At 63.9% G+C, this 112,692-nt stretch carries 114 protein-coding genes, 2 tRNA genes and 1 pseudogene (2 of these 117 cut by a window edge); 63 read left to right on the top strand and 54 right to left on the bottom strand.

Features of this window, described 5'->3' with window-relative positions; translation table 11 throughout:
* A protein-coding gene (locus tag AYK61_RS18810) for an ABC transporter ATP-binding protein (RefSeq protein WP_121871936.1) crosses the window boundary here: on the bottom strand, positions 1-1,369 show its 5' portion. 425 nt of this gene lie to the left of the window's left edge; the window shows 1,369 of its 1,794 coding nt (coding positions 1-1,369); its start codon is at positions 1,367-1,369; its stop codon lies beyond the left edge, outside the window.
* 188 nt (positions 1,370-1,557) lie between these two features.
* Here AYK61_RS18810 and AYK61_RS18805 point away from each other — a divergent pair, with 188 nt between their 5' ends.
* The 5 genes from AYK61_RS18805 to AYK61_RS18785 all read left to right on the top strand — a co-directional run bounded on the left by AYK61_RS18805 (position 1,558) and on the right by AYK61_RS18785 (position 5,385).
* Positions 1,558-2,706, top strand: a complete 1,149-nt coding sequence (locus AYK61_RS18805) for a DNA cytosine methyltransferase (protein ID WP_121872895.1) — start codon at positions 1,558-1,560, stop codon at positions 2,704-2,706.
* On the top strand, positions 2,703-3,119 hold the full coding sequence (locus AYK61_RS18800; protein ID WP_121871935.1) for a very short patch repair endonuclease: 417 nt from the start codon (positions 2,703-2,705) through the stop codon (positions 3,117-3,119). The genes AYK61_RS18805 and AYK61_RS18800 overlap by 4 nt, the downstream gene beginning before the upstream one ends.
* A gap of 62 nt (positions 3,120-3,181) precedes the next feature.
* Positions 3,182-4,225 (top strand): hypothetical protein, encoded by a 1,044-nt coding sequence (locus tag AYK61_RS18795; protein ID WP_147458358.1) that lies wholly within the window; start codon positions 3,182-3,184, stop codon positions 4,223-4,225.
* 9 nt (positions 4,226-4,234) lie between these two features.
* Positions 4,235-4,939: a DUF998 domain-containing protein gene (locus tag AYK61_RS18790; RefSeq protein ID WP_259468120.1), complete on the top strand. Its 705-nt coding sequence runs from the start codon at positions 4,235-4,237 to the stop codon at positions 4,937-4,939.
* Positions 4,900-5,385 carry a GAF domain-containing protein gene (locus tag AYK61_RS18785; protein WP_121871932.1) on the top strand — a complete coding sequence of 162 codons (486 nt, stop codon included), beginning with the start codon at positions 4,900-4,902 and terminating at the stop codon, positions 5,383-5,385. Before AYK61_RS18790 ends, AYK61_RS18785 begins: the two co-directional genes overlap by 40 nt.
* Here the strand turns inward: AYK61_RS18785 and AYK61_RS18780 are convergent.
* Positions 5,378-7,024, bottom strand: a complete 1,647-nt coding sequence (locus tag AYK61_RS18780) for a dihydroxyacetone kinase family protein (protein WP_121871931.1) — start codon at positions 7,022-7,024, stop codon at positions 5,378-5,380. The genes AYK61_RS18785 and AYK61_RS18780 overlap by 8 nt on opposite strands.
* Before the next feature lie 65 nt (positions 7,025-7,089).
* On the opposite strand from AYK61_RS18780, the gene AYK61_RS18775 reads away from it, so the two are divergent.
* Together AYK61_RS18775 and AYK61_RS18770 are read left to right on the top strand one after the other, a co-directional pair.
* A complete protein-coding gene (locus AYK61_RS18775) occupies positions 7,090-7,641 on the top strand; it encodes a YceI family protein (RefSeq protein ID WP_121871930.1) in 552 nt (183 codons plus the stop codon).
* A 38-nt stretch (positions 7,642-7,679) separates the two neighbouring features.
* Positions 7,680-8,408 carry an SIMPL domain-containing protein gene (locus AYK61_RS18770; RefSeq protein ID WP_259468119.1) on the top strand — a complete coding sequence of 243 codons (729 nt, stop codon included), beginning with the start codon at positions 7,680-7,682 and terminating at the stop codon, positions 8,406-8,408.
* A gap of 100 nt (positions 8,409-8,508) precedes the next feature.
* Here AYK61_RS18770 and AYK61_RS18765 read toward each other — a convergent pair whose 3' ends face one another.
* Positions 8,509-9,156: a CaiB/BaiF CoA-transferase family protein gene (locus tag AYK61_RS18765; RefSeq protein ID WP_259468118.1), complete on the bottom strand. Its 648-nt coding sequence runs from the start codon at positions 9,154-9,156 to the stop codon at positions 8,509-8,511.
* Here AYK61_RS18765 and AYK61_RS18760 point away from each other — a divergent pair.
* Together AYK61_RS18760 and AYK61_RS18755 are read left to right on the top strand one after the other, a co-directional pair.
* Positions 9,155-9,460: a transposase gene (locus AYK61_RS18760; protein WP_065181100.1), complete on the top strand. Its 306-nt coding sequence runs from the start codon at positions 9,155-9,157 to the stop codon at positions 9,458-9,460. The two genes, AYK61_RS18765 and AYK61_RS18760, sit on opposite strands and share 2 nt — an antisense overlap.
* A gap of 14 nt (positions 9,461-9,474) precedes the next feature.
* Complete coding sequence (locus tag AYK61_RS18755; RefSeq protein WP_259468117.1) at positions 9,475-10,350, top strand: IS3 family transposase; 876 nt, start codon at positions 9,475-9,477, stop codon at positions 10,348-10,350.
* 29 nt (positions 10,351-10,379) lie between these two features.
* On the opposite strand, the pseudogene AYK61_RS18750 reads toward AYK61_RS18755, so the two are convergent.
* The 4 genes and pseudogenes from AYK61_RS18750 to AYK61_RS18735 all read right to left on the bottom strand — a co-directional run.
* A pseudogene (locus tag AYK61_RS18750) lies at positions 10,380-10,913 on the bottom strand (CaiB/BaiF CoA transferase family protein); the annotation flags it as partial.
* A gap of 31 nt (positions 10,914-10,944) precedes the next feature.
* Positions 10,945-11,586 (bottom strand): TetR/AcrR family transcriptional regulator, encoded by a 642-nt coding sequence (locus tag AYK61_RS18745; RefSeq protein WP_057477075.1) that lies wholly within the window; start codon positions 11,584-11,586, stop codon positions 10,945-10,947.
* A gap of 54 nt (positions 11,587-11,640) precedes the next feature.
* Positions 11,641-13,008, bottom strand: coding sequence for a lipase family protein (locus AYK61_RS18740; protein WP_121871928.1), 1,368 nt, complete (start codon positions 13,006-13,008; stop codon positions 11,641-11,643).
* Between the two features lie 247 nt (positions 13,009-13,255).
* Positions 13,256-14,137: a dioxygenase gene (locus AYK61_RS18735; RefSeq protein ID WP_121871927.1), complete on the bottom strand. Its 882-nt coding sequence runs from the start codon at positions 14,135-14,137 to the stop codon at positions 13,256-13,258.
* A gap of 389 nt (positions 14,138-14,526) precedes the next feature.
* Here AYK61_RS18735 and AYK61_RS18730 point away from each other — a divergent pair, with 389 nt between their 5' ends.
* The gene (locus AYK61_RS18730) at positions 14,527-14,928 is read left to right on the top strand and encodes a GAF domain-containing protein (protein ID WP_121872893.1); all 402 of its coding nucleotides are present in this window, start codon (positions 14,527-14,529) and stop codon (positions 14,926-14,928) included.
* On the opposite strand, the gene AYK61_RS18725 is transcribed toward AYK61_RS18730, so the two are convergent.
* The gene (locus AYK61_RS18725; RefSeq protein WP_121871926.1) at positions 14,900-15,109 is read right to left on the bottom strand and encodes a hypothetical protein; all 210 of its coding nucleotides are present in this window, start codon (positions 15,107-15,109) and stop codon (positions 14,900-14,902) included. The genes AYK61_RS18730 and AYK61_RS18725 overlap by 29 nt on opposite strands.
* Positions 15,110-15,259: 150 nt before the next feature.
* On the opposite strand from AYK61_RS18725, the gene AYK61_RS18720 reads away from it, so the two are divergent.
* Positions 15,260-16,048 carry a hypothetical protein gene (locus AYK61_RS18720; RefSeq protein ID WP_259468116.1) on the top strand — a complete coding sequence of 263 codons (789 nt, stop codon included), beginning with the start codon at positions 15,260-15,262 and terminating at the stop codon, positions 16,046-16,048.
* 40 nt (positions 16,049-16,088) lie between these two features.
* Here the strand turns inward: AYK61_RS18720 and AYK61_RS18715 are convergent, their stop codons facing one another.
* A complete protein-coding gene (locus AYK61_RS18715; RefSeq protein ID WP_121872891.1) occupies positions 16,089-17,066 on the bottom strand; it encodes an alpha/beta hydrolase family protein in 978 nt (325 codons plus the stop codon).
* Positions 17,067-17,311: 245 nt separating this feature from the next.
* Here AYK61_RS18715 and AYK61_RS18710 point away from each other — a divergent pair, with 245 nt between their 5' ends.
* Both AYK61_RS18710 and AYK61_RS18705 read left to right on the top strand, forming a co-directional pair.
* Complete coding sequence (locus AYK61_RS18710; protein WP_121871925.1) at positions 17,312-17,764, top strand: MarR family winged helix-turn-helix transcriptional regulator; 453 nt, start codon at positions 17,312-17,314, stop codon at positions 17,762-17,764.
* Complete coding sequence (locus tag AYK61_RS18705) at positions 17,761-18,141, top strand: DUF5313 family protein (protein ID WP_057477013.1); 381 nt, start codon at positions 17,761-17,763, stop codon at positions 18,139-18,141. The genes AYK61_RS18710 and AYK61_RS18705 overlap by 4 nt, the downstream gene beginning before the upstream one ends.
* Here the strand turns inward: AYK61_RS18705 and AYK61_RS18700 are convergent.
* The gene (locus tag AYK61_RS18700; protein ID WP_121871924.1) at positions 18,135-20,516 is read right to left on the bottom strand and encodes an ATP-binding protein; all 2,382 of its coding nucleotides are present in this window, start codon (positions 20,514-20,516) and stop codon (positions 18,135-18,137) included. The genes AYK61_RS18705 and AYK61_RS18700 overlap by 7 nt on opposite strands.
* Positions 20,517-20,639: 123 nt before the next feature.
* On the opposite strand from AYK61_RS18700, the gene glgX reads away from it, so the two are divergent.
* Complete coding sequence (glgX, locus tag AYK61_RS18695) at positions 20,640-22,682, top strand: glycogen debranching protein GlgX (protein ID WP_121871923.1); 2,043 nt, start codon at positions 20,640-20,642, stop codon at positions 22,680-22,682.
* 62 nt (positions 22,683-22,744) lie between these two features.
* On the opposite strand, the gene AYK61_RS18690 is transcribed toward glgX, so the two are convergent.
* Genes AYK61_RS18690 through AYK61_RS18680 form a run of 3 tightly spaced genes read right to left on the bottom strand, consistent with a single transcriptional unit; the run spans position 22,745 to position 26,816 of the window.
* Entirely contained in the window at positions 22,745-24,451 is a 1,707-nt protein-coding gene (locus AYK61_RS18690; protein WP_121871922.1) for a glycerol-3-phosphate dehydrogenase/oxidase, read from the bottom strand.
* Positions 24,448-25,965: a glycerol kinase GlpK gene (gene glpK / locus AYK61_RS18685; RefSeq protein WP_121871921.1), complete on the bottom strand. Its 1,518-nt coding sequence runs from the start codon at positions 25,963-25,965 to the stop codon at positions 24,448-24,450. The genes AYK61_RS18690 and glpK overlap by 4 nt, the downstream gene beginning before the upstream one ends.
* Positions 25,962-26,816 carry an MIP/aquaporin family protein gene (locus AYK61_RS18680; protein ID WP_057477005.1) on the bottom strand — a complete coding sequence of 285 codons (855 nt, stop codon included), beginning with the start codon at positions 26,814-26,816 and terminating at the stop codon, positions 25,962-25,964. The genes glpK and AYK61_RS18680 overlap by 4 nt, the downstream gene beginning before the upstream one ends.
* A gap of 122 nt (positions 26,817-26,938) precedes the next feature.
* Between AYK61_RS18680 and AYK61_RS18675 the strand changes: the two genes are divergently transcribed.
* From AYK61_RS18675 to AYK61_RS18655, 5 genes are all read left to right on the top strand, one after another.
* Positions 26,939-27,922 carry a sugar-binding transcriptional regulator gene (locus AYK61_RS18675; RefSeq protein ID WP_121872890.1) on the top strand — a complete coding sequence of 328 codons (984 nt, stop codon included), beginning with the start codon at positions 26,939-26,941 and terminating at the stop codon, positions 27,920-27,922.
* Between the two features lie 123 nt (positions 27,923-28,045).
* On the top strand, positions 28,046-29,287 hold the full coding sequence (locus tag AYK61_RS18670) for a DUF6745 domain-containing protein (protein WP_394855334.1): 1,242 nt from the start codon (positions 28,046-28,048) through the stop codon (positions 29,285-29,287).
* A gap of 61 nt (positions 29,288-29,348) precedes the next feature.
* On the top strand, positions 29,349-29,804 hold the full coding sequence (locus AYK61_RS18665; RefSeq protein WP_121872888.1) for a hypothetical protein: 456 nt from the start codon (positions 29,349-29,351) through the stop codon (positions 29,802-29,804).
* A gap of 130 nt (positions 29,805-29,934) precedes the next feature.
* Positions 29,935-31,266 carry an MCE family protein gene (locus AYK61_RS18660; protein ID WP_121871920.1) on the top strand — a complete coding sequence of 444 codons (1,332 nt, stop codon included), beginning with the start codon at positions 29,935-29,937 and terminating at the stop codon, positions 31,264-31,266.
* 67 nt (positions 31,267-31,333) lie between these two features.
* Positions 31,334-31,693, top strand: a complete 360-nt coding sequence (locus AYK61_RS18655; protein WP_121872887.1) for an STAS domain-containing protein — start codon at positions 31,334-31,336, stop codon at positions 31,691-31,693.
* Here AYK61_RS18655 and AYK61_RS18650 read toward each other — a convergent pair.
* A complete protein-coding gene (locus tag AYK61_RS18650; RefSeq protein WP_397485494.1) occupies positions 31,670-32,815 on the bottom strand; it encodes a PP2C family protein-serine/threonine phosphatase in 1,146 nt (381 codons plus the stop codon). The two genes, AYK61_RS18655 and AYK61_RS18650, sit on opposite strands and share 24 nt — an antisense overlap.
* Entirely contained in the window at positions 32,815-33,615 is an 801-nt protein-coding gene (locus AYK61_RS18645) for an alpha/beta fold hydrolase (protein WP_121871919.1), read from the bottom strand. The genes AYK61_RS18650 and AYK61_RS18645 overlap by 1 nt, the downstream gene beginning before the upstream one ends.
* 87 nt (positions 33,616-33,702) lie before the next feature.
* On the opposite strand from AYK61_RS18645, the gene AYK61_RS18640 reads away from it, so the two are divergent.
* Complete coding sequence (locus AYK61_RS18640) at positions 33,703-34,755, top strand: NAD(P)H-binding protein (protein ID WP_121871918.1); 1,053 nt, start codon at positions 33,703-33,705, stop codon at positions 34,753-34,755.
* Here the strand turns inward: AYK61_RS18640 and AYK61_RS18635 are convergent.
* Positions 34,752-36,236, bottom strand: coding sequence for an amidase (locus tag AYK61_RS18635; RefSeq protein WP_121871917.1), 1,485 nt, complete (start codon positions 36,234-36,236; stop codon positions 34,752-34,754). The genes AYK61_RS18640 and AYK61_RS18635 overlap by 4 nt on opposite strands.
* 154 nt (positions 36,237-36,390) lie before the next feature.
* Here AYK61_RS18635 and AYK61_RS18630 point away from each other — a divergent pair, with 154 nt between their 5' ends.
* On the top strand, positions 36,391-37,548 hold the full coding sequence (locus AYK61_RS18630) for an SGNH/GDSL hydrolase family protein (protein ID WP_121871916.1): 1,158 nt from the start codon (positions 36,391-36,393) through the stop codon (positions 37,546-37,548).
* 7 nt (positions 37,549-37,555) lie between these two features.
* Here the strand turns inward: AYK61_RS18630 and AYK61_RS18625 are convergent, their stop codons facing one another.
* Positions 37,556-38,731 (bottom strand): 4-hydroxybenzoate 3-monooxygenase, encoded by a 1,176-nt coding sequence (locus AYK61_RS18625; protein ID WP_121871915.1) that lies wholly within the window; start codon positions 38,729-38,731, stop codon positions 37,556-37,558.
* A 64-nt stretch (positions 38,732-38,795) separates the two neighbouring features.
* On the bottom strand, positions 38,796-39,551 hold the full coding sequence (locus tag AYK61_RS18620) for an IclR family transcriptional regulator (protein ID WP_220709158.1): 756 nt from the start codon (positions 39,549-39,551) through the stop codon (positions 38,796-38,798).
* 190 nt (positions 39,552-39,741) lie between these two features.
* Here AYK61_RS18620 and AYK61_RS18615 point away from each other — a divergent pair, with 190 nt between their 5' ends.
* The 6 genes from AYK61_RS18615 to AYK61_RS18590 all read left to right on the top strand — a co-directional run bounded on the left by AYK61_RS18615 (position 39,742) and on the right by AYK61_RS18590 (position 48,181).
* Positions 39,742-40,902 carry an acyl-CoA dehydrogenase family protein gene (locus tag AYK61_RS18615; protein WP_121871913.1) on the top strand — a complete coding sequence of 387 codons (1,161 nt, stop codon included), beginning with the start codon at positions 39,742-39,744 and terminating at the stop codon, positions 40,900-40,902.
* Positions 40,903-40,937: 35 nt separating this feature from the next.
* Positions 40,938-42,146 carry an acetyl-CoA C-acetyltransferase gene (locus AYK61_RS18610; RefSeq protein ID WP_121871912.1) on the top strand — a complete coding sequence of 403 codons (1,209 nt, stop codon included), beginning with the start codon at positions 40,938-40,940 and terminating at the stop codon, positions 42,144-42,146.
* Between the two features lie 34 nt (positions 42,147-42,180).
* Positions 42,181-44,355 carry a 3-hydroxyacyl-CoA dehydrogenase NAD-binding domain-containing protein gene (locus AYK61_RS18605; protein ID WP_121871911.1) on the top strand — a complete coding sequence of 725 codons (2,175 nt, stop codon included), beginning with the start codon at positions 42,181-42,183 and terminating at the stop codon, positions 44,353-44,355.
* A gap of 28 nt (positions 44,356-44,383) precedes the next feature.
* Positions 44,384-45,013 carry a helix-turn-helix domain-containing protein gene (locus AYK61_RS18600; RefSeq protein WP_310886837.1) on the top strand — a complete coding sequence of 210 codons (630 nt, stop codon included), beginning with the start codon at positions 44,384-44,386 and terminating at the stop codon, positions 45,011-45,013.
* Positions 45,014-45,146: 133 nt separating this feature from the next.
* Positions 45,147-46,694, top strand: a complete 1,548-nt coding sequence (locus AYK61_RS18595; protein WP_121871910.1) for a long-chain fatty acid--CoA ligase — start codon at positions 45,147-45,149, stop codon at positions 46,692-46,694.
* A complete protein-coding gene (locus tag AYK61_RS18590) occupies positions 46,691-48,181 on the top strand; it encodes an aldehyde dehydrogenase family protein (RefSeq protein WP_121871909.1) in 1,491 nt (496 codons plus the stop codon). Before AYK61_RS18595 ends, AYK61_RS18590 begins: the two co-directional genes overlap by 4 nt.
* A gap of 68 nt (positions 48,182-48,249) precedes the next feature.
* On the opposite strand, the gene AYK61_RS18585 is transcribed toward AYK61_RS18590, so the two are convergent.
* Both AYK61_RS18585 and AYK61_RS18580 read right to left on the bottom strand, forming a co-directional pair.
* A complete protein-coding gene (locus AYK61_RS18585) occupies positions 48,250-48,729 on the bottom strand; it encodes an SRPBCC family protein (RefSeq protein ID WP_121871908.1) in 480 nt (159 codons plus the stop codon).
* Positions 48,711-50,138, bottom strand: coding sequence for a flavin monoamine oxidase family protein (locus AYK61_RS18580; protein WP_121871907.1), 1,428 nt, complete (start codon positions 50,136-50,138; stop codon positions 48,711-48,713). Before AYK61_RS18580 ends, AYK61_RS18585 begins: the two co-directional genes overlap by 19 nt.
* Positions 50,139-50,275: 137 nt before the next feature.
* Here AYK61_RS18580 and AYK61_RS18575 point away from each other — a divergent pair, with 137 nt between their 5' ends.
* Positions 50,276-50,887, top strand: a complete 612-nt coding sequence (locus AYK61_RS18575) for a TetR/AcrR family transcriptional regulator (RefSeq protein WP_121871906.1) — start codon at positions 50,276-50,278, stop codon at positions 50,885-50,887.
* A 12-nt stretch (positions 50,888-50,899) separates the two neighbouring features.
* Here AYK61_RS18575 and AYK61_RS18570 read toward each other — a convergent pair whose 3' ends face one another.
* The gene (locus AYK61_RS18570; protein WP_121871905.1) at positions 50,900-51,472 is read right to left on the bottom strand and encodes a TetR/AcrR family transcriptional regulator; all 573 of its coding nucleotides are present in this window, start codon (positions 51,470-51,472) and stop codon (positions 50,900-50,902) included.
* A gap of 112 nt (positions 51,473-51,584) precedes the next feature.
* Between AYK61_RS18570 and AYK61_RS18565 the strand changes: the two genes are divergently transcribed.
* Genes AYK61_RS18565 through AYK61_RS18550 form a run of 4 tightly spaced genes read left to right on the top strand, consistent with a single transcriptional unit; the run spans position 51,585 to position 55,991 of the window.
* Positions 51,585-52,499 (top strand): metal-dependent hydrolase, encoded by a 915-nt coding sequence (locus AYK61_RS18565; protein ID WP_121872884.1) that lies wholly within the window; start codon positions 51,585-51,587, stop codon positions 52,497-52,499.
* On the top strand, positions 52,496-53,614 hold the full coding sequence (locus tag AYK61_RS18560) for a PDR/VanB family oxidoreductase (protein ID WP_121871904.1): 1,119 nt from the start codon (positions 52,496-52,498) through the stop codon (positions 53,612-53,614). Before AYK61_RS18565 ends, AYK61_RS18560 begins: the two co-directional genes overlap by 4 nt.
* A gap of 17 nt (positions 53,615-53,631) precedes the next feature.
* On the top strand, positions 53,632-55,161 hold the full coding sequence (locus AYK61_RS18555) for an NAD(P)/FAD-dependent oxidoreductase (protein ID WP_121871903.1): 1,530 nt from the start codon (positions 53,632-53,634) through the stop codon (positions 55,159-55,161).
* Positions 55,158-55,991, top strand: a complete 834-nt coding sequence (locus AYK61_RS18550; protein ID WP_121871902.1) for an SDR family NAD(P)-dependent oxidoreductase — start codon at positions 55,158-55,160, stop codon at positions 55,989-55,991. The genes AYK61_RS18555 and AYK61_RS18550 overlap by 4 nt, the downstream gene beginning before the upstream one ends.
* Before the next feature lie 22 nt (positions 55,992-56,013).
* On the opposite strand, the gene AYK61_RS18545 is transcribed toward AYK61_RS18550, so the two are convergent.
* Entirely contained in the window at positions 56,014-56,667 is a 654-nt protein-coding gene (locus tag AYK61_RS18545) for a TetR/AcrR family transcriptional regulator (protein WP_121871901.1), read from the bottom strand.
* A 124-nt stretch (positions 56,668-56,791) separates the two neighbouring features.
* Here AYK61_RS18545 and AYK61_RS18540 point away from each other — a divergent pair, with 124 nt between their 5' ends.
* From AYK61_RS18540 to AYK61_RS18525, 4 genes are read left to right on the top strand one after another with little or no spacing between them, the layout of a single operon-like run.
* Positions 56,792-57,925 (top strand): VOC family protein, encoded by a 1,134-nt coding sequence (locus AYK61_RS18540; RefSeq protein WP_121871900.1) that lies wholly within the window; start codon positions 56,792-56,794, stop codon positions 57,923-57,925.
* Positions 57,922-58,857, top strand: coding sequence for a fumarylacetoacetate hydrolase family protein (locus AYK61_RS18535; RefSeq protein ID WP_121871899.1), 936 nt, complete (start codon positions 57,922-57,924; stop codon positions 58,855-58,857). The genes AYK61_RS18540 and AYK61_RS18535 overlap by 4 nt, the downstream gene beginning before the upstream one ends.
* Positions 58,854-60,503, top strand: coding sequence for a bifunctional 3-(3-hydroxy-phenyl)propionate/3-hydroxycinnamic acid hydroxylase (locus tag AYK61_RS18530; protein WP_121871898.1), 1,650 nt, complete (start codon positions 58,854-58,856; stop codon positions 60,501-60,503). The genes AYK61_RS18535 and AYK61_RS18530 overlap by 4 nt, the downstream gene beginning before the upstream one ends.
* Positions 60,500-61,315: an SDR family oxidoreductase gene (locus AYK61_RS18525; RefSeq protein ID WP_121871897.1), complete on the top strand. Its 816-nt coding sequence runs from the start codon at positions 60,500-60,502 to the stop codon at positions 61,313-61,315. The genes AYK61_RS18530 and AYK61_RS18525 overlap by 4 nt, the downstream gene beginning before the upstream one ends.
* Positions 61,316-61,330: 15 nt before the next feature.
* Here the strand turns inward: AYK61_RS18525 and AYK61_RS18520 are convergent, their stop codons facing one another.
* From AYK61_RS18520 to AYK61_RS18510, 3 genes are read right to left on the bottom strand one after another with little or no spacing between them, the layout of a single operon-like run.
* Positions 61,331-62,491 (bottom strand): lipase family protein, encoded by a 1,161-nt coding sequence (locus AYK61_RS18520; protein ID WP_121871896.1) that lies wholly within the window; start codon positions 62,489-62,491, stop codon positions 61,331-61,333.
* Positions 62,488-63,615, bottom strand: a complete 1,128-nt coding sequence (locus AYK61_RS18515; RefSeq protein ID WP_121871895.1) for a HoxN/HupN/NixA family nickel/cobalt transporter — start codon at positions 63,613-63,615, stop codon at positions 62,488-62,490. Before AYK61_RS18515 ends, AYK61_RS18520 begins: the two co-directional genes overlap by 4 nt.
* A 27-nt stretch (positions 63,616-63,642) precedes the next feature.
* Positions 63,643-65,004 carry an MFS transporter gene (locus AYK61_RS18510; RefSeq protein WP_121871894.1) on the bottom strand — a complete coding sequence of 454 codons (1,362 nt, stop codon included), beginning with the start codon at positions 65,002-65,004 and terminating at the stop codon, positions 63,643-63,645.
* A gap of 185 nt (positions 65,005-65,189) precedes the next feature.
* On the opposite strand from AYK61_RS18510, the gene AYK61_RS18505 reads away from it, so the two are divergent.
* The 7 genes from AYK61_RS18505 (at position 65,190) to AYK61_RS18475 (ending at position 71,525) form a co-directional block, all read left to right on the top strand.
* Positions 65,190-66,242 (top strand): DUF3068 domain-containing protein, encoded by a 1,053-nt coding sequence (locus AYK61_RS18505; RefSeq protein WP_121871893.1) that lies wholly within the window; start codon positions 65,190-65,192, stop codon positions 66,240-66,242.
* 240 nt (positions 66,243-66,482) lie between these two features.
* Positions 66,483-67,688, top strand: coding sequence for an MFS transporter (locus AYK61_RS18500; RefSeq protein ID WP_183130352.1), 1,206 nt, complete (start codon positions 66,483-66,485; stop codon positions 67,686-67,688).
* 176 nt (positions 67,689-67,864) lie between these two features.
* Positions 67,865-68,854 (top strand): AvrD family protein, encoded by a 990-nt coding sequence (locus AYK61_RS18495; RefSeq protein ID WP_121871891.1) that lies wholly within the window; start codon positions 67,865-67,867, stop codon positions 68,852-68,854.
* Positions 68,775-69,893 (top strand): beta-ketoacyl-ACP synthase 3, encoded by a 1,119-nt coding sequence (locus AYK61_RS18490; RefSeq protein WP_121871890.1) that lies wholly within the window; start codon positions 68,775-68,777, stop codon positions 69,891-69,893. Before AYK61_RS18495 ends, AYK61_RS18490 begins: the two co-directional genes overlap by 80 nt.
* Positions 69,890-70,132, top strand: a complete 243-nt coding sequence (locus AYK61_RS18485; RefSeq protein ID WP_121871889.1) for an acyl carrier protein — start codon at positions 69,890-69,892, stop codon at positions 70,130-70,132. The genes AYK61_RS18490 and AYK61_RS18485 overlap by 4 nt, the downstream gene beginning before the upstream one ends.
* Positions 70,133-70,136: 4 nt before the next feature.
* Positions 70,137-71,084, top strand: a complete 948-nt coding sequence (locus AYK61_RS18480) for a TIGR03560 family F420-dependent LLM class oxidoreductase (protein ID WP_183130351.1) — start codon at positions 70,137-70,139, stop codon at positions 71,082-71,084.
* Between the two features lie 27 nt (positions 71,085-71,111).
* Positions 71,112-71,525, top strand: coding sequence for a helix-turn-helix domain-containing protein (locus AYK61_RS18475; protein WP_121871887.1), 414 nt, complete (start codon positions 71,112-71,114; stop codon positions 71,523-71,525).
* Positions 71,526-71,551: 26 nt separating this feature from the next.
* On the opposite strand, the gene AYK61_RS18470 is transcribed toward AYK61_RS18475, so the two are convergent.
* From AYK61_RS18470 to AYK61_RS18450, 5 genes are all read right to left on the bottom strand, one after another.
* Entirely contained in the window at positions 71,552-72,418 is an 867-nt protein-coding gene (locus AYK61_RS18470) for a helix-turn-helix transcriptional regulator (protein ID WP_121871886.1), read from the bottom strand.
* 13 nt (positions 72,419-72,431) lie between these two features.
* Positions 72,432-73,427 carry an NADPH:quinone reductase gene (locus tag AYK61_RS18465; protein WP_128644798.1) on the bottom strand — a complete coding sequence of 332 codons (996 nt, stop codon included), beginning with the start codon at positions 73,425-73,427 and terminating at the stop codon, positions 72,432-72,434.
* Positions 73,428-73,457: 30 nt separating this feature from the next.
* Positions 73,458-74,159, bottom strand: coding sequence for an AAA family ATPase (locus AYK61_RS18460; RefSeq protein WP_121871884.1), 702 nt, complete (start codon positions 74,157-74,159; stop codon positions 73,458-73,460).
* A complete protein-coding gene (locus AYK61_RS18455; RefSeq protein WP_121871883.1) occupies positions 74,156-74,791 on the bottom strand; it encodes an FMN-dependent NADH-azoreductase in 636 nt (211 codons plus the stop codon). The genes AYK61_RS18460 and AYK61_RS18455 overlap by 4 nt, the downstream gene beginning before the upstream one ends.
* Before the next feature lie 196 nt (positions 74,792-74,987).
* Positions 74,988-75,593 carry a TetR/AcrR family transcriptional regulator gene (locus AYK61_RS18450; protein WP_121871882.1) on the bottom strand — a complete coding sequence of 202 codons (606 nt, stop codon included), beginning with the start codon at positions 75,591-75,593 and terminating at the stop codon, positions 74,988-74,990.
* Positions 75,594-75,707: 114 nt separating this feature from the next.
* Here AYK61_RS18450 and AYK61_RS18445 point away from each other — a divergent pair, with 114 nt between their 5' ends.
* From AYK61_RS18445 to AYK61_RS18420, 6 genes are all read left to right on the top strand, one after another.
* Entirely contained in the window at positions 75,708-77,285 is a 1,578-nt protein-coding gene (locus AYK61_RS18445) for a carboxyl transferase domain-containing protein (protein ID WP_121871881.1), read from the top strand.
* Positions 77,286-77,290: 5 nt separating this feature from the next.
* A complete protein-coding gene (locus AYK61_RS18440; RefSeq protein ID WP_121872883.1) occupies positions 77,291-79,282 on the top strand; it encodes an acetyl/propionyl/methylcrotonyl-CoA carboxylase subunit alpha in 1,992 nt (663 codons plus the stop codon).
* Positions 79,279-80,445, top strand: coding sequence for an acyl-CoA dehydrogenase family protein (locus AYK61_RS18435; protein WP_121871880.1), 1,167 nt, complete (start codon positions 79,279-79,281; stop codon positions 80,443-80,445). The genes AYK61_RS18440 and AYK61_RS18435 overlap by 4 nt, the downstream gene beginning before the upstream one ends.
* Positions 80,442-80,927 (top strand): MaoC family dehydratase, encoded by a 486-nt coding sequence (locus tag AYK61_RS18430; RefSeq protein WP_374700527.1) that lies wholly within the window; start codon positions 80,442-80,444, stop codon positions 80,925-80,927. The genes AYK61_RS18435 and AYK61_RS18430 overlap by 4 nt, the downstream gene beginning before the upstream one ends.
* On the top strand, positions 80,924-81,736 hold the full coding sequence (locus AYK61_RS18425) for a CoA ester lyase (protein ID WP_121871879.1): 813 nt from the start codon (positions 80,924-80,926) through the stop codon (positions 81,734-81,736). The genes AYK61_RS18430 and AYK61_RS18425 overlap by 4 nt, the downstream gene beginning before the upstream one ends.
* Positions 81,737-81,814: 78 nt before the next feature.
* The gene (locus AYK61_RS18420) at positions 81,815-82,267 is read left to right on the top strand and encodes a MarR family winged helix-turn-helix transcriptional regulator (RefSeq protein WP_121871878.1); all 453 of its coding nucleotides are present in this window, start codon (positions 81,815-81,817) and stop codon (positions 82,265-82,267) included.
* 18 nt (positions 82,268-82,285) lie between these two features.
* On the opposite strand, the gene bla is transcribed toward AYK61_RS18420, so the two are convergent.
* Complete coding sequence (gene bla, locus AYK61_RS18415) at positions 82,286-83,215, bottom strand: class A beta-lactamase (protein ID WP_237668963.1); 930 nt, start codon at positions 83,213-83,215, stop codon at positions 82,286-82,288.
* 672 nt (positions 83,216-83,887) lie between these two features.
* Between bla and AYK61_RS18405 the strand changes: the two genes are divergently transcribed.
* Positions 83,888-84,106, top strand: a complete 219-nt coding sequence (locus AYK61_RS18405; RefSeq protein ID WP_121871876.1) for a hypothetical protein — start codon at positions 83,888-83,890, stop codon at positions 84,104-84,106.
* Between the two features lie 465 nt (positions 84,107-84,571).
* Here the strand turns inward: AYK61_RS18405 and AYK61_RS18400 are convergent, their stop codons facing one another.
* The gene (locus AYK61_RS18400; RefSeq protein WP_121872880.1) at positions 84,572-86,224 is read right to left on the bottom strand and encodes a BCCT family transporter; all 1,653 of its coding nucleotides are present in this window, start codon (positions 86,222-86,224) and stop codon (positions 84,572-84,574) included.
* Between AYK61_RS18400 and AYK61_RS27390 the strand changes: the two genes are divergently transcribed.
* Positions 86,223-86,372, top strand: coding sequence for a hypothetical protein (locus AYK61_RS27390; protein ID WP_183130349.1), 150 nt, complete (start codon positions 86,223-86,225; stop codon positions 86,370-86,372). The two genes, AYK61_RS18400 and AYK61_RS27390, sit on opposite strands and share 2 nt — an antisense overlap.
* Positions 86,373-86,425: 53 nt before the next feature.
* Here AYK61_RS27390 and AYK61_RS18395 read toward each other — a convergent pair whose 3' ends face one another.
* Positions 86,426-87,220: an endonuclease/exonuclease/phosphatase family protein gene (locus AYK61_RS18395; RefSeq protein ID WP_121872879.1), complete on the bottom strand. Its 795-nt coding sequence runs from the start codon at positions 87,218-87,220 to the stop codon at positions 86,426-86,428.
* 109 nt (positions 87,221-87,329) lie between these two features.
* Between AYK61_RS18395 and AYK61_RS18390 the strand changes: the two genes are divergently transcribed.
* Positions 87,330-87,551: a hypothetical protein gene (locus AYK61_RS18390; RefSeq protein WP_121871875.1), complete on the top strand. Its 222-nt coding sequence runs from the start codon at positions 87,330-87,332 to the stop codon at positions 87,549-87,551.
* 248 nt (positions 87,552-87,799) lie between these two features.
* Here AYK61_RS18390 and AYK61_RS18385 read toward each other — a convergent pair whose 3' ends face one another.
* The 11 genes from AYK61_RS18385 to AYK61_RS18335 form a co-directional block, all read right to left on the bottom strand.
* Positions 87,800-88,039: a hypothetical protein gene (locus tag AYK61_RS18385; protein WP_121871874.1), complete on the bottom strand. Its 240-nt coding sequence runs from the start codon at positions 88,037-88,039 to the stop codon at positions 87,800-87,802.
* 404 nt (positions 88,040-88,443) lie between these two features.
* Complete coding sequence (locus tag AYK61_RS18380) at positions 88,444-88,884, bottom strand: hypothetical protein (protein ID WP_121871873.1); 441 nt, start codon at positions 88,882-88,884, stop codon at positions 88,444-88,446.
* A 4-nt stretch (positions 88,885-88,888) separates the two neighbouring features.
* Positions 88,889-89,320, bottom strand: a complete 432-nt coding sequence (locus tag AYK61_RS18375; protein WP_128644803.1) for a hypothetical protein — start codon at positions 89,318-89,320, stop codon at positions 88,889-88,891.
* A 17-nt stretch (positions 89,321-89,337) separates the two neighbouring features.
* Positions 89,338-91,644, bottom strand: a complete 2,307-nt coding sequence (locus AYK61_RS18370; RefSeq protein WP_147458356.1) for a polymorphic toxin type 24 domain-containing protein — start codon at positions 91,642-91,644, stop codon at positions 89,338-89,340.
* Entirely contained in the window at positions 91,641-91,925 is a 285-nt protein-coding gene (locus AYK61_RS18365) for a hypothetical protein (RefSeq protein WP_237669891.1), read from the bottom strand. Before AYK61_RS18365 ends, AYK61_RS18370 begins: the two co-directional genes overlap by 4 nt.
* Positions 91,926-92,034: 109 nt before the next feature.
* Positions 92,035-92,439 (bottom strand): hypothetical protein, encoded by a 405-nt coding sequence (locus tag AYK61_RS18360; RefSeq protein ID WP_147458355.1) that lies wholly within the window; start codon positions 92,437-92,439, stop codon positions 92,035-92,037.
* Positions 92,440-92,539: 100 nt separating this feature from the next.
* On the bottom strand, positions 92,540-93,145 hold the full coding sequence (locus AYK61_RS18355; RefSeq protein ID WP_259468202.1) for an MspA family porin: 606 nt from the start codon (positions 93,143-93,145) through the stop codon (positions 92,540-92,542).
* 293 nt (positions 93,146-93,438) lie between these two features.
* Positions 93,439-93,960, bottom strand: coding sequence for a hypothetical protein (locus AYK61_RS18350; RefSeq protein WP_121871869.1), 522 nt, complete (start codon positions 93,958-93,960; stop codon positions 93,439-93,441).
* A 269-nt stretch (positions 93,961-94,229) separates the two neighbouring features.
* Positions 94,230-94,302 (bottom strand) — tRNA-Arg (locus AYK61_RS18345).
* Between the two features lie 50 nt (positions 94,303-94,352).
* Positions 94,353-94,442 (bottom strand) — tRNA-Ser (locus AYK61_RS18340).
* A gap of 123 nt (positions 94,443-94,565) precedes the next feature.
* Complete coding sequence (locus AYK61_RS18335) at positions 94,566-95,330, bottom strand: dienelactone hydrolase family protein (RefSeq protein WP_121871868.1); 765 nt, start codon at positions 95,328-95,330, stop codon at positions 94,566-94,568.
* Between the two features lie 93 nt (positions 95,331-95,423).
* On the opposite strand from AYK61_RS18335, the gene hisC reads away from it, so the two are divergent.
* On the top strand, positions 95,424-96,476 hold the full coding sequence (hisC, locus tag AYK61_RS18330) for a histidinol-phosphate transaminase (protein WP_121872876.1): 1,053 nt from the start codon (positions 95,424-95,426) through the stop codon (positions 96,474-96,476).
* Here the strand turns inward: hisC and AYK61_RS18325 are convergent.
* Both AYK61_RS18325 and AYK61_RS18320 read right to left on the bottom strand, forming a co-directional pair.
* Positions 96,465-97,511 carry an alpha/beta hydrolase family protein gene (locus AYK61_RS18325; RefSeq protein WP_121872877.1) on the bottom strand — a complete coding sequence of 349 codons (1,047 nt, stop codon included), beginning with the start codon at positions 97,509-97,511 and terminating at the stop codon, positions 96,465-96,467. The genes hisC and AYK61_RS18325 overlap by 12 nt on opposite strands.
* Before the next feature lie 290 nt (positions 97,512-97,801).
* Positions 97,802-98,005, bottom strand: coding sequence for a DUF3072 domain-containing protein (locus AYK61_RS18320; RefSeq protein WP_121871867.1), 204 nt, complete (start codon positions 98,003-98,005; stop codon positions 97,802-97,804).
* A gap of 145 nt (positions 98,006-98,150) precedes the next feature.
* Here AYK61_RS18320 and AYK61_RS18315 point away from each other — a divergent pair, with 145 nt between their 5' ends.
* Both AYK61_RS18315 and AYK61_RS18310 read left to right on the top strand, forming a co-directional pair.
* Positions 98,151-98,489, top strand: coding sequence for an excalibur calcium-binding domain-containing protein (locus AYK61_RS18315; protein ID WP_121871866.1), 339 nt, complete (start codon positions 98,151-98,153; stop codon positions 98,487-98,489).
* A gap of 78 nt (positions 98,490-98,567) precedes the next feature.
* Positions 98,568-99,491 (top strand): RluA family pseudouridine synthase, encoded by a 924-nt coding sequence (locus AYK61_RS18310; RefSeq protein WP_183130348.1) that lies wholly within the window; start codon positions 98,568-98,570, stop codon positions 99,489-99,491.
* A 16-nt stretch (positions 99,492-99,507) separates the two neighbouring features.
* Here AYK61_RS18310 and AYK61_RS18305 read toward each other — a convergent pair whose 3' ends face one another.
* Both AYK61_RS18305 and AYK61_RS18300 read right to left on the bottom strand, forming a co-directional pair.
* On the bottom strand, positions 99,508-100,320 hold the full coding sequence (locus AYK61_RS18305; RefSeq protein WP_121871864.1) for a formate/nitrite transporter family protein: 813 nt from the start codon (positions 100,318-100,320) through the stop codon (positions 99,508-99,510).
* Between the two features lie 199 nt (positions 100,321-100,519).
* On the bottom strand, positions 100,520-100,699 hold the full coding sequence (locus AYK61_RS18300; protein WP_147458354.1) for a hypothetical protein: 180 nt from the start codon (positions 100,697-100,699) through the stop codon (positions 100,520-100,522).
* Between the two features lie 174 nt (positions 100,700-100,873).
* On the opposite strand from AYK61_RS18300, the gene AYK61_RS18295 reads away from it, so the two are divergent.
* On the top strand, positions 100,874-101,179 hold the full coding sequence (locus AYK61_RS18295; RefSeq protein WP_121869381.1) for a transposase: 306 nt from the start codon (positions 100,874-100,876) through the stop codon (positions 101,177-101,179).
* 14 nt (positions 101,180-101,193) lie between these two features.
* Entirely contained in the window at positions 101,194-102,069 is an 876-nt protein-coding gene (locus tag AYK61_RS18290; protein WP_259468148.1) for an IS3 family transposase, read from the top strand.
* A 447-nt stretch (positions 102,070-102,516) separates the two neighbouring features.
* Here the strand turns inward: AYK61_RS18290 and AYK61_RS18285 are convergent, their stop codons facing one another.
* The 3 genes from AYK61_RS18285 to AYK61_RS18275 are packed head-to-tail and all read right to left on the bottom strand — an operon-like array spanning position 102,517 to position 104,910.
* Positions 102,517-103,374 (bottom strand): hypothetical protein, encoded by an 858-nt coding sequence (locus tag AYK61_RS18285; protein ID WP_147458353.1) that lies wholly within the window; start codon positions 103,372-103,374, stop codon positions 102,517-102,519.
* Complete coding sequence (locus AYK61_RS18280; RefSeq protein ID WP_147458352.1) at positions 103,334-104,017, bottom strand: DUF5642 family protein; 684 nt, start codon at positions 104,015-104,017, stop codon at positions 103,334-103,336. Before AYK61_RS18280 ends, AYK61_RS18285 begins: the two co-directional genes overlap by 41 nt.
* Before the next feature lie 35 nt (positions 104,018-104,052).
* On the bottom strand, positions 104,053-104,910 hold the full coding sequence (locus AYK61_RS18275; RefSeq protein WP_121871860.1) for a hypothetical protein: 858 nt from the start codon (positions 104,908-104,910) through the stop codon (positions 104,053-104,055).
* A 227-nt stretch (positions 104,911-105,137) separates the two neighbouring features.
* Between AYK61_RS18275 and AYK61_RS27385 the strand changes: the two genes are divergently transcribed.
* Positions 105,138-105,299 (top strand): hypothetical protein, encoded by a 162-nt coding sequence (locus AYK61_RS27385; RefSeq protein WP_183130347.1) that lies wholly within the window; start codon positions 105,138-105,140, stop codon positions 105,297-105,299.
* 277 nt (positions 105,300-105,576) lie between these two features.
* Here AYK61_RS27385 and AYK61_RS18265 read toward each other — a convergent pair whose 3' ends face one another.
* Complete coding sequence (locus tag AYK61_RS18265) at positions 105,577-106,257, bottom strand: MspA family porin (RefSeq protein ID WP_121871858.1); 681 nt, start codon at positions 106,255-106,257, stop codon at positions 105,577-105,579.
* Positions 106,258-106,547: 290 nt separating this feature from the next.
* On the opposite strand from AYK61_RS18265, the gene AYK61_RS18260 reads away from it, so the two are divergent.
* The 5 genes from AYK61_RS18260 to AYK61_RS18235 all read left to right on the top strand — a co-directional run bounded on the left by AYK61_RS18260 (position 106,548) and on the right by AYK61_RS18235 (position 109,849).
* Positions 106,548-106,811 (top strand): hypothetical protein, encoded by a 264-nt coding sequence (locus tag AYK61_RS18260; RefSeq protein ID WP_121871857.1) that lies wholly within the window; start codon positions 106,548-106,550, stop codon positions 106,809-106,811.
* Positions 106,812-106,856: 45 nt separating this feature from the next.
* Positions 106,857-107,006: an excalibur calcium-binding domain-containing protein gene (locus AYK61_RS28195; RefSeq protein WP_310886836.1), complete on the top strand. Its 150-nt coding sequence runs from the start codon at positions 106,857-106,859 to the stop codon at positions 107,004-107,006.
* A gap of 52 nt (positions 107,007-107,058) precedes the next feature.
* Positions 107,059-107,460: a DUF2510 domain-containing protein gene (locus AYK61_RS18250; protein WP_183130346.1), complete on the top strand. Its 402-nt coding sequence runs from the start codon at positions 107,059-107,061 to the stop codon at positions 107,458-107,460.
* Between the two features lie 1,009 nt (positions 107,461-108,469).
* On the top strand, positions 108,470-108,793 hold the full coding sequence (locus tag AYK61_RS18240) for a hypothetical protein (protein ID WP_147458351.1): 324 nt from the start codon (positions 108,470-108,472) through the stop codon (positions 108,791-108,793).
* 18 nt (positions 108,794-108,811) lie between these two features.
* The gene (locus AYK61_RS18235) at positions 108,812-109,849 is read left to right on the top strand and encodes a DUF6615 family protein (RefSeq protein WP_147458350.1); all 1,038 of its coding nucleotides are present in this window, start codon (positions 108,812-108,814) and stop codon (positions 109,847-109,849) included.
* A 47-nt stretch (positions 109,850-109,896) separates the two neighbouring features.
* Here AYK61_RS18235 and AYK61_RS18230 read toward each other — a convergent pair whose 3' ends face one another.
* Both AYK61_RS18230 and AYK61_RS18225 read right to left on the bottom strand, forming a co-directional pair.
* Positions 109,897-111,834 (bottom strand): hypothetical protein, encoded by a 1,938-nt coding sequence (locus AYK61_RS18230; RefSeq protein ID WP_121871852.1) that lies wholly within the window; start codon positions 111,832-111,834, stop codon positions 109,897-109,899.
* Positions 111,835-112,526: 692 nt separating this feature from the next.
* Positions 112,527-112,692, bottom strand: the end of a protein-coding gene (locus AYK61_RS18225; RefSeq protein WP_121871851.1) for a site-specific integrase. 1,055 nt of this gene lie beyond the right edge of the window; the window shows 166 of its 1,221 coding nt (coding positions 1,056-1,221); the start codon falls outside the window, past its right edge — the gene reads right to left on this strand; it ends in the stop codon at positions 112,527-112,529.

The following is a 112,692-nucleotide window of genomic DNA, read 5'->3' as shown; positions in this document are numbered from 1 at the left end:
CGAGCGCGATGTTCTCGCGCGCACTGGCCGAGAACAGCACCGGATCCTCGAACGCCACCGTGACGATCGAGCGCAGATCGGCCAACCGCATCGAGGCCACGTCGATACCGTCGATGGTGATGGAGCCCTCTGTGGCGTCGAACAGCCGAGGGACGAGGTTCGTCAGCGCAGTCTTTCCACTACCGGTGTTGCCGACCAGCGCGACGGTCTCCCCCGGCTCGATGACGAAGCTGACGTCGGTGAGCAGCGGCGACGACGCGTCGGGAAAGGTGAATCCGACGCGATCGAATTGCACTCGGCCACGGATTCTTTCGGGCAATTCGACGGGATTGTCCGGATCGGTCACGGTTTCGGGAGTATCCATGATTTCCCAGTACCGATCTGCCGCCGTGCGTGCGTTGTTCAGCTCGGCCAGGAGATACCCGAAGGATTCGATCGGCCACAGCAGGAAGGCGACGATGGCAATGGCCGCGACGAGCGTGCCGACCGTCATGGTGCCCTGCACGATCGAATACGTACCCACAGCCAGGATCGCGCCGATGGTGATCGGCTGCAGCCCGACGATCACCGCCCAGATGATCGCCAGGTAGCGCACCTTCTTCAGCTCGGTGCCCCGCAGTGTTCGGGCCTGACGCAGAAACTGCTTGCCCAAGTGCGCACTTCGGCCGAACGCCTTGAGGACGCGAATGCCCTGGATGGATTCCTCGACCGTCGTCGTGACGTCGCCTGCCTGATCCTGAGCGTCACGGGCCACAACGCGATAGAGCGTCTCGAACTTGGTGCAGGCGATCACCAGCGGTACCGACGTCACCAGCATGATCAGCCCCAATTGCCAGGACTGCACCAGCAATACGCCGATGCCCACGACCAGTGTCACGGCGTTGATGATGATGAACGGGCCGATGAAGGCCATGAACCGCCGCAGCGAACCGAGGTCTGCGATGGCACGCGAGAGCAGCTGACCCGATTCCCAGCTCTCGTGAGCCGAGACCGACAGTCGCTGCAATTTGTCGAATACCGTTGCACGCGCTGAAATCTCGAACTGACTCGACGGGCGGGAGACCAGGTAGCGGCGAACCCAGATGCCGAGTGCATCGATGGTGCCGAGCAACAGGACGAATGCCGCAGGCCACCAGACAGCAGAGAAATTGCCATCGGTGATGGGGCCGTCGATGACGCGTTGCATCACCAGCGGAATCACCAGCCCGGTCATGGTGGCGATCAGCGAGACCACGATCGAGGCGATGTAGAACCACTTGTACGGCAGCAGAAACGGCGCGAAACGGCGCAGTGAGCTGGGCGGCTTCGCGGTGTCCGGGTATGGCTGATCGAGGGTTCGGGTTTCGGGATCGAGCACACCCGTAGACACAGTTCTTCTCCTTATTGCTGTGCTCGAATGATTTCATTGCACAGGCTCAGTTTCCAACCGATTTTTCGGCCCTCGCATTCCAGTGTGAAACCTCGAGCGTGGTCGAGGTCAAGTGCACGAGCCGTCACCGACTCTCGAGTAACGTAGGGCCGTCGGGCGAGAGAAGGGCACACGTGAGCACACGGTCGATGGTCGGGTTGTTCGCGGGGATCGGCGGGCTCGAGCTGGGGTTGGCCGATGCAGGGTGGACGACGCAGTTGCTGTGCGAGATCGATCCGGGAGCTGGGGCCGTCCTGCGCGCGCGGATGCCCGAGATACCCCTGCACACCGATGTCACCACTCTCCGGAGCCTGCCCGCCGACACCGAACTGGTCGCAGCCGGCTTCCCGTGTCAGGACCTGTCTCAGGCCGGACGCACCGCGGGCATCACCGGTGCCCGTTCCGGTTTGGTGGACGAGGTGTTTCGGCTGGTCTCGCGTCGACGCGGTCCGCGCTGGCTGCTGATGGAGAACGTGCCGTTCATGCTGCAGCTCGGACGCGGGGCCGCCATGCGCCACATCACCGACGCGCTCGAGGACCTCGGGTACATGTGGGCCTACCGCGTCGTCGACGCCCGGGCGTTCGGTCTGCCGCAGCGTCGCCAGCGCGTGGTGATGCTGGCCTCGCGCACCGACGATCCGCGGGAGGTGCTGTTCTCGCAGGATGCAGGCCCGCTGCCCGACGGCGATCCCGCCACGCAGCCGTGCGGCTTCTACTGGACCGAGGGCATCCGCGGCCTGGGCTGGGCGGTCAACGCGGTCCCGACACTCAAGGGCGGATCTTCCCTCGGCATCGCCAGTCCCCCGGCGGTTCGGTTGCCGTCCGGAGAGATCGTCACTCCCGGCATCATCGGTGCCGAGCGTCTGCAGGGCTTCGATCCGGAGTGGACGCTGCCTGCCGTCCAGCAGCCCGGCGTCCGCAGCGGACATCGGTGGAAGCTCGTCGGCAATGCCGTCAGTGTGCGGATGGCGTCATGGGCGGCGAGGGCGCTCGACGACCCGAAGCCGTACGACGCATCGAAGGATCTGGCTCTGCTACCTGGTCAGGCCTGGCCGACTGCAGCGTGGGGACGCGATCGGACGACATTCAAGGTGACGGTATCGACCATGCCGGTGCACGAGCCCTACGAGGACCTGATCGATTTCCTGGACGACGCGAAGCTGCTCTCCGCGAGAGCCACCGCCGGGTTCCTCAAGCGGGCACGAACCGGCAATCTTCGCTTCGCACCAGGCTTTCTCGACGACCTCGACGCCCATCTCGAGCGTATGGGCGGGTACGCCGAGCGGGTTCCGGTGTGAGCGCAGACCGGCCCGCCACCGACGCCAAGACCAGTGCGCGGCTGAGCAAGCAGAAGCGCCGCGACACCAAACCCGAGGTGGCGCTGCGGCAGGCGCTGCACCGTCGAGGTCTTCGCTATTTCGTCGATCGTGCTCCGTTGAAGGGCATGAGGCGTCGAGCAGATCTGGTCTTTCCCAAACGCAAGGTTGCGGTCTACGTCGACGGCTGCTTCTGGCACAGCTGCCCGGTGCACGCGACCAAGCCCCGCAACAACGCGCAGTGGTGGGCCGACAAGCTGGCCGCGAACGTCGCCCGCGATCGAGACACCGACGCCAAGCTCCTCGCGGAGGGCTGGCGCGTGGTGCGCATCTGGGAACACGAGGACCCCGCCGTAGCAGCCGACCGCGTGGTCGACGAACTCTCTGGAGCCTGAAACCATCTCAAGCCCCCGCGCGTCCAACCCCATGATCGGTTGATTCGAGGTCGGGGGAAACGGTGCGTAGAAATTGGTTGCTCGCGGCGGTGGCGCTGGCGATGTCGGTATCGACGAGCGGATGCGCGGTGGTCCTGCTGGGCAATGCGTTCCCCGCAGGCAGTTCGTCGCCACAGAACAGGTACGGGTTCGAGATGTCCGACGCAGACCGGTACCTCGCGGACTCGGCGGCGTTCGTACGCGGCCTCGACCCCTGCGGTTTTCTCACCGAGGACGACCTCGCGCCCTTGGGCGCAGTGGTGCAGCTGCGGCCCGACGGCGAATTGAGCACGTGCTCGGCCAGCCTGAAGCCCGCGAAATCGAGCGCCACCGACTCCGTCTCGATCGATCTGAACGGATATCAGCCGACGCCGGACGATCCTCGCTTCGAGCAGATCACGATCGGTGGCGAGCAGGTGTTCCTCGAAGACTCCTCGCGAGGGTCGTGCCGCATCAGCTTTCCGCTTCGCGACGAGTTCGACGGTGCCACCCCGGGGGCCATGGACGGCTTCCTCACCGAATCCGGTCGTAGTTTTGCCACGATCGACGTCTACCGCGCCGACGCGGACGCGTGTGCTGCGGCGACAACCGTCGCCGAAACCGCACTCGGCCTGCTGAAAGACCCACCCTTGCGGGCCGATTCCAAGTACAACCTCCCGCTGGCCATGAAAGATCCGTGTGCCGTCCTCGAACACCTGCCCGCGACGTGGACGGTGGGCCGGTGGAACCCCCCCGCCGCTCCGTACCGATGCCACTTCACTGCATCCTCGTCGACGTTCGAGGACAACCTGGTGATGCTCGACGTCACGCTCACCTACGTCGATGCCGATCTGCGTTCGACGGACAGCGAGACCGTCCGGCAGGGCGGCTACACCGTCGACACACGCGCCCTGGATTCGTCGTGCTTCGCTGACATCGTGTTGGGCAACCCCGTGCTCGGCATGCCCGAGAACGACGACACTGCCGCGCGCTTTGCCCGCACGGTTCCCACACTGTCCGTCCTTGCCGACGATTGCGAGTCCGCGACAGCACTGGCGGTGGCAGCCGCCGGTGTACTGACTGGATAGCCTTGGTCGGTGCGTTCGAGAACTGAAGGCGTGGATATCCGACGCGTCGTAGCGGCGATCTGCTTGATCCTCGCCGGACTGCTGTACTCCGCGTGGGTGGCCGAATTCTTCCTCGACACCGGTCTCGACCCGACCACATCGTTCCTCAGCGAACTGGACGCCCGCGATCAGCCGTACCGCGAATTCTTCTCCACCGCAGACGTCGTCACGGGTTCACTGATGATTCTCGCCGCGATTCTCGGCTTCCTCGCAACCCCGCGTCGACGGCTTGTCGTCACCGGTTGGGTGGCGTCGGGCATCTTCGGTATCGCGACCATCGCCGACGCGAAACTCCCCCTCGAGTGTGTGGCGGCCGACGATCCGAGTTGCCCGATCGAGCCGAGCGGATTGTTTCCCCAACTCCACCATCTCCACGCCCTGACCAGCACCGTCGCGGTGTTCGCGATCTTCACCGTCATGATCGCGTTCACGGTGGCCGCGTTCCGCTACCGGCTCTACCCGCTGCTTCGCACGCTCGGCCTGGCTGTCCTGATCGTCACGACACTGGCCACCGCGTGGCTGCTGATCGCCGACAATCTTCCCGGCGACCACGGCCTCGGTGTTGCCCAACGCGTTCAGGTGGGCGGCATGTCGGCGTATCTGGTGGTGCTGGGGTGTGCGCTTAGACTCGGCGTATGTCCTTCACCGCAACCGAACTCGACGGTTCCAAGGTAGAGCAGTACCAGCAGCTCACCGAGCAGGCACGTGGCCTGGTGTTCGAGGAATCGAACCTCGTCGCCAACGCCGCCAACCTGTCTGCGCTGGTGTATCACGCTCTGCCCGAGGTCAATTGGGTCGGATTCTACCTGTACGACGGCACCGAACTGGTGGTCGGGCCGTTTCAGGGTCAGCCCGCCTGCGTGCGCATCGCTCTGAGCAAGGGTGTCTGCGGCGCCGCAGCGACCACCCGAGAGACGCAACGCGTCGCCGACGTCCATGCCTTCCCGGGCCACATCGCGTGCGATGCCAACACTCGCTCCGAGGTCGTCGTACCGCTGTACCAGGGCGAGACCCTGATCGGTGTGTTCGATCTGGACAGCCCGGTACCGGACCGCTTCGACGCCGACGATCAGGCCGGCCTCGAAGCGATCGCGCAGGTCTTTCTCGGTTCGATCAGCTAGAAGCTGCCGCCTCGAAGAACCAGGCCATGACCAGTGCGCCAGGATCGACGACGCCTCGCGCGGCCTCACCGACGTAGCTGGCGCGGCCGCGGTTGGCGGTGATGTCCTTCGTCGATTCGGCTCCGGTTTTCGCGGCGTCGGCGGCCTGCTGCAGGGTGCCGCCGCCTTTCTCGAGTGCATCGACGGCAGGGGCGATGGCGTCGACCATCGTCTTGTCGCCCACCCGTGCGCCACCGAGTTCGGTGATGCTGTCGAGGCCTGCCCGCGCGGCCCGTCCGATAGCCGCGAGATCCGGCTCGGATTCCAGCATCGTCCGGTAGAACTGGCGGAACCAGATGCCGAACAGCGCGCCGGAGGTACCGCCCGCGTGGCCGAGGTAGGCCTCGGACACTGCCTCGAATACCGTTGCTGCCGAATAGGTTTCCTTGACGGCATCCAGATCGAGCTGTTCGAGTGCGGCCACCATGTTGGTTCCGAAGTCGCCGTCGCCTGCCTTGCGGTCCAGGTCGGTCAGGGCCGGTTCTTCGTCGAGTACCCGCTGCGCCCATGTCCCGATCCACTTCGATGCGAACGCCGACACCTCTCCGGTGTCGGAGGGCTCGAACGAGGGCCCGAAGCCGCCGCGTTCGGCCACCGGCTTCACGCCACGGCTGTGGGCGTTGGGCCAGCCGGGAGCGTCGGTGGGTGCGTCCCAGAGTTCGAGCAATTCGTCGTCTGCGCGAACGAGGGTGATGGAGGCTCCGCCCATGTTGAGCGCGGTGACGAAGCTGCCGACGAGCGAGCGGGAGATCTCGATCCCTTTGCCGTGCAGGTATTCCGAGAGTTCACCGAACAACAGATGCAGCTCGAGCGGGTGCGTTGCCCCGAGCCCGTTGACCACCGCGATCACCGATTCGCCCGAGCTCAAGCCGAGCGAGTCCACGATGGGATCGGTCAGTTTCGCGACGATCTCCTGTGCGGGAAGCCCTGGCACTCGGTCGGTGCCACGTTCTCCGTGGATGCCGATGCCGAGTTCGATTTCCTCCGAGGGGAGGTCGAACGAGGGAGCATCGGCGCCCGGAAGCGTCGGCGGATTCATCGCGACGGCCATGCTGCGTGCGTTCTCCGCGGTTCGACGCCCCAGCGCAACCACCGCCTGCAGGCTGTCGCCACGTTCTGCCGCTGCGCCGCAAACCTTTTCGACGACGATGGTCGCTGCGGTGCCGCGGCGACCCGGGCCGTCCTCGCTCTCGCTGGCCACGTCGTCGTCGACGAGAACGACGTCGGCGACAATGCCGTCCTCCTGCAACAACTCTCGGGCGATCTTGAAGTTCATCACGTCACCGGTGTAGTTCTTCACGATGTGCACCACGCCGCCGCCGGAGTCCACCGCCTTGGATGCCTCGTGCACCTGGAGGGCGTTGGGTGAGGTGAACACCAGGCCCGGGCACGCGCCGGTGAGCATGCCGCGGCCGATGAAGCCGGCGTGCAGCGGCTCGTGACCGGATCCCCCACCGGAGAGCAAGGCGACCTGGCCGTCGGAGATGCGATAGCGACGCGTCAGGTAGCCGGGGTCGGCATGCCAGGCGATGTCGTCGGTGGCGGCGACGAAGCCGCGGAGGGCGTCGGCGACGAATGTTCGAGGGGAATTGGAGAACATGCCTCCACCCTAACCACCTGCGGTGCGTCCCTTCGTCGGTTCTGCGGGACGGATACAGTCGGGGCATGACTACCGCGACCTGGACGCTCGACGCATCGGACGGCGGGCAGTTGGCTGTTCGGACGGATGTCGCAGGAAAGGCATCCAAGATGGGGCATCGCCTCACGATTGCGGTGACCTCCTGGACTGCGACGGTCGAGTGGGCTGGGGACGCACCTACCGCGGTCACCTTGACCGCCGAGGTGAGTTCCCTCGATGTCGTCCACGGCGAGGGTGGACTGACGCCGTTGATCGGACCGGAGAAGATCGTGGCGAAAGCCAACGCGCTCAAGAGCTTCGACGCCGGCACATATCCATCGATTCGATTCCGTTCGACGGAGATCACCGCCGTCGACGCCGGATTTCGGCTGGCAGGCACGGCCGAGATACACGGCGTGACGAGGGAGATCACCGTCGATGTCGACGTCACCGACCTCGGCGATCGATGGAAGATCGGGTCCGAAACCACTGTGCGTCAGTCGGATTACAAGATCACCCCGTATTCGCAGATGTTCGGAGCCATGAAGGTGGTGGACGAAGTCACCGTGACGTTCGACGCCGAGTATCGCAAACCCTGAGCCTTTCCAATTCACCTGCAATGGTGGACACTACGGCGGTGAGTCGAAACAGATGGATGGTCGGATCCTGCGCATCGGCACTGGTGCTGGCCGTAGCCCTGACTGCGGGCTGCAGCAGTCCCGCGACCACGTCCGCCGAGGGACCTCCCGGAGTGAACGTCAACGGCGTCGGAGAAGTCCAGGGTGCACCGGACACGTTGACGACCCAGATCGGCGTTCAGGCCACGGCCGAGGACGTCACCGCCGCCATCGAAGAGGCGAATGCTGCGGTCACCGAGGTGACGGACGCGGTCATCGCAGCCGGTGTCGCTCGCGAGGACATCCAGACTCAACAGGTGTCGATCGATCCGCAGTACTCGGGTGCACTGCCGGGCGGCACCTCGGCCATCTCCGGATATCAGGCCACCAACACCTTGCAGGTTACGGTTCGCGACCTGTCGAAGGCGTCCGCAGTTCTGGGTGATGCCACATCGGCCGGCGGCAACGCGACTCGGATCTCCGGGGTCTCCTTCAAGATCGACGATGATTCCGAGCTGATCTCCGATGCCCGGTCTAGGGCGTTCGCCGACGCCCGCGCGCGCGCCGAGCAGTATGCGTCGCTCGCAGGCGGAGAACTCGGCGATGTTCTGTCGATCACGGAGTCGATCACCGGCCAGGAGCAACCGATGGCCTCACGCGAGTCCGCTTCGTTCGACACAGCAGTACCTATCGAACCGGGACAGCAGACCGTCAGCGTGTCCGTGTCGGTGAAGTGGGCGTTGAACTAGGACAGAGTGAGTTGCTGCTGCAACGGTTGCTCCACTCCGGTGCTGCAGACCGGGGAATCGCCGAGTTACGGCCCGGAGTGGAGCGGGAGTTGCAGGCCCACTACCCGAGCACAGGGGGCGGCAGCCGATAGTTCACCGGGGTGGCCGAAAAATCCACCGGATTTCGGACGCCCTCGGCCACCGCTCCCGGCACCTGGACTCGCGGTTCGAGACCGAGCGATTCCGCGAAGGCAAACGCCTCGTCCATGGAATTGACCGGCCCCGCGGGAACGTTGCGGGCCATCAGTTCTCGGTACCATTCGTCGGCGGACCGCGTTTGTAGCGTCGAGTTCAGGATGTCGACCAACTGATCTCGGTGTTCGACGCGCGCCGAGTTGGACGAGAAGCGTTCGTCCGTAGCCAATTCCGGGATTTTCAGCACGTCCGTCAGCTCCGAGAATTGTCGGTCGTTGCCCACGGCCAATGCCAACGGTCGGTCGGCAGTCTCGAACACCTCGTACGGCACGAGCGAGGGATGCTTGTTCCCCATCGGGACGGGCACGACGCCGGCCCCGAGATAGGCCGCCGACTGGTTGCTCAGTGCGGACAGCACCGACGCCATGAGCGAGGTGTGCACCTGCTGACCCTCACCGGTCTTCGATCGATGATGCAGTGCGGCAAGGATTCCGCTGAGCGCATGTGAGGTTCCCCCCGGATGGTGGACACCGCGATAGCGGGACCATGGGTTCCGCTGGAAGGATGTCCTCATGTCCCGCAAACGCAGGTCGTTCACGACCGAGTACAAGGTCGAGGCCGCCCGGAGGGTGATCGATTCCGGCCGCACCATTGCCGAGGTCGCCCGTGAACTGGGTATCAACGAAGGATTGCTCGGGCGTTGGGTCGCCGACGAACGCCGGCGGATCGAGGCCGCCGCAGCATCGGGTGATCAGCCGCTCACGGCTGCCGAACGCACCGAGCTGGCGCGGTTGCGCCGGCAGGTCTCCGAGCAGGAGAAAGATATTGCGTTCCTGAAAAAAGCGTCCGCGTACTTCGCAGCCAATCAACAAAAGTAGAGCTCTACGCGTTGATGGCCGCGGAGTACGCGAATTCCGCCGTTGCCCGGATGGCACGCCTGCTCGAGGTGTCGACATCCGGATTCTACAAGCACCAAGGACGCAGTGTGACAACCAGATTGGCGCAGCGGCAGCAGCGACGTGCAGATCTGGAGGTGAAGATCCTCGACATACACCGGGAGTCGAAAGGGGTGTACGGGTCGCCTCGCATCACCGCCGAACTCCGCGATCGAGGCGAGGTGATCACCGAGAAGACCGTCGCGACGATCATGCGCTCCCTCGGTGTCGTCGGGATCAGCCCACGCACGTTCAAGGTCCGCACCACCGTAGTCGATCCGTTCGCCTCGTTCCCCGAGGATCTGGTGCAGCGCCGGTTCGATCAGGGTCGCCTCGACGCGGTGTGGACCTCGGATATCACGTACCTGACCTGCGGCGAGGGCGATATGTACCTGTGCGCGATCAAGGACGAGCACTCGAAGAAAGTCCTCGGGTGGGCGGTGGCCGATCACATGCGCACCGAGCTCGTCCTCGAAGCTCTGGACATGGCTGTCGCCGAACGCGGAGGTGATGTTGCAGGCACGATCATGCACTCGGACAGGGGAACTCAATACACCGCTGCAATCATGAAGCAGGCGTGCGAACGGTACGGGTTGAGGCGTTCGATGGGCGAGACCGGGATTTGCTGGGACAACGCCGGCGCAGAAAGCTTGTGGTCGACGTTCAAGCACGAGTACTACTACCGACACACGTTCGCGTACAGGACCGAATTGGTTGCTGCAGTTGACAACTGGATGAACTTCTACAACACTCGACGTCGGCACTCCACAATCGGGATGCTCAGCCCCCACAATTATGAACAGTCACTGAACGCGCCAATCATGGCCGCGTGACCACTGTCCACTTTTCGGGGGGAACCTCAATGCAGCCCGGTGACGATGTCGACCATCGCCACACCCACTTTCGTCGGCGTCGAGCCGTCGGGGCCGGTGACGCTCATGAGCCCACCGACGGCTTGGACTACCAGGTCGTACCCGGGGAGCGCAGCTCCTCCCCCGGTGCCGAAACCAGAGATCGAGCAGTAGATCAGCCCCCGGTTGGATTGCGACACAGCCGAATAGCCCAGACCCAGACGGTCCATCGTACCGGCGCGGAAGTTCTCGATCACGATGTCCGCACCCGAAACAATTTCGCGCGCCTCGGCTACACCGCTCTCGGACTGCAGATCTATGAACCTCGACGTCTTGTTGCGATTGACCGAGTTGAAATACGTTGCCGTACCGGCGGAGTCGTACGGGGGACCCCACGATCGGGTGTCGTCACCGGTTCCGGGTCGTTCGATCTTGATCACGTCGGCACCCATGTCGCCGAGCATCATCGTCGCGTACGGGCCGGCGAGCACGCGGGAGAAGTCCGCGACCACGAGGCCTGCGAGGGGACCGGTGGCAGGTGTCATCGGTCCACTGTATTGCGCGACGAGCTGCGGGTCAGTTCAGGTCCGGAACGAAGGCTCCCAGAACGGCAACCATCGTGTCCACGATGTGCTCGATGGGTGGACGAGGAGGAGCAGTACGGGACCAGTCGGAGACGATCTCGGTGAGAGCACCGAGGAATGCCGTTGCGGCCAAACGGTATCCACCGGGCGGCACGAAATCGGAACCGACCTCCGAGCGCAGGGTGTTCTCGAAGAACTGCACCCACTGAGCACGACGGCGCGTCCGGTGCTGTTCGACGGCATCGCTGACACCCAGCATCTCGAGATAGGAAATCCGCGCTCGTCGTGGGTCACCGCCGATCGATCCGACCAAAGCCGTCATCGCAGCTACGACCAGCGAGCGTCGGTCACGGTCGACCTGTTCGTCGAGTGCGGCGACGACTGCAGAAAGCGCATCGTCTTGGATCAGGTCATAGACGTCCACGAGCAGCGCCTCACGGTTGGCGAACTCGCCGTAGAACTGACTGCGGGCCAGACCGGCTGCAGCGCAGATGTCCGCCACCGAAGTGGCGGCGTACCCGCGTACCCCGATGACCTCGATCCCGGCGTGCAAGAACCGTGCGCGACGATCGGCCTTCCTCGCGGCGGACGATTGTCCCGCGTAGATGCGGCCCTGGTCGTCGGCGACAGTCACCGCCGGAGTCTACCGCCGGCGACACCGTCGGCTCCCGTCCACTGATCGGTTCCCTCACGACCCGATCGGCTTACCGAACAGTCCGGCGATTATCTCGCCTACTGCATCGACGAAGAGCGGGTGCGCACTCGTGTCGAGCGCCATCGAGCCGACATCGTTCGTTCGGCAACCCGGCTCCACGGGAACGCCGGCAAATCGATCGCGCATCCACAACACTGCACTCGGAAAGGCGATCAGCTCCAGGGTGATGTGCTCACTGAAATGGTCGCGGGTGTACGTGACATCGGCACCAGGACGGCTGCAATACGAATCGACCATCGCATTGACCGGCCCGATCGGCACCAACCAATCCGGGTTGGAATGGTAGACGTAGAGCGGCATGTCCGGTGTGGTGCCGCCGAGCTGCATCGCGGACAGCGCCTTCTTCACCACTGGTTGTTGAATCGGGTCGCCCTCGGTGTGGAGGAAGCCCTTCAGATTGACGAACGGCAGCAGCGCCGAGCTGTAGCCGACACAGAGATTGTCCTTCGCCGCGAACAATGCCCGGCCGAGTGGATCGATGTGTTCGTCGATGAAGTCGGCCAACTCGGGATCTTCTCGACTGGCACCGATGACCCCGGCAGCGACGATGCCCGCGCCGAGTGTGTTGTTCGCGTTGTCCACCAGCGCCCCGAGCTCCGCGGGGGTTCCGCCCTCGGTGACTCCGACGATGTCGAGTTCCGGAGCGTAACTTCCGGCCAGTTCGGCTGCGTGTCCGGTCGCTATCGCGCCTCCCGAGTAGCCGCTCATTCCCACCTTCGTGGCCTCACCGGCCAACTGCATCGGCGCGAAGTTCTCGGCCGCTCTGATGCCGTCGAGTGTGATCCGACCGGCGACCGGCCCTGCGGCGAACGAGTTGTTCGGACCTTGATGATCAGGTACCGATACCGCCCAGCCCTGCGCCAATGCTGCTTGCACCTCGAGGAATTGCGCACCCGACGTCACCGCACCTGTGACCGGCCAGGGAATCGCACCCGCCCGCATCGCATATGACGGCGCGCAGTAGGCGGCGAGAGAATCCTCGGCCAACTGAATGGATATCAAGGGCCGCGATGCCGCGGCGACGCCACGTGGCTTGATGACCGTGGTCACCGCAGCGACAGGCTCGTCGCGACCATTGTTGGACCGGAACGACAACTGCCACGCGTCGACCTGCGTGGGAATGACGTTGAGAGTGGCCAGTTCGACCGGCCGGGCAGCGATGATCTGGCCCGGCGCGGCTGCGGCCACAACGTCGGCGGGCGGAACGTAGAAGTCGGTGTCGAACTCCGGAATCTTCGGCCACGTGAACGGCGCCAGAGGCGGCTGAATGTCCACCTCGCTCGCATCGGGTGCAGCAGCAGCGGGCGTCGTCATGGCAGCAAAAGCCGCAGCGGCGGTCATCACGCTGATCGCTGTACGCAGCGTCCAAGAGCGGGCAGAAGACACGGGTGTACTCCTTCGCGCCGGAGGACGGGATCCACAGGACGCGCGCCCGGCGACGGTTCGTACAGCGCATCCGTCCATCTTGGACACCGATGTCCGAGATGGTGCTCAGAACTGTAGAGCGAAGTGGCGTGGATAACAATCCCCGAATCGAAAAAGAATCAGAAGTGAGCCGATTCCAACTACAACCAGCATCGCCTGCCGGTTACACCACTGAGAAAGACCGCTTCGCCAAGCCGAATTGGAAGCCGGTGATGGCCGTGGTCACCGAGGCTTCCGGGTTCTCGGCGGCACCGAGCGTGACGAACAGTGGCGTGAAGTGTTCGACGGTCGGGTGGGCATAGGGCATTCCCGGTGCCGCGCTGCGGAAGTCCGCCAGCGTTCCGACGTCACCGCGCGCCAACGCGTCGGCCGCCCAGAGGTCGAAATCCTCGGACCACGTCGGGACCGTGTTGGTGGTGAAGTTCTCGCGGGACAGGAACGGCAACCCGTGCGTCATGAATCCCGATCCGATGACCAAGACCCCCTCGGCGCGAAGCTCTTTCAGCGCAGCACCTATCGCCATCAGCCGGTCGGGAGCATGCGTCGGCAGGCTCAATTGCAGAACGGGAACATCCGCGTACGGGTACATCACCTTCAGCGGAACCCAGGCACCGTGATCGAGTCCGCGAGAGGTGTGGCGGTGCAAATTTTCCGACGCCGGGATGGCAGCGGCAATCCGAGCGGCCAAGGCCTCGGCGTCGGGCGTCCGGTATTCCATCGAGTAGTAGCGCTGGGCGAAGCCGCCGAAGTCGTAGACCAGCGGGGTTGCGGCCGCCGACGCGGACAGGCTCAGCGGAGCCTCTTCCCAGTGCGCGCTGACGATGAGGATCGCCTTGGGCTTGGGCATCGACTGCGACCACGTGAACAGCTGGTCTATCCAGAGTGCGTCGTCGAAAACCGGGGGTGCGCCGTGGCTGATGTAGAGGGCGGGCATCGGCCCGTCGCTCGGGGTCCACATCTGCTGCGACCGGCTCGCGGGCGGGGTATCGGCAAGAAACGCGTCGAACGCTGCTCCCGCGATCGGCGGGTTGATCACGGATGTCATCGCGAGTCCTTCGAGTGCCTAGGTTGAACCTTCAACTTACCACTCGAGTCGATTGACGACAACGTCGGACCAGCCGGTCGGGACCGAACCCCACTGGGGTGACCTCAGCGTCCACTATTGGTGCTGAAACACCTTTTCCCGTTTGTGGGAGCGAATTGTGGACGCTCACGTCAGTGCCGTACGGCGTCGACGCGGCCACCACCGGGCAGGTCGGGAGTGTCCGTCGTGATCGTGAAATCGACCCGTCACACACCGGTAGCGAGGGTGATCGGCTCGGTCGATATCCCACCCGCCGACCCGAAGCTGACGCCGTGCTGAAAGCGCTATTCGGGAACATCGCGCACCAGACCAATCGGCATGTACACCCCTCGGGCCCTAGGCTCGACTGCATGCCCGATGCTGTCTATCGCGCACCGATGCCGGACGGCGTCGAGCGCGCCCTCACCTACGGACTCTGCGGCATGGCGGCCGACGACGAACGATCGTTACGACGGGTCGAGCGCTTCGAGCAGGTTCCGGATGGGTCCTTCGTCTGGACGCGCACCGCACGTGGCGAGTACTTCCTCGGCCGAATTTCCGGCCCAATGCGCGAAGATCGCAGCGCCGACGCGGTGGCGTCGAACATGATCTTCTTCCGAGACTGCGAGTGGACCGGCGAACCCGTTCCCGACCACGAGGTACCCGCCGCCACACTGCAGACGTTCGCCCGCGGCGGGCGAAACTTTCAACAGACACACGACCCTCGAGTCGCCGTGGAGTCGGCTAACGTGTGGCGAGCGCGAGGTCGTTGACCTGGGGATCGACCTGCACCACGGCGTAGCCCTGAATCTCGAACTTGTTCTCACCCTCGGGCGGTCCGAGCACGGCGCGAACGATCAGCGTCGCGGCGGCAGCGACGAGTGCGATCACGATGACCACTGCTGCCACGATCAACAGGGTGCGCGGGCCACCGAACAGGTTCTTCGAGCTCATGGGTCCATCATGGCCCACACCGAAATTGATCGAGCCGCGTGGTGGACTTCGACGCAGGTATTCGACCACCAGGTTCTTGACTAGAGTTGATCCCGATGCTCGCCCGTGTCCGACGAGTCGACCAGCAGCCAACGGGAGAACGCCGAACCGATGATCCCTCCTCTGTTCCGTCGCCTCTGCGACGACGCCGCAGTCTTCCCACCTGGTAACGCGCCTCTCGATGTGGCTGTGCAGCAGCATCTCGAATACCGAGCCAGTACGTTCGCAGATCTGGTTGGACCGCTGGTCGTTCCCATGAATCGAGTGACAGAACTCGACCTGGGTGCACGGATGGAGGTGATGCTGACCGCACCCGCCGGCCCCGCCAGTGTGGAGGCAGGTCTGCGTGCGGCCGACCGCACGGCAGGGGTCACCGTGGTGGCAATCGAAGTCTCAGTACCGGACGGCACGAACATCGATGCACTGCGCAGCATCACCCAAGACATCGAGATCTACGTCGAATTACCCCGAGACTCCCGGCGGGACGCCATCTTCGACGCCGTCGACGAATTCGGGTATCGCGCTACATTCAGGACAGGCGGCACCACCGCCGACCTGCACCCCAATGAGCAGGAACTCGCCGCGTCCATCTATGAGGCAGCGCAGCGTGAGGTTCACTTCAAAACCACTGCCGGCGTCCACCGCGCAGCTCGTAGCACCAACCTGGACAACGGGTTAGAGCAGCACGGCTTCCTCAACGTCCTACTCGCGGCGCAGGCCGCGCACAGTGGCGCACGCGTCGGCGAGCTCGAGAAGATCCTGGCAATCCGCGACGCGGACGTCCTCGCCGGGCTTGTGGCCGGGATCGAGGGGCAGCGTGCGTTCGCATCGTTCGGCACCTGCTCCATCCGCGAACCCCTGGACGAACTCGTACGTCTCGGACTCGCACCTTCTCAGTGAAATTCAGCGCCGAATGGAACTCGGACCGAAACCGAGAACGTCAGATCCCCAGCGAACCCGCCAGCGTCGGCCAACTCTTGGGCAGCTGGTCCACCCAGTACGGCCACGAGTGGGTTCCGGTCTCGGTGAAGTCGAAGGTCGCCGGGATGTTCAACTGATCGAGTCGGTCCGCAAGTCGGTGGGTGCAGTAGTTCGCGCCGACCTCGATGGCACCGCCGACCACCACCACATCCAATGCTGATGCGCTGTCGAAGCTTTCGTGCCGTCCAGGAGCGCCGGTTCCGACCGACACATAGACGTCGGTGCCGCGCAGACTCTCGGCGTTGACGACCGAATCGTGCTCCGCCCAGGCAGGATCGAGAGGTCCGCCCCACATGTTGTCGGCATTCCCACCGAAGGCTCCGACGATGGCTCGAATACTCGCCTGGCCCAACGGTTCCGAGGATGCGAAGCACCCACTGTACGACGCCACCCCGGAGTAGACATCCGGGTTACGTGCGGCCAGCATCATGGCCGATTGAGCACCCATCGACAGGCCCGCGATCGCGTTGCGTCCATTGCCGTCCACGGCTGCGTCGATCAGCGGTGGCAGTTCCTCGGTCAGGAACGTCTCCCACCGATACCGGCCGAGTTTCGGATCGTCGCGTTGCCAGTCGGTGTAGAAGCTGCCGGGGCCGGCCAGCGGCAGTACGACGTTGACGTTCTTGTCGGCGAAGAACTCGGCTGCACCACCTTTGCGCAGCCACATGCTGTTGTTCGGATCCTCTTCACCGATACCGCTGAGCATGTACAGCGTCGGACGAGATCCCGCCTTCACGGCCGGGGTCAACACCTGTACGTTGACGACGCCGCCCATGGCAGGCGAGTCCACGCTCAGCGTGCGCAGGGTGTCGGACGCGATCGCGGTGTCGACGATGCGAGCCGCAGACTCGACTGGATCGGCGGCAGCCACACCGAGGGAGGTCAACGACAGCGCCGCGGCGACGACGAACGGGGTGAAGATGCGTCGACGACGCATGGCGATCCTCTCGGGATGTGTCCGTGGGAAACAGCGAATCGACACGGAGCATCGCACACGTTCGGACGGGATGAAACGTCGAATGCGATGTTCACCGAATCGGACCGACCGGAACTCTGCCTGCACGCCACCTTCGAAGCCAATCCCCTGTTTCGCAACACCTTTCGGACGCAACCCTGGAACCGGGCGAGATTGTTAGTGCACGAATCATTAGGGCACTAACCAAATCTGCTAGCCTGGTCCAGGTGACCACCACCGAGGACCCGCTCGCACTCGATCGGCAGGTCTGCTTCGCACTCGCCGTCGCCAACCGTGCTGTGCTGTCGGTGTATCGGCCGCTACTCGAGCCGATGGGGCTGACGCATCCGCAGTATCTGGTGATGCTGGCACTGTGGGGCGAGTCGCCGATGTCGGTCAAAGCCATCGGATCGACGTTGCAACTCGACTCCCCTACGCTCTCACCGCTGCTCAAGCGTCTGGAATCGATGGGATTGCTCACTCGCACTCGCAGCGCCGAGGACGAACGCGTCTTACTCGTCGCGCTCACCCCGGCCGGGGCGGCACTGAGAAGCAAGGCCGAAAAAATCCCGCCCGCCGTCGTGGACAAGCTCGGCGCGTCTCTGTCCGAGCTGGACGAGCTGCGCCGCGTCCTCACCCGTGTCAACGACGCAGCCATCGCAGCAGGAGCACTGTCATGAAAAAGGACCGCAACCGTCCGTCCTTCGGCCAATGGCTGGCCTACGCCGTCCTCGGCCGCAAACTGCCGGATTCACAACAGGACTGGGTTCGACGCGATCTCGTCGGGCCGGGAGCGACGCCGCGTCACATCCTGCGGTCGATGATTCCCTTCCTGCCGATCTTCATCGGTTTCTTCGTCCTGTTTCCCGGGGCGATCTGGCTACGCGCCTCGATGGTGCTGCTGAGTCTGCTGCTTGCGCTGTTCTACACCGCCGCCTACATGGACCAGAATCGCGCTCGTCGCCTCGAGATCCACGGATTACCGGCCGATCTGAAGAGCGCCAAGAAGACGGCCGAGATGGAACGCGAGCGCGAGAACTACCGTCGCAATCACTGACCGTCGCTGCTGAGTCCGGCGGTGAAGTCGTCGGCGATCATCACCGCCAGGTCTCGAGCTTTGCGGTTGGTGTTCTGCGACAGCTCGGTCAGCTGCGCGAAGGCCGCGTCGGCGTCGATGCGATAGACCGACATCAGGATTCCGACGGCTCGGCCGATGGCGGCGCGGGTATCGAGAGCGTTGCGCAGCGTCGCCGTTTGGTTGTCGCTTTCCTCGATCAGTTGTTCGCGCATGCGGGAGAGCTCGAGGTGTACTCGAACGCGGGCCACCAACTCACGATCGTGGAACGGTTTGACGATGTAGTCGTCGGCACCGCGGCTCAAGCCGTCGAGCACGAAGTCGGTACCCGCTCGCGCGGTCAGCAGGATCACCGGAACTCGCTGCAGTGCGGCGTCGCGTCGAATGTCGTCCACCAGTTCCAGGCCGCTGCGGCCGGGAAGCAAGACGTCGGTCAGCACCAGCCCCGGTGCCGTCGAGCGCGCGTGCTCGAGTGCAGACTCCACGTCACCCGCCGTCGTGATGGTCCAGCCCTCGTCAGTCATGAGCCGGACGAGGTAGTTGCGCATGTCGATGTTGTCTTCGACGAGCAGGATGTCCGCGCGATCGACGGTGACCGATGCCGTGTCGTGCGGGGCGAAGATCGCCGACACCGAGTCGGCAGCGGCGACCGGTAGGTCCACGGCCGCGGCCGACTCGACGGGCTGTCGGGGCACGACCACGGTGAAGGTACTGCCGACACCGACCTCACTCTCGACGTCGATCCGTCCCCCCAGGGCCGTTATCAGATCGGATACGAGCGCAAGGCCGATTCCGGACCCCTCGATGCTGTGCGCACCGGACCGCTCGACTCGGTGGAACCGATCGAATATCCGAGCCAGATCGTCTTCGGGGATGCCCAGACCGGTGTCCGCGACGACCAACCGAATCGCGTCCGCGTCTGTGACGAGCCGCACGGAGACGCGACCTGCCGGGGTGTACTTGACGGCGTTCGCGACCAGATTGAAGACGACCTTCGCCCACATCTCGCCGTCGGTGAGAACCACGCCGTTCTCGGCCGCGTCGATGACGAGCTCCAACCCCTGATCCGATGCGACGGCCGCGAACATCGACGCGCAGTCCCGTGTCACCGCGGCCAGGTCGGTGGGCTCGAGCCGAGCCCGCAGCTGACCGGCATCGGCACTGACGACGTCGAGCAGATCGTCCACGAGACGCCGAAGCCGAGCCGACGCGCGATGCACGACGTCGAGGGAGTCCCTGTCCGAGTCGGTCAGGTTCGACGTGGTGCTCTCGCGCACGCACTCCAACGGGCCGGCCAGCAGGGTGAGGGGAGTTCGAAACTCGTGCCCTACGTTCTCCAGCAGTCGAGTCTTGGCCTCGTCTGCCTCGGCCAGCGCCGCGACCCGACGTCGTTCCATCTCGAAAGCGTGCGAGGCAGTCAGCGCCGTGGACATTCGCTCGGCCACCGCAACGAAGAACGAGGTGGCGGAGTCGTCGCCGGCCCGAAGTGCGTCGACTCCGACCAACAAGGCTCCGATGGGTCGAACGCGTCCGGCCAGCGTCAGTGGAACGATCACCGCATTCGCGACAATTCCGTCCACCTCGACGCAGGCGCGGGGCACGCGTCCGTCCGAGACCTCGACGACGGCTGCAGAATCCCAGGTAGCCGCCTCGAAGCCGACTGCACCCGCTGTCGCGATGTGATCGACTTCTCCGTCGTCGGCGAGATCGCGTCGCAGATAGGCCGCCACCAGCGGGAACTCGCTCGGCTCCAAGCCGAGCGCCTCGACCGCCGCGCGGCAGATACCGACCGGACCACCGGTGTCGTCGCCGGTCAGCGAGCCCAGGGCAAGGAGCGCACGCATACGGCGCTCACCGAGCACCTGCATCGTCACCTCGGTCGTGGCAACGAATACACCCAGCACCGTGCGACCAGGCCCGAAGATCGGGCTGTACGAGAAGGTCCAGTACGTCTCCTCCGGGTATCCGTAGCGCTCCATGACAAACAGCTGCCGAACACCGTGCACTGCCTCGCGGCCGTCCATCACCTGGGCGCACAGGCCGCCGACGTAGTCCCACATTTCGGACCAACATTCGCGCGCCGGCTGACCTGCAGCATCGGGAAACTTGTCGCCGAGAAAATCCGTGTAGGTATGGTTGAAGATCTGTACGAGGTCGGGTCCCCACCAGATCAACATCGGGATCGTCGACGGCATGACCGTGCGGATGGCCGTCACCAACTCCTGTGGCCACTGCTCCACCGGGCCGAGTGGGGTCGCGGTCCACTCGATCTCGCGAAACCGAGTGTCGGTGGAGTTCTCACCCGGAAACAGCTCGTCCAGCCGGGCCGAACTGCCGTCGAGTTGTGGGGAATCCATCGCCTCGTCCTTCGCTACCAGCGTTCCGCTGGTAGTCGGCGGGCGCAATCTCGGCGTCGATTGTAGCCGAGCGCCCGGTGCGCAGGCGTTTCGCTCATCCTCCGTGGGGGTACTGGGGCGAGCATGCCCTCCTCATCAAGTCTCCCGTACCCCCTGGGCGTCTCGCGTCTGTCCCACGACGGTGCCAACCTTGCCGTCTACTCCGAAACGGCGGACTCGGTGTCCGTGGTCGTATTGAACGACGACGGAACAGAGCGCAGTACAACACCGTTGACGCTGCGCACCGGTCACGTGTTCCACGACCTGGTTCCCGATGTCACTCCGGGTGCCCGCTACGGACTCCGGGTCGACGGCCCATGGGATCCTGCTTCGGGCCTGCGGCACAATTCTGCCAAGCTGCTCCTCGACCCGTACGCCACCGCCATCACCGGCCAGGTCGACTGGAACGAATCGGTGTTCAGCCACCTCCACGCCGAGCCCGAGACCCGCAACGACGAGGACTCTGCTCCGCACATGCCGTATTCGGTTGCGGTGCAGTCGAATTTCGATTGGTCCGGGGACGAGTCGCCGCGCACACCGTTGGATCGCACGGTGGTCTACGAGGTACACGTCAAGGGTTTCACTGCAACCAATCCTGATGTACCCGAGGATATTCGAGGAACTTATGCAGGTCTGGCCCACCCGGCCGCAATTGCGCATCTGAAGCGAATCGGAGTCACGGCAGTCGAGCTACTGCCGATCCACCAATTCGTCCAGGATTCACACCTGCTGGAAGAAGGTCGACGCAATTACTGGGGATACAACTCCATCGGCTTCTTCGCCCCGCACAACGAGTACAGCAGCACTGGCGACACCGGCGGCCAGGTGGACGAGTTCAAGGCCCTGGTCAAGGCCATGCACGAGAACGGTATCGAGGTCATTCTCGACGTCGTCTACAACCACACCGCCGAGGGCAACCATCTCGGACCGACCCTCTCGCTCAAGGGAATCGACAACGGCTCGCACTACCGACTGGTCGACGACGACCGAAGTGCGTACTACGACACCACCGGTACCGGCAACAGCCTGAACGTCGGTCACCCCGCCGCACTGGCACTGATTCTGGACTCCCTGCGGTACTGGGTGACGGAAATGCACGTCGACGGCTTCCGGTTCGATCTGGCAAGTACCTTGACGCGCCAGGATTCCGGCTTGGACAAGCACAGTGCGTTCTTGGATCTGGTGCACCAGGATCCGACTCTTGCCCCGGTCAAACTCATCGCCGAGCCCTGGGACACCCAGGGTTACCAGGTGGGCGGCTTCCCGGCTCGCTGGTCGGAGTGGAACGGCAAGTTCCGCGACGACGTTCGTGACTTCTGGCGCGGCGAGAGCGGCGCGCTGCCGGCCCTGGCGCAGCGCGTCACCGGTAGCCCCGACGTCTACGAGAGCACCCGTCGACCCACGTTGGCGAGCGTCAACTTCATCACCGCACACGACGGATTCACGTTGGCGGACTTGAACTCCTACGACGAGAAGCACAACGAGGAGAACGGCGAGGACAGTCAGGACGGCGAGTCCGACAATCGCTCGTGGGGTTGCGGTGCCGAGGGCCCGACCGACGACGAGGGCGTCAATGCACTGCGCGCCCGACAGCAACGTAATCACCTTGCGACGCTTCTGCTTTCGGCCGGCGTGCCGATGATTCTCGGCGGCGATGAACTGGGCCGCACGCAGGGCGGCAACAACAACGCGTACTGCCAGGACAACGAGGTTTCCTGGTTCGACTGGAGCACAGCCGACCAGGATCTCATCGACTTCACCACGCACCTGATTGCGCTGCGCACCGAGCACCCGGCCCTACGTCCAACGTGGTTCCGCCACGACAGCGATTCCGCGGAAGAGGGCGTCGGACCCGATACCGTCGATTTCTACCGAGCCGACGGCGAGAAGTTGTCCGACGAGGACTGGTCCGACGGCAACGCACACAGCATCCTGGTCCTCATGCGCGCAGGCGAGGGAGATGCGTCGTTCGCCTGGATGGTCAACGCCTCACCCGGGACCGTGGAATTCACTCTGCCGGAGGGGCATTGGACTCAGTCCACGTCCAGTGATCCGGATCAGGCCTACGAGGCGGGCGGTCCGTCGATCCTGATTCGTGAGCATTCGTTCACGTTGCTGCAGGGCTGATACAGCACCGACAATGCAATGGCGGCGGTCCTCATCACGAGGGACCGCCGCCATTGCTCGGTTCAGCTCACCCCGGCACGCACATCCGGTGCCCCGAGCCGTGCTGCGTCCGCAGTATCGTCATCAGGCTGCTCCTGCGAATCCCGTTCTGCCAGAACACGAAGCCGATAATGCTCGATCTCCTCGGCAACGTGCTGCTCGTCCCATCCCAGGATGGGCGCCACCAGCCGGGCCACCTCGTCGGCGGCCGCTTCACCACGATCGGGAACCTCGATGGAGATGCGGGTGCGCCGGGTGAGGATGTCCTCGAGATGCTGCGCGCCTTCATGACTCGCGGCATAGACGACCTCGGCCTTCAGGTACTCCGGTGCGCTTTCGAGAGGCTTACCGAGTTCCGGATCGGCATCGATGAGATCCAACAACTCACCCATCAGAGTGCCGTACCGACCGAGCAGATGCTCGACGCGAGAGACGCGCATACCGGTGCGTTCGGCCGTGAGCGCCCGGGCATTGAACGCGCCGAGGTAGCCGTCGGCACCAACCAGCGGGATGTTCTCGGTGACGCACTTCGGCACCGTGCGCTCGAGTCCGTGTACCGCGGAATCGACTGCATCCTTGGCCATCACGCGGTAGGTGGTGTACTTGCCACCCGCGATGACCGTCAATCCGCGGACCGGACTGGACACCGCATGCTCCCGGGAAAGGGTGCTGGTGGAATCGGATTCGCCGTAGAGCAACGGTCGAAGCCCGGCGTACACGCCGACCACATCGGTCCGATCCAGCGGATCGGCCAGCAACTTGTTCACATGTCCGAGGATGTAGTCGATGTCGCTCTGGCTTGCCGCCGGGTGAGCCAGATCGAGCTTCCAGTCGGTATCGGTGGTGCCGATGATCCAGTGACTGCCCCACGGGATGACGAACAGCAGACTCTTCTCGGTACGCGTGATGATGCCGGTGGCACTGTTGATGCGATTGCGCGGCACCACCAGGTGCACACCCTTGGAGGCGCGAACCTGGAACTGCCCACGGCCACCGACCATCTGCTGCACCTCGTCGGTCCAGACACCGGCAGCATTGATGACCTGCTTGGCCCGGACCTCGAAGGAGCGGCCCGTTTCGAGATCGCTGGCCACGACTCCGACAACCTTGTCGTCCTCCCGAAGGAAGCCGGTGACGCGAGTGCTGTTGGCGCACAATGCCCCGTAGGCAGCCGCGGTACGAGCGATCATCATCGTGTGCCGGGCGTCGTCGACCTGGCCCTCGTAGAACTTCACCGCACCACGAATCGCCGACCTCTTACCCGAGGGGAACGACTCGAGCGTCTTCTTCTTGCCGAGGTGCTTGTGGTGACTCGGGACACCGCGTCCGGCACCCATGACGTCGTACACGCCGATTCCGAGCCCGACGTACGGACGATCGATCACCTTCTCCAGCGGATAGATGAACGGCACCGGACGAGCGAGGTGCGGGCACAGCGTGTTCAGTACCAGCGACCGTTCCTTCAATGCCTCGAACACCAACGCGAAGTTGAACTGTTCGAGATAGCGCAGACCGCCGTGGAAGAGCTTGCTGGAGCGGCTGGACGTGCCGGCCGCATAGTCCCGCGCTTCGAGCAGGCCTACCTTCAGTCCGCGGGTCACTGCGTCCAACGCCGTTCCCGCGCCGACGACGCCGCCGCCGATCACCAGGATGTCCAGCTCTTCGGCTTCCATTCGTGCGATCGCATCGGCGCGCGCGGTGGGACTCAAAGCCGTTGTGGTGGAACTCATTCTTCATCAACCCAATCGAGAGTACGTGTTACTGCTTTCTTCCAACCGGCGTACAGCTTGGCCCGTTGGTCTTCGTCCATGGACGGGGTCCACGTCTTGTCCTCGGCCCAGTTCTGGCGGATGTCGTCCTCGCTCTCCCAATAGCCTACGGCGAGACCGGCGGCGTATGCCGCTCCGAGAGCAGTGGTTTCGGCCACCACGGGGCGCACCACGTCGACGTTGAGGATGTCGGACTGGAACTGCATCAGCAGTTCGTTCACGACCATTCCGCCGTCGACCTTGAGCACCTCGAGATCGACACCGGAGTCCGCATTCATGGCCTCGATCACTTCACGCGTCTGGTACGCGGTGGCTTCGAGCACGGCACGGGCCAGATGACCCTTGTTGACGAACCGCGTCAATCCCACGATGGCACCGCGGGCATCCGCGCGCCAGTGCGGGGCGAAGAGCCCGGAGAATGCGGGCACGAAGTACGCGCCGCCGTTGTCGTCCACCGAACGTGCGTCGGTTTCGATGTCCGCGGCCGAAGAGATCATCCCGAGGTTGTCGCGGAGCCACTGCACGAGCGAGCCCGTCACGGCGATGGAGCCTTCGAGCGCATAGATCGTCGGCTGGTCGCCGATCTTGTAGCAGACCGTGGTCAGCAATCCGTTCTTGCTCATGACCTTTTCGGTGCCGGTGTTGAGCAGCACGAAATTGCCTGTGCCGTATGTATTCTTGGCTTCACCGGGGGACAGGCAGGCCTGCCCGAAGGTGGCCGCCTGCTGATCGCCGAGGATGCCGGAGATCGGCACTCCGTGGAACGGTCCCCGCTCGCGGCCGGTGCCGTACACCTCGGAGCTGGATCGAATTTCGGGCAGCATCGACATCGGAATGCCCATGTCGGCGCAGATCCCCTCGTCCCACTGCAGGGTGTCGAGGTCCATCAGCAGGGTGCGTGAGGCGTTGGTCGGATCGGTGTAGTGCAATCCGCCGTCGGTACCGCCGGTCATGTTCCACAGGACCCAGGTGTCCATGTTGCCGAAACACAGTTCTCCCGCTTCGGCTTTCGCGCGTGCCCCGTCGACGTTGTCGAGGATCCACTTGATCTTCGGGCCGGAGAAGTAGGTGGCCAGGGGCAGACCGGTCTTGGCGGTGTACTTGTTGGCGTCGCCGCCGCCCAGCGCGGTGGCGATGCGATCGGTGCGGGTGTCCTGCCAGACGATGGCGTTGTAGATCGGCTTGCCCGTCTCGCGCTCCCACACGAGCGCCGTCTCACGCTGATTGGTGATACCGACTGCGGCGATGTCCTCGCGCGTCAGGTCGGCTGCGGCCATGGCACCGGCCGCGACGGCGCGAACGTTGTCCCAGATCTCCGACGCGTCGTGCTCGACCCAGCCGGCCTGAGGAAATATCTGCTTGTGTTCCTTCTGATCGACGGCGACGACGGTGCCCGCGTGGTCGAAGATCATGCACCGTGACGACGTGGTTCCCTGATCGATCGCGGCGACGTACTTTCCTTCGAACTCGCTCATGACTTTTCTCCTGTGGTCTGGGTGTCGGCTGGGAGTCGTGATGGCGGTTCGGGTGCCGAACCTTCTTGCTTGCGTAGGTTCTTTCCGATCAGCAGGTCGTACAGGAACACTCCAATCGGTCCGCCTACGAGAGGTCCGACGATCGGGACCCAGAAGTACAGGCCGCCGTATTGATCACGCCATGCTCCACCGTATCCGGTGATGTACGACGCCAGGCGAGGTCCGAAATCTCGGGCCGGATTGATCGCATATCCGGCGTTGGTGGCCCAGGCGAAGCCGATGGCAACGACGATGAGGCCGACGATCAGCGGAGCCATGTTGGCCATCGGTGCGGTACCGAGAGAATCGGTGACGGCAACAATGAGGAACAGCAGAATCGCGGTACCGATGATCTGGTCGATCAGGGCCGAGGACACGCTGACCGGCAGGGTTCCGTTACCGGGCAGCGTCGAGAAGATCCCCTGGGTGAGAGTGGTGTGCCCCGGGTCGACGGCGTTGAGCATGTCGTTGTAGTTCCAGCGCACCAGCAGTGCGGCCACGAAGGCACCTGCGGTCTGCGCGAGAATGTACGGCGCAACCATCTTCCAGCTGAATCCGCGGAAGAGTGCGAACGTGATCGTGACCGCGGGGTTGAGGTGCGCGCCGGTGATACGGCCGGCAACGTAGATACCGAACATCACACCCAGGCCCCATGCCCAGGCAATCGAGTCGTGGTCACCGAGACTTCCCGATTCACCCCCCGAGACGACCTGCGCGACGACGCCGACGCCGAACAGAATGAGAATCATGGTTCCGGCGAACTCGGCAGCCATGTGCGCCGGCAGTCCCCATTCCGGTTCCTTACGAGCCATTGTGTAGCCTCCGCGAAGTTGGTGATGCACGCCACATTGCGTGCTGTTTGCCACGGTAGACGTCCTGCACTGCGTTGCACAGCTGATGCACATACGTGCAATTCGGTCGTACACTGGTGCCGGTGACCGAACCCGACATCACTCCCGAATCCGACCTGCGGACCGGCCACGCCACCCAGGCCGCGCGGCTTTACTACTTCCAGGACATGACGATGGCGGCGATCGGCCGTGAGCTGGGCGTATCTCGTTCGACAGTCTCACGACTCATCACGTTCGCGCGGGCATCAGGACTGGTGGAAATCAAGATCTCCACCCCACTCGGTCAGGCACCACGAATCGAGCGGGCATTCGCCGATCTGTACGACATTCGTGCACATGTCGTCCCCGTGTCGGAAACCGTCGACGAATTGCAACGCCTCGATCGGGTCGCCACCTTCGCAGGCCGACTGCTGACATCGTTCTTCGAGTCCGACATGGTGATGGGCGTCGCCTGGGGAACCACCGTCAGCGCCGTCAGCCGCAAGCTCGCACCCAAACGAACCCACAACTCCACCGTCGTGCAGCTCAACGGCGCAGCGAACACCCGCACCACCGGAGTCTCCTACGCCACCGACATCGTCCGAACCTTCGCCGACGCATACGGCGCTGTGGCGCAGGGATTTCCGGTGCCTGCATTCTTCGACTACCCCGAAACCCGGCAACACCTGTGGCGCGAACGCAGCATCAAGCGAGTACTCGAACTGCAGGATCGGATGAACCTCGCCGTGTTCAGCATCGGCGTCATGAGCGGTGCCGTTCCGAGTCACGTCTACAGCGCCGGCTACCTCGAGCGCGAGGATCGAGCCGAGCTCCAGCGCGACGGCGTCGTCGGAGACATTGCCACCGTGTTCCTGCGCTCCGACGGCAGTCACGACCGAATTGCGTTGAACGACAGATCGAGTGGACCGAGTCTGGATCGCCTCAAGGTGGTTCCGCGCCGAGTCTGCATCGTCGCCGGAGCGTCCAAACTCGATGCCCTCACCGCCGCGCTGCGCGGCGGATTGATCACCGACCTCGTCATCGACGACATCAGCGCGGCCCAGTTGATCCTGCGCTCGCGCGGCTGACCCACGTGAGCGGAACCTCGACCCCTGCTACGAAGTTTCGTGCACGTGCGCCTTGCGCTCATCCGATTCTCGTGTCACTCTTTTCTTCATGACAACCGGAAAGGCGGACACCGCCTCCCTCACGTGAGCGCCGTGCCGATGCCGTCGACATTTCCCCGTCGCGGCACATTCAGTGACAATCCCGATGAATACGCCGAGAGCATTCGTGCGGTCTGCGCGCAGCGCGATCGATGGCTCGGCTACGGCCTGAAATCCGGCCCCTCCGATAGAACCACCGCGGAATCCGCAGTGGCACAGCTGTATCGAAAATCTGGGCACCCCGATCCACAGTTCGTGTGGGTCCCCTCTCCGGCAGCCGCAGCAGAGTTGATCACCGCCAGGACATTGGCGAACAACGCAGACGTGGGAGCCCGAATCGCATCCATTCTGTCCGATTCCCGGCACCGGATGGACCAGCGAATCGATCGACGACAGATCGAATGGCCGCAGCAGTACTTCTATTCCGACCGCAATGCACAGCGCGATCTGGTAGCGCGCATCGACGTCTCACGCCGCTCGCCGACGGACGCTGCCCGCGCCGGCATCAGTCCCGATCCGATCATTCGCCGAACCGTGCGAAAATCATTGCACACCAGCCTCTTCGACGGTGTTGCCACTGCCGTCCGATCCCTCGCGCCGCACCCCTTCGGCACCGTCAGCTGGTACGGGCAGCAGGAAGCCCATCGCGTCGCCTACTACGACATCTATCGCTCCTTCGGCCTCATGACGTTCGGGCACGAGGACAACGAACTTCTCGACATTCAATCGGCCCTCGTCGAATCGACGGGATGGTGGTGGGCGTTCGACGACATCGCGGTGATGTCCGAACGGCCGACGGTTCTGCACACCGAACCGATTCCCGATCCGGTGCACGGTGAAGTGCGACTGCACAATTCGTCCTCGCCCGCGGTCGAGTTCGGCGACGGCAGCGGTGTCCACGTCCTGAACGGGACCGTGGTTCCCAAGTGGGTGATCCACGATCCGACGGTCGAGCGCATCACCGTCGAACGCAACGTCGAGATCCGACGAAGCGCCATAGAACGAATCGGCTGGGATGCCTACCTGGACCGAGCCGGTTTGCGACTGGTCGACACCGACGACGATCCGGGCAATCCCGGTTGCACCCTGCAACTGTTCGCCACACCCGCGGGCTGGGGAGGTGAGGGCCGAATACTGCTTGCCGTCAACGGCTCTCGCGAGCGAGACGGCGAGCGCCGACGCTACGGGCTTCGCGTTCCCGGCGCGTTCTCGTCCGCGGTCGACGCCGCGGGCTGGACCTACGGTCTGGCGGGTGCCGATTACGGCCGACTGCTCCGCAGAACCTGACCCCACACCGCAACACCACACCCCGACAACACACCCCGACAACACACCCAAGGTGAAGCACATGAACTCGAACATCACACTGTCCGCACTGACCGACCTGACCGGCTTGGACGTATTCGACTATCTCGACAAGGAGATCTCCGTGCCCGTCATCGACGGTCTGCAAGCCCAGGGCGATCTGATCGTCGTACCGTACGTACTGCTCGACGGCATAGTCGTCCCCACCGAACAGACGCGTCGCGAGACCGTGCCGCTGACGGGAATCGAACTACTGCGCAGCGCAGCAGGCGGCAACCCGCACAGCCTGGTGGCCGACGGTGGCTTCTGCTCGTGGGCCAGTCCCGTGCACGACGTCCGAGGTCTGGCCCTGGGCATCCTGACCAACTCGCAGACGGCATACCTCATTCATCCCGAACACGGAGCCACCGGAATCGCGCCGGGGACTTACGTCATCGGCCGGCAGCGCGAAGGCGGGCAGGGTGGTTGGTTCCACGCACCCCGGCTGATCGCCGACTGACAATCGTGGTCCCTGTCACATTTCTACCGAAGTGCTAGGTCCATCTCACAAACCAATCTTCGGTAGTAAGTGTGACGTTGTGTACCACTAAGGTTCGCGACATGGCTGTTGTTGTCGTTGCGACTTACCCATGACCGGCTCCCCCTCGCCGGTCCAGAACCGACTCCTCGGAATCGCTCTCGTCGTGCTCATCGTCGTGTTCGTCGGGTGGAGCGTCACCTCGTACAACAAGACGTTCAAGGACGTGGTGACGGTCTCCCTCGAAACCGACAGCGTCGGCAACGCACTTCCCCGCAACGCAGATGTCAAAGTACGCGGCCTGATCGTCGGCGAAGTGCGATCTGCGACGACGGCAGGTGGCGTCGTCACCTCGGAATTGGCCATCGAACCGGACATGGCCGAGATGATTCCGTCGAACGCCACCGCGCGACTGCTGCCGAAGACACTGTTCGGCGAGCGCTACGTCGCGTTGGAGTTGCCGGACGGCAGGCCGGGGTCGCCCATCACCGAGGGCACGGTGTTGAAGCAGGACCGCAGCGGCAACGCCATCGAGGTAGGGCAGGTGCTCGACGGCCTGTTGCCGCTGCTCCAGGCCGTGCCGCCGGAGGACCTGTCGAACACCCTCGGCGCGCTCGCACAGGGCCTGAGCGGTCGCGGCGAAGAGCTCGGCCTCACGATCGACAGACTCGAGAACATCTTTGCCGGGCTCAACACCGAATTGCCCGCAATCCAGGAGGACCTGCGCGGGCTCGCCGACTTCTCGCAGACCTACGCCGATGCGGCCCCCGAGTTGATCAACGCACTGGACAACCTGCGGACCACCGGAAATACCGTCGTCGAGAAGCGCCCGGCCCTCGAGACGCTCTACGCGTCTTTGACATCCGCCTCCAACACCACCGCCGACTTCCTCGATGCCAACTCCGCGGACATCATCGGGCTGGCCGCGAATTCCCGCGAAGCACTCGAGGTGCTCGCCGAGTTCTCCCCGGCTCTCGACTGCACCGTCGCCCAATTCGCGGAGGGGGCCAGGCGCGGCAGGATCGTCACCGGTGTCGGCGACGAGTACCCCGGCATCAACGTCTCGATGCCGTTCGTCAATCCGAAGGGTCGGTACCTACCGAACCAGGACGAGCCGCGATTGTTCGAGCAGAATCGCGGACCGACCTGTTACTCCTCGCTCGACCGCTCGGCCGGAGAGTACTTCCCGCAGTACCCGGGCAGTTCCCCCAACGACGGCTCGTACCAGGTGCCGTCGAGAAACCCCGGTGAACAGGACATTCCGTCGCTTCCGGTTCCGCAGCTCTCCCCCGTGCCCGCCTCGTACGCGAACTCGGTCACCGAGCAGCAGACCTTGGCCGTCGTCTACGGCGGGGCCACGGGAATCGAGCCCGACGCAGTGCCGTCCTGGACCACGACGGTCGGCGCTCCCGCACTCAGAGGAACGCAGGTCACGTTCCAATAGGACCTACTGATTGAATGGTCCGCATGCCCCGTCGACGAGCGCGGCGGGTAACGATTCAGGAGTGCAGATGCCAGCCGATACGAACACCGCCGGATTTTCCATCCAGTCCAGCAACGACGGGCGCGCGGCCGTCATCGCGGTCGCCGGTGAACTCGACGTCACCACGGCCCCCTCACTGTCGAGCGCGATCGACGCACAGATTTCCACCACGCCTGCTGCATTGATCGTCGATCTGAGCAAGGTCTCGTTCTTGGCCTCGGCTGCCATGACCGTGCTGGCAACGACCCAGAAGGACCACGGGGACACCGTTGCCTTCTCGGTCGTCGCCGATGGGCCGACCACCAGCCGCCCGATCAAACTGATGGGTCTCGATCAGGAATTCGCGCTGCACGCAGATCTGGCGTCAGCCCTCGCCGCTCTCGACTGACGACACTCCCAGCGCCATCACTGCTGCGTCGTCGGCCAACCCGTCGCCGAAGCTGTTCAGCAGGACCCGCAGATTCTCGACGATTGCCGCCGGTGCCGCCGGGGCGTTGGCGGTCGCGAACTCGAGCAGCGCGCCCTCGTCGTCGTATCGACCTGTGCCCACCCGGGCCTCGGTGAGGCCGTCGGTGTAGAGCATCAGTGTGTCGCCTGCGCTCAATGTGACGGTGGCAGGCACGAACCGCGCGTGACGCAGAATTCCGACGAGTTGCCCACCCGTCATGTGGACGTAGTGCGCGCTGCCGTCGGCCCGCATCACCAGCGGAGGCGGATGACCGCCGCTGGCCATCGACACCTCGAATCCTCCGGCCGAGCGGCTGAGCACCCCGAACACCGCAGTGCAGAACTGCGCGTTGTTCTCGCGGAACTCCTGCCGCAGAACCGAATCCAGATTGTGCAGAACAGCGACCGGGTCGTGGTCGTACACCGCGGCTGCGCGCAGGGTGTACCGCGTCAACGACGTCACGGCTGCGGCCGACGCACCCTTGCCGCACACGTCGCCGAGGAAGAATCCCCAGCGGTCGTCCGACAGCGGGAACAGATCGTAGAAATCTCCACCCACCTCGTCGCTCGATGCCGCGTGATAGTGCGCGGCAGCGGTCATTCCCGACGGCGGCAGCAGGGCAGGCGGCAGCAGCGACCGCTGCAGTGTCTTCGCCAGCAGCTCCGCTCGCGTTCGGGACTCGAGCAACTCGCGTTCGTAGGTGCGACGGTCCCTGGCGTCGAGCGCGGTGATGCGAATCAGTACCGGCGTGCCCGTCTCGTCGGTCTTGACGTTCGCGGTCATGAACACGGGCAGCCGTCGGCGATCGGACGTCACGAAGTCGATGGCAATGCCGTCGAGCTGGCCGTACATCCGCAGAATCGGGCCGAAATGGGTCTCGTAGTGGATCCGGCCACCGGCGGTGAGAAGTTGGGTGAAGTCGGTACCGATCAGGGCGTCGACGTCGAAGCCGAGCCAGTTCGCCAGCGTCGAGTTCAGTCTCACGATTCGCATGTCCGGAAGAACCGAGAGATAACCGCATGGCGCGTTCTCGTACAGGTCCTCGATGTCGAGGTCGTTGATCACGACGATCTCACGAAGGTCGCAATCGCCTCGGCGGTCTGCTCGGGTTCGGTGACGTGCGGGCAGTGCCCGCTGGCGTCGAGGGTCTTCAGGGTGCTGCCGGCGATGTGTTCGTGAACGTATCTGCCGACCTGAGGCGGTGCCAGCGAATCCCGCGCACAGTCGACGATCATCGTGGGCAGGGCAACCCCGGCCAGATCAGCGCGATTGTCGGACAGGAAGGTGGTGCGGGCGAACACCCGTGCGCACTCGGGATCGGTTCGGCAGAAGCTCGCTGTCCACATGTTCTCGAGATCGGGGCGATCCGGCGCATTCACCACGATCGGTGCCATCGATGCGGACCAGCCCAGGTAATTGCTGTCCAACGACTCGAGCAGCTCGTCGATGTCCTCACGGCTGAACCCACCGCGGTAGTCACCGTCGTCGATGTACCGAGGGGACGGTGTCAGGAGAAAGAGCTTGTCGAACCGCTCGGGGGCCGCCTGGACCGCGAGAACACCCATCATCGACGCCACCGAGTGACCCACGAACGTCACATCGTGAAGATCGAGTTCCCGGACAATATCGACGATGTCGTCGACGTAGGCCTCCAGCGGCGCGTACTTGTCGGCATCCCACGCAGAGGGGTCCGACGCGCCGGACCCGACGTGATCGAAGAGCACGACCCTGAAAACCGGAGCCAGGATATCGGTCACCGAACGCCACAGCGTCTGGTCGCACCCGAACCCGTGAGCCAGCATCACCACGGGCCCGTCGACTGCCCCGACGACCCTCACGTTGTTCCTGATACGCGCACTCACCCGGACAGTGTGTCATCTGCCTCCGACGCCGGGGAGTGAGACTGCTCCGACGGGGTATGGCCTCATGTCTACAGAAACGAGAATTACATGCGAGTGCTGGTCACCGGCGCAACCGGATACATAGGGTCTCGGCTGATCCCGGTCCTCCTCGAACAGGGTCACGACGTGCACGCCGCCATGCGCGATCCGAGCAAGAAGTCACGCTTCGCCTGGGGCGCTCACGTCACCGCGGTGCACTTCGACCTCGACGATCACGAGACCTTCGACACTGCGACCGAGAATGTGGACGCCGTCGTCTACCTGGTGCATTCGATGGACGAAGGCGACTTCGTCGAGAAGGATCGACACGCCGCGCAGTCGATGGCCGCCGCCGCGGAGCGCAACGGCCTGCGCCGGATCGTCTACCTCTCCGGCCTCATCCCCGACGACGGAACCCCGCTGTCCGATCATCTGCGCTCTCGCCTGCAGGTCGAGGAGACGTTCCTCGACAGCTCCGTCGACGCCACCGTGCTGCGGGCGGCGATCATCCTCGGCTCGGGATCGACCTCGTTCGAGCTGGTGCGACGGATGACCGAGCGTCTGCCGCTCACGCCCATCCCGACGTGGATGCGCAGGCAGGTGCAGCCCATCGCCGTCGTCGATGTGGTCGCCATCATCGCTCGTGCTCTCGGCGACACCGCGCGTCCGGGTTCGTTCGACATCGGCGGCACCGAGACGATGAGCTATCCGGAACTGTTGCAGGCATACGGCAGCGTTGCTGGCCTGCGCCGCGCCCAGATTCCGGTTCCGCTGTTGCCGACCGGATTGGTGGGCCGCGCCGTCGCAACCATCACCGGCATGCCTCCGGGCACGGTGATCTCGTTGGTGGACAGCCTCACTCACGACATGGTGGTGCGTCGAGGCAACGCCGCGACGGAGGTGTTCACCGAGCCCGATACGACGCTGATGAGCGTCCGAGAGGCCCTGCAGCGTTCCATCACCGTGGTGGCCGAGGAGGGCACCGACGCCCACGCCGATCCCCAGGCTGCCGCCGACACCGATCCCGAATGGGCCGGCGGAGTCGTCGACATCGTCGACGGCCATGTGCGGCAACGGCCGTCGGGAATTCTGGGCAAGGTTCAACTGGGAGCGACCCGCTAGTCGAGAGTGTCGTAGCGATCCACCCAGGGCGCTGCACGTTCGATCTGGCCGGCCAGTTGGACGAGCAGCGCCTCGCCGCCGAGCGGCGCGGTGAAGTGCGCGCCCATCGGTAGGCCTTCGGGGGTCCAGTGGACGGGCAGAGAGAGCGCGGGACGGCCGGTGACGTTGGCCAACTGGGTGTACGGAATCCACGAGATGTTGTCGTCGATCATCTGATCGACGATGCCGGTGTGCCGAAGCAAGCCGGCAGTTCTACTGCGCAACAATAAGTCAGACGCCATTTGCAGCGGCTTCGCGAGGTCGAACGCGCCGATCTTCGGCGGTAGCTCGGCCAGGGTGGGCGTCAGCAGCAGATCGTACGTCTCGAAGTACGTCGCCAGCGCCCGAACGTGTACGTGGCGGCCTTCCACCGCGTCGAGATAGTCGATGCCACTGGCAGCTCTGCCCAGAGCCGCCATGATTCGGGTGTCACGCTCGAACGCGTCGTCGCTGCAACCGGTTCTGCGTTTGACCTCGTCCATCTCCCACGCCAGGTAGGTGAACCAGGCCAACAGGAATTCGCGATTGAGGCTCTTGTCGTCGTACGGCGGGGCATCGAGAAGTTCGACGGTGTGGCCGAGGTCGGTCAGCGTCTTCGCCGCCGATTCCATCGCTGCGACGGCCTGCGGGTGGGGCGACGGATTGACCGATGTCACGGCATACATGCCGATGCGCAACGGCTTCGGATCCTTGTCCACTCGAAACAGGAACGTTCCGTCCGGACGCGCGGGCAAGTAGCCGGACGACGCCTCGCCGCCCGCCAGCACGTCGAGCATCGCTGCGGTATCGCGTACCGATCGCGACACGACGCCCTGCACCGCTGCCCCGTGCATCGGCTCACCGAAGGTCGGTCCCGACGGCACCAGTCCGCGTCCCGGCTTGAGCCCGACCAGTCCGCAGCACGCCGCCGGAATCCGAATGGATCCACCGCCGTCGTTCGCCCCGGCCACGGGAACGATGCCGGACGCGACCGCTGCGGCCGACCCACCCGACGAGCCACCGGGAGTCCTGCTGCGATCCCACGGGTTTCGAGTCGCACCGTGCACAGCAGGTTCGGTGATTCCCTTCGCCCCGAATTCCGGGGTGTTGGTCTTGCCGAAAATCACCAGGCCGGCATCGAGCCAGCGCTGCACCACAGTGGAATGTTCCGGCATCGGCAGATCCGTCAACGAACGCGATCCACTCGATGTGGGCAGGCCTGCGTAGTCCTGCGAGAGATCCTTGATCAGGAACGGCACTCCGGCGAACGGCCCCTGCAGCGGTCGCGTCAACTGGTCGTCGGCCTGCTCCGACATCACCCGCACCACCGCATTGAGCCGCGGATCGATCGACTTGACCTGCCCCAGTGCACAGTCGAGCAATTCGCGCGGTGTCACCTCACCGTCGGCAACCAATCCCGCCAGGCCAAGACCGTCGTACTTCCGATACTCGTCGATGCGCATGGTGCCACCCTAGTGCGACGCCCGTCACAGCCGAAGCGTTGCGAACCCGGTGACCGGATGCGACATAGCGCCTGCCTGCACTCCGGCCGGATGAGGTTCAATACGATCAGGTTGTCGACCGAGCCCGTCCCAGCACCGAAAGAACGGCACTTCCATGATCGCCATCGACATCTCCGACGCCATCCTCCGCGGCGCGGCCGAATTGGAACGAACCGCCAACGGCATTCTCACCCATCGCCTTCCACTCGATGCTCGCCAGCGCTTCTCCGATCCACAGCTCACGATGGCCGAATCTCAGCCGTCAGGAGCTCGGTTGGTCTTCACCACCGCTGCCACCACCATCGAGATCGATGCCGTGGCAACGAGACGCACGTTCCTCGGTCTGCCACCACGGCCCGCCGGGCTGTTCGACCTGCGAGTCGATGGTGTTCTCACCGACCGGGCCCCGACGACGGGTGGGATCACCACGATCATCGACATGGCTACCGAGTCGGTGCACAATCAGGTCGAGAGCAGTGGGCTCATTCGATTCTCGGGGCTGGCCCATGCCGACAAGCTCGTGGAGATCTGGTTACCGCACAACGAAGCGATCGAGTTGGTCGCCCTGCGCACCGATGGTCCCGTTACGCCCGTTGAGGACGAACGGCCGAAGTGGATCAACTACGGCAGCTCCATCAGCCAGGGATCCAACGCCACTGGGCCGAGCACCACCTGGACGGCGCTGGCCGCAGCAGCCGCCGACGTGCAACCGCGAAATCTGGGCTTCGGTGGAAGTGCGCTGCTCGACCAGTTCGTCGCCAGGACCATTCGCGATGCGCCCGCCGATCTGATCAGCCTGGAGATCGGCATCAATCTGGTCAACTCCGACGTGATGCGGCTGCGTGCTTTCACCTCCGCGGTGCACGGATTTCTCGATACGATCCGGGACGGTCACCCCGACACCCCGATTCTCGTGATCTCGGCAATGCTGTGCCCCATTCACGAGAGCACACCGGGCCCAGGAGCTTTCGACCCCGCAGCACTGGCGTCGGGCACGATCGAGTTCATGGCGACGGGCGATCCTACGGAGGTGCGGACCGGAAAGCTCACGCTAGAGGTCATCCGCGAAGAACTCGCCCGCATCGTCGCCGACCGCGCCGGCGGCGACACCCACCTGCATTACCTCGACGGCCTGAACCTGTACGGGCACAACGATTCCGATGAACATCCGTTGCCGGATCGTCTCCACCCCGACCAGCCGACACACGAACTGATCGCACGACGCTTCGTCGACACCGCTTTCGCCGACGGGGGTCCTTTCGCACGCCAGTGAGCCCGGCTCAGAACCCGATGGGAAGTCCCGCGTAGTTCTCCGCCAGTCCCGTGGCCCCTGCCTCGCTGGAGGCCACCCATTTCAGTTGCGAGATTTGCAACTGCGTGTCGAACGGGTCGTCGCCGGTGTGCAGCATCGTGGTCATCCACCAGGAGAAGTGGGTGCAGCGCCAGACGCGTCGAAGGGCGTCGTCACTGTAGGCATCGGCGGCGCGAGAGTCGCTCTTGCCCAGCAACGATGTCAGCGCCGGTGCCAACAGAGCCACGTCGGCCACTGCCAGGTTGAGGCCCTTCGCTCCGGTCGGCGGCACGATGTGCGCGGCGTCGCCGGCCAGAAAGAGATTGCCGTGTCGCATCGGCGTCTGCACGTAGTTGCGCATCGGCAGCACGCTCTTCTCGGTGATCGGCCCTGGCATGAGTTCCCAGCCGTCCTGACCGTGACCGAGCCTGCGCGCCAAGGCATCCCAGATCCGCTCGTCGGACCAGGTGGCGATGTCGGTGCCGTTGGGAACCTGCAGATACAGGCGGCTGACCGTCGACGATCGCATCGAGTGCATCGCGAATCCGTCCTGATGCCAGGCATAGATGAGCTCGTCGGTCGAGGGTGCCACATCGGCCAGCACCCCGAGCCAGGAGTAGGGATACGTCCGCTCCCAGGTGTTGCGTACCGAATCCGGCATCGCGGCACGGCTGGGGCCGAACGAACCGTCGCATCCGGCAACGACATTCGCATCGATCCGCATCGGCGTGCCCGAGGAATCGGTGAACGTGACGTACGGGGCGTCGGACTCGACGTCGTGCAACGCGGTGTCCGAGACGTCGTAGTAGATCTGCTGGCCGGCCTTCTCGCGGGCAGCCACGAGATCCTTGGTCACCTCGGTCTGCCCGTACACCCACACGCTTCGGTCCACCAGGTCACGAAAGTCGATGTGGTGCCGCTCTTCCGGCCACTGCAGATAGATCCCGCGATGCTCGTGCCCTTCGCGATGCAACCGCTCACCCAGGCCGTGGTCGTCGAGCAGCTGAACCGTCGAATGTTCGAGGATGCCCGCGCGGATTCGCGAGAGCACGTACTGCTGCGTGCGCGACTCGATCAGAACGGAATCGATTCCCTGCTCCCCGAGCAGGTGGGACAGCAGCAGACCCGCGGGCCCTGCGCCGATGATGGCTACCTGTGTACGCATGCATCGAGTACACCGCGCGTTCGGGCCGCGAACAAGACCGCGTTTCCACTCAGTGAAAACACTGCTATCGCCCCCGCAGACTTCGCTCGATTCCTCGGGCCGCAACCTGCAGAGCTGCAACCAGTCTGGCGCGATCCCGGCCGATACTCGGAACCACGATTCCCAGCGCAGCCACCACACTCTCACCCTCGCCCCGGACCGGCACGGCCACCGAACACGCCCCAAGCGTCATCTCCTCGACCGTCTGCGCATACCCCTCGCGATGCACTCGGCGTAGTTCGCTGTCCAACTTCCCCGGGTGAGTCACCGTGTACGGGGTGATGCGGGCCAAGTTCCTGAGCACGCGATCGTGCACCTCGCGCGGGGCGTAGGCCAACAACACCTTGCCGACTCCGGTCGCATACAGCGGCAGGCGGGCTCCGACCCGGCTGACCGCGGGCACCGACGCATGCCCGGCCAACCTGTCGAGGTAGAGCACCTCGTCGCCGCCGCGAATGGCCAAATGCACCGTGGCGAGCGTCGCGCCGTAGAGGTCGTGCAGAAATGGCGAGGCGATCTCTCGCAGATCGGCTTGATCCGGTGCCAGCAAGCCCAACTTCCACAGCCGACGCCCCACCACGTAGCGGCCGTCGTCACCGCGAACGAGCGCTCCCCAGTCGACCAGTTCACGCACCAGGCGATGCGCGGTGGCGACGGGCAGGTCGGCACCGTCGGCCAGTTCGGTCAGCGTCAGCACGGGGGTCTTCTCGCCGAACACGGCCAGGAGCGCCAGCAGTCGCGAGGCCACCGAGACCCCCGGATCCCGCGCATTGCCTGCCACGTGCACGACGATAGCCTCCCCGGTCATCGCCGAGCTCGAAGTTATGGACGAATTCCAGCCGAAAATCATCCACAACTTCGAGTTCGGCAGCTCGGGGAGCACCCACTGTTGACATCCACGGCACCGACGCGCAATCATTATTGGCACAGCGCCAATAAACCACAGATGCGCTTCGAGCCAAGGACCCACCATGACTGCACTCGCAGACCGCACCTCCGACGACCTCGCTACCGAGCTCGCCGACGTGCGACAGCTCGCCCGAGGATTCTTCGAGAAGGAGGTCGCGCCGCACCGCGAGGAATTCGCGGCAGCCGGACGCCCCAGCCGCGAGGTCTACCGCACCGCAGGCAGCCTCGGACTGCTTGGCATGTCGGTACCCGAGCAGTACGGCGGAGGCGGCGGCGACTTCCGCCACGAGGCGGTGCTGTTCGAGGAACAGGTCCGCTGCGGTGACTCGGCCATGCAGCTCGGCGTGCACAGCGGCATCGTCCCGCACTACATCCTGGCCTACGCGTCCGAGGAGAAGAAGCAGCAGTGGCTGCCGAAGCTGTGCTCGGGAGAGTGGATCGGTGCCATCGCCATGACCGAACCGGGCACCGGCTCGGATCTGCAGGGCATTACCACCCGCGCAGTGCGTGACGGCGACGACTACGTCGTGACCGGCGGAAAGACGTTCATCTCCAACGGAGCTCACTGCGATCTGATCATCATCGCCGCCAAGACCGATCCGTCCGCCGGAGCCCGGGGACTGTCACTGCTCGTCGCCGAGGTCTCCGACGACACCGAAGGCTTCCACCGCGGACGCGTGCTGCACAAGATCGGCCAGAAGGGCCAGGACACAGCAGAACTCACCTTCGACGGTCTCCGTATCCCTGCCACGAACATCCTCGGCGACGCAGAAGGACGCGGCTTCGCACAGTTGATGCAGCAACTCCCCCAGGAGCGTTTGATCTGCGGGATAGCGGCCGTCGCGATGATCGACGCCGCCGTCGAGCAGACCGTCGAATACACCAAGTCGCGCAGCGCTTTCGGCAAGACACTGTTCGATCTGCAGAACACCAAGTTCGAGCTCGCCGAATGCGCCACCATCGGCCGCGTCGTCCGCACCTTCGTCGACGACGCCATGGCACAGCACATCTCGGGCAGCCTCGACGTCACCACGGCAGCAATGGTCAAGTACTGGACCACCGACCGACAGTTCGAGGTGGTCGACCGTTGCCTACAGCTCTTCGGTGGGTACGGCTACATGGAGGAATACCCCATCGCCCGCATGTTCGTCGACGGCCGCATCGCACGCATCTACGCCGGTGCCAACGAAGTTATGAAAGACCTCATCTCCCGCTCCTTGTAACTCGGCAATATTGTTGCCCCAGAAAGGCCACCACCATGGAGGCGTTCCTCTACGACGCAGTGCGCAGCCCACGTGGCCGCGGTAAGAGCTCCGGCTCACTGCACACCATCAAGCCGGTCGATCTGGCCGCGAACACGTTGTCCACGTTGCTCTCTCGACACTCGCAGCTGGATCCGGCCCTGATCGACGACGTCGTGCTCGGTGTCGTCACCCCGGTCGGCGACCAGGGTTGCGATATCGCCCGCACCGTCGCGATGGTTGCCGGACTACCGGACAGTGTCGCCGGCGTTCAGCTCAACCGCTTCTGCGGATCGGGACTTGAGGCAGTCAACACTGCGGCGCAACGTGTTCGGTCCGGATGGGATCAGCTCATCGTCGCCGGCGGCGTCGAATCGATGTCCCGTGTCCCGCTCGGGGCGGACGGCGGCGCATGGCCGTGCGACCCGCTCACCAACTACAGCAGCTACTTCGTTCCGCAGGGAGTCAGTGCAGACCTCATCGCGACGATCGAAGGATTCGATCGCGACGAGGTCGACGCCTTCGCAGTGCGCAGCCAGCAACGCGCCGCACACGCCTGGTCGATGGGCCACTTCGAGAAGTCGGTCATCCCGGTCTTCGACGCAAACGGCCGACTGATGCTCGATCACGACGAAATCATGCGCCCCGAGACCACCGCGGCCGATCTCGCTGCCCTGAAGCCATCGTTTGCCCAGATGGGCGCGCTCGCCGGGTTCGACGCCGTCGCGATGCAGAAGTACACCGAGGTCGAGCGCATCGATCACGTCCACCACGCCGGCAACTCCTCCGGCATCGTCGACGGCACCGCGATGGTGCTGATCGGCTCCGAACAGGCCGGGCGCGCAGGCGGATTGACCCCACGCGGACGCGTCGTGGCCGGAGTCGTCGCCGGATCGGACCCGACGTTGATGCTCACCGGCCCGGTTCCGGCCACCCACAAGGTGTTGGCCGCAGCGGGACTCACCCTCGACGACATCGCGGTGTTCGAGGTCAACGAGGCATTCGCATCGGTGGTGCTCAACTACGCGAAGAAGCTGGACATCGACCACGAACGCATCAACGTCAACGGTGGCGCGATCGCGATGGGCCACCCACTGGGCGCAACGGGCGCGATGCTCACCGGAATGGCTCTCGACGAGCTCGAGCGGCGGGGCGAGCGCTACGCACTGATCACGCTCTGCATCGGTGCCGGAATGGGCGTAGCCACCATCATCGAGCGCCTGTGACCACCCCGCGCTCGAACGACGACCCGAGGAAACGATGAACAGCTCTGCTGCACTGCACACTTCCACCATCACCGGCGAGATCGGCACCGACCGCGTACTCGTGCTGACGATGGACGACCCGACGCAGTCCACCAACACGATGAACGCCGCGTTCGGCGAGTCACTCGGGCAGACGGTCGACTGGCTCGAGGCGAACGTCGATGCCTACGACGGAGTGATCGTCACCTCGGCGAAGGATTCCTTCTTCTCCGGTGGCGACCTCGAACTGCTACGCGACGCAGGCCCCCACGACCACGAGGCCATCGCCGACGCCCTCGACTTCACCAAGGACAAGTTTCGCCGGATCGAGAAGCTGGGCAAGCCCGTGGTGGCTGCGCTCGGCGGCACCGCACTCGGTGGCGGCTTCGAGATCGCGCTGGCCTGTCATCATCGAATTGCTCTGAACAACAGCAAAGCTCGCTTCGGGCTTCCCGAGGTCACCCTCGGGCTCCTTCCCGGGGCCGGTGGAGTCACCAGGACGGTCCGCATGTTCGGCATCGTCAAGGCTCTGACACAGGTGGTGGGCCAGGGCCAGCGGTATCGGCCGGCGCAGGCACTCGAACTCGGACTTGTCGACGAGGTCGTCGACACCCACGAGCAGATGATGGCGAACGCACGCGCCTGGATCGTCGCCAATCCCGAAGCGCTGCAGCCCTGGGACACGAAGGGATTCAAGATTCCCGGCGGCACCGCGGCCTCACCCGCGCTGGCTGCGCAATTGCCTGCCTTCGCGGCAACGGTCCGCAAGCAGGTCAAGGGTGCACCCATGCCCGCTCCGATCGCGGTGGTTGCTGCGGCCGTGGAAGGGTCGGTACTCGACTTCGAGTCGGCATCGCTCGTGGAAACCCGGCATTGCACCTCGCTCGCCTGCGGAGCGGTCTCGGGCAATCTGATCCAATCGATGTTCTTCGATCTCGGATCCATCAACAAGGGTGGCTCTCGGCCGAGCGCCGAACCGCACCGGGTGCCCGAGAAGGTCCTGGTGATCGGTGCCGGAATGATGGGCGCCGCCATCGCCTACGTCGTCGCCTCGGCACAGGTTCCCGTCGTGCTGCGTGATGTCTCGATCGAGTCCGCCGAGCGTGGAAAAGATTATGCACGTTCGATTCTCGGCAAAGCCGTCGCGAAGGGACGAAAGACCCAGGCCGACGCCGATGCGGTGCTCGCGCTCATCACGCCCAGTTCCGACGCGGCAGATGCCGAGGGTTGCGATCTGGTCGTCGAGGCGGTGTTCGAGGATCCCGCCGTCAAGCAGGGTGCTTTCGAGGCCGTCGACAAGTACCTGACGGCCGACGCACTGCTGTGCTCGAACACCTCGACCCTGCCCATCACCGAGCTGTCGACGGGAGTCTCGCGCACCGCGGACTTCATCGGCACGCACTTCTTCTCCCCGGTCGACAAGATGCCGTTGGTCGAAATCGTTGTGGGAGAACACACCAGCGAATCGGCGCTGGCCCGCGCATTCGACTTCGTTCGCCTGATCGGCAAGACGCCGATCGTCGTCGGAGACAGTCACGGCTTCTTCACCACCCGCGTCATCGGCCGGTTCATGGACGAGGCGATCTCGCTGGTCGCGGAGGGCGTGCACCCGGCCACCGTCGAGCAGGCCGCTCTTCAGGCGGGCTACCCGTCCGGTGCGCTGGCTCTCATGGACGAGATTTCGTTGACCCTGTCTCGGCACATCCGCGAGGGCATGGCGGAGGCCGCCCGCGCCGACGGTCGACCGTGGATCGTCTCGAACTCGTATGCCCTGGTCGATCGCCTCGTCGACGAGTTCGACCGCCCCGGCCGCAAGGCCGGACGTGGCTTCTACGAGTACTCCGAGGACGGAACCAAGGCCGGATTGTGGCCGGGCCTGGTGGAGCACTATCACCGCCCCGATCACGGAATTCCGTTCGAGGACATGATGGATCGCATGCTGATCGCGCAGTCGCTCGACTCGATCGCGTGCCTCGACGAAGGTGTCCTGCGGACGGTCGCCGATGCGAACATCGGCTCCATCCTCGGCATCGGCTACCCCGCGTGGACCGGTGGCGTGCTGCAGTTCGTCAATCAGTTCGACGGCGGCCTGCCGGGATTCGTGGAGCGAGCCGACCGACTGCGGGCAGGGTACGGCGATCGGTTCGTCGTGCCGAGGTCACTGCGCTCACGCACCGAGCGGTACCTCTGACGCCTCGCGGCGTCGGTTCGGTGCAATCATGGCAACCATGCCGGCTGCAAGTACACCCAAGTGGAATCGACTGGAACCGGACGAGCGACGAACGCAGATCCTGGCGAGCGCTGTTCGCTTGTTCGGCGACAAGCCGTACGCGGAGGTGTCGATGTCGGACGTCGCTGCCTCGGCCGGCGTCGCACGAGGGCTCATTCACCACTACATCGGCAGCAAGCGCGATCTGTACCTCGAGAGCGTTCGCTTCATGGTCACCGTGCCGCCGATCGAAGACGTACATCTGCCCACGGGCTCGCTCGAGGAGCGAGCCCGTGGCAGTGTGCATTGGCTGGTGGGGGTGATCGAGACGCACGGCGCGGCGTGGGTGTCGGTGGCGAGCGGATCGGGCGTCGACGAGCAGGTGGCCCGCATTCTCGACGAGGCCGACGATCTCGCTGCCGAACGCGTGCTCGACGCAACGGCATTCGAGGGCAGAGGCGGTGACCGACGAGTTGCGACCTCTGCGGTGCGTGCGTTCGGCGGCATGGTCAAGGCGGCAGGCCGCGAGTGGTTGGTGCGCGGCACACTGACGCGCGAACAGGTCGAGATTCTGCTGACCGATGTGCTCGTCACCGTCCTCGACACGGCTCGGGCTCTGGACGACGCCCGAGACCGTTAGCCAGACAACCCATTTCGGCGGTCCATTCGAGTGGTAAACGTGCAAATCGCCTATTGACACTGTGCCAATAAGGTGGAACTGTGACGGTATTCACCTCGGGCACCCTCGCCCCCTCTCGCACAAGGGACTCGCCATGTATCTCACTCAAGGCCTTCACCGCTCCGCGGCAACCACTCCGAACCGGGCAGCAACGGTGTCCGGCGATCGGGTTCGTACCTTCGCCGAACAGATCGACAGAGTGGCAAGACTGGCTGCGGGCCTGCACTCCATCGGCGTCGAGCCCGGCGATCGAGTTGCGATGCTGGCGTTCAACAGCGACCGATACTCGGAGTACCTGCTCGCGGTGCCGTGGGCCGACGCCGTGCTCAACCCCGTGAACATCCGGTGGTCGCCCGTGGAGGTCGCGTACGCACTCAACGACTCCGACACCAAGGTCCTGCTGGTCGACGACACCTTCAGTGCCATGGTCCCGGCATTGCGCCCGGCATGTGCCGGCCTGCAGACCATCGTCTACTGCGGAGACGGTGCCACCCCCGAGGGCATGGTCTCCTACGAGGACCTGGTCTCGTCCCACGATCCCATCCCCGATGCGCGCCGCAGCGGCGACGCACTCGCCGGACTGTTCTACACCGGTGGCACCACCGGCTTCCCCAAGGGCGTCATGCTCTCGCACGCGAACCTCGTCACCTCGGGCCTGGGAACGGTGGCGACCGGACAGCTGCTCGACGACGCGTCGATCCTGCTCCATGCCGCTCCGATGTTCCACCTCGCCGATCTGGCCGCATGGGTGGGTCAGGTCATGCTCGGCGGCACCCATGTGATGGTTCCGTTCTTCGAGCCGACCGCCGTCCTCGGCGCGATCGCGAAGCATTCGATCACCGATGTGCTGCTGGTACCGACGATGATTCAGCTTCTCGTCGACCACCCCACGTTGAGTGAGTTCGACACCTCCTCGCTGAGCCGCGTGCTGTACGGAGGATCCCCGATCTCCGCGGGCGTCCTCGAGCGCACCCTCGCCCGGCTCCCGCGGGCCCGCCTCACCCAGGCCTACGGCATGACCGAGCTCGCACCGGTCGCATCACTGCTCTGGCCGGAACACCATGTGGGAGAGCGCATCGGCTCGGCCGGTCGCGCGGCTCCGCACTCGGAGATCCAGATCCTCGGCCCCGACGACGAGCAGTTGGCCACCGGATCCGTCGGCGAGATCTGTGTTCGCGGTGGACACGTGATGCTGGGCTACTGGAACAAGCCGGACGAGACCGCCGCGGCCATTCGCGACGGTTGGATGCACACCGGCGATGTCGGCTACCTCGACGCCGACGGGTTCCTGTTCGTCGTCGATCGCCTCAAGGACATGATCATCACCGGTGGCGAGAACGTCTACAGCGCCGAGGTCGAGAGCGCACTGAGCCTGCACCCCTCGGTGTTGGCCTGCGCCGTGATCGGTGTTCCCGACGGCGAATGGGGCGAGCGCGTCCACGCCTGTGTCGTGCTGGCCGAGGGCACCTCGCCGACGGTCGAAGAACTTCGCGATCACACCCGCAGCTACGTCGCCGGATACAAGACCCCGCGCACCATCGAGTTCGTCACCGCACTGCCCATGAGCGGCGCAGGCAAGATCCTCAAGCGCGAACTGCGGGACGCACACGTGGCGAAGGACGCGCTCGGAGCGTCCCTGTGACCAGCCAGGTCCAGGCGCGAGCCACCTTCGATTCGATCTCCCCCATCGACGATGGTCCGGTCGCCTCGTTCGCCGTCGATTCGACCGAGTCCGTCGCGCGAACGGTCGGCCTGGCACGGAGGGCGCAGCGCACTTGGGCGGCACTACCGCCGCGTACTCGCGCCCGACACCTGAGGGCATGGCGACACGAAATCTGGAGTCATCGAACCGAATTCATCGATCTGATTCACCGTGAGAACGGCAAACCCGCCGACGATGCACTGCTCGAGATCGTACTGACCCTCGAACACATCGCGTGGGCGGAAAAGCAGGCACCACGACTCATGCGGTCGCGCCGAGTCAACCCCGGGTTGCTGCTCGCGAACTACTCCGCTCACGTGGAGACGGTCGCGCTCGGCGTCGTGGGCGTCATCGGCCCGTGGAACTACCCGCTCTACGCACCCAACAGTGCGATCGGTTCGGCTCTGGCAGCAGGCAACTGCGTGGTGTTCAAGCCGAGCGAGTACACCCCCGCGGTGGCGGCTCGATACGTGCGCGCCTTCCACGAAGCCAATCCGACTCTGCCACTGGGCATTCTGTCGCTGGTGACCGGATACGGCGAGACCGGTGCCGCGCTGTGCCGCTCGGGCGTGGACAAGATCGCGTTCACGGGCTCGACGAGAACCGGCTCGAAGATCATGGCCACGTGCGCCGAGACTCTCACCCCGGTGGTCGTGGAATGCGGCGGCAAGGATCCGGTGATCATCGCTGCGGATGCAGACATCACGGCAGCAGCCGAGGCGGTGGCCTGGGGAGCATTCAGCAACAGCGGTCAGACGTGCGTCGGAGTCGAGCGGGTGTACGTCGAGCGCAGTGTCGCAGCACAATTCACCGGTGCTCTCGTGCAGCACGCCCGTGCCATCGCGCCCGGTGGCGATGCGTCGTCCACCTACGGACCGATGACGATGCCCAGCCAGATCGACATCGTGCGACGCCACCTCGCCGACGCCGAAGCGGGCGGTGGCCGAGCACTGATCGGCGGACTGTCCTCGATCGGCGAGCGATTCGTCGGACCCACCGTGTTGGTGGACACCCCCGAGAGCTGCTCGGCCGTTCGCGAGGAAACGTTCGGCCCCACGGTCACCGTCCGTGAGGTCGAGAGCATCGACGAGGCGATCGAGCTGAGCAACGACCATCGGTACGCTCTCGGCGCATCGGTGTTCTCCCGCACGCACGGCAAAGAGATTGCGGCGCAACTGGTGTGCGGCCAGGTCACCGTCAACTCCGTGATCGCGTTCGCCGGGATGGGATCGGTTCCGATGGGCGGCGTCGGTGCCAGCGGCTTCGGCCGAGTACACGGCGACGAAGGGTTCGCCGAGTTCTGCCGCACGCACAGCCGCGTCACGAAGCTGTTCGACATCCCCGGATTCGAGCTGGTGACGCTTCGACGCCGACGGTGGGTCATGCCGCTGATCGACCGAGTACTGGGGCTGCGTCACCGACGCTGAGCGATCAGCGCACCGATTCGACCTGCCATGTCACCGCTGCCCACGCGTGAGGACTTCCGCCGGTTCTCTCATCGGATCGTCGTGGTTCGCTCGGAGAGGATCAGCGCCTCCAAGTTGCACATCGAGACATCGAATCGTGCGGACATCCCGGCGGTCGCGATGGGTCGCACAATACGTCCCAGCCAGCTCGGAGCGACATCGAACCAGAACTCGAAGGTCATCGCGGTGGAGGTTCCGCCGCCCAGCGGCGCGAAGCGAAAGACGTTCGCCACGTTGGTGAGCGGTGCGAATCCCTGACCCGAATCGATTCGCAGTCGGTTCGGTTCCAGATGCCGGACGGTCCACGTGGCGTGACTGGTGAAGCGTCCGAGCGCCGCCACTTCCTCGGTATAGACACCACCTGTGCGGGCGGTGCCGTGATGAGCGGTGACGGCTCGGACGTCGGACACCCATTCCGCGTAGCGGCTGGTGTCACCGGTCAGTGCCCAGACCTCCTCCGGGGTCACCGAGAGTGTGCGATGGGCCGAGACTACGAAGCGTTGTTCCACGAGAGTTCTCCTTCGGTCGAAAGTATTTCTGCTGCGGCCTTTTCACCCGATCGCACGGCGCCGTCCATGTATCCGTTCCAATAGTCGGAGTGTTCGGCACCGGCCCACCGCACTCGTCCGAACGGAACATCGCGCCACCGTCCGAGCCCGGTCAACACCCCGGGGGTCAACACCGCGGTCGGCCCGCCGCGGGTCCACCGTTCGTCGGTCCAGTCCAGTTCGATCCACTCCGTCGGTTCGAGCGCGCGCGGCCCCACCGCCGAGGCGAAGGCACGGAGCACCTCGCCTCGGCGCTCGGATTCGTTGCCGGCGGACCAGTTTCGGCCACCTCGATGGCGAGCGCCCCAGGTGCCGACGAATCCCATCAGTACTCCCTGACTGTCGCCGGGTGGTGAGTTGTCGAACATCGAGGACACCGGTACGGCGCTGTCACGAAAGAGCGCCTGGCCCGACAGCCCGCTCGCACGCCAGAACGGTTCGGGATACACGGCCTCGCACTTGGCCAATCCGCCGAAGTTCATCCGCTGGAACAGTGCTTCCTGGGGCGCGGGAAGCGCAGGGCTCCAGTCGATTCGGGTGGCCAGAACGGGCGGAATCGCGACGACGACCGATCGGGCGACCCACGATTCGGTATCGCTGTGCACCACCACGCGATCCGGATGCTGCTCCACGCGTCGCACGGGAGTATCGAGCAGGACGGCGTCACCGAGCTGCTTCGCAATCTCGATGCAGATCGCCTGTGAGCCACCGATGAAACGCCACTGTTGCGCTCCCCCAGCGACACTCATCAACCGATCGACGGTGCCGGGAGTGTATTCGTTGCCCGCCCCGGCCATGTACGCCAGGCCGAAGAGCGCCGACACGCCGGCGGATGTGCCACCGAACACCGACCCGAGCAGGATGTCGAGCAATTCCACGCCGCCGTCGGTGGCCGAGTGCCTCCGGGCCCAGGTGGCGAGAGTCTGGGTGTCCCACTCGCGTGCACGCGGTGCCGTCCAGGGTTTGCCCACGGGGATCTGGCCGGCGGCCCGATCGATCCGCGCCACGAGCATCCCGACCTCGGGCAATGCCGCCAGGTCCGGCGGCACCCCGCCGTCGAAGCGTCGGGCGCGTCCGTTCTTGACGTAGATACTCCATCCGATGTCGTACGCGGGGAAGGTCCCGACGCCCACCGACGCGGCCAGGCGGAGGATGTGGTCCTGCGTCGGACCGACGAACTGCCCGCCGGTCTCGACCACCGAGTTCTCCCCGAGTGCGTGGTTGACCGTCCGCCCGCCCACCCGGTCTCTGGCCTCGAGGACCTGCACGGTCAACCCTGCGGCCGTCAGTTCCCTTGCAGCGGTCAGACCCGCGAGTCCTGCGCCGACGACCACGACGTCCACCCGCGAGGCTTCCGAAATCTCGGTCATGGGTGCTCCTTTCCGGGCTGTTCGATGTAGCGGCGACAGTAACCCAACATTGGCCACTAGGCCAGGATTGATGGAAAGTGCCTGCTGAAGAGCACTGCGACGGGGGTGGATGACAACACCCCGGCTACGTTGTAGCAATGACCGAAGAGCGCCGGAAGACTCGATACGCGCGTGGCCAAGAACGCCGAGACGCCCTGGTCGACGCTGCCATCGGCGTGATCGGAACACGCGGACTCGAACGCGTCTCGTTTCGGTCCGTGGCGGACGCTGCCGGCTTCCCGCCGTCGACCACCAGCTATTTCTTCGGCTCGGTCGGCGAACTCATCGATGCCGCGATCACCCGAATAGCCGAGAACGTGACGGCCAAGGTCACTGCTCTACTCGACGTCGCGCACACCGGCGGGCCCACTCGCGACGATCTCGCAGACGCGATCATGGACCTGGTCTCGCTGCTGTCCTCCCCCGCGGACGACGACTCCCTCGTCCAGTTCGAGGCGTACCTCGCCGTGCGGAGGCGGCCCGAGCTGGCGGATTCGGTGCACCGAATCATGCGGATGATCGAGGAGGCGGCCGAGGCGGCGTTGGGGGCATTCGGTATCGCGGAACCACAACTACCGGCTCGGCATTTCCTGGCGCTGATCGACGGCTACACCCTGCACGAAATCGCCAGGCCGACACCGGGTGGCAATCGGGCCGAACTGAAGGATGCCCTGCTGCGCGTACTCGACTCGTACGTGCCGCGAGCCTGACGTCGGAGCCCGCTAGCCAGCGCCGACGAGAAGCGGCACGATGTTGCGGTGCGCGAACGCGAGCAGATCGTCGTAGGTATCGAGCGGGGCGGCGGCCGACGGAGTCAGCAAGATCGAATGAACAACGCGCACAACAATTTCCGGCGCATCCGGCACCGCGAAGGTGTCGGATTCCAGTTCACCCCTTGCGATGTGCGCGGCAGCGTTGATCGCGGGCACGAGCAATGCCGACGCATTGGTGGTCAATTGCTCGAGCACCAACGAACTCTCGGAATCGAACATCTTGAGCAGTACCGGATTGGTCCGAACCGAGTCGATGGTCGTGGCGAATCCGTGCGCCGCCCGATCGGCTCGTGACGTCTGTTTCGAGGCCGCTGCCGCCACCGCCACGAACAGCCGCGACGACTCCCGCGCCATGACGGCCCGCACCAGGTCGTCCTTGGACCCGATCCGGCGGTAGACGGTCACTCGGTTGATCCTGGCGCGCTTGGCGACGTCGCCGATGGTGGTTCGAGGGATTCCGACCTCACCGAACAGTTCCAAGGCGGCATCGAGAATCGGCCCGTCGTCCCCATCTGGATGCATCGCTCGATCCTAACGGTCGTCCGGCCACTGTTGTGCAACATTGCAACATAATATGTTGCTATGTAGCATCGGTGTCAGCAGCATCACCATCTCGAAGAAACGGAGTTTCGAAATGTCTCGGAACAAGGCGGCCGACTCGAACGAGCAGTACACGGACGAGTCCTACGCGATAGTGGCGCGCGCGGTGACATTCGACTGGTCCGGCGTTCCGCTCCAGTACATCCCCCACGAGTGGTACGCCACCCACTTCTGGAACGTGATGCATCTGGTCCTGCCCGAGGGCGAACGCGCGATGGCGGACGTGTTCGCCCGCGCCCTGCCGTTCATCGACGACCGCAGGCTGCACGAGGAAGTCGTGGGATTCGTCGGCCAGGAAGCAACGCACGCGTCCTCCCACGAGAGCTTCCGCAACTACCTCGTTGCGCACGGAGTGGACATCGAACCGATTCTGCAGCGCATTCGCTTCGCCGTGGGTGTGGTGTTCGGCGATCACGGCCTCACCGGCCGCGCAGGCAAAGCATGGCTGAACGAACGCCTCGGAATCTACGCAGCAGCAGAGCACTTCACTGCCGTGGTGGGCGAATGGCTGCTCGACAACACCGAATTCGACCGCATCGGCGTCGACCCCACGATGCTCGACCTGCTCCGTTGGCACGGCGCGGAAGAGCTCGAGCACCGCAACGTCGCATTCGACGCGTTCCAATACGTCGACGGTGGCGGATTCCGTAGGGCCCGAACAGCAGTCGTGGCCAGTGCCGGGTTGGCCGTGCTGTGGTTCACCACCGCCGCGTACCTGTACAAGAACTCGGTTGCCACGCCGCGCACCGGAAAGCGCCGAATGCACACTCCCTGGCCCCTCGCTTTCGCACGCGCGTCCCGTAAGAACCTCATTCCCGGTCTGTCGTTCCTGTTCGTACAGCTCGCCCTCTACATCCGTCCGGGCTTCCACCCCTCGAAGATGGGCGACATCGACAAAGCAGTGCAGTATCTCGCCGTCTCCCCCGCAGCCCTGGCGGCCCAGCAATGACAGGCACTCACGTGGTGAACACTCCCACCCACAGCCATCTGGGCGAGGTCACCGTGAACGCGCCCGGCCTCGGACTGCGGACCGTCGGTGCCGTGTCCCGCGTCTACGCCAAACTCGTCACCGATTCGTCGATCGTGACGGCCCTGTCTCCGGCGCGGCCCCGGCGAAGCGTCGGATACGAATTCGAGACCGTCGTCGACGACACGATCGACGAGGCCGAGGATGTTCGCTCACTGCTGCTCTCTCGCACAGACGGTGCACCGCTTCCGAAGTGGTTGCCCGGCGCGCACATCGACGTCACCACCCCAGCCGGCTCGGTGCGGCAGTACTCGCTCGCCGGTCGCCCCGGCGCAGGTGATCGCTACCGCATCAGCGTCCGCAGGATCCCCGGCGGCACGGCGTCCACCGAGATTCACACCCTCTCTCGCGGTGATGTCCTACGAGTTCGCGGACCCCGCAATGCTTTCCCGATGGCCGAGGCCGAGCACTACCTCTTCGTGGCCGCAGGAATCGGCATCACACCCATCCGGGCGATGATCGAACGCGCCGCTGCGGACGGGGCGCGGTGGACGCTATACTACCACGGTCGCTCTCGGGCGAGTCTGCCGTTCGTTGCCCTACTGCAGCAGTTGGCACTGACCTCGCGCGGTCATGTGATCGTCAAGACCGACGATGTCGACGGATTTCCGGTTCCGACGGACATCGTCGATCTCGGGATGGGCAACTCCGCCATGTACGTCTGTGGGCCCGCGGCACTGTCGAGCCGGCTTCGCGCCGAGGCCCTCTCGAGTACGGCCGTCCGTGAATTCCACACCGAACTGTTCGCGCCCGCACCGGTGGTCGACGGCAGGCCGTTCGTGTTGCAGCTCGACCGTTCCGGCGAAACCGTCGAGGTCGGTGCCCAGGAGACCGCTCTCGACGCCCTCCGTCGATCGCGGCCGGACCAGCCCTATTCCTGCCGCCAAGGCTTCTGCGGAGCGTGCGTGGTCGGTCTCGTCGGCGGGCGCGTCGATCACCGCGACCGCGTTCTCGATGCCTCCGAACGCGAGAACTCGCTCACCCTGTGCGTTTCGCGTGGTGCCGTCGACGGCGAAGTCGTCGTCCTCGATCTGTAGAAGGAGCTCGAACTCTCATGACTGCAACACAAGCCGGCACCGCACTGCCCTCCATCGACGTCGCGATCATCGGCGCGGGTTTCGGCGGCCTCGGTGCCGCGATCCGACTCGAGCAGGAAGAACGCGGCGACTTTCTGATCTTCGAGCGCGACACCGCCGTCGGTGGAACGTGGCACGTGAACACCTATCCCGGTGCGCAGTGCGACATCCCGTCCGCCCTGTACTCGTTCTCCTTCGCACCCAACCCGGACTGGACGCGGCTGTACCCGCTGCAGCCCGAGATCGAGGCGTACCTCAACGACTGCACCGACAAGTTCGGGATCCGGGATCGGATCCGCTTCGGTCACGAGGTACTGGACGCAACCTGGAACGACGCGCAGGCCCGATGGGTGGTGCGGACGAGCGCAGGAACGTGGTCGGCGCGCATCCTGATCGGAGCCCTCGGACCGTTCAGCGAGCCGGCCACGCCCAAGATCGAAGGCCTGGAATCGTTCTCGGGCAGTGTGTTCCACTCGGCGAAGTGGGACCACGAGCACTCCGCCGAGGGTCGACGCATCGCCGTCATCGGCACCGGCGCATCTGCGGTGCAGTTCGTCCCGCGGCTGGCCCCCGAGGCCGCACACCTGACTCTGTTCCAGCGGACGCCCACCTGGATTCTTCCGCACCCCGACCGGCCGATCTCCGAATCCGGCCGATCCGTGCTGCGGAAGTACCCCCGGGCCCAGCGGGCCATGCGCCGCGTGTTCGATCTGTTCCAGGAAGCGTTGGTCCCCGGACTCATCAGCCATCGCTCGTTGTTGGCACCGCTCACGGCGGTGGGCCGCGCTCACCTGCGCCGTCAGGTGAAGGATCCCGTTCTTCGCGAGAAGCTCACGCCCGGTTACGAATTCGGCTGCAAGCGACCCACCTTCTCGAACAAGTTCTACCCCGCACTGTGTAGAGAGAACGTCACCGTCGAGACCACCGGCATCGCTCGAATCGTGCCCGAGGGCATCGTCACCACCGACGGGACCGTGCACGAGGTGGACGCGATTGTCCTCGGGACCGGATTCACCGTGTCCGGCCACACCGGCTTCCGGCGCATCGTCGGCCGCGACGGAAAATCGTTGGCGGACAAGTGGCCCGACGGCGAGATGTCGTCGTACCGAGGTACCACGGTGCACGGCTTCCCGAACTTCTTCATGCTGCTCGGTCCCAACTCGGTGGTGTACACCTCGCAGGTGGTCACCATCGAGGCTCAGGTGAACTACATCCTGGCGGCGCTACGCGCCATGGACTCCAACGCGATCACGGCGCTCGAGGTGAGCATGCGTGCGCAGTCGACGTTCGCCGAACACACCGACCGCAAGCTCGCGGGATCGGTGTGGAACTCCGGCGGGTGCAGCAGCTACTACCTGAGCCCTTCGGGCCGAAACGTGACGTACTGGCCCGGTTCGGTGCGTAATTTCACCCGACGCATGTCCAGCATCGAACTCGGCCATTATCACTGGCGCAGTGCAGATTTCCGACCCGATACCGAGCTCGTGACCACGAGGGAGCCCACATGAAGAACAGCATCGAGCTACCGGGAAAAGTGGCGTTGGTGACGGGTGGCGCACGTGGAATCGGAGCTGCGACGGTCGCGAAATTGGTATCCGCGGGAGCCTCCGTGGCCGTGGTCGATCGAGACTTCCCCGCGGACGCCACGAGTTCCGGACGAATCCTGCTGCTCACCGGCGACGTCACCGATCCCGATGCAATGGCCGACTGCGTTGCCGCGACTATGAGCACGTTCGGCGGTCTCGACATCGTGATCGCCAACGCCGGCATCACGCCCCCGCCCGCCACCATCAGGACCATCGACCGCGCGGTCTTCGACTCGGTGATGGCCGTGAACTTCGGCGGCGTGCTCAACATCGTGCGTGCTGCGGCCGACGAGATCGTCGCGAGCGGCGGCCACATCCTGTTGGTGTCGTCGTGCGCCGCCTTCACTCCCGGCATGGGCGGTTCTGCCTACATGGTGAGCAAAGCGGCCGTCGAACAGCTCGGCCGCGCCCTGAGAATCGAACTCGCCGCCGCGGGCGCAACAGCGGGTCTCGCGTATTTCGGTGTGGTGGATACCGATCTGGCTCGCAACACCCTCGACAGCGATCCGATGGGCCAGCGAATCGGCGGGTTTCTACCCTGGCCGCTGAACCGCCGTCTGCCCTCGCAGCGCGCCGCAGAGTTGCTGGTGCACTCGGTCCGCACGCGTCGGGCCCGCCTCATCGCGCCGTCCACCTGGACGCCGTACTTCTGGTTCCGCGGAGTTCTCAACCCGATTCTGGAACGCAGACTCGTCAAGGACCGCGCGATCGCCGAGATCATCCGGGATCTGGAGAAGACGCACGCCCGCTGAGCTCGCCGGCGTGGGCGGGTGGCTACTCGCTGTCCCCGTCCACGCTGGGTACGTCACTCATGGGCGGTAGCGATCGCGCGCACAGGTCTCGTGCATCGGCGTCGGATACGCCGAGGGCGAGCAGAACGCTGTAGGCCATCTGGTCGACGGCCTCGACGTCGCTCCGCTCGGGTTGCTCCAGCAGTAGCTGCCCCATGCCCAGCAGTGCACCCGCGACCAATGCCAGCGACAGCTGGATGTCCGAGACGCGAAAGTATCCGGCAACGACTCCGGCCTCGATGTCTCGCGCGGCGCGAGGACCGAGACCGTGCGGTGAGGTGATCAATTCGGGGCCGGAGTGGATGAGTACGCGGCTCAACTCGGGCCGCAACCGAAACAGGCGGCCGGCGATTCGGAAGGATCGAGTGAAGGCCTCGGCAGGATCGGCGGCAACATCGGTCAGCGAGTCGAGGTAGATACCCAACAGCTCGAGCGCGCCGTCGACCGCGGCCTGGAACAGCTGTTCTCTGCTCTCGAAGTGGTTGTAGAACGACCCCATCCCGACGTCGGCAGCCTGCGTGATCTCTGCGATCGGCGCGTTCAGTTCGCCGCGGGCGATGAATCCTTGCGCCGCCGCGATCAGCGCACCGCGAGTGCGTGCTTTGCGCCGCTCGAGCCGATTCGGGGTCTCTGTCATGTTCCCTACTTCTGTCTGCGCTGGTCGACGCCCTGACTCTTCCTCACCGCTGACGATTTTGTCAATATCCTTGACTGACTCAGCAGTCATAGGTGACGATAGTGTCAACAACGAGGGAGGGCTGATGGGACACGACGTCGACGGCCACAAGAACATGCATGTGGATCAGGGCGCGCTGCCCGGCGAGCACCCGGGTAAAGCCACCGACCCGATCATCAAGGTGCGCGACATCGCATGGCTCGAGTTCCGCAAACCAGATCTGGCGAAGGCCGAGGCATTCGCCGTGGCGTTCGGATTCACCGTCTCACTGCGCACGTCCGAGGAAATTCACCTCCGTGGCACCCACATCGGCTCACCGTGCGTGATCATCCGACGCGGTAAGCGAACTCGTTTCGTCGGTGCAGCGTTCGCCGCCGCCGAGGATGCCGACGTCGTCCGACTCGCCGAGGCCACCGGGCAGCGGGTCCAGCGCCTACCCGACACACTCGGTGGTATCGCGGTCACTCTGACCGATCCGGGTGGTCAGCCCGTTCAGGTCGTCTCGGGATACACCGAACACCCGGAGCTTCCGGGCCAGGACACACACACCTACAACTTCGGCGATCCCCGCAATCGGGTGAACGCCACTCAGCGGCCACCGCATCAGCCTGCACGAGTACAACGACTCGGGCATGTGGTGCTGCAGCGAGTGGACTATCTGGAAAACCTGAACTGGTATCTGCATCACCTGGGACTGATCGTCAGCGATTTCCTCTACTACGACGGCCAACGCGACCGAGGTCCGGTGATGAGTTTCATCCGCTGCGATCGCGGCAGCATCCCGTCCGATCATCACACGCTCGCCATGACTCTCGGTCCCTCGGATCGGTACGTGCACTCGGCTTATCAGGTGACCGACATCGACGCCATCGCCGCCGGCGGCGAATTCCTCACCGCGCGTGGATACAAGCATTCCTGGGGTATCGGCAGACACATCCAGGGCAGCCAGATCTTCGACTACTGGCGTGATCCCGACGGTTTCCTGGTGGAACATTTCAGCGACGGCGATATGTTCGACAACTCCCTCGAACCCGGTTGGGCCCCGATGACGGCGTCCGGGCTGGCCCAGTGGGGGCCGCCCGCGACCAAGGACTTCCTCGGAATCGCCCCCAGCAAAGCGTCGATACACGAATTGAAATCGATCCTCTCCTCCCTGCGTAACGACAACGAGTTCGACACCGAACGCCTTCGTGGCCTGATGAAAGTGGCATCCTCATGAGCATCGCTGTACTCCGCACCGCCGACGCCTGGTGGGTCGAGACCCCGGTCGGCGCGTCGCGCATCGATACCTCCGCTACCACCACCGCCGAGCTCCTCGCCGACCGCACAGCCATCGAGGCAGCTCGGTCCGGCACCGATGTCGTTGCCGTGGAAACGTTGTCATTGATCTCCCCGGTCACCGCACCCTGTCGGGTGATGGCGAACATGACCAATTTCGTTTCGCACGTCAAGGATTCGGGCATGAACCCCGACACCGTTCCGCTGACGTTCTTCCGCAAGACTTCGGGATCGATCAGCGGCCCGACCGATGACATCGTCAAGCCGCCGCATGTGAAGCTGCTCGACTACGAGATCGAGATCGGGCTGGTGTTCGGCAAGACGCTCACTGTCGGGACCAAGGTCGACGCCTCCAACGTGGCCGAGTACGTCGCCGGACTCGTGATCACCAACGACGTCTCGGCACGTGACGTTCAGCTGCCGAAAACTCAGTTCTACGAGGGCAAGTCGTATCCCACGTTCACTCCGGTCGGGCCGCGGCTGGTACTTCTCGAGGCCGGCGAGTTCGACCGGTTCGGCGAACTCGCACTGACTCTGCGAGTCAACGGCTCTGTGCGACAGGACAGTACGGTCGCCGATATGATCTACCGTCCGGTCGAGTCGCTCAAGGCTCTGAGCAAGTTCCAGCGCCTCGACGCGGGCGATCTGTTGCTCACCGGCACTCCCGGCGGTACCGCTTTGAAGGCCCCTGCCAAGCCGATCGAAATGATCGGATCGCTGGTTCCGCCGTCGGTCAAGTGGAAGGTCTTCTTCAAGAAGCAGGCCAAGAACCCCGACTTCCTGCAGGACGGCGACGTCCTCGAACTGACCAGCTCGACTCCCGACGGAGCCCTGGATCTGGGGGTTCAGCGCACCCGGGTCTCCTACCGATGACCGGACACGAGTCCGACGGCGCGCACCGCCGGGTGGTGATCATCGGCGCAGGGCCGACGGGAATGACCGCTGCACTGTTGCTGGCCCGCTACGGCGTTCCCACCCTCGTACTCGACCGATGGGAGGACGTTTTTCCGCAGCCCCGCGCGGTTCACCTCGACGACGAGGTGTACCGCATCCTCGACGACCTGGGACTGGGCGAGGACTTCGCGGCTATCTCCCGTCCCGGACGCGGACTACGTTTGTGCACCAAAGACATTCGCACCCTTGCCGAGTTCGAGCGCGACCCGGACGACCGACCGCACGGGTATCCGCAGGCCAACATGTTCGACCAACCCGATCTCGAACGGCTGATGCGTTCTCATGTCTCCCGCTACGACCTCGTGGAGATGCGCGGTGGATGCGAGATCACCGATGTGCAGAATCTGAAGGACGGCGTCCGAGTCTCGTACAACTCCACCGACGATGACACCCCGCATTGGGTGAGCGCCGACTACGTTCTCGGTTGCGACGGCGCCAACAGTGTGGTGCGCAGGTCCATCGGCTCGAAGATGCAGGACCTCGGTTTCGAGCAGCGGTGGTTGGTGATCGATATCGAGACCGACGTCGACCTCGATCAGTGGGACGGCGTGCATCAGGTGTGCGATTCCGAGCGATCGGCGACGTACATGCGCATCGGAACCACCCGGTATCGCTGGGAGTTCCAGTTACTCGACAGCGAGACCCTCGACGAGTTCACCGACCTCTCGGCCATCCACCCTCTGATCGCACCGTGGTTCACCTCCGCCGAGATCCCAGAGATGAAGCTGATTCGCAGCGCCGAGTACACCTTTCGGGCACAGGTGGCCGATCGATGGCGTGATCGCCGGGTCTTCGTTCTCGGAGACGCCGCACACCTGACCCCGCCGTTCATCGGCCAAGGCATGGGTGCGGGTGTGCGCGATGCTCGTAACCTGGTGTGGAAGCTGGTGGGCGCACTCGACGGACACGTGCACGACTGTGCACTGGACAGCTACGAAATCGAGCGAAAAACGCACGCCAAGGCCATGATCGAGCTGGCTGTCGCGATGGGATGGGCCATGACCGGCGGGAGCAAGCTCACCGGCATCATGCGGACCAATATCGCGCCTGCTCTCGGTCGCCTGCCGTTCATCGGGGCAAAGGTGACCGCCAGCACCACACCGTCGCTCACCCGATCGCCGTTCGTGCTGCGATCGCGTGGACCGGTTCGCGGTCTCGCTGGAAAACTCTGCCCCAACAGCATCATGAACAACGGCACTCGCCTGGACGACGTTGCTCCGGGACAGTTCCTGCTCGTCTCCGCCACACCCCTGACCATCGAGCAGCGACGCGAGGTCGAGCGGCGCGGTGCCGCGGTGGTCGAGGTAGCGGCTTCGTCCGATCTCGGACGGTGGCTCTCACACGGTCACGCTGTCGCGGCGATCGTGCGTCCGGATCGAACCGTGATGGCTGCCGGCAAGTCGGTACCGTCACTGCACACCGTGGTGCCGAGCACCACCCTTCGCACGACCCTGCACACGGCGCAAAACCCGCTGCACAACCCGACGCCGACCGCAGCAGCACAGGCACCCGAACGCGGTGCAGTTCGCACCGCGACTCGCACTGCAACGAAGAGGCGGAGATGAACACTGCACTTGTCACCGGAGCGACGTCCGGCATCGGCCAGGCCGTCGCCGAACTTCTGATCGCTCGTGGCTACCGGGTCATCGGAACGAGTCGCAACAGCGGGGCCGTGGTCGATCCGATTCCCGGAGTCGACTACCGCGACCTGGACCTGACGGACCCGGCATCGCTCCGCGGGTTCGTCGACGGCATCGCCGACACCCCGGTGGATGTGCTGATCAACAACGCGGGTGAAAGCCAGTGCGGACCGATCGAAGAGCTGCCCATCGAGGCGATCACCCGACTCTTCCAGCTCAATGTGTTCGGTGCTGTCGAGCTGACTCAGGCAGTGCTGCCGGGTATGCGCGAGAGACGCCGCGGAAAGATCGTCAACATCGGGTCGATGCTGGCAAGCTTCCCGCTGGCCTACCGTTCCTCGTACGCCGCCACCAAGGCAGCGATCAAGGGGTTCTCGACTGCAGCACGCTTCGAGCTCGAGCCGTTCGGAATCGACATCACCACAGTCGAACCCGGCTCTATCGACACCGGCCTCTCGGCTCGTCGAACCAAATACTGCGGCCCGCATTCGCCGTATCTGCGCGACTTCACCACAGTGATCGCCAAGCTCGATGCCAAAGAGTCCGAGGGCATTACGGCCGAAACGGTTGCCACCACAGTGCTGCGAGCGGTGGAGGACGAGAAAACTTTGCCCATCTACGCCGTGGGCAGCAATGCTCCGGCAGTGTTCCTCGCCCAGCGATTGCTGCCGCGCACCGTGCTGGAAAAGTTCACGGCCCGCGCCTACGGACTGCCCAGCAAGCGCCCGTTGAACTAGCCGAACACGTGGGCTTCAGTGAAACAACTGTGCCACGAACGGAATCGTATCGGCCTGCGACTGGACGAAGGCTCCACTGTGGTCGGTGTTGTACACCCTGAAGGTCACCGGCTCACCGTTGGCCGTCAGGCGGGCGACGTAAGCGGCGGTGGTCGGGAACGGAACGTCGATGTCCTGCACGCCGTTGCCCATGAAGAACGGCTTGTCGAAACCCGTTTCGGGCATCGCCATGTAGTCGTCGAGCACGGCGGTGAAGTTGGGCATGCCGGTCAGTGGCGCGGTGAAGAAGTCGCCGATCGTGACGCCGTCGAGTTGCGCCTCGAAATCCCAGACGCACGTCGTCTCGGCCAGGTCTGCGTACTTCTTTCCGAGTGGAGTAAGGATGTTGTCCAAGCCGAGTTCGGGATGCGCGTAGCGCAGCGAGGCCCCGATGTACGCGACGTAGGCGGTCAGGCCCGCCGGTAGTTCCACCGGCGGAACGCCCGGTCCACCGATCGAGACCAACTTCTCGATGTATGCGGGAGTTCCGGTACCGACCGCCCCGCGGTAGTCGAGATCGGGACCGCCGAATTCGGTCGCATAACGCGCGGTGTAGATAGCTGCGCCGGCTCCCTGGGATTGACCGACGGTCACCCAGGATCGTGACAGGTCCTCGCTGTAGTTGCGGCCCGCCTTGACCATGTCCACCACGTTGTGGGCGGTGGTTCGCCCGTCGAGATAGGCCGGCAATCCAGGCGTTCCGAGGCCGGCGTAGTCACTGGCGACAATGGCGTAACCCTGTGCGAGCCAGTTCGCGAGGTACGGCAGATCTCGTTCGGCCGATGCAGGTCCCGTGACGGACGGTGCGCACGCGTCACCGAGCCCGGACGTGCCGTGTGCCCACGAGATCACCGGCCAGCCGCCCTCCGGCGCAGTGCCCGGCGGCAGGAAGACGGTGCCGGTACTCAGAGCCTTGTCGCCGAACGTGTCGGTGGTGACATAGGTGAGCACTTCGGCCGAGGCCGCACCGGGAATCCAGAGCTCTCGGGGAAGATCTCGCGTGGAGACGACATCTCCGATGCCCTGCGTGATCGAGGGTGCAGCAGACGACGGCGCAGCGAACACCGCCGAGGTTGCCGCGCTGAACACGAGAGCTGCCGTGAGTGCCACAGCGCCGAGCCGGTGACGTGTCGTCACGTGATCTCCATTCCGGGTGAGTGTGCCTTCGGGACACCGCGATCGTCGATGCGCGCCACCTTGTAATACACGATCGCACCGATCCAGACAACGAAGAACGTACCGACGACGAGCTGACCGGCGAGGTTGAGATCGATGACGGCCAACGCGTCCCACAGCCCACCGGTCAGCTCCAAATGTTCGGCGAGCAGAGTCAGCAATTGCACCGTGCCGATCACCAGGGCCACGAAGACGGACAGCCCCGTCATCGTCATGTTGTAGTAGATCTTTCGCACCGGTGTCACGAATGCCCAGCCGTATGCCTTCGACATGAAGATTCCATCGATCGTGTCCATCGTGGTCATGCCCGCCGCGAACAGGACCGGCAGCGCGATGATCGCCATGGGCGGCAATCCTCCGGCAATGGCCGTCGTGCCGGCGACCGCGAGCAGACCGACTTGGGTGGCGGTGTCGAAGCCCAACCCGAACAGCAGACCCAATGGATACATCTGCCACGAGTGGTTGATCAGCTTGTCGTATCGACCACGGAACAGTCGATTCATCAAGCCACGCTTGGCCAGCAACTCGTCCAGCCCTTCCTCGGTGTACTCACCTCGCTTCGCCCGACGCCAGACCCCGACGATGCCGGCGAGGACTGCGATGTTCAATGCGGCGATGAGATACAGGAATGTTCCGGAAACCAATGTGCCGATGACGCCGCCGACTCCGGCGAACGCGTCCTGGAACGCCGTCGCCTGCGACGCGACGAAAGCGATGGCAGCGACGAAGACGAACACGACCGTCGAATGACCCAGGGAGAAGAAGAGTCCGACAGCCAACGGCCGCTTGCCCTTCTGCAGCAGAAAGCGGGTGGTGTCGTCGATGGCGGCGATGTGATCGGCGTCGAAGGCGTGCCTGAGCCCGAGGGTGTATGCCAACACGCCCGCTCCGGCGTACACGAGGGTGCCGTCGGCCCCGGTGAGTCCGTGAATGCTCGGGATGGAGTCGTAGTGCGTGAACAACCCCCAACCGATCACGTGCAGAGCGGCCACGAAGCCGGCCATCGCCAATAGGCGGGGGATCTCGTCGAGAGTGAATCGACTCTGCCGTCGGCCGACCTCGGCGCGCGATAGCTCAATCGTCATGGGGACATTGTGGCCGACGACAACGAATTACTCTTCCCGCGCAGCCGCGGCCAGGACTCGCTGCGAATCGCGTTCCACGGACCAGTAGGCCAGAAGGGCGAAAACTCCGCCGATGGCCAGCAGCGGAAGGAGCGGAATCAGGCCGACGGTGAGTGAATCCGCCGCGTCGGACACCACACCGACCAGAAGCGGCCCGACGGCGCCGCCCGCGGTCGCGGCGATCTGCAGCATGCCGAATCCAAGACCCCGATCGCGTGCCGGAACGACGTCGGCGACGCAGGCGGTGAGCGTGGGGAGAGCGAAGGCCGAGAAGAAGGCGAACACGGTGAGCAGGACGACGAACACCACCGTGGAGTCCATGCCGAGCGCAATCGACATGAACACACTTCCCACCAGGATTCCGCTACCGCCCAGCAGTACTCGCCATTGCGCGAGGCTGGTGCCGACCACGGCGCGACGGGTTGCCATCGCCGCGACGAGCGTGCCGAGGACGATTCCGAGCAGCGTCATTCCTCCGCCAGACGTCGCGGCAGCCGATTCGGACAGGCCGTACCGGCGTTGCAGCAGACTCGGTAGCCAGAAGGTCAGGCCACCGATCGACAAGCTCATGACCGTCAGAGCCGCACCGGTGAACCACAGCGTTCGGACGGGCAACAGTCGCCGGAGCTGGGTGGCAAGCGGTCCGGACGGTGTGCGAGCCTGCAGGCTCAGGTCTGCGCGAGCCGCCAACCTGTCTGCGTATCCGCGTTCGGGTTCTTTCAGACGTGAGACGAGCACTGCGACAAGCAGTCCCGGGATCGTCATGACCATGAAGGCCCCGCGCCAGCCCAGCCAGTCCGCCAGCACACCACCCAGCACGATGCCTGCGCCGCCCAGGTACGCCGAGGTTCGCCACCAACCGAACGCGGTGGATCGCGTTGCAGGCGGATAGAAGTCGGCAAGAAGACTCGCGCTCGCCGGGTTGTCCACTGCCTCCGCGGCGGCCAGACCGACCCGCACGAGATAGAAGATCAAGAAGGTGGGCGCAAGCGCAGAACCCAGCGTCGCCAAAGACCACAGCACGACGACCCACGTCACGATTCTGCCGCGATCGTGACGGTCGGCGAGGTATGCAGCAGGTATCGCCAGGACACCCGCGGCGATCGCGGATGCACTGGGCAGCGATCCCGCCACCGCGTCGCCGAAACCCCATTCGGCCTGCAGCTGAGGAAGAACCGCAGCCACGAGGCTGAATTCGATACGGTCCACGAAGGCCACGAGGACCAACACGATCGCCGGTCCCCAGCCGAACGGAAGGACGGCAGAACCGGGCCCGGTGCGCAAGGTCCCGATGGTTCGCCAACGACTGCCACGATCGACCACGGTGCCTCGATCGATACCGGTCGCCATGCGTCGTCCCCCTGTTCAGCGCGATCGATCCCAGTGTGCACCGTTCGAGGAAATCTCAACATCGGTTGATGTCTCTGTGATTTCCGTCGAACATGCTGACAGGTCACAACGCGGAAGCGGACATTCGGTGCTCCCGTCACGGCAGGATGAGATGGCCGAAAACGAAATGAATTGGGACGGTGTTTATGTCACGGGTGAGAATCGCGATGTGCGTGCTCGCAGGTCTGGGATCCTTCGCGATCGTCGTTGCGCTACTGCTGCCCACCCTCGTCTACGACCGTCTGGCCGTGACTCCCCTCGACATCGCCGCAACCACGGTGGCCACCACGGCAGACGGTGCGGGCGGCGAGGTCCTCGACTCGAGGACGATCACCGGCCCCGGCCCCCTGTCGATCGCGACAGATGTCCCCCTCGTTCTCCAGCGGTACATCACCGTGGAGGATCCCTCCGACGCAGACCGCGTCACCTTCCAGGTCGGAGCCACGGTGCGACGCGCCGACCGCGACGGGGATGCGAGCCTGCTGACCGCCTCGGTGGATCGAGTGACGAGCGACCGGCGCACCGGCCTACCCGTCGAGCCCGCCGGATCCCTGCAGACCACAGTCGACTCACCTGCTGTTCCTCTGCCCCGCACAGGGTTACAGCATCGCTTCCCATTCGATACCCAGCCGATCACGTACACGGTCTACGACGCGACGGCGTGGACGAGCTTCGAGGCGAACTTCGTCGAGGAGATCACCATGGAGGGGCTGCCGATCTATCACTTCCGATCGATCGTGACCGAAGCCGACCTCTCGACCACGACCCAGTCACCGATCAACTCGGTGACCCTCCCGGCATCGAAATGGGGACTGGGCGATGGAGACGAGCCGATCACGATGAAGCGGTGGTACTCGAACGTTCGCGACATCTACGTCGAGCCCACGAGCGGAAGCCTGGTGTGGGGACAGGAAACGCCGTACCAGTACTTCGCGCGAGATCCGAAGATCCCCGAGATCACGATCTTCAAGGCGTCACTCGCCCTGGACGAGACGGGTCGGTTGGAGCAGGTGGCCTCGGCACGCGACGCGGCGAACAAGTTGGCCTGGTTGACTTCTCGCGGACCACTCCTGGGATACGCGATCGGTGGGGCCTGCCTCGTCGGCGCCGTTGCCGCCGGAGTGATCGGATCCCGCCGCGCGCGTTCACCCGAGCCCACCCAACGACATGCAGACGAAGCCGAGCGCGCGTCGGTATGACACTGGAGCAACCGGTCGACAGGGGCGCCGCTGGGTGGTGTCAGGGCCTCGGGTCCGCGCTACAGGTGCTCATGCGAGCAACCATCAGCACAATCCGCTGATCCGGCGACGCAATGTGAGTGGAGCGACCTGGGGTCACCGCACCACTACCGCTGTGCCATAGACGGTTTCGTCGAGAACTCCAAAGACACCAACGGCCCCGAATTGCCGGGTGTTCAGCTAATTGCTAGCGTGCGGCCGGTGAGCGCCCCGCAGCCTTCCACACCTGCACCACCTCCATTCGCCGTCGGCGCGCTGTGCGCCGCCGGAACGTTGCCGATCGTGGGGCAGCTGTACATCGCCCTGCCGCTGAACATTCAGCTCGACTCGCTGACCGGAGCGGGGCAGGGGACGGCGGCGTTGGCGACCACAGTGTTCTCGCTGGCCTATGCCCTGGGAATTGTGCTGATCGGTCCGCTCACCGACCGACTCGGCGCTCATCGCACCATGGTGATGAGCGCGGGTGTCACCGCCGCAGTGACGTTGGCGACGGCGTTTGCGTCGTCGATGTCGATATTTCTTGCAGCAAGGGCGCTGCAAGGACTGGCGGCAGCTGCGTTCACTCCGGCGACACTGGCCTACATCTCACGCACGTCTTCTCCCAAGAACGTTCCGGCATTGAACGCCGCGGCAATCGGAGCCGGAATGGGGGCGGCGGTCGTCGCACAGGTGGCAGCGCAAGTGCTGGTGCAGGCCGGAGGTATCCGTACGGTATTTCTCGCCGGGGGTGGAGCAATCGCAGTTGCCGCAGCCGGCATCAAGTTCGGCTTGTCTCCAGACAGTCGAGCCGGCAAGCACACCGGAATTCCGTTGCGGCAGACTTACGGGGCCCTCGGGGCCCTCGTGCGTCGCGCACCGATAGCCGCACTCTTGGTCACCGCCAGTACATTCTTGTCGAGCCTGGTGGCGCTCTATGCAGGCTTTCAACTCAGCGGAGATTGGGACGAGCAGGGATTGCTGATCCTGCGAGCAATCACTCTGCCTGCGGTGGTCGTCGCCGGTTTCCTGATCACGAGAATCACGACCGTGCCGATACGGCCACGACTGTTGTGGCCGCTCTGTTCGATGTGCGCAGCAGTGGCCGTCTGCGCCGCCAGCACCTCGATCGTGGCAGTGGCATGTGCGATGGTCGTGTTCACCGGCGGACTGTGCATCGCCGCGCCGACGGTGGTGGGCGAAATCGTCCGATGGTCGGAGGGCAACGTCGGTGCCGCGACCACCCTCTACACCGTCGCAGTATTCGGGGGTGCCTCTCTCGGCGCTCCGCTTGCGGCTGCTCTCGGCAGCGGAGGATCGCAGGCGGTTGCGATGGCGTGTTTGTTGATCCTGGTAATGGGTTCGGCTTCGGGTTTCTACTCTGTTCGTGAACGAGCCAAGACCGCGGGGACCAAGGACACCGCTACCTGAGCGCCTTTAACCCAGCGCGACATGACCGGCGTGCCGGACGTCACTAGCCTGTTATCGGCGCTGCTCCGGTAGTGGGTTTGTCCGATTTGCGTGGACACCGACGGGAGACTGCGGAAGCATCGACTTCCGCAAGCATCTCTGCATTCGAGTTCTCGCTGTCCGACCCAGGGGGAGTAATGAAACATCAGGCAGCACTGGGAAATACGATCACCCGCCTAGCGACGGTCGAGGACGCTCTCGGGCCCGCCGAAGGCCGGTTCTTCGGCAGTGGATACAAGAGAGTGCGACAGGACATCACCATCGACAAGGTGCGGTCGGGGTCCTTCACCGGCCGACTGAACTTGACGATGCCGGCAGACTGGTCCACGAAAGGAACTACCGAACAGCTGCCGCACGCCAGCACGATCGATGTCATCGTCACTGCCGCTCTGATCGGCGAGTACCTCGTCCAGCTCAGAACCGGACGCGAAACCCGCTGCTGGGTCGAGCAACTGACGGTTCGTGCACCGGTCAAGCCGGCCGAGGGAAACTCCATGAGCCTCTCCGTTTCCGGCACCGTTCTGGAGTACACGGAGGGCAGCACCAAAGCCCGGATCGACATCGGCGAGTTCAAGGCGGAGATAGTGGTGTCGCACGAAGTCGCTCCCACCTCGATCTCCGACACAGAAGCCGCCGTCGACCTGCCCTCGATCACTCCCGTTCGTCCCCATCTGTACCGAGAAGCGTTTCGCCACCACAACACATCCGTTCGGGATGTGGACGTCGATTTCCCTGCCCAGCAGGCCTTCTCACGGTTGGTCACTGTTTTCGATACCGGGACGAACAGCGGATCGGTGGCCGGAATCGACGCCGGCGACTCCGCCAGCGTCAATTTGATCGACGCATTCTGCGAGGCACTCCAGGTCGGACAGATACTTCTGTACGACCTGGACGATCTCGAGCGGTCGACGAGCAATACTCTGTGGATGCGCCGGTTGCGCATTCAAGCGGACGGTCCCGCCGCTCGGACTCTCGGCCCCCGATCGTCTACAGCACTGGACAAGGCAGCCGTGGTCGAGAAGGGTGGAAGCGTTTGGCGTACTGCCGATGTGCGCTACAGCCGCCCAGGAACATCGCTGGTCTGCTCCGTTGCACACCGGATCGGTCGGAGCCAGGACCGTGGTTGAATTCCGTGGGGTTCGGATCGTAGGGATCGGCGGTTTCGTACCCGGAGCCCCCGTTCACAATCACCAACTCTGCACCGATCTCGATACCTCGGACGAATGGATCACCCAGAGAACGGGAATCAGAAGTCGACACTTCGTCGGCCCTGGTGTGACCACCAGCGACATGGCAACTGCCGCTGCTGCGAATGCACTCGATTCGGCCCGAAGGGAATTCGAGCCGGACATCGTAGTCTGTGCCACCACGACACCGGACTTCCGTTGTCCTGCAACAGCTCCAGTGGTAGCATCCAACCTCGGACTCACATCGCGCCCCGCCTTCGATGTATCGGCGGTGTGTTCGGGATTCCTGTATGCGCTCTCCGTCGCCGGATCGATGCTCGGCGAGGGCAAATACGACTCGGCACTCGTCGTTGCCGCAGAGTCGTTCAGCACGCTGTTGGACAAGCGAGACAGATCCACCGCAGTGATCTTCGGAGACGGAGCCGGGGCGGTTCTGCTCCGATACGACCCGGATGCCCTTTCCGGACAGGTTCACGGTGTCGAACTTGCCTCGGAAGGCACCGATAGTCAACTCATTTCGGTTCCAGGCGGAGGTGCATACTCAGCAGCGCACCCTGACGAGGCGCTTTCCCCGTACTTTCGAATGGACGGGCGTCGGGTGTTCACACGTGCAATTCGCGCAATGGCCGACATCTCACTTCGAGCTCTCGAGGTGCCCGGATGGACGGTAGGTCAGGTGGACACACTGATCGGCCACCAGGCCAATGCAAGAATCCTCCGCGGCGTCGCCAACGAACTTGGCATTCCTGCACACAAGGCCGTTGTTCATCTCGACGAAGTGGGCAATACCTCTGCGGCGTCGATTCCCCTCGCCATGGCGGCCAGAGGCAAGAGCATCGCCACTTCGAGCAAGACCCTGCTCACCGCCTACGGTGCCGGAACCACCTGGGCCGCTGCCACTCTGGACTGGCCTGACGTCACCCCCGTCTACACATCGGACCTGTGCCCCACCAATCTGTCGAACGGAGCTATGACATGACTGCACTGGATGTGAACGCCCTACAAGCACTCGTAGACCGTACATTTCCCGACGATGACTTCATCATTGCCATGGACCAACGATTCGAGGACATCGGATTCGATTCCCTTGCTGTGCTCGAACTCGGTTCAGCACTCGAGAAGGAGTTCGGCATCCCGCTTTCCGAGCCGGACCTTTACGACTGCAATACATTCGGCGATCTCGCCGCACTCATCTCCGCCGTCTCTCCCTCTACCTAGTCCCGTGTTTCTCGGCTATCAGATTCCGGATTTCGAGTACGGCACATCACCCCAGGACACGTTCGGGCTCGTCGTTGCCCAAGCCCACGAAGCAGAATCTGCGGGCTTCGACTGCCTCTACGTGATGGACCACTTCTACCCCTTGCCGCTCATCGGTCCCATCGACGGGACGATGTTCGAGTCTCAGACCCTACTATCGGCACTGGCAGCGACGACGTCGAACATCGGGCTGTCACCGCTGGTGTCCAGTGTCACCTACCGAAATCCGACGCTGCTGGCCAAGTCCACCGCGACTATCGATGCCATCAGCGGTGGACGCGGCGGATTCGGCTTGGGCACCGGCTGGTTCGAGAGAGAACATCGAGACTTTGGCTTCGACCTCGGGCGGTTGTCGGACAGATACGAAAAGCTCTCCGAGACACTACAGATTCTGCGTGCATTGATTTCCGGTGATCCCGGCGTTTTCTCCGGTCGCTGGTTCCGATGCGATCGACCCATCATGAACCCTCCGTTGCGATCGGACATCCCGGTATTGGTGGGTGGCGGCGGGGAGCTGCGCACGTTCGGACTGGCAGCGCGGTACGCCGATCATCTCAACATTCTCTGTGACGCTGCAGTGATCACTCGGAAGGTGTCTGCCGCGGAAGCCCGCTGCGCGGAGGTCGACCGCGACCCCGCCACTCTGCTCACGTCGTACACCGCCTACTTGTTCACCGCAGATTCGGACCGGGAGGCACAGGTGGTTCACGAGGCATTCATGGCTCGCCGCGGCGGTGTCGCCGCAGCAGCCGTGGGCCGACATTTCGTCGGAACTGCGGCTACCGTGGCTGATCAGCTACTGGGGCGAATAGTCGACAAGGGAGTAGGCGGTCTGATCGTCAACATGGTGACAGCAGGTCACGTACCCGGCCGAATTTCCGACGTCGCACATGCTCTACGAGCAGCACGCTAGTCACCGACACCATACGAAGGAGGCACGATGCACGACCCGAATCCCGCAACGGCTACTTCGCGTCAGTCGATCGCACCCGAGGCACCGGGCTATTGCGCGGCCCGTGAATTGTTCGAAGTTCTGTCCAGCAAGTGGGTGATCCGCACTCTACTGATCCTCGATACGGAGCCCGCGGTGCGCTACTCGGATATTCGTAGACAGCTCCCGGGAATCAGTCACAAAATGATGGCGCAGACCCTCCGCACGCTGCGACGCGACGGATTCATGTCGCGTCACGCGATGCCAGGGATTCCCCCTCGCGTCGAGTATTCACTCGAGCCGATGGGGCGCGAGGTACTCACTATCGTCACCCGTTTCAAGGAGTGGACGGAGGAGAACATCGATCGGGTGCTCGACAACAGAATTCGAGCCGAGGCCGAAGAAGCCGACTCCCGAAACTGACGCGTTCCATCTTGGTTTTTCGCGTTTCACGACGGGTCGTCGACAGGCACATTGAGGACCACGCTCAGTGCCGATTCGGTCGTGGGAGTCAGGCCTATCGTTCGATACTCGCGGGGCGCAGCACTTCCACCAGCGCGATAGCTGATCGTGCCCGGTAGTGACGCGATGACTTCATGTCGTTCCCACAGAGTGCGGAACTCGGGAACATTCATCAGCGCCGTCACGGTGTCCTGGAGACGTGAATCGTACGGATACCTCGCAACCTGTTGCCGGTAGCGGCCCACCAGGACTCGTCCCGCCAGATCTGTTCGTCCATACCAGGATTGGCGTCCGGCCTCGGTGAAGAACCGAACCATGCAGTTGGTACCGACACGCACGCCCAATTCCCGCTGAGCGTGGGCGTTCGCTGCAACCACCTCCCAATAGCGGTTGATCGCGTATGCGGGATACAGCCTGTCGAGTCCATCAACGACCAATCGCACATCGAACAACTCACTCGGGGAGGACCCGCACCGGTCCGATGCACGTGCCTTGTCCGACGGGAGATCGACTGCGTGGTCGCGTTGCAAGCCATCGACGGGCGATTCGGTCAACCCCCCCAGCGAGTACAGATACGTCGCCTCGTCCGAGGAAAGCCCGAAGGCCTGCACCAGCGAACGGGCGACTTCGATGGTGAGAGTGATGTCTCGGCCCTGCTCCAGCCACGTGTACCAGGACATGCCGACTCCTGCGAGTTCGGCTACCTCTTGGCGGCGTAATCCCCGAATCCGACGTCTCGGTGGCATGCAGTCGAGCAGCCCTGCGTCGACCGGTGAAGTCCGTTCACGGCACGCCCGCAAGAACCGGGCGAGTTCGGACCTCCGATAATTCGCTCCCTCGGCTTCGGGATCCATGACCACGTCGTAGCTACTTCCACGGGTCGACAAGGACCTTGCCTATCGTCCCGGCCTCGACAGCCTCGTGTGCCGCGACGATGTCGGTCATACCGAACACCGTGGTCGGGAGCTGTTCGAGCGAACAGTCGGACAACGCGTCGACTATTCCGGTGACCGCGGCGTCCTGCTCGGGTTCCGAGATCGTGTACACGAGCATGAATCGGACCGAGGCTTGCAGGAACAGCAGACGCTGCGTCGGCAGACATGGAGGTTCCGGTTCCGGTGCATACGCAACGACCGTCCCTCGGGGATTGAGTACCCTAGCCGTGCAATCGATATTTGCACCCAACGCAACCTCGACGACCAAGTCGACGCCACCATATGGGCTTGCTGCGGTGATTTCCGCCGCAAGATCGGCAGCATTGCGGTAGTCGATCACTACGTCCGCTCCGGCGTTCTGCGCGATCCGCGCCTTTTCCGGGGACGACACCGTGGTGACGACGAAAGCCCCCTCGTACTTGGCGAGCTGAATGGCAGCGTTGCCGACTGCCCCTGCTCCACCGGTCACGAGGACGGTCCTTCCCGACAGCGGACCGTCGACGTGCAGACAGTGCCACGCAGTCATGTAGGGAATTCCGATTCCGGCGGCGAACTCGTCGGAAACATGGTCGGGAATCAGGACTGCCTGACGCTGGGGTAGACACAAGAACTGCGACGCTGTGCCGTGCGAACGGTTCCATGCACCGTTCCATATCCACACTCGCTCACCGAGCCTGGACTCGGAAACGCCCTCTCCCACAGCGTCGATCGTTCCCGAACCGTCCGAGTGCGGTATCGACCACTCCGCGCCCGCCCAGGGCCGGCCCGTCCGGCGCGCACGCCAATCGGACGGATTGATTCCAGACATTCGGACCCTGATACGAACCTCGCCGGGGCCTGGGTCGGGTGCTTCGATCTGCCGCACTGTCAATACGTCCCGAGCATCTCCGAGCTCTCGGTACGCTGCAACCTGCATCAGAGCTGGCATCGTCACTCCGCTTCTCGGTCAGTCGGATTCTCACGCCGACCGCTGTGTCTCGCTACGCACGTCCATCGCCCCGTACTCCCGCTCCGCGGCCGCGATGGCTTCCTCGACCGACATCACCACGGGAAGTCGGAAGTGCTGCGCGATCCGCTCTGCCCGCTCGCCCAAACTGCCGCCGATCACGGTGTAGGGCATGTCGATCTCCCCCATGACCTGCATGAGAAGCCTGTCGGACGAGTCACGAAACGTGGCGTTGACCGGGCGGTGCCCGTCCTCGGACAACGGCAGCTCATTCGGCAGATGAACGAACGCGGTGAATGTCTCGCGGACGTGCCGCTTGAAAGCTTTGCCCAACTCGCTCATGACATCCTCGAAGTATGCCAATTCCGGGGTCTTGTCGACCGAGGCGTCCGATTCGAGCGACGCCGACTCGTTGGGATTGATTCCCACTTTCACACGAACGGCACCGTAGATCCATTCCTGAAGTGACGAACCGTCGGAGACGAAGTTGCCGTCGAGAAGACGTTCGTGCGCACACCGGTCCGAGTGCCGGACGACGATCATCTGGATCAACTGGGACGAGGTGCATTCTTCGAGGGTCTTACCCGGTGCCGCATCCGGGAGGATCTCCCGCATCGTCTTGGCCCGCGTCCGGGGAATTCCGGTGTAGTGCGACAGGACCATGGAGGTGATGGTCTTACCACTGGAGTAAGTTCCGGAAATCCCCAGGTTCATGCGAGTACGCCTGTGATCGAGGTGGCTGCTCCGCGGGCCCCCTCGATGTGCCCCACAAGATCCGCCTGGGCATCGGCGGTCATCACCGTCGGCGAGAAGCGTTCGTAGGTGATGTCCTGGATTCCGATGAACCGGAGCCAGTCATCGACGAACGGCTGGGCGAAGTCGGAGCCGAATGCTGCGCTCACCCCGGGGTGGAACACCCCACTGGTCAGAGACACGAAGGCTCGCTTGTCGGCCAGCAATCCGCTGTAGCCGGCCTCGGGGTCGAAGCCGAACGACCATCCCGGCTGCGTCACGATGTCGACGAATTGCTTGAACTTGTACGGCACACCTGCGTTCCACAGCGGCAACGCGATCGCATACACATCGAACTCGGCAAAGGTCTCGAACAACTCCTTGCACTCACCCCACAGTTTCTGCTGCTCGGCGGTCTGCTCTGCGCCGCTGAACACCGCCATCTTCGCGTTGGCGGCGACCGTGCCGAACTCGGGCAGGTTCATCTCGAACAGATTCCAGGTGACGACCTCGGCACCGGAGGCAGCCAACTCGGCCACGTACGTCGCAGTTATCTGCGCGGAGAAGGAGTCGGCACCACGGGGTGACGCAACTATTTCCAGGACCTTCGTCATCGGAACCCACTTTCGTCGAGGAGTCTGCACTGATGCGCAGACCAATTGGAACCGACATGGAGACGAACGCACAAGAACGCACTTTGAGGTGAGTGTGCAACTCACTTACAGGTGAGCTGCCCGTAGCCCTCTACTCCGACGCTGATGCCCCGACTCCAACTCCGCTGCTCCGCAACCGAACTGAGCGGATCCGAAGCTACGGCGCAGCAACCCCCAATGCCCTGAGCGCCATTGCGCGCAACACGGGACGAGCATTCTTCGACGGAGTACGCCCCGCACTGTTGGGCGTGGAGTTGATGAGGCCGAAGACCGCGTGTGCCGCAGTTCGAGCGTCGGCCTCGTTCAGTTCCGGGCCGACGGCGCAGAGCACCCCGACCCAGAGTTCCACGTACTCACGCTGCATTCGGCGCACCTTGCGTCGAGCGCCCTCCGGAAGACTCTGTAGGTCGCGATCCTGGATTCTGATGAATGCCGGTGTGTCGAAGGCAAAGTCGAGGTGGAACTCGACCAACGCAGACAACGTATCCACGGCAGCCCTACCACGATCGACCACCGCCCGGCCACCGTCGAGCAGATACTCCGAGATCCCGACCATCAGCTCGACGAGCACGGCTTCCTTGTTCGGGAAGTGACGGTAGACGGCCGGTCCGCTGACACCGACTGCCGCGCCCAGATCCTCGAGTCGCACCGAGGTGAATCCGCGTTCGGCGAACAGCGATGCTGCGGCATCGAGCAACTGCTGTCGACGCTCGGCCTTGCGCTGCTCACGCACCGTCGTCGGCTTTGCCTCCAACTCCTGCACTGGCTCCCCCTCGACCCTGGACTCTCAGTTAATCGTAGTTTACTATGATGTCAGTTATCAACCATTAACTGAACTCCTGTGACACCGGCGTCCAACCCCTAAGGCGTGCACCTCATGGCAATCGATATTGCTGCCAACCGGGCAGATCACGAGCTTCTCACCAGTGAGCTGGCCGAGCGGCTCGCCGCGGCGGCGCTCGGCGGTAGCGAAAAATCCCGGGAACGCCACATCGCGCGAGGCAAACTCCTCCCCCGCGACCGCGTCGACGAGCTACTCGATCCCGGCAGCCCGTTCCTGGAGATCGCGCCACTGGCTGCCAACGGTCTCTACGACGACGAGTGCCCCGGCGCGGGAGTGATCGCCGGCATCGGCCGCGTCTCCGGTCGCGAATGCGTCATCATCGCCAACGACGCCACCGTCAAGGGCGGCACGTACTACCCGATGACGGTCAAGAAGCATCTGCGCGCGCAGGAGATCGCCCTGCAGAACACCCTGCCGTGCATCTACCTCGTCGACTCGGGCGGCGCATTCCTCCCGCGTCAGGACGAGGTGTTCCCCGACCGCGACCACTTCGGCCGTATCTTCTTCAATCAGGCGACCATGAGCGCCAAAGGAATTGCGCAGATCGCCGCGGTCATGGGTTCGTGCACTGCAGGCGGCGCCTACGTGCCGGCGATGAGCGACGAGGCCATCATCGTCAAGAACCAGGGCACCATCTTCCTCGGCGGCCCGCCACTGGTGAAGGCCGCGACCGGCGAGGTCGTCACCGCAGAAGAACTCGGCGGTGGTGATCTGCATTCCAAGATCTCCGGCGTCACCGACCATCTCGCCGAGGACGATCGAGACGCACTACACCGGGTCCGCCGAATCGTGTCGACGCTAGGGCCCCGCACTCCACGCCCGTGGGACGTCGTCACGACGCGTGATCCGGTCGTCGACCAGACCGAGCTCTACGACGTCGTCCCCACCGACCCCCGCACCCCGTACGACGTGCGTGAGGTGATCACCCGGGTGGTCGACGGCGGCGAATTCGACGAGTTCAAAGCCGAATACGGCAAGACTCTCGTCACCGGATTCGCCCACCTTCACGGTCATCCCGTCGGAATCATCGCCAACAACGGTGTGCTGTTCGCCGAATCTGCCATGAAGGGCGCACATTTCATCGAATTGTGCGACAAGCGCAGTATCCCGCTCGTCTTCCTGCAGAACATCTCCGGCTTCATGGTCGGCCGCGACTACGAGGCAGGCGGCATCGCCAAACACGGAGCGAAGATGGTCACCGCGGTGGCGTGTGCCCGTGTCCCCAAGATCACCGTCGTCATCGGCGGCTCCTACGGCGCGGGCAACTACTCGATGTGTGGCAGAGCGTATTCACCACGTTTCTTGTTCATGTGGCCCAACGCGCGAATCTCGGTGATGGGCGGCGAGCAGGCGGCGTCGGTGCTCGCGACGGTGCGCAGCGAACAACTCGACGCTGCAGGTCAGCCGTGGTGCGATGAGGACCAGGAATCGTTCAAGGCTCCGATCCGTGAGCAGTACGAAAGCCAGGGCAACCCCTACTATTCGACGGCCCGCCTGTGGGACGACGGCATCATCGACCCGGCCGATACCAGGCAGGTCCTCGGACTGGCCCTCGCGGCGTGCGCCAATGCGCCGCTCGAGCCGGTCTCCTACGGCGTTTTCAGGATGTGACCGACATGACCACGATAGACACCGTTCTGATCGCCAACCGCGGCGAGATCGCCGTGCGGGTGGCACGAACGCTGCGCCGCATGGGGATTCGCACCGTTGCCGTCTACAGTGACGCCGATGCCGACGCCCGCCACGTCCACGAGGCCGACACCGCGGTACGCCTCGGTCCCGCCAATGCTCGCGAGAGCTACCTCGACATCGCCAAGGTGATCGCGGCTGCGAAGGCCACAGGGGCGCAGGGCATTCATCCCGGGTACGGATTCCTCTCCGAGAACTCCGAGTTCGCTTCCGCCTGTGCCGAAGCCGGAATCGCATTTCTGGGGCCACCGGCGAAAGCCATCGAAGTGATGGGCGACAAGATCGCCGCGAAGGCCGCCATCAGCGCATTCGGCGTGCCCGTCGTCCCAGGAATCTCTCGCCCCGGCCTCACCGACGCCGACCTCATCGCCGGCGCGCCGGACGTCGGATTCCCGGTGCTGGTCAAACCCTCCGCCGGTGGCGGCGGCAAGGGTATGCGTCTGGTCGAACGCGCCGAGGATCTACCTGCCGCATTGACCAGCGCACGCCGGGAAGCGGCGTCGTCGTTCGGCGACGACACCCTCTTCCTCGAGCGATTCGTGCTGCGTCCCAGGCATATCGAAGTCCAGATCCTCGCCGACGGACACGGCAATGTGATCCACCTCGGTGAACGCGAGTGCAGCCTGCAGCGCAGGCACCAGAAGGTGGTCGAAGAAGCACCGTCGCCCTTGCTCGACGAAGCAACCCGGGCACGCATCGGCGAGGCCGCCTGCAACACCGCTCGCAGTGTCGACTACTCCGGTGCCGGCACAGTCGAATTCATCGTCTCGGCCGAGCGCCCCGACGAGTTCTTCTTCATGGAGATGAACACTCGTCTTCAGGTCGAGCACCCGGTCACCGAGATGGTCACCGGCCTCGACCTCGTCGAATGGCAGGTGCGGGTGGCATCGGGCGAGCCCCTGACCCTCGCGCAGGACGACATCACGCTCACCGGACATGCGATCGAGGCCCGCGTCTACGCCGAGGATCCCGGCCGCGGATTTCTCCCCACCGGCGGTGCCGTCGTCGGATTGCGCGAGCCATCTGCGCCGGGGATCCGCGTCGACTCCGGTCTTGCCGTCGGAACGGAGGTGGGCAGCAACTACGACCCCATGCTCTCGAAGGTCATCGCGCACGGGCCCGATCGCGCGACCGCACTGCGCAGCCTCGATCGTGCACTGGCCGACACCGCAGTGCTCGGGGTAGTCACCAACATCGAGTTCGCACGGTTCCTGCTCGCCGACAACGACGTTCGCGCCGGGAATCTCGACACCGGCCTGCTCGATCGTCGCGTCGAACATTTCTCCCCCACCGAGGCAACCGACGAGGCTCTGATCGCCGCTACGGCAGTGCAGTGGCTCGACGCGTGGCAGGCCGCGGGACAGGACATCTGGGCGGCACCATCGGGGTGGCGAGTCGGAGCGAAAGCGTCGTTCCACCGTCGCCTGGCGTCCGGAGGTCGGACGGCGCATGTGGCCATCACCGGTACCGCGACTGCGGCAACGGTCGTCGTCGACGACGGATCGCCGCGCACCCTCCGGGCAACGGCCACCGAGGATTGCGTGAATCTGGTGATCGACGGTCTCCGCGAGTCGATGGCCGTCGCCCGAAGCGGCTCGGCCACCTGGGTTTCCAGCTCTCGCGGCACCTGGCGAATCGATCGGATTGCCGAGGCGAGCGTCCGCGAGGACGATGCGCACTCCGGTGACGCCGAGATCCTCTCGCCGATGCCGGGTTCGATCATCGCGATCGGCACCACCGGCAGCGACGTCACCGCAGGCACGGCCATCGTCGTCGTCGAGGCGATGAAGATGGAACACACCCTGACCACCCCGATCGACGGCACCGTCGAACTGACTGTCGCAGTGGGCGATCAGGTCCGCGTCGATCAGATCCTCGCCCGAATCGTTCCCACACCCAACGAAGAGGACCAGCCATGACCGATCACCTGTCATCGTCGAATCTGCCCGACGAGTACCAGCAACTGGTCAAATCCGTTGCCGACTTCACCCGCACGGTCGTCGCACCGGTCTCGGCGAAACACGATGCCGAGCATTCCTTTCCGTACGAGGTAGTCGCCGGCATGGCGGAGATGGGCCTGTTCGGCCTGCCGTTTCCCGAGGAGTTCGGCGGCATGGGCGGCGACTACTTCGCGCTGTGCCTGGCGCTCGAGGAGCTCGGCAAGGTCGATCAGAGCGTCGCCATGACCCTCGAAGCCGGAGTCTCGCTCGGTGCCATGCCGGTGTACCGCTTCGGCAACGATGCGCAGAAGCAGCAGTGGCTACCCAAGCTGACGGCGGGCAAGGCCTTGGCCGCGTTCGGTCTGACCGAGCCCGGTGCCGGTAGCGACGCGGGCGGCACCAAGACCACCGCCAAACGCGACGGCGGTGACTGGATCATCAACGGCAGCAAGCAATTCATCACCAACTCCGGCACCGATATCACCGAACTCGTCACCGTCACCGCAGTGACAGGCGTCGACGAGGCCACCGGACGCAAGCAGATCTCCTCGATCCTGGTACCCACCGACACCCCCGGCTTCGTCGCAGAAGCGGCGTACAACAAGGTCGGCTGGAACGCGTCCGACACGCATCCGCTCAGCTTCACCGATGTGCGCGTACCCCAGGAGAATCTGCTCGGAGAGGAAGGCCGCGGGTACGCGAACTTCCTGCACATCCTCGACGAGGGCCGCATCGCGATCGCCGCTGTGTCGGTCGGTGCCGCGCAGGGCTGCGTCGACGAGAGCGTCAAGTACGCCAAAGAGCGTGAAGCCTTCGGTGCCCCGATCGCCCGCAATCAAGCGATCTCGTTCAAGATCGCCCGAATGGAAGCCCGCGCACACACTGCTCGGACTGCCTACTACGACGCTGCCGCATTGATGTTGGCGGGCAAGCCCTTCAAGAAGGCAGCCTCCATCGCGAAGCTCGTCGCGTCCGAGGCCGCGATGGACAATGCGCGCGACGCCACGCAGATCCACGGCGGCTACGGTTTCATGAACGAGTACGTCGTCGCCCGTCACTACCGCGACAGCAAGATCCTCGAGATCGGCGAGGGCACCACCGAAGTTCAGCTGATGCTGATCGCCCGGAGCCTCGGGCTGTGAGCGACAAGCGGATTCGACAGCGCGGGCTGTGGTTCGAGGAGATGGAACTCGGCACCGTCTACGAGCACCGACCCGGCCGCACCATCACCGAGGCCGACAACACACTGTTCACCACCCAGACGATGAACACTCAGGCCCTGCACCTCGACGCGGCCTACAGCGAGACGACACCGTTCGGGCAACGACTGGTGAACTCGATGTTCACCGTCTCCACGCTCGTCGGACTGTCGGTGACGCAGTTGACCCAGGGCACCATCGTGGCGAACCTCGGCTTCTCGGAGGTGTCGTTCCCCAAGCCACTGTTCCACGGCGACACCCTGTACGCCGAGACCGTGATCTCGGACAAGCGCGAATCGAAATCCCGCCCCGGCGAGGGCATCGTGACATTCACGCACACCGGCCGAAACCAACACGGGGACGTCGTCGCGATCGCCGTTCGCAAAACACTCGTCCGAATGCGACCCGAGGACAACGCGTCGTGAACTGGGTACCGCCGGGGCCGGCGTGGCTGTTCTGCCCGGCAGACCGCCCTGAGCGCTACGACAAGGCCGCAGCCCGAGCAGATGTGGTCATTCTCGATCTCGAGGATGCCGTCGGCGCTGCGGACAAAGCGGGTGCTCGTGAGTCCGTGATTGCGACCCCGCTGGATCCGGCGCGCACCATCGTTCGTGTCAACGCGCACGGTACCGACGATCAGGCCGCGGACCTCGAGGCGTTGAAACAGACCGAGTACACGACCGTCATGCTGCCCAAATGTGAATCGGCCGAACAGATCGCGGCTCTGGCTCCGTTGAACGTCGTCGCGCTGATCGAATCCCCACTGGGCGCGATGACGGTGTTCGACTCTCTCGCCGCCGACAACGCGATCGGTGCCATGTGGGGTGCCGAGGATCTGGTCGCTGCCATGGGCGGCAATTCGAGCAGGCATGCCAACGGCGAGTACCGCGCTGTGGCGCAACAGGTTCGATCGCAGACGCTGCTCGCAGCCAAGGCACGCGGGCTGTTCGCGTTGGACTCGGTCTATCTCGACATCCCCGATCTCGACGGGGTGCGCACCGAAGCCGACGACGCCGTGGCGATCGGATTCGATGGCAAGGTCGCTATCCATCCGAGCCACATCCCCGTCATTCGCCAGTCCTATGCGCCCACAGCCGAGGAAATCGACTGGGCCACGGCCGTGCTCGACGCCGTCTCGCACAATCGCGGCGTCTTCACCTTCCGTGGACAGATGGTCGATGCCCCGGTGCTGGCGCATGCTCGACGCATCGTCGCACGCAGTTCCCTCTCCTAGCCGAGTACTTGCACGCGCCGTTAATTGTCGGCGCGGTATGGTGGGTGGTCACGAGTACAGGTACCGAGAGGCACGGCAATGAGCGCACACGACCCCGCCCTCACAGCGCTGGCGCAGAACTGGTTGGCGCTGTCAGTACTGCACGGCCGTATCGAAGGTCGCATCGAACGCGCGCTCCAGGCCAACCACAACCTCAGTGCCCGCGAGTACTGGCTGCTCGACGTCCTGGGCAGGCAGCACGACGGAGTGGGCGGGCACCTGCAGATGAAGCAGGTGGCCGACGCCATCGTGCTGAGCCAGAGTGCAACGACGCGTCTGGTCACCCGGCTCGAAGACCGCGGATTGCTCACCCGGTACCTGTGCCCGACCGATCGACGCGGCATCTACACCGACGTCAGCGAAGAAGGACTTGCTTTGCTCGAAGCGGCGCGACCGACCAATGACGCGGCGCTGCGCGAGGCCCTCGACGACGCGTCGGCCGAGCCGGATCTGATCCCGCTCGTCGACGCCGTTCGACGCGCCGAGGGCTGAGAGTCTCTGCGCCTCGGCTCACTCGATCCGGTCGACGACCGTCCGAGTCGCATCGGCGACGAGTGCATTCATGGCCGATGAATCTTCGACGCCGGAGGTCGTCGTGCTGAGTACGATCAGCAGGATCTTCTGCCCGTCCGGTCCGAGCAGTAGACCTGCATCGTTGGAGACCCCGAAGCTGCCCGTGCCGGTCTTGTCGGCCGACGTCCACCGATCGGGAACACCGGCGCGGAACCGGGCGTCGGAGGTCTGTGTATCGGCCATCCACCCCAGCAGTCGATCCCTCGATCGGGTAGTCAGTACGTCGCCGTCGAGCAGGGTTCGGTAGCCGGCAGCCATCGAATTCGGCGTCGTGGTGTCGCGCGGATCCCCGGGAATGGCCGTGTTCAGTTCTGGTTCGGTGCGATCGAGCCGGAACTCGGTGTCACCGAGAGAACGTGCGAACTCGGTGAGCGCTGCCGTTCCACCAACCTCACGAATCAACAGATTGCCGGACGTGTTGTCGCTCTTGGTCAATGCGGCCGACGCCAGATCTGCGATGGTGACGATGGATCCCGGCTCCCAGTCGACGGCGGACTCGGGCACCTTGTCCTCCGCGGTGATCGTTCTGGTGTCGGTGAGCTGCAGCGTTCCTGCATCGACGGCCGCGAGTACGGCACCGACGGCATACACCTTGAACGTCGAGCAGAACGCGAAACGTTCGTCGCCGCGATGACTTTCGGTGGTACTGGAGGCGAGGTCGACGGCGCTGACTCCGAGTCGGGCCACATCCCTGGCCTCGAGATCGAGATACGTCTGTTCGGCAGTGGACTGTTCGGCACTCGATTGGGAGGTGCTCGCGGCTGTCCGCGGCGGTTCAGTGGTCGTCGTCGAGGAACAGGCAACGCCTGCAGTCAACGTGGCCGCGGCGATCGCGATGATCAGGCGGGTGGTTGTCGAGGTACGCACGTGGTCACCCGATCACAGAACCCCCGGTACGTAGCCACCGGACCCTCGGCCGTCCATTCAATTTCTAGCTTCGCAACTGCTCGCGGGCGCGACCGCCGGGTCGCGAAATCCGATCACGCGGCGCGAGACGACTGCAGTCACAAACACCGCCCACTCGCAGCGGCCGGTTGCACGAACACGAAAGCGGCAACCTTCCGTCGACCGATCTTCCTGCAGAACGTTTGAGTGTGATCCGAATCATAGAATTCTGTCTGCACCGATCTCTCGGCTCATATTATCGTTACTTCTGTTACGTAACGGAAGTACTCAATCGATATCAACCGATGAGGAGATTCCCAATGCACAGACTTTTGACGGTCGCTGCGGGTGCGTCCCTGAGCCTGGTTGGCGCGGCCACCCTCGGACTGGCAACCGCTAGCGCGGAAACATCACCACCACCGCCACCGCCGGTCGAAACCCCTCTCGCCAGTCCACTCACGCCATTCCTTCATCAGGTCGGCTTCACGGAATGCGTGAACGGGATCGGCGAGGGCATAGGGACCGGAGCGCTCACCGGGGGTATCTCTACGATCGAAGCCGGCGCAGCAGGCGCCCTGCCAGGCGGGATCGCCGGCGGTATCGTCGGAGGTATCAAGAACTGCTGACCAGACGACAACAATCAGGAGGCACTCTATGAACGCCAGCAAACGCGCGCTATTGAGCCCGGTCGTCGGAGTCATCGTCGCACTGGCAATCATCTGGGGCATCGGCGGAGACATCCCGTTCTGGCGAGCCGCATTGATGGTGCTGGTCGGTGCGGGCGTCGTCTTCGGCCTGAACTTTGCGTGGGAATCCAATCCTTGGACCGAAGATCCCACAGTGGATGAGCACGAGCAGGTCGCGGCCCAATAGATGCACAGTTCGGGAGACCCTGGCCGTGACGCCATTCTCGGGTCTCCCGAACTGCAATCGCCCAGGGCAAGAACCACTGTCGCGCACGGAACCAATACAGGCCAGCTCGAAGCCGGTTCCATACGCCGCGCTGTCACTTGCAAGAGGGCAATGCCGTCTTCGCGCCGACGTCGCCGCGGAATATTTCGCGGACATCGAAGTCGTAGTAGACGGTGAAACACTTGACGCTCGGTGACCGCCGTTCCGGTGAACACCGCGTTGTCCCCCGAGGCGAAGTCCTCGAGTTGCTGTTCGGCTTGCGTTCCATCTGTGTTGTAGACACAGGAGCAGGCATGAGCGACGCCCGACCGAGCGAACGTCAACGCGACCGTCAGCGGCGTTGCGAGAGCAACGACGAGAGCGTCCCGAATCACACGCTTCATACCGATAAGTCTCACAGAGCGCTCCGATTGGGCGCGGTCGACATCAGTCGTCGGCGGGGTCTCTGGCCAGCGGAGAAGCGCTCACCTTGTCCGACTCGGTGACGGTCGATTGGCCGTTGTGCTCTCGGAATTCTTCTCGGGTGAGCGGTTGCACCTTCACCCCCTCTGCTCTCAGTCCCATCACCAACGCGATGATCATCAGCGAGACCAGAATGAAGATCGGCAGCCCAATCACGGTGATGACCTGTTGCAGCGCTTGCAGTCCCGCTTCGCCTCCCAGCACGATCAGCGTGGCAGCCACCGCGCCTTCGGTGACGCCCCAGAACACGCGCTGCCGCACCGGGCCGGCCTCACCGTCGCCCGAGCACAACATGTCGATCACCAGCGATGCCGAGTCCGAGGATGTCGCGAAGAACAGGGCCACTACGACCACTGCGATTCCTTGGATCAAGGTCGCCGCCGGGAAGTTCTCGAAGAATGTGAACATCGCCAGCGGAATGCTCTCGGACACCGCGTCCGAGATCGGACCTCCACTACCCCCGATTCCGTCGATTCTCATTGCTGACCAACCGAATACGACAAACCAGACCAGCGTGAACAGCGACGGCGCAACCAGGACTCCGACGACGAACTGGCGAATGGTGCGGCCGCGCGAAATGCGAGCGAGAAAGACTCCCATGAACGGTGCCCAGGTGACGGTCCACGCCCAGTAGAAGACTGTCCACCCGCCCTGCCAGCCCCACCCTCCATCGGAGGTGAACTCGGCCATCGCGTCGTTCCAGAAGGACAACGGAACGATCTCCTGCGCGTAGTTTCCGAAGCTCTCGAATACTTGCCGCAGCAAGAAGACAGTGTCCGACGCGATCAGCACGAAAATCATCAAGCCGACCGCGACGAGGATGTTCAGATTGGACAACCGGCGCACGCCCTTGTCCAAACCGACAACGATCGAGGTCGTGGCGACCACTGTGAGCAGTCCGATGATCAGCACTTTCGACCACACGGCGTCGGGAAGTCCGACGAGCTCGCTCAATCCCGCGTTGATCTGAGACGTACCGAGTCCCAGCGACACAGCCAGCCCGAAGATCGTGCCCAGCACAGCGAACACATCGATCGTCTTACCGATCGGGCCCGAGATGCGTTCTTTCAGAATGGGATAGAACACCGAGGAGACGCGCATCGGCAACTTGTAGCGGTAGATGAAGAAGCCGAATGCCAAGCCCGGCAGCGTGAAGATGGCCCACGTGTGCAGACTCAGGTGATAGAGAGAGATGCTCATCGCGTCCTGGGATGCTTCGACGCTGTAGGGCTCCACGCCGTCGAAGGGCGGTGCGGAGAAGTGCGAAATCGGCTCCGCGACGCCCCAGAACATCAGCACCGTTCCGATGCCGCCCGCGAACAGCATCGCGAACCACGACAAATTCGAGTATTCTGGTCTGTCGTCGTCATCCCCGAGCCGCAGGCGACCGTATTTACTGATGGCAACCCAGATCAGAAACACCAGCCAGACCGTGACTCCGATGATGAAGAACCATCCGAGATTGGTGACGATCCACTCTCGCCCGACGCCGAACGCGTTCCCGACCCAGTCCTGGAAGACGAGGAACAACACCAGCAGCGCGATAGTCAATCCTGCTGAGCTGAAGAAGATGTGATTGTCGGTTCTGAGGCCCAGTTTGCGGGCAAGTGTGTCCATGGTTGCCGTCACCATCCTCGACGGCACGGTTCGTCGGATTCGGATCATGCTCGGTCGTTGGGGCGTGCCGTCGCCGACCTTTAACCCTTCTTTACCGGAGCAGACCTGTCCACCGTTGCAGCCGATTTGTTACCTGGCCGACGTGTGAGCGCGCCCATTCCTCGCGTCGTACCACCGGCTGTACCGATGTCGCGAGGGCTGTCAGATGTCGAGCATCAGAGCTCGGTGGTCCGATACTTCCGGTGCCTCGACGATCTCGAAGCTTCGCACCACGGCTGTGGAAGAGACCAACATGTAGCTGGCACTCCGAACGTCTTTCGTATAGATCGATGTTCGCGTATCGGCATCTTCGACGAGGTCGGTCATCCCGTGCTCACCGAGTACCGCGAACGTCTCACTCGACGGCAGCAGATTGAGGTCGCCGCACAGGACGATGACATCGCTCGACGAACGAACATGCTCGATGATCTGCACCAGCTTCTGGGCCTGCTCCAGCCGAACAGGACTGTCGCCCTTGCCTGCTGGATCACGCAGACCGTGCAGTTGGATGACGGAGACGAACCTTTCGGCGACGCGATCGCGAACGGTGACCGTCAGAGCAGCTCGTGGACGGTCGCCCACATCCCAGACCGCGTGATCGACGAACCGTGAATGGACGAACCGCGCGTCGAGCCCCACGACGGGGACGTCGTCACGCACCCAGGTCGCGATCCCGAAGTCCTGACGCAATTCGACACCGTCGGCGTCGGTGACAGGTCCGGCGTCGTTGGCGACGAAGTACGGCGTGTAGTCGGTGAGCACCGCCGAGACGTCGTCGAACAGACTCAGCCGCTGCGGCAGTGTGCGCTCGCCGTCGGCGAAGGTCGACCATCCCGACCGATGTGCGGTGCGCGTGACTTCTTGGAGACAAATGACCTCCGCGTCAACGGTTTCGAGCCAGGCAACGAGCTCGTCGAACATCGCGCCACCCCACGCATTGATCGATACGATTTTCACGACGTCATGATGGCAGACGCCGTCGAGACGCGGTAGTCGATTTCTCTTGCACTGGCCCGAGCGACCCGTGCGATCGGACGAGGTATGCGATCGTGGGGTGGTGGAACCCATGCGCCCGGTCGACTATGTGGAGCAGCCGCCTGATCCGGCTACGCGACGCAAGCAGCGTTGGCGGCAGCTGTTTCTCGTATGCCTGGTGATCTGCCAGTTCATTGCCTTGACCGTGTACGACATCGAGTTCTGGTGGGCGCTCGTGGGCACTGTCATCGCATGTGGGCTGTACGAACTTTTTTGGGCCGTGATCAACCGCAACATGTCCGACCAGGGCTGACTGCTACACGCGGTCGATCCGGAGTCGTTGGGCCTCGCCTCCTCGATCGTTCGGTGTTCGGTCCATCCAGCGAGACGCTCACGCAGACTGACGATCTCGCTCTTCCTGACCATCGCAACTACCAGCGCGACTGCTACTGGTACCCCTACCTCGACGGCACCGCTCGGACAACGACGTCCATGTCGAAGGGTGGAGTTCCACGACAGTGGGCCGATCGAGATTGCCCAGGGCAGAACCGGCGAGTGGCCTCAGGCCGGTTCGAGTCCGTTCGGTGGAACCGTGAACGGTTGCGCGTCGTAGATCGGTTCGCGGAACACGACCGAACTTGCCACGGTTGCGTACACGATGCCTTCCACATCCGGCGCAATCGGTTGAGATAGCACTTCACCGACGGGCCCGAAGATCTTCGATTGACCGTGACCGTCGAGCAGCAAATGGTCTTCGCCCTCGGGTATTCGCAGCAGGTCGCGAAATGTGGGAGTAGACACGATGCTGGACGCAAGCGGCGGTGAGGTCGGGCGGCGACGCCATGAACCCTCCGGAAAATACCGGGATGGATCACCCCCGACCTGCCTCATAAGCATCGCCACCGCAGCGTCCGGTCCACCCAGTGCCGAACCATCGGGGATCTGCACGGCTGGTGGGTTGTCATTGCACCATCTCGCCCCTGTGCTACGCCATGGCCGACGTGTACGTCGACTTCCGCGACCAACACACCGCAAGCGCACCTGTTGTGAACGTGCTCGGAACGAAAGGTCAACTCCGCGCCGCTCCCGAATCGCAGTATTCATCAGATCGGCGAGACACGACGTTTCTTGGGCCGAAATGGGCTCAAGACTCCCAGGGCCCAGACACGAAGAAACCGTCCCTGGACTTCGTCTACACTGCGTCCCTACGGCGTTCGCAGTGCCCCTTGCATATCGGCCGCCATATTAGGGTTCTCGAGCATCTCCACGATCGTGGGGCGAAGGTCGATATACCGATCATCTGCAGTCATCGAGACAAGCATGTCGCGAACAGGAACATCCTCCTCGAGATACAGATCCTCGAGCGTACCGAGGAGATACTCGTGCGCATTGAATTCGAGGTCGTCGCTTATCAGATACCCGATGACCTCGCATAGTCCTCGAACCCCGAAGCGAAGCACGAGCGTTTCCGCCGCGATACCCATCGGCCCCATATCGGGATACCGCAGCTGCTCGGCTACGAGAAGAAAATCGCGTTCGCCCTCGGCGTTGCTGCGAAACCAGCGCAGACCGGTCGAGACCGAAGCCCAACCCCCCTGCCGGAGAGCCGTCTCTGCTTCTTCGCGCGAGGTTACTAACGCATCCATGGTTCTAGGAGTTCATTGCAGAGCCCTGTGAACCCGCCGCGAGTGTAGGCCGATCCAGCAAATCCGTGATATCGAGAAAACTGTCATCTCGGTCTAACTCCATAAGCATGTCCCGGATCGGTACACCGTGATCTAGGTACAAGTCGTCGAGGACCGCGAGCAGATAGTCATGACAGCTGAAATCGATCTCATCAGAGACTAGAAAGGTAATGACAGCAGCCAAGCCCGAAGAACCATATCTGCGGATCAGCGCCTCTGCAGCAATCTCCATCGGAACGATATTGGTGGGATACCGCAGCATTTCGACCAAGATGTCGAAGTCGGTAGGCCCTTCGGCATGTCCTACCAACCATCGCAAGCCAACCGAGACCGAAGCCCAATCCCCCTGCTGGAGCGCCTTCTCTGCTTCTTCGCGTGAGGCTGCTGTGTCATCCATGGCCGCATTCTCTCCAATCATGTCGTCTTCTTGCTGTAGTTGTCGGCGGCCAGTCGGTCGCGTGCGGCATCGCGCTGCGCTTCCAAGCCTGGGCCCTGGACTTGCACAGTGTTCAGATCTGATTCGCGATCGACCATGTCCAGGTTGGCTCTCGCTTGTTCACGCTGAGCTTCCAGTCCGGGTCCTTGGGTGTGCGCTATCTGTTGGTCGCGGGATTGATCAGCGGGGGTGTAGCTGGTTTCGAATTCCGTTCGTGCTTGAGCACGCTGAGCTTCCAAACCTGGTCCTTGCAGCTGCGTGTCCTGTTGGTTCTGTGTTTGCGCAGCGGCCGTATACCCGGCGGCTCCAGTAGTGGCAGCGCCCGAGCTTTGCTTCGGAGGTTGAGCCGAGTTGAGCGGCGATGCGGGGGCGGCGCTTCGTTCCGATTCCGGTTTCCATGCGCCAGCACTGGCAATCTCTTCATCTGTAGCGGGACGTGTGTTCTTCTTGTCCTGTCGCGGACGTTCCGTACCGTCAGGGGCCCGGTCGATAACCACGTCGACGACATGCGGGGTCTCAATCGGCCCGTGCGACTTTCCTTCGAGATCTGCCCTCCTGATCATGGTCCCATTTTTGTCGTATTCAGCCCAGTACGCGACCTTCCCGCTGTCGTTCAGTCGGACGAGTGCACCGTTTTTCGGACCGTCTGTGAGCGGAAAATCGTTCCGCTGCCGACTTGAGGGTCCCGTGCCGGTGTAGACGTCGGCGTTTGCGAGTTTCTCGGCCAGTGTGGGAGGTGGGACGGGAACCGTCGACGGCGTGTCGCCGGTAGGGGCATGACGACCTGCTTGTTCCGCCGCGTCCTTCGCTGCGTTTTTGCCTGCGTTCAGGGCCGCAGACGTGCCCTTGCTGCCGACGAGCGCGGTGACGATGTTTCCTGTGACTTTCCCTGTGGCATAGGCGCTGTCGCCGCCCGCGTAGTCATCCCATGCGACGGTCTCCTTACCGACGTTCTTCCACGAATCCTTCACCCCCGGTGCGCCGTCGCCGCCGAGGCCGACCAAGGCCCCGACTCCTTGCCAGGACTCTTCGACCCCAGGTCCGCCCTCACCCCCGAGCCCGACGAGCGGGCCCATCCCCACCACATTGTCCTTGACCGACGTTCCCACTCCCGCGCCGAAATCTTTCACTCCGTCGAGAACACCGCTCCAGGACGGGTCGGCCAGAATCGGAAAGATGGAGTCGGGCCTGGGATAGACGTGTTGAACCAACTCGTCCCCCTCGATCTCGTACTCGGTGGGGACAGGTTCTCCTGTGGCGTCGTACGCCCACGGTGCGTCGTAGTGCGTGACCTCACGTCCTGCCGCATCGAACACCGAGACCGAGCCATCAGGGTTCTCGGTCGCGTGTCCGCCGTCGGGGACGTGCAGCGGGAATCGGTAGCTGCGCGGCGAAGTCGCATCGTTGATGAGCACCAGGGTGCGTTCGCCACCGTCCTCGTTGGGCACGGTGATCTGCTCGAACCCTCCGGGTGCATAGCGGACCACAGGCGCGCTGGCCGTACCGACGACACCGGCCAATGCAGATTCCGGAGTCCGAGGACCGACCGGGGAACGACGCCCGCGCACTCCGATCCCGCCGGCAGTGAACGCGGCGGCACCGACCAACACGAGTTCGAGATACCGATCACGATCCGCTCCCTCCCCGGATGCGGAGGACCCCGCGTCCGGAACCGGTTGCGCTGCTGCGGTATTCGAATCGGTATCGGTGGGTATCGGTCCGGGACCCCGATCGGGAATCGGCGGGGTCGCGGTGCGCGGTATCGTATCGGATTCGGTGTCCGACACCGCGACAGGGGTGGGGGCGGGGGTGGGTGTTTCGTTGCCCGGCGAGGACGGGGAAATATCCGCTGGCACCTCGATCGCGGGGACCGCCACGATGGGGGTGCCGTTGTAGGTGGGGAAGTTCGTCGGAGCGTTCGCTCCGACGTTCGGGCCACCGCCCGGTGCTTGCGCGCCCGGCAGCCCGGCCGTGCTCGTCGGCGGAGCAGTCGTGGTCGTGGGCGGTGCGGTCAGGCACGGGTTGATGTACTCCGGTGGGATCGGAGAGCCCGGAGGTAGAGAGGCGATCAAGTTCAGATAGATCTGATGATCACGCGCCCGCACCGCCGCACAATCCTCTTCCGGTGTCGCATACGCCGGCCCTGCTGCGAGCACGATCGCGGCACCGATCACACCGGCGGTCCCGGCCAACAATGCCCCGACAGCGAGGACTCCCGCCACCGACCTGCGTAGCGTCGGCTTCCTCGATGCCGCAGTCGGTTCCGATATCGGTTCCGGCCTCATCGGTGGTCCTGGGCCGCCGGCTTCCGGACCGTGGCAACCACTCTGTCGGTGCCCCACCAGAACACCCGCCCGGCGATCGACATCCACACAAAGAACGCCAGATACACCAGGATCGTCCCGTGCTCGTCAGCCCACCCGGCGAGGCGTCCGATCATCGCGAACGCCACAACAAGCAACCCGAGCCCGAACAGTGTCGCGATGACCGCTGTCGAGGTTTCGTTGCGTGCTGCACCGACATGGCGGGTCGGTGGGGTCATCGGGTCGACCGGTGAAGTGGTCATCGAAAGTGAATGCCTTTCTCTACCAAACAGAAACGCGGGACTCGAGATACCCGCAACCAGCTGGGGGGATAGCGGGAGCAGATGCATCTGGACAGGAAGAAGGTGTTCTCTACCAGGGGCAGTGGGTGTACCCGGTGGCCGAGGCTGCCCACCCCCCGCTCGGCGGAAGGTAGAACTGGTAGGAAGCGCAACCGTTGGGGTACTGCGCAGCCCGAGCGGTCTCGACTGCCAGGACGTCGGCCGAGGAGTCGATCACCCACTCCCACCCCTGCACCGGAATCGTGATATCTGCGTTGGCCAGGGCGGCCGGGATACCACTGTCACGGGCCGCGACGGTCAGGGCGTGAGTGAGGGGAACCTGCACCACCGGCGCGCCGTAGTACGCCGGAACCGGCCCTTCGATCGTCACGGGAACAGCTGCAGCGGCCGGGGCGTTGGCGAGCAGAACCCCGGCGGCAGCAAGCGAGACTGCGGTGGTAGTGGCTGCGATTCTCTTCGTACGAGCGAAAGACATGATGCTCCTCAGGTAAGGATGAGCGTGAAAAGCATTGGCCGACAATCGAAATCGCTCCACGTGGCTGGAGACCCGTTGTCGGCTGAATCGAAATTGCGTGTCAGAGCCAGGTGGGGTCGGAATACACGAACACACTGTTGTCCGAGGTCGACGTCGACACCGCGAACTGTGCATAGGAGCGGACCGTGACCGGACCCATGCACGCATCGACCTTCACATGCACGTTCTCCGCCGTGATCGAGGCCTTCGATGATTCGAGATCCTTGATGCCGAGCGGAATCGTGGTGATCGTTCCCGGAGCGATGGTGGCCTGAATGCTCGGGTTCACCGACGCATTGACACCCACATTCGCGCTGGGGCCGGTACCGGAAATCGACACACCCACCGACGGACCGAACGACACACCAAGTCCCACAGCGAGACCGGAGGAGACATCGATCTGACACCCGATCTGCAGGCCCTGTTCGATGTATCCGGTCTTCACCGCCGTCTCACCGGCACCGGTGATGGTGCCGGTGACCTTCGCCGAGACGAACCCCTCCCGCGTGAACGCCGTCGTCGCCACGTTCGGAACCGGGTTGACCGACAGGTTGCTGGCAGTGAGATCGAGGGTCCAGCCGTCATCGGTGACCGTGCTCGCGAACTTGTCGGCCAACGGCGTCGGCGTCGCCGACGCGGTGCCCGCGAACGCAGCAGAACCCACCATCACTGCTGCCGACACCACCGCACAACCAGCCACGGCCCTCGATACGCCACGTCCCCGCACCGTCGAACCAGTGGTAGCGCTTGCCATCGTTTCCATGAGCGAGTCTCTCCGTACGCGTGTCGGTGATTCGACCGACCACAATGGTTGCTGAAAAATAACTGAAGATCTGCCCGGGACGGTACAACACCCCACACATCCCCGACAGTCCTTCGACACCCGAATCAGACCGGCGCCACCCGTACCGGGCGTAACAGAAACATCTTCGGGCAAGTACGACCAGGCGTTTTGGCGCATCACATGGAGTGACGCGCCTCATGGTCACGAAACGATGACGGCCCGAACTTGGCCAGCGGCACGATGGCATGTGTGGCGAACACCAGCCAGTTCACCGGTGAGGGTCCGGGTGACATGACCGTATTGACAGCAGTTCCCGGTGACGAACCGACACCGTGTGACGTCGACGTCTTACCCGATCCGGAAGGCGACAATCCCGTCGTTGACGCCATCAGCCGCCATCCGCACACGACCCCGATCTGACACTCTGCGCCCTCATGTGACGCATGGCCCAGAGGGTCCGGATCGAGCATCAGAATTTGGTTGACTCGGCCGCCGGTGAGGATCAGCGGCAGATAGGCGTGCATGACCTGCGGGTCGCCCAGCCCGAACACCGTCTTGTCCTGCCCATCGACGACGATGGTGCGGCTCTCCGTTACCAGCAGACCGATCAAATCCAGATGCGCGACAACGCGACTGAGATCCTCGTCGTCGAGGTACTCGGGTGCGTCGTCGGAGCGGACGACCGAGATCGTCGACACTCGGATCGGCGACGTTGATAGTGCCTCGAGCTGCCGGCGAGCGCCTTGGCGACAGGAAAACAGGAAGGGCAGTTCTCCGCCATTGACATTGGTTCTGCCCACGCCGTTCCAATGTCGGGACTGAGGCTGTCCGGTTCGACACCGTGAACTCATCACTTTCGCGCCGAAATCCGAGCACTGTGTTGAGTAAGTGTTGAGCTCACCGCACATCACCTCGAAATCGAAGAAGCCCCGAACCGCATCGCTGCAGTTCGGGGCTCCTTCTTCTGTGCGCCCGAAGGGATTCGAACCCCTAACCTCTTGATCCGTAGTCAAGTGCTCTATCCGTTGAGCTACGGGCGCATGTTCAGTTATCCAACTGGTCTAGCTGAACGGTAACGATCTACCGTTCGTGGCGGAGGCGAGAGGATTTGAACCTCCGGTCCCGGTGAAAGGACAAGTCATTAGCAGTGACTCCCATTCGGCCGCTCTGGCACGCCTCCTAGGCTGCCGGCCCTCTCGGACCGCCGAGGAAAGAGATTACACACGGCAAAGGCCAGAAGGCAAAACGGCTGGTCGACGCCTCCGGTTCGCGCGGCGTTTGCGTAAAAGATGCTTGTTGCTCTTCAGCGCATGAAGCTGTCGAACCAATCGAAGATTCGGGTCTGGGCGTCGACGAGCGCGGCCGCCGCGGGGTCGCTGTGATCGGAACTGCCGGGTTGTTCGCGGGGATGATCGGCTCGGTGCTTCAAGCCCGAATAGCTGACGACGTTCGTGGCCACTGAGGCACGCGTGGCGGCGTCGCGAAGGGCTTCGATGTGAGCGGGTGGGGTGTGGGGGTCGTCCTCGCCGTAGAGACCGAGCCAGGGGGCCTGCAGCTTGGGTGCGGCCTCGACCAACGCGATCGCGTCGGAGTTGAGCGGTTCGACGATGCCGGCTGCGGCGACACTGACCGCCGCCCCGACCGGACGACTGGTGGCCACGATCAACGCTGCCGTGCCTGCGTCGTCGAACCCGATCACCCCGACACAATCGGGATAGACACCGCGCTGAACGAGCCAGTCGGAGGTGGCGTCGAAGTCCGCGAAGAGGTCGTCGCCGAATACTTCTTTGTCGTCGCCGTGGCCTCGATGGAACAGGTTCGGCGCAACGGCGAGCCAACCTTCCAGCGCGAGTGCGCGCAGAAGGTCGAGCAGAGACTCGGGCACCTCACGCGCCTCGTGCAGCACGACGATTCCGCCGCGAGGTGGACCATCGGGTTCGGCGGCCGTCAACGGCACTTTCTCCTGCGGGGGTGATTCGTGCGCGGTCGTATCCACCACGTAGTCCGCGCCGACCGTGGGCGCGGAGGCGGACCGAAGAACTGCGACGTCGCTCAATATTCCCGACATACTTATCGAAGATAGGACGATCGGCCCGGTCGTGCACAGCAATATCACGGACGCGCAGAAGTCAACCCCGAACCTGGGCGCATAATGGCAGCCGTGACCGCGCGCATCCGCCCCGACCTCGACGCCATCCCCGCCTACGTTCCCGGCCGCACCTTTCCGGGTGCGATCAAACTGGCGAGCAACGAAACGACGCAGGGACCGCTGCCGAGCGTGCGCGACGCGATCGCGGAGGCCGTCGGCGGCGTCAATCGCTACCCCGACAATCGAGCGACCGCGCTCGTCGAGTCGCTGGCGAAGAAGCTCGGCGTTGCCACCGAGAACGTGGCCGTCGGAAGTGGTTCCGTCTCGCTGTGCCAGGAGGTCGTCCAGATCACCTGCGGTCCCGGCGACGAAGTGTTGTTCGCCTGGCGCTCGTTCGAGGCGTACCCCATCGTCACCAGCGTTGCAGGCGCGACACCCGTATTGGTTCCGTTGACCGCCGACCACGTGCACGACCTCGACGCTATGTTCGCCGCCATCACCGACCGCACGCGGCTGATCTTCGTCTGCAACCCGAACAACCCGACCGGAACCGTCGTCCAGCGCGACAAGCTCGAAGCATTTCTCGACGCGGTGCCGTCGAACATTCTCGTGGTCCTCGACGAGGCCTACTTCGAGTACACCCGCCCCGCCGCGGGCAACCACACCGACGGAGTGGAGCTGGCACGCGGACGACGCAACGTGATCGTGCTGCGGACGTTCTCGAAGGCCTACGGACTCGCCGGCTTGCGGGTGGGTTACGCGGTGGCCGATCCCGAGGTGATCACGGCGCTGTCGAAGGTGCGGATCGCGTTCGCTGTCAGCACCGTTGCGCAGCAGGCGGCGGTGGCGTCGTTGGAGGCCTCGGTAGAGCTGCTGGCCCGCACCGAAGCCCTGATCACGGAGCGGGATCGTGTGCGCGACGCTCTCGTTGCGGGCGGCTACGACGTCGGCGCATCGCAGTCCAACTTCGTATGGCTGCCGTTGGCCGAACGCTCGGGTGAATTCGCCAGTGCTGCAGCCGAACAGGGCGTACTACTGCGCGCCTACGGAAACGACGGAGTGCGGGTCACCATCGGCGACCCGCACGAGAACGACGCATTTCTGAAGTTTGCTCTACAGGCCTAGCGCGCGCTCGAGCGTCGGCCAGGATTCGCGCAGGTCGTCCTGCCAGTACGGCCACTGATGGATGCCGTAGGGGCGGTAGACGACGGTCGCGGGGATGTCCAGCGATCGGAGTCGAGTATCGAACACGGTCGTGCAGTACAGCGCGGCCGCCTCGAGCGGTCCGCCCATCAACGCGCTCTCGACTCCGCTACCACCGGGGCCGAGCTCGTACGGACCGGGCAGGCCGGTGCCGACGGACAGGTAGACGTCCTTGCCGCGGAGTGCTTCGGCATTACGTGACGGATCGTGCTCGACCCACTTGGGATCGGTGTTCTCGCCCCACATGTTGGTTGCATTGCCGCCGTTGGTGGCGACGGTGGCGCGGACCGCATCCTTGAAGTTGGCTTGCGAATTGTCGTAGCAACCGCTCAGGCCTGCGACGCCGGTGTAGAGGCCGGGGTGACGCGTGATCAGGTCCATTGCGGCCTGGGCTCCCATCGAGACACCCGAGATCGCATTGGTGCCGTTACCGGAGAAGCGCGCATCGATCAGCGGCGGCAGCTCCGACGTCAGGAAGGTCTCCCACTTGTTGACGCCCAGCACCGGGTCCGGCACGTTCCAGTCCGTGTAGTAGCTGCTCGATCCACCGACCGGGAGCACGACGTTGACCTGCTTGTCCGCGAAGAAGTCGACGATGTCGGTCTTCTGAGTCCAGGTGCTTTCCTGGTAATCGGATTCCTTGCCCGCACTCACACCGTCGAGCATGTAGAGCGTGGGGCGAGACACCGCCTGCGCGGCCGGAAGAAGAACCTGGACCTGGATGGCGCGGCCCATGGCCGGCGACTCGACCCACACTGCTGCGCGGCGATCGGTCAGCATGTCCACACGATCGATGCGCGCCGCCGCTGCCGGCAGGGACTGAGCTGCAATACCGGGAGCGACACCGCCACCTTCGGAACTGCCGGTACCGGGAAGCGGCTGCGCCCCGGCGAGACCCGACCCCAGCAGCGACACTGCCAGAGCAGTTCCCGCTACTGCCAACAATCGACGGTGCATCTGATTGCCCATCCTCCCCCGGCGCCCCTCACGGGGCGCAACACAAACAACATCCGTCACTCAACGTACCCACCGATATGCGCGCACGCTAAAGCTGTGGGTTCGCTCACAATAGCCGCGCACATGCAGGTACAAAAGTCCGCGTGATCCTTTGTTAGATGTACTCGAGGCAGAACGGTCTACCTGGTCGGATGTACTCGTCGACGCAGCTCCCGCGAGGGCACTCGATGTGACATTCGGTGGACTTTTCGGGGGTCGATGTCACATCGAGTGGACCTCTGGGGCGTCAGTCAGCCGCGGCCGGTCTCGCCCTGCAACTTGTCGATCATTTCCGACGCCTGCGCCTTGTTGAGACCCTCGGGTATTTCCTCGCCCGCTTCCTGCGCAAGAGTGCCCAGGTAGCTCTTCTGTGGGCCGGTCATCGGCTCGTCGCCGGTGACCCAGTCGTCGGGATCCTTCTCGGGGTTCTGGTTGACCTGCTCGTTTTCGCTCATACGTTCGTAGATACGCCGAATCGATGGGTTCCAAACCCATCGGCCTTCCACGGAGTCGCGGGCCGTAGATCACCCGAATGACTTGATTGACAGTTCAACAATTGGTCGAGGATGCTCCACATCACACCCCCTCGATTGGAGTTCCATGAAGACGAAGAACCTGCTGTTCAAGCTCGGCATCAGCGGCGCGATCGCTGCCGCCGCCCTGGTCAGCGCCCCGGTCGTCGCCTCGGCCGATCCGATCACCGATTTCCTCTGCAGCAGTGGTTCGGCCCAGTTCTGCCCGGTGCTCCTTCCTCCGCCTCCGGCCCCACTGGCGGCGCCTGCTCCTGCGCCGCAATCCGCACCCGCCCCCTCCGGCAGGGCATTCCAGTACGAGAACTGCGATGCGGCGCGTGACGCCGGTGCCGATCCGGTCTATCGAGACGAGTACGGCTACGGGCCACATCTCGATCGCGACAACGACGGCATCGGCTGCGAGTAGCGAATTCGCACTTGTGCAGGCAGTAGGCACTGATTTGTCTGCACAAGTGCGATCTCGGCGGGCGGATACGCTCACTCTGTGAGACGACGCCAGCAACCGCCCCTGGCGAAGCGGCACGGTCTCGATCCCGCTCGAATCCGGATGCCCGAGGACGGCACGTGGCGCACTGTTCGCGACTTTCTCACCGCCACCGAGTCACGGATTTCTCCGCACCGGTTCGACGCCATGTTCGCGGCCGGTGACATCGTCGACATGACCGGGCCCATCGCACCGGACGCACCGTACGTTCCCGGCGAGGCGGTCTGGTTCCACCGCGATCTGCCGTCGGAAACCGTTGTGCCGTTCGATATTTCGATCGTGCACCGAGACGATGCACTGCTGGTGATCGACAAGCCGCATTTCCTGCCGACGATCCCCCGCGGCGGGCACATTCTGCAGACCGCTCTCGTGCGGTTACGTCGCGAACTCGATCTGCCGCAGTTGGTGCCCGCTCACCGACTCGACCGCGTCACCGCAGGGTTGGTTCTGTTCGTCGTGGACCCCACTCTTCGCGGCGCGTATCAAACACTGTTCCAGGATCGGAAGGTCCACAAGAAGTACGAGGCGATCGCGCCCTACGACCCGTCGCTGACACTGCCCACCGTCGTCCGTAGCCGAATCGTCTCGGAGAAGGGCCAATTCACCGCTCGCGAGGTGGTCGGTGAACCCAACGCGCACACCACCGTCGAACTTCTGGATCATCGAGACGGGCTCGGTCGCTATCGACTGACTCCGTTGACGGGCCGCACTCATCAGCTGCGACTGCACATGAATTCACTCGGTGTACCCATCCTCGGTGACGACCTCTACCCGACGGCCACCGACCGGGCCGTCGACGATTTCACCGATCCTCTCCAATTACTCGCCAGCTCAATCGAATTCAACGATCCAATCTCGAAGTCTGTCCGACGCTTCGAGACCCGCCTGAGCTTGGAGCGATGGGCGTCGGACAGCAGTCCGTGAGCCCCACGCCACTCCGCTATTCAGGATTCGTTTTTCGTTCGGACTTCACGAGCTCCTTCGTGCGCACCAGGCGCAGGGCGGTGACCAATACGACGCCGCCGATGATGTTGAAGACCACCGTGTAGCCGAACCATTCGATCCAGTCGCGGTAGCCCACATCGGCACCTGCGTGGATGGCTCCGAAGATCAGCAAGGAATCGAGAATCGAGTGGAACAGCTGCAGTCCGGCCAGTAGGAAGCCTGCTGCCATGGCGGCGATGATCCGCGCGACATCGGATGTTGTCCCCTGCTGCATACGGGTCAGCAGCGTCATCGTGCTGCCGCCGAGAACTGCCAGGCAGATCGACTGCAGATCGAGCGGTGCGTCGACGAAATGATGCGCCGCCTCGGACAACACCTCGAGCCACTGCGGAAACGCGTGCGCGATCAACCACATCACCAACCACCCGCCCAGCAAGTTCGCCAGCAGCGTCCCGATCCACAGCTTCGCCAGCTGCAGAGGTGTGCCGTCGCGGGCCACCACCGCGGCGATCGGCATCAGGAAGTCCTCGGTGAACAGCTCGCCATGAGCGAGATAGATCGCCACCAGGCCGATACCGAACGCCAGGCCGGCCAGTAGATGACTGTCGGTCTCGTCCAGCACCGCGAGATACGCCATTACACCCAGCGCAACTTCGAGCCCGCCGAAGAATCCGGTGATCAGCACGGTCCGTACGGTGCGGTGCAATCGCTCGGCACCTTCGGAGACGACGGCGTCGAAACTTTCCTCGAGTTCCTCTTCCAGAGGTCCCTCGTTGTCGCCGTCGTTGCGCCGCGCTTCTTCACTCATTCGCAGGTAGTACCCACTGAGCCGAGATCTACCAACCAGGTCGCGACGGAGCTCGGCTTCGACCGGGACAAATGAAACCGGTCCACCCGGGCGGGTGGACCGGAATCCGAAACGAACATGTGGCGGAGGTAAGTGCATGGCATTCAAACCTGTCGAAGGAGACACGTCGGATGTTGAGCAAGTGGTCTGAGCTGTAGGACTAAGCGGCTGAGCCCTGCCGGTCGCTTTGCTCCATTGCGTCCAGTTCGGCCGAGACGGTATCACGACCAGCATCGAAGGCTGCGAGCATCGGTCTCTCCGCCAACGACAGAGTGATGCGCCATGCAGGCATGCGGACGCCTGCGTTGTCGTAGAGGTAGTCGGTCTTACCTGGGGTCATGAGGGTGTGATCGTCTTCCACCGGGATGCGATAGGCGACGTACCCATGATCGATGAACAGGGCAAACGCATAGCCTCCCTCGAAGCCGCAGATACCTGATCCGTCAGTGAGGTTCCCCCCGGATAGTGGACACCGAGCTAGCAGGACCACAGGTTCCGCTGGAAGGATGTCCTCATGTCCCGCAAACGCAGGTCGTTCACGACCGAGTACAAGGTCGAGGCCGCACGCCGGGTGATCGATTCCGGCCGCACCATCGCCGAGGTCGCCCGTGAACTGGGCATCAACGAAGCTTTGCTCGGACGCTGGGTCGCCGACGAACGCCGCCGTATCGAAGCCGCAGCTGCATCCGGTGATCAGCCGCTGACCGCCGCGGAGCGCTCGGAGCTCTCCCGGCTCCGTAAGCAGGTTTCCGAGCAGGAGAAAGACATCGCGTTCCTGAAAAAAGCGTCCGCGTACTTCGCGGCGAATCAACAAAAGTAGAGCTCTACGCGTTGATGGCCGTGGAGTGCGCGAACTCCGCAGTTCACCGGATGGCACGACTACTGGAAGTGTCGACCTCAGGTTTCTATAAACACCAAGGACGCAGTGTGACAATAAGATTGGGAGAACGGCAGCAACGACGTACAGATCTGGAGGTGAAGATCCTCGACATACACCGTGAGTCGAAAGGGGTGTACGGGTCGCCTCGGATCACCGCTGAACTGCACGACCGCGGCGAGGTGATCGATGACAAGACGGTCGCGAAGATCATGCGCTCACTCGGCATCGTCGGGATCAGCCCGCGCACGTTCAAGGTTCGCACCACCGTGGTCGATCCCTTCGCCTCGTTCCCCGATGATCTCGTGCAACGCCGGTTCGACCAGGGCCGCCTCGATGCGGTGTGGACATCGGACATCACCTACCTGACCTGCGGTGAGGGTGATATGTACCTATGTGCAATCAAGGACGAACACTCGAAGAAGGTCCTGGGTTGGTCGGTGGCGGACCACATGCGCACCGAGCTGGTTCTCGAAGCATTGGACATGGCCGTCGCCGAACGCGGTGGCGATGTCGCCGGCACAATCATGCACTCGGACAGGGGAAGTCAGTACACGGCAGAGATCATGAAGCAGGCGTGCGAACGATATGGGCTGCGGCGCTCGATGGGGGAAACCGGTATATGCTGGGACAATGCCGGCGCGGAGAGCCTGTGGTCGACCTTCAAACACGAGTACTACTACCGCCACACCTTCGCCTATGCCGCTGAATTGATTGCTGCAGTTGACAATTGGATGAATTTCTACAACACTCGCCGTAGGCACTCCACAATCGGGATGCTCAGCCCCGCCAATTACGAACAGTCACTGATCGCGCCTGTCATGGCCGCGTAACCACTGTCCACTTTTCGGGGGAACCTCACAGCTAGGGGTTTCGGGGCCTGATCTTGATCGAGACTTTTGTGTGTTGAGACGTGGGCGCGAAGCCTTGACGCGAGTCAGGATGGCGGTGGCATGATGCTCCGCACCGATCGCAGGGGGGTTCGCGGCGGCGGAACCGCCTCCACGAGCGGCTACGGTGGGCAGTTGGTGTTTCGCATCGATCGACTATCTGGCCGCCCTGCGACGTCGAACATTGCAACGGCATTGGGGTTCGGACCGGCGGTAACTCAGTTTTGATACCGAAGCCCGTCGACGATGACATCGAAGGTCGTGCGGCCCGGCGTATTGAGGTCCGCGACCAGCGAAGGCCCCGCTAGATCGCAGCACGTTCACGGGGCGTGACTTTTTGATCGGCCGGTCATGACTCGCCGACGTTGACGTCCGACTGTGCGTGGGCGGTCACTCGTAGCCGAACTCTGTATAGCTTTCCACCGGTGTGCTCAGACAGTCCATCAGTGCTGCGTCGATCGCCGACCATGTCTCCAGCTTGCTCGGTTGAAAAAGATCAGTCACATCCCATGCCGCGAGGTCGGGGTCGGACAGGTCCACCGCGACACCGTCGGAGAATGTCCGGACGAGGACGACAAGATCTTCCAGTCGCGGGATTCGCTCCGCCGGCAACGCGTTGAAATTCTGGTCGAGGAACTCGGGCTGGGGCGCTTCCGCTCGCACGGGGTCGGCGCTGACCGGGCGGAGACCCGTCGATGGGAGGAGCCCGCCGAGCTGAGTCCGGAGCCCGTCGTGGACGCCGGTGTGGAAGCGGCCGATGTTGTGGGTAAGCCTGGACCAGAAGGGCGGGAGTGCGTCAGCCGGCGCGGGGAGGTAGCCGAAGCAGGCATCGATCTTGCGCACGGGCGAGGAGACAGAGAGTGCGTATACGAGTACAAGGCGCGCGGGAAACTCCCCGCCGGGGTACGCACGGCCGATCAGCACGTCGAGGCCACGACTCCGGATGTCTGCGACAGTGCCGGGAAGCCGGGATGGAAGCGCGGCTTCCCAGAGCTGGAGTGCTGCCCGCACTGCGGCCGGACCCTCCATCTGCGCGGCCGTGATCCAGCCGGGCGGGATGACTGCTGTCTCCTCCGAGGTGAGGTCGGCGGGATCGACGATCTCCAGCCGCTCGAAGGGGCCAGACGTGGGCATCAGCGCCTCGAGCTGGTCGCGGAGTGACATCTCGTTCCTCCTTCTGAGCACCGAATAGGGTTGAAACGCCAGCCTAGCGGCGTACGAGGGACGCCGCGGCGACGAGAAGTTCACGTCCTGACTCCGGGTTCACGTACAGCTGCCCCGGCGAGGACTCCTCCCTCGGCAGGACGATCGCCGTCACTACGTGGGTGTCGTCGAGCCACGAGATGAACCCGTACTGGTCTGCGGCCTTCCCATCCGCAGCGAAGGTCATCGTCCGGGTGCCGGTGTTGTCCGCGTCCGCAATCACGGCTGGCTCGGTGGGGACGGAGATTCCCTCGCCGGCCTCGCCGGTGAAGCTGAACCTGGAGCAATCCGGCGAATCAGCCGGGCGGCGCACTCTCGGCGTCGGCAACTCCTGCGCGGACAGCGTGACGAAGGAACCGGGTAGGGCAACGCTGACAGACTCCACGGCCGTTCCTGCAGGGAGCATCTCGCCGCTCGAGCCCACTTTGCCGCACTCCGGCGGAGAAACTGTCAGCGAGTCCAACGACTGCTGCTGGGTGGCGGCGAAGTCGTCTGCGGTCACGGTCCGACCGTTGTAGTGGAACTCACCGCCAGCAGGAACAGTCCGCTCCAGCTCGGCGAGCCGGCTGATGTCGATCGACACCTCTTCGGGCTCTGATTGGTCGATCTCCTGCTGGGAGCAGCCCGTGAGGAGGAGTGTCAGACCGAGTAAGGACGAAACAAGCCTGGTTCGATGCAGCGCGCTCACGCGGTTCACCTTTCCGATCGAGTGCGAGGGCATGGTCATCCGGTGGCACCTGCGGCGATCCCGCCGATCACGGCACCCGCCCCGAGCACGGGCGCAGCGGGGGCAACGGCGATGCCGAGAGCGATCAGGCCTGCCCCCGCCGCGTACGGGGCTGCCTTTTCCCAGAAGCTGTCGTCGTCCTCGGTCGCAGTGCTGGGCCTCGACGGCGCGGAGCTTCTCGGCGAGTTGGTGTTTGAGGTGACCCGGGGGGCTTCGACCGGCGGCCGGATCGACGATGTCACTGTGGGAGGCGCGATCTCAGGTGAAGGCTGCGCGGGGAGTTGGCTCGGCTCAGTCCACGCAGGGGTGGTGGTGTCGATGCTGGCCGTCCGCTCCGGCGTCCATTCGGGCGAGGCGGGCGCGGCCTGCTGTGGGTAGGGGATCTCCTCGACGGTCGCTGTGACAGTGTCCGTGAGCGCAGGAGGATCTGTCGGCGGCGCGGTGGGAGGGTTGGAGACGCCACTGTCTGCGGAGTCCTCCCGTTCAGGTGGTGAGCTTCGCAGCGAGATCTGGTCGAGGATGTAGCTGGTCGCCTTGGCTTCGCTCTGGCAGAGTTCGACTCGCTCGGCCTCGGTCGGGGTTGGCGAGGGGCCCGATCTCGGACCCTGCCAGTCGTACACCGAGTCGGCCTGTTTCGACCGGTTCCATCCCCGCCGGAGCGGCTTCAAGTTCTCGGGGCTGTGTGCGATCGCGAGTTGGTCCGCCGGTGACAGGCTGGTGAAGCCCGGGGTCTGAACGAGCCGGTTCAGCGAGATCACGTGGTCGGCGTCCCAGGCGACCGAGTCGAACTGGTTCCCGTACGCGCCTCCCGCGATGTCGTCGCGGATCCTGTCGACCGCCGTCCGGTACTCCACTGACCGGGTATTCCTCAATAGCGCGTATGAGGCGCGCTGACTCCGTCAATTCCTGCGCGCTCTGCGGGCGTGGGATTGCGACGGGCCTGCACGCTGCGAGGATGTCGTCGATCGTGATCGAGTCGCCGACGAGTGGAGCTTGAGGGCCGGATTGGTCGATCGGGAGCGGTGCTGGAGTCGCGGTCGGGATGAGGTCAGCCAGCGATGGCAGCGCGGGGAGCGGGACGATGTCTGTGCCGTTGTACTCGGGAAAATTGGTGGGGGCGTTCGATCCCACCCGCTGCTGGGTTGGCGCTGGTGTGGTGGTGGAGATGTCCGGGAGCGCGGGGGCAGGTTTCGGTGCAGTCGGGGTGGGCTCGGGTGTCGCCGATGGATCCCGGCAGATGTAGGGCACTGGCGGCGGAGGCGGAGTACCACCGCCTGGATTCGCGGCAGCCCAGCTCGCTTCCCACGCGGCGTCGTAGGCGGACGTCTCCCGACTGCACCGCTCCGCAGGCGTCTCTGCGGAGGCAATCGGAGCGAGCAGGACAGGTTGAGCGGCGATGATCGCAATGACTGTCGCCGCCGCGAGGAGTAGTCTGAACGTGAGTGATCGCATCGGGTTCCGTTCCAGCGCAGCGGTTTCTGCCGTGCGACGCGGTCGTCACGGCCGGGTGATACGAAAGATCAGAGCCAGGTCGGGTCCGAGTACACGAACAGACTGTTGTCGGCGGTGGGAGTAGACACGGAGAGCTGGGCGTAGGTCCGTACCGTCACGGGGCCGTAGCAAGCGTCGATCTTCACATGGATCGCATCGGCATCGATCGATCCCCGTGATCCTTCGAGGTTCTTCTTCCCCAGCGGAACAGTCGTAATCGTGCCCGGGACGAGCGTCGTCTGAATGCTCGGGCTCACCGACGCGGAGACGCCGAGGTTCGCGCCCGGAATCCCCGAAATGGTGACTCCCGCGGTCGGGCCGATCGAAAATCCCAGCCCTACAGCGAGACCAGATGACACATCTACCTGGCAGCCGATCTGAAGGCCTTGCTCGATGTACCCCGTCTTCACTGGAACCGTTCCCTCGCCTGTAATCCGACCGGTCACCTTCGCTGAGACGAAGCCCTCCCGCGTGAAAGGGGTCGTCGCCAGGTTGGGCACTGAGTCGACGGTGAGCTCGTTCGCGGTCAAGCTGAGGTTCCAGCCATCGTCGGACACGGTCTGCGTGGACTTGTCTGCTAGCTGCACTGGCGCGGCGGAGGCCGTGCCAGTGAGCACCAGCGGGAGAATTGCGACTGCAGTGATCGCACTCAGCCAGGCGCCGCTCGCGGCGAATCGGCGGCGGTTTCTCGTTGTCTGGCTGAATTGCATTGCTATCCCCCGTGATTCGGTCAGTCGAGGCGTACGCCCCGAGATCGACAGGACGGTAACAGCGAGAATCGCAGTACTCAACCGCTGTACCGTTTTCTACAAAATTCAACTACGCTTACGCATGACCGCTGCCATCGGATCGCAGTCACAGAGATTGCTTTATTGCATCAAACCCCTCCAAAAAACTTGCCATACCGCTCAAAACATACCGGGTGCCCGGAAATGACGCGTTAGCGTGTGATAGCGCACACTTATCGAGCGATTGGTGAGGTCAATAACAGTGCGCAGATTTGGTCGGCCACCTGGGTGACCGGCCCCTGTATCAGCGCCTTCGCCAGATGAATAACTCTGACGCGACTACAGAACTGACAGAGCTTGCACGGCAGGCCGCTTGGGGTCTGATGAAGGGTGGCGACTTGGATACGTCGGGGGATGGAAGGACGACTTTGCTTCTGCGGTTGGACATCCTCGACGCTGCAACTCGGGCTGGCATCGTCATCGATCGCGCGGCGCACGGCATCGGCTTGATCTACACGCGCAATGAACTGACGTGACCGGACCAAGACGTCAGGCCGCATGATTCCTCCTCGGCGACCAGGATGCGAATGTCAACGAGACCTACCCCCGCCGGGGCAAGGAGCCGTTTGAGCCCTGCAGTCCGTGCGGCGGGAGCCGTCCCCATTCGAGTCGGAGAACCTGGTTTCAGCACCAAGTTCGACGGTGACGGGGATGGTGTCGGTTGCGAATAGAGGTCAGGTCAACGCGGTGAGTTCGATGTTGTCGACCTGGGACACTTCACCGATGACGACACCGAACCCCGGCTGGTACGCCGATCCCGACCCCTCCAATGCGGGTGGACAACGATACTGGGACGGCGGCCAATGGACCCAACACTCCACCCCCGGCACGCCCCGCCCCACTCCGCCGCTACCCACACCGGGACTGCCCGAGAGCAAAGGCGGCGGCAACCGCGGACTCATGATCGTGCTGGCAATCGCGGCGGTCGTGATTCTCGCAGTCGGCATCGGATCGGTGTTCGGCTCGGACGAGGAGGAGGGCGGCGCTGATCAGGCTTCGGCTCCGTCGTCGGAGTTGCCGGCCGCCACGACACACCACCAACGCAGTTTGAAGATGTCGACGTGGTCGCCGCGGCGACCACGGGGGCATCCATGCGCGCAACTGTGGGGTGGATCAGTCTTGTGAGCATCGACTGGACATGACGTGACAGACTGAATCGTCCCGGGTTTGACGCCGCTTCGTACTTTGTGGAGGACGAAGCACATGTCGAAGCGAGCGGTAGAAATTCGAGCCCGGGCCGCGATCGAGGGTCAAACCCGCAACTAAACGCCCGGTAGAGCGACACGGGGCGGTTGGCAGCGCCTACCAGCCCGACGGTGTGGTCACACGTGACCGCGTGCGGGTTCCAGCTGACACAATATTGAGTTCAGCTGTGGCTGAGGTTATTTCGGATAGTGCGCCGCGGGCTCGGGCGGTCGCGGCGGAAGCGGAGAGGGGCGTGTCCCCGAGCCCCGATCGGCCGACTGAAGTCATCGGCAGGCTTCAGTGGCGCAGCGCCCGGCAAGCGTAGGTAGAGAGCTGGGGTGAGGACGTAGACAGCGCGGGTGCCGTAGCTGGCCCAGACGCGAAGTTCATCAATCATGTTGGTCAGATGCGTTCGAGCCCAGGGTGTGGGCGGTGCGAGCACGATGTGGACCGAGTTGTGCGATCCCGATGCTGCGAGATGACGAACCAGCCGGGGTTCCACAAACCGCCAACCGATGCGCACGCAGCTCGTTTACTCTCGCTACATGCTCCCGCCGCCTGTTCCAAAGCTGTTCTTGAGCCACGCTTACGTCGACCGAGGGAACTTCGAGGGGTCGTTCAACAGAATTCTCCTCACGGGGTGCGGCTTGGACGAAGACCTGATACTGCATACTCCAATCCGTTCGAGCGCGGTCTTAACGGAAGACGACCTGTTCGCCTATCGACGGGAAACCGCGGAGGTGCCGGCGTGAACGAGAGTCCAGCCTTTCCCCCTGTCGATGGCATAGGCAGGCGCATGGACTCGATTCCTCCAGAACAGCCGGCTGGAGTTTCAGCCTCGCCGGTCAAGGTCGGCGTGCGAATCAAGGCCTTAGCGACACACGCAACCAAGACCGTGACGTCGAGAGAGGCCAAAGGTCGCGTCGACACCGCACCGGTTAGTTTATCGTTGCCAACTGCCTTGGCCGAGGCGACGACGACATTCGCCAAGAAGAACTCCGTCTCGTACCCGGATCTCGTCATGGACGCGATCGTGGCGTCGCACGACGAGCTGCATGAGCTCATCGCGAAGGCGAATTCCACAGCGGAGTCAGACGGGTTGTTCGTGCGTACACAGCGTCAGATCGCAGGCCCTCGGTCGATGAGATCGTTCCGAATGCGGCGGGACAACCTCGAGGTGATCGATCAGCTTGCCAAGAAGGTCGCAGCCGAGTCGCGATCGAAGTTGTGCCGAGTAGCGCTGGAGAAGTTTCTCGCGAGCAGCTCTAAGTAGCGCGGAAGACAGACAGCGATGACAAACGAGATGTTCGAGGCGCTGAACGATGTCGCCGAGTCCAGCTGGCATTCGATGGTGCACGGCATCGCCCATGGGATAGGGCCGGGCGAAGAGTCTCTGACCGACACGAACCTCATCAGGTTGGCAGGGCTGCCCTCTACGCGAGTGAAGAAGTTCACGAGGACGGTGGAGGCAACAAACGGTGCGGATTGGGAGTGGTGGATCGGTTCTTCGGAGGAAGAGTTGTGGCTCAAGCTGCGGGTACAGGCGAAGCGCTCGAGTCATGATGGCGTGCGATACGAACAACTGGCTCACCACTCCAAGAATCAGGCCCTCCCGCAGTACGAAACGCTCATTGTTCAGAGCATCGAGGACGGGGCACTTCCGCTCCACGCGTTCTACAACGGATGGCCGACAGACAGGTTCCTGTTTCAGACCAATCATCACGACGTTGTGGCTCTGGCTGACAGAGTCTCACGTGCGGACTACCACCCCAGCGGGGCTTTCTGGAGTGATCTGTCGTGGGGGTGCACACTGCTGCCTACTCAGGTCGTGAAACGAATTTTCGAGGACCCTGCGTCATCTGCTTTCCCTCTCGGGTCGCCTCACGACAACAGCCGCACATTGGACAAGCTCTATGTCCCAAGATATCTGACACATTCGACGCCATGGGCCTACTTGTTCCGGTCGGATACCCCTGGCGCACTTCCAACCTTCGAGGAGGTTCTGCGCAACCTGTACCGGATCCAAGGGGATTCCGGGCGTCCGCCGGACGACGAGTTCGAACGGTTCACATATCGCCATCCGTCACCAGAGGCCGAGCAAGCGGTACACGGGCCCGGCAAAATGCACTTCGAGAAGTCCGCCGCAGTCCTTGAGGAGCGCGAGCGCCGCGCAGCGACCAATAAGGATCTGGCACACGCATATCTCCTGAACGTGGCACCACCGGCGGACTTCGACGCTCTGCTCGGCGAGGAGAGCGATCAACCTTCTGAGCCCACGAATATCGTGCTGACTGAACTCAGCCCCGAGGCGAATTTCTTCATGAACTGACGCCTGCTCCCGTTCGTATGCGGCCCGCGCAGGCGCGCCCCGCCTGTCTACGGAGCCGCGCGCCCTGATGGCCGTCCTGGCGGCCGATGCGGTAGACCGTCGCGCCATAGGCGACTTCTGTGCTTCGCGAGCACCACAGACGACGACACGTACTCGTCCACATCCTCGCCGAGACCCAGTTCGAGTTGGCGCTTCGCAGCGTGTTCTCCCAGTCCGTCGAGGATTCGCCGAAGCACCCGCTGAGCCCTTGAGTATTCGGTGCGAGTCTCGGCATGCCACGCGGCCCGTTCCGCGTTGATACGAGTCCGTAATGCTTTGAGGCGATCCAGCGCACCCGTCGCTTCTTCCGCACGCCGAACTGCATCACCGGCGATTGCTATCCATCTGGTGGCACGGCCGCGGCCCGTTCGTTTCACCAGTTGAGCGTCCACCAAGGCGTCGAGTAGGCGTAGGCAGCCGAACCGACGGGTACCTACGGGGGTGCCCACTGCGGAGGCCAGGTCGTTCGACGCCAGTGGTTCCGACGAACTCAACAAGTGGGTGTAGACCTGCCAGCAGCCGGCACCTAATACGCCCCAGAGCGGCGAGAGTGGGTTCCCGTGGGTGGGGGTCAGGGGGACGGAGGCCCCCAGGATTGTGACGTCATGTTCCGAAGATGACTGTGTAGAGAGCGACTCTGGATCAACGAGCGAATACCGCGAGGCTTCTCGGGGAGCCCTCTGTGCGTAAGGGACGGAGAGGGCGAGTGCTTGCTGTTCGACAAGATCGTCGAGGAGACGTTTGGCTGTGCCGATCGAAGTGATGTTGAGCCACGACATCAGGTCGCGAACCGCGATGGGGCGACTGGTTAGACCATGGCCATCGGTGAAGCGATGCTCGAGGACAGCCAGCATCGCGATGGCTTGAGCAGGCCGATCGGTCCAGGTGCACAGGTGGTCTCGGACGCGGTCAATGACGGCGTGCTCGTCACCGTTCATCGGGGGACGGTGCGCGCGGGCCCGACTCGCGATGGATTCCCAGTGCACACGCGTGCTACCCGGGGCTGTGCCCTCGCGTACGGCGAACTTCTCGAAGACAGGGCAATTGCGGTAGTACCAGCGAGCCATCGTCCAGTCGCGGATTCCGGATTGCCAAAGCAGCCAGGCCGCTTCGGTCGCCCGGTCGGAGCGGGTACCGATCGGAGGGTGGCTCATGAAAAGCTGCCAGTCGGCGTAGCTGAATCGCTTCCTGCGACGCCACGCTCGCGGCGCGACGTCGGTCACGACGATCGATGACATGTCCTGTGCCAGCGTCCGGACAACACGCTCAGTGGCAATTTCGGCCTTCTTGTTCGGCCGTGACCGCGTATGGCCGCCAGCTGCAATAGTGAGTTCAGCTGTGGCTGAGGCGATTTCGGACAGTGCGCTTCGGGCTCTGTCGGCCGCGTCGGCAGCGGAGAGGGGCGTTCCGTCGACGGCGATCGGCCGACAGAAGTCACCGACCGGCTTGAGTGATGCAGCGCCCGGCAAGCGTAGATAGCGTGCTGGAGTGAGGATGTCGACCGCGCGGGTGTCGTAGCCTGCCCAGATTCGCAGTTCGTCGATCATGGTAGTCAGATGGGCTCGAGCCCAGGGTGTGGGCGGCGCGAGCACGATGTGGACCGAGTCGTCCGATCCCGACGCTGCGAGGTGGACCAGGGGCGCGTTCATGGTCTCGGCAGCGTGCAGCACACCGGATGCGACGACGTCGGCGCAGCCGTCGAGGTCGATCGTCAGGAGGTCGGGCCGGATGCGGCCGACGACGGCATGCGCGGCCTGACCCTGACCGAGCGTCTCTGCTTCGGTGATGAGCGCCAGCGGGTTCCCAGCCTTGAGCGACTGCGCAACTTCGGTGCCGTCGCTTGCCAGGGCGAGGGCCCGACCGGGAACGCTGAAGTCCACGATCAGCTTGTAGAGCTCACTCCACCGAACATGCGGGGAGCTGGAGTCGGTGAATGCTTTCGACACGTTGTGATCAGGGATTGCGAACGCATGAGGGCGCGCGCTACCCTGAGACCTGTCCGTCAAGACAGTCCCTTTCGTTGGGGGATGCATAACACCGAGAATCGAGCTGGTTACTCGCTTCTCGCTAGGCTCGATGAACCCCCGGCCGTCCAGCCGGGGGTTCTTCTACTTATAAACTGAGTTGTATTGACGCGGAAGTCATTTCGGACAGTCCTGGATGTGACCAAAATTCTTGGTGGGCGGGGAAATCCGCCATTTCGTACCTGGCCCGACACGCACGGCACCCGGGATCAACCCCTGCGCCAGATAGCGATGGAGCGAGCGCAAGGGAATACCAGTCGTCTCGGCGAAATCCCGCGCGCTCAAGAACCGTGGCGAGTTAGACGAAGCCTCGCCTGCGCCCGACTTGCTTGCGCCTGACTTGCCGCCCGTGCCATCCATGGCGCTACCGTAGGCCGTAGAAATCCATGCCGCAAGGTCGAAACTTCGCTTACACCAGCATTTTTCGTGCCTGAGTTTATTTCAGACAAACTAATTCTACAAAGCTGGCGGGTACGAGCGACAAACTTGGAATCGGCCGATTGCGCAGGTCAGTAGCACTGCCGAATAACTGAGTTGAATAACTATTTTCCCCTGCCGGAGTATTTCGCGGACTATCAGGGAACGGATCTGAAATATTTTGCGGCAGAGGGTACCTAACCGAGCAGTGCCGCCAGTGCGTCTACCTCCGACGCGTCGGTGTGGGCGTAGGTTCGCAGGACTAGCGTTCCGCCATCCGCGTGGCCCAGCCAGGCGGCGACCGCGGACGGTGTGGCTCCCGCAGCGATCAGTCGCGACGCTGCGGTGTGCCGAGCGGCGTGG

The organism is Rhodococcus sp. SBT000017, assembly GCF_003688915.1.
Lineage (GTDB): Bacteria > Actinomycetota > Actinomycetes > Mycobacteriales > Mycobacteriaceae > Rhodococcoides.
The sequence above is the reverse complement of the archived record's forward strand: the minus strand, read 5'-3'. Positions and strand labels throughout refer to the sequence as shown.

What these genes read in the sequence shown, in the direction of transcription:
- AYK61_RS18550 (WP_121871902.1), top strand. Translation starts at nt 55,158, where the DNA reads ATGAAGAACAGCATCGAGCTACCGGGAAAAGTGGCGTTGGTGACGGGT.
- AYK61_RS18320 (WP_121871867.1), bottom strand. Translation starts at nt 98,005, where the DNA reads ATGAGCGAAAACGAGCAGGTCAACCAGAACCCCGAGAAGGATCCCGAC.
- AYK61_RS18475 (WP_121871887.1), top strand. Translation starts at nt 71,112, where the DNA reads ATGCACGACCCGAATCCCGCAACGGCTACTTCGCGTCAGTCGATCGCA.
- AYK61_RS28195 (WP_310886836.1), top strand. Translation starts at nt 106,857, where the DNA reads ATGCGAATGTCAACGAGACCTACCCCCGCCGGGGCAAGGAGCCGTTTG.
- AYK61_RS18540 (WP_121871900.1), top strand. Translation starts at nt 56,792, where the DNA reads ATGGGACACGACGTCGACGGCCACAAGAACATGCATGTGGATCAGGGC.
- AYK61_RS18660 (WP_121871920.1), top strand. Translation starts at nt 29,935, where the DNA reads ATGACCGGCTCCCCCTCGCCGGTCCAGAACCGACTCCTCGGAATCGCT.
- AYK61_RS18405 (WP_121871876.1), top strand. Translation starts at nt 83,888, where the DNA reads ATGAACGCCAGCAAACGCGCGCTATTGAGCCCGGTCGTCGGAGTCATC.
- AYK61_RS18760 (WP_065181100.1), top strand. Translation starts at nt 9,155, where the DNA reads ATGTCCCGCAAACGCAGGTCGTTCACGACCGAGTACAAGGTCGAGGCC.
- AYK61_RS18755 (WP_259468117.1), top strand. Translation starts at nt 9,475, where the DNA reads ATGGCCGCGGAGTACGCGAATTCCGCCGTTGCCCGGATGGCACGCCTG.
- AYK61_RS18485 (WP_121871889.1), top strand. Translation starts at nt 69,890, where the DNA reads ATGACTGCACTGGATGTGAACGCCCTACAAGCACTCGTAGACCGTACA.
- AYK61_RS18740 (WP_121871928.1), bottom strand. Translation starts at nt 13,008, where the DNA reads ATGACCGCCGCTGCGGCTTTTGCTGCCATGACGACGCCCGCTGCTGCT.
- AYK61_RS18775 (WP_121871930.1), top strand. Translation starts at nt 7,090, where the DNA reads ATGACTACCGCGACCTGGACGCTCGACGCATCGGACGGCGGGCAGTTG.
- AYK61_RS18465 (WP_128644798.1), bottom strand. Translation starts at nt 73,427, where the DNA reads ATGCCAGCTCTGATGCAGGTTGCAGCGTACCGAGAGCTCGGAGATGCT.
- AYK61_RS18570 (WP_121871905.1), bottom strand. Translation starts at nt 51,472, where the DNA reads ATGCATCCAGATGGGGACGACGGGCCGATTCTCGATGCCGCCTTGGAA.
- AYK61_RS18680 (WP_057477005.1), bottom strand. Translation starts at nt 26,816, where the DNA reads ATGGCTCGTAAGGAACCGGAATGGGGACTGCCGGCGCACATGGCTGCC.
- AYK61_RS27390 (WP_183130349.1), top strand. Translation starts at nt 86,223, where the DNA reads ATGGTTGCCGTCACCATCCTCGACGGCACGGTTCGTCGGATTCGGATC.
- AYK61_RS18635 (WP_121871917.1), bottom strand. Translation starts at nt 36,236, where the DNA reads ATGCGCATCGACGAGTATCGGAAGTACGACGGTCTTGGCCTGGCGGGA.
- AYK61_RS18265 (WP_121871858.1), bottom strand. Translation starts at nt 106,257, where the DNA reads ATGCAATTCAGCCAGACAACGAGAAACCGCCGCCGATTCGCCGCGAGC.
- AYK61_RS18805 (WP_121872895.1), top strand. Translation starts at nt 1,558, where the DNA reads ATGGTCGGGTTGTTCGCGGGGATCGGCGGGCTCGAGCTGGGGTTGGCC.
- AYK61_RS18565 (WP_121872884.1), top strand. Translation starts at nt 51,585, where the DNA reads ATGTCTCGGAACAAGGCGGCCGACTCGAACGAGCAGTACACGGACGAG.
- AYK61_RS18440 (WP_121872883.1), top strand. Translation starts at nt 77,291, where the DNA reads ATGACCACGATAGACACCGTTCTGATCGCCAACCGCGGCGAGATCGCC.
- AYK61_RS18735 (WP_121871927.1), bottom strand. Translation starts at nt 14,137, where the DNA reads ATGACATCCGTGATCAACCCGCCGATCGCGGGAGCAGCGTTCGACGCG.
- AYK61_RS18295 (WP_121869381.1), top strand. Translation starts at nt 100,874, where the DNA reads ATGTCCCGCAAACGCAGGTCGTTCACGACCGAGTACAAGGTCGAGGCC.
- AYK61_RS18455 (WP_121871883.1), bottom strand. Translation starts at nt 74,791, where the DNA reads ATGACGAAGGTCCTGGAAATAGTTGCGTCACCCCGTGGTGCCGACTCC.
- AYK61_RS18630 (WP_121871916.1), top strand. Translation starts at nt 36,391, where the DNA reads ATGATCGCCATCGACATCTCCGACGCCATCCTCCGCGGCGCGGCCGAA.
- AYK61_RS18495 (WP_121871891.1), top strand. Translation starts at nt 67,865, where the DNA reads ATGAAACATCAGGCAGCACTGGGAAATACGATCACCCGCCTAGCGACG.
- AYK61_RS18560 (WP_121871904.1), top strand. Translation starts at nt 52,496, where the DNA reads ATGACAGGCACTCACGTGGTGAACACTCCCACCCACAGCCATCTGGGC.
- AYK61_RS18515 (WP_121871895.1), bottom strand. Translation starts at nt 63,615, where the DNA reads ATGACGATTGAGCTATCGCGCGCCGAGGTCGGCCGACGGCAGAGTCGA.
- AYK61_RS18535 (WP_121871899.1), top strand. Translation starts at nt 57,922, where the DNA reads ATGAGCATCGCTGTACTCCGCACCGCCGACGCCTGGTGGGTCGAGACC.
- AYK61_RS18605 (WP_121871911.1), top strand. Translation starts at nt 42,181, where the DNA reads ATGAACAGCTCTGCTGCACTGCACACTTCCACCATCACCGGCGAGATC.
- AYK61_RS18505 (WP_121871893.1), top strand. Translation starts at nt 65,190, where the DNA reads ATGTCACGGGTGAGAATCGCGATGTGCGTGCTCGCAGGTCTGGGATCC.
- AYK61_RS18595 (WP_121871910.1), top strand. Translation starts at nt 45,147, where the DNA reads ATGTATCTCACTCAAGGCCTTCACCGCTCCGCGGCAACCACTCCGAAC.
- AYK61_RS18335 (WP_121871868.1), bottom strand. Translation starts at nt 95,330, where the DNA reads ATGTCGGGAATATTGAGCGACGTCGCAGTTCTTCGGTCCGCCTCCGCG.
- AYK61_RS18445 (WP_121871881.1), top strand. Translation starts at nt 75,708, where the DNA reads ATGGCAATCGATATTGCTGCCAACCGGGCAGATCACGAGCTTCTCACC.
- AYK61_RS18435 (WP_121871880.1), top strand. Translation starts at nt 79,279, where the DNA reads ATGACCGATCACCTGTCATCGTCGAATCTGCCCGACGAGTACCAGCAA.
- AYK61_RS18325 (WP_121872877.1), bottom strand. Translation starts at nt 97,511, where the DNA reads ATGCACCGTCGATTGTTGGCAGTAGCGGGAACTGCTCTGGCAGTGTCG.
- AYK61_RS18305 (WP_121871864.1), bottom strand. Translation starts at nt 100,320, where the DNA reads ATGAGTGAAGAAGCGCGGCGCAACGACGGCGACAACGAGGGACCTCTG.
- AYK61_RS18665 (WP_121872888.1), top strand. Translation starts at nt 29,349, where the DNA reads ATGAACTCGAACATCACACTGTCCGCACTGACCGACCTGACCGGCTTG.
- AYK61_RS18725 (WP_121871926.1), bottom strand. Translation starts at nt 15,109, where the DNA reads ATGAGCTCGAAGAACCTGTTCGGTGGCCCGCGCACCCTGTTGATCGTG.
- AYK61_RS18655 (WP_121872887.1), top strand. Translation starts at nt 31,334, where the DNA reads ATGCCAGCCGATACGAACACCGCCGGATTTTCCATCCAGTCCAGCAAC.
- AYK61_RS18235 (WP_147458350.1), top strand. Translation starts at nt 108,812, where the DNA reads ATGACAAACGAGATGTTCGAGGCGCTGAACGATGTCGCCGAGTCCAGC.
- AYK61_RS18400 (WP_121872880.1), bottom strand. Translation starts at nt 86,224, where the DNA reads ATGGACACACTTGCCCGCAAACTGGGCCTCAGAACCGACAATCACATC.
- glpK (WP_121871921.1), bottom strand. Translation starts at nt 25,965, where the DNA reads ATGAGCGAGTTCGAAGGAAAGTACGTCGCCGCGATCGATCAGGGAACC.
- AYK61_RS18545 (WP_121871901.1), bottom strand. Translation starts at nt 56,667, where the DNA reads ATGACAGAGACCCCGAATCGGCTCGAGCGGCGCAAAGCACGCACTCGC.
- AYK61_RS18315 (WP_121871866.1), top strand. Translation starts at nt 98,151, where the DNA reads ATGAAGACGAAGAACCTGCTGTTCAAGCTCGGCATCAGCGGCGCGATC.
- AYK61_RS18720 (WP_259468116.1), top strand. Translation starts at nt 15,260, where the DNA reads ATGATCCCTCCTCTGTTCCGTCGCCTCTGCGACGACGCCGCAGTCTTC.
- AYK61_RS18600 (WP_310886837.1), top strand. Translation starts at nt 44,384, where the DNA reads ATGGCAACCATGCCGGCTGCAAGTACACCCAAGTGGAATCGACTGGAA.
- AYK61_RS18575 (WP_121871906.1), top strand. Translation starts at nt 50,276, where the DNA reads ATGACCGAAGAGCGCCGGAAGACTCGATACGCGCGTGGCCAAGAACGC.
- AYK61_RS18355 (WP_259468202.1), bottom strand. Translation starts at nt 93,145, where the DNA reads ATGGTGGGTTCTGCTGCGTTCGCGGGCACCGCGTCGGCGACGCCGACG.
- AYK61_RS18610 (WP_121871912.1), top strand. Translation starts at nt 40,938, where the DNA reads ATGGAGGCGTTCCTCTACGACGCAGTGCGCAGCCCACGTGGCCGCGGT.
- AYK61_RS18375 (WP_128644803.1), bottom strand. Translation starts at nt 89,320, where the DNA reads ATGGATGACACAGCAGCCTCACGCGAAGAAGCAGAGAAGGCGCTCCAG.
- AYK61_RS18625 (WP_121871915.1), bottom strand. Translation starts at nt 38,731, where the DNA reads ATGCGTACACAGGTAGCCATCATCGGCGCAGGGCCCGCGGGTCTGCTG.
- AYK61_RS18785 (WP_121871932.1), top strand. Translation starts at nt 4,900, where the DNA reads ATGTCCTTCACCGCAACCGAACTCGACGGTTCCAAGGTAGAGCAGTAC.
- AYK61_RS18510 (WP_121871894.1), bottom strand. Translation starts at nt 65,004, where the DNA reads ATGGCGACCGGTATCGATCGAGGCACCGTGGTCGATCGTGGCAGTCGT.
- glgX (WP_121871923.1), top strand. Translation starts at nt 20,640, where the DNA reads ATGCCCTCCTCATCAAGTCTCCCGTACCCCCTGGGCGTCTCGCGTCTG.
- AYK61_RS18525 (WP_121871897.1), top strand. Translation starts at nt 60,500, where the DNA reads ATGAACACTGCACTTGTCACCGGAGCGACGTCCGGCATCGGCCAGGCC.
- AYK61_RS18715 (WP_121872891.1), bottom strand. Translation starts at nt 17,066, where the DNA reads ATGCGTCGTCGACGCATCTTCACCCCGTTCGTCGTCGCCGCGGCGCTG.
- AYK61_RS18460 (WP_121871884.1), bottom strand. Translation starts at nt 74,159, where the DNA reads ATGAACCTGGGGATTTCCGGAACTTACTCCAGTGGTAAGACCATCACC.
- AYK61_RS18420 (WP_121871878.1), top strand. Translation starts at nt 81,815, where the DNA reads ATGAGCGCACACGACCCCGCCCTCACAGCGCTGGCGCAGAACTGGTTG.
- AYK61_RS18580 (WP_121871907.1), bottom strand. Translation starts at nt 50,138, where the DNA reads ATGACCGAGATTTCGGAAGCCTCGCGGGTGGACGTCGTGGTCGTCGGC.
- AYK61_RS18780 (WP_121871931.1), bottom strand. Translation starts at nt 7,024, where the DNA reads ATGTTCTCCAATTCCCCTCGAACATTCGTCGCCGACGCCCTCCGCGGC.
- AYK61_RS18360 (WP_147458355.1), bottom strand. Translation starts at nt 92,439, where the DNA reads ATGTCTTTCGCTCGTACGAAGAGAATCGCAGCCACTACCACCGCAGTC.
- AYK61_RS18530 (WP_121871898.1), top strand. Translation starts at nt 58,854, where the DNA reads ATGACCGGACACGAGTCCGACGGCGCGCACCGCCGGGTGGTGATCATC.
- AYK61_RS18705 (WP_057477013.1), top strand. Translation starts at nt 17,761, where the DNA reads ATGAAAAAGGACCGCAACCGTCCGTCCTTCGGCCAATGGCTGGCCTAC.
- AYK61_RS18640 (WP_121871918.1), top strand. Translation starts at nt 33,703, where the DNA reads ATGCGAGTGCTGGTCACCGGCGCAACCGGATACATAGGGTCTCGGCTG.
- AYK61_RS18370 (WP_147458356.1), bottom strand. Translation starts at nt 91,644, where the DNA reads ATGAGGCCGGAACCGATATCGGAACCGACTGCGGCATCGAGGAAGCCG.
- AYK61_RS18490 (WP_121871890.1), top strand. Translation starts at nt 68,775, where the DNA reads ATGTGCGCTACAGCCGCCCAGGAACATCGCTGGTCTGCTCCGTTGCAC.
- AYK61_RS18690 (WP_121871922.1), bottom strand. Translation starts at nt 24,451, where the DNA reads ATGAGTTCCACCACAACGGCTTTGAGTCCCACCGCGCGCGCCGATGCG.
- AYK61_RS18290 (WP_259468148.1), top strand. Translation starts at nt 101,194, where the DNA reads ATGGCCGTGGAGTGCGCGAACTCCGCAGTTCACCGGATGGCACGACTA.
- AYK61_RS18555 (WP_121871903.1), top strand. Translation starts at nt 53,632, where the DNA reads ATGACTGCAACACAAGCCGGCACCGCACTGCCCTCCATCGACGTCGCG.
- AYK61_RS18390 (WP_121871875.1), top strand. Translation starts at nt 87,330, where the DNA reads ATGCGCCCGGTCGACTATGTGGAGCAGCCGCCTGATCCGGCTACGCGA.
- AYK61_RS18300 (WP_147458354.1), bottom strand. Translation starts at nt 100,699, where the DNA reads ATGACCCCAGGTAAGACCGACTACCTCTACGACAACGCAGGCGTCCGC.
- AYK61_RS18250 (WP_183130346.1), top strand. Translation starts at nt 107,059, where the DNA reads ATGACGACACCGAACCCCGGCTGGTACGCCGATCCCGACCCCTCCAAT.
- AYK61_RS18615 (WP_121871913.1), top strand. Translation starts at nt 39,742, where the DNA reads ATGACTGCACTCGCAGACCGCACCTCCGACGACCTCGCTACCGAGCTC.
- AYK61_RS18470 (WP_121871886.1), bottom strand. Translation starts at nt 72,418, where the DNA reads ATGGATCCCGAAGCCGAGGGAGCGAATTATCGGAGGTCCGAACTCGCC.
- AYK61_RS18365 (WP_237669891.1), bottom strand. Translation starts at nt 91,925, where the DNA reads ATGACCACTTCACCGGTCGACCCGATGACCCCACCGACCCGCCATGTC.
- AYK61_RS18730 (WP_121872893.1), top strand. Translation starts at nt 14,527, where the DNA reads ATGCCCGATGCTGTCTATCGCGCACCGATGCCGGACGGCGTCGAGCGC.
- AYK61_RS18380 (WP_121871873.1), bottom strand. Translation starts at nt 88,884, where the DNA reads ATGGATGCGTTAGTAACCTCGCGCGAAGAAGCAGAGACGGCTCTCCGG.
- AYK61_RS18765 (WP_259468118.1), bottom strand. Translation starts at nt 9,156, where the DNA reads ATGAGGACATCCTTCCAGCGGAACCCATGGTCCCGCTATCGCGGTGTC.
- AYK61_RS18700 (WP_121871924.1), bottom strand. Translation starts at nt 20,516, where the DNA reads ATGGATTCCCCACAACTCGACGGCAGTTCGGCCCGGCTGGACGAGCTG.
- AYK61_RS27385 (WP_183130347.1), top strand. Translation starts at nt 105,138, where the DNA reads ATGTCTGTGCCGTTGTACTCGGGAAAATTGGTGGGGGCGTTCGATCCC.